Raw genomic sequence first — 115,343 nt, forward strand, 5'->3', positions numbered from 1 at the left:
CAGTTTTGGCGACAGCTGCAAATAAGACATTCGTTTTCAATCCACTTTTAAGTGTTTTATAAATTGCAGGCCAGGTCATCTTTGTATAATCAGGCGGAGGAATATTTTTTCCAATGGGATAAGTCGGATCATCGAAGCAGGCAATCGCACGGCTGACAAACTCATCTAGCTTCGAATTGTATTCCTGGTCATACCCAGTGCGGGCAATAACCATCTTTTGAGTCGGAAGGATTGTCAGAATCTGTCCGTAGTGCCCCATTGCCAAAAGCATATTCTCTGGTGAAGCAGGATAAGGTTTACCGAAACCTTTTTTGACAGCTCTGTTAAGCCAGATAGATCCACCATACACCCCATCGTCAGTAATATTTCTTATAACTGTTCCGTTAGATAAATACCCAGGAGAAACTTGAGTTGTTTTTTCAATCCAAGATTGTGGAAGAATTTCTTCTCCATTCCACATACCATTATTTAAATAGAGATAACCAAGTTTTGCCATCTCACGAGGAGTGGCATAACCAGATGAGCCGCCATTAAAAACACCTTTATGATCACGTTCGAAACGAACATTAGTCATTCCTAGAGGTTTAAAAAGTGAAGTCCAAGGCATTTGATCATAATCATCACCATAGACTTTCTTTAAAACGCCCATGGTAATTGCAGGTGTTCCTGTAGAGTAATTAAATTTGTAACCCGGGCCTTGAGGGATAATTTGTTGGTCAGTCGCATAGTTCGCAATATCTTTATGCCCTAGATAGTAGAGCATGTTAAGCACCGGGCTTTTACTTGCATCGCCACTGTAATACTCATTCCAGATAAAACCTGTATCAAGATAAAATAGATTTTCTATTTTAATGTTCTGGTAATTATTTCCTGCTGACGGACGAGGATAAAATTCATTAAGCCCCTGATCCATTGAGATTTTTCCATCGCGGACGGCAATTCCTAAAAGAGCACCAGTGATGGTTTTTGTAACTGACCAAAGGATGTGTGGAGTATTGGCATTATGTTTTGAATCGTAATACTCAAACTGAATTTCTCCATCTTTAATAACGACCAGACCTTCAGTTAAAAAATTATGAGAGTTTGTAGAAAACTTTACGAAGTCCTGGCATTGTTTTGAAGACATGCGCTCTTGTTTGTTTTGAGCAATATTCCATGAAGGTACAGGCCATCTTGTTCCAGCATTATCGATAACATCAGAGTAAGTTTTTTGAGAGAAGATAAAGAATGTAATGATAATAAATGATGAAATTTTTCTCATCATTTTTTTTACAATTATTTATCTCTGAACACAATAGTAGGTTGATTAAGATTATCTTCAGTTTTTCCAATCAAGAAGATCGGCAAATTACTTTGCCTGATGTCTCTTTCTAATGTCACCTAATGTGCTGCGAGGGATTCCTAAAAATTTAGCTGCAGCATTTTCAGTTCCACACTTCTTCATTGCACAATCAATCATCTTTGCTTCAAATTCTCTAAGCAGATGGTGATAGTTACCAGCAAGTAGGTTTTCGTCTATCTCTTGTGAGGCCGGTAAGGCCTTTGCTAAAACAGGGGCACCTGTTTGTTGTAAGTGAGGAGCAATGTCCGAATGTTCAATTTCAGAACCATCAGATAAAACAGCGGCCACTTCCATCGCGGATTTTAACTCTCGCACATTTCCAGGCCATGTATAACTAAGAAGCAAAGACTCAGCAGATTTAGAAAGACGTTTATTTGAATATTGAGACAGAAAGTGATTGGCCAAATCAAGGATATCTTCTTTGCGTTCACGTAATGGTGGAATCGTTAAAGAAAATTGTTTCACACGGAAGAATAAATCTTCTCTGAATGTTTTAGCTTTAATCATTTCTTCTAAGTTTTCATTAGTCGCAGTGATAATTCGGCAAACGATCTTTTTAGATTTTTCCTGACCAACAGGAGTGATTTCGCCTGTCGATAAAACGCGTAGGAGTTTTACCTGAATTTCTGGTGTAAGAGTGGCAAGTTCATCCAGGAAAAGGTCACCACCATTAGCAGCTTCAAATTTTCCAGTGCGAGCTTCAGTTGCTCCTGTGAAAGATCCTTTTTTGTGACCGAAGAGTTCTGATTCAGCAAGACTTGCTGGAATCGCTCCGCAGTTTACAGCGATCATAGGACGAGAGTCGTCTCCTTCCAGGCTCCAAAGGTAGCGTGCAAGAACTTCCTTACCTGTACCGTTTTCACCACGGATAAGAACTGATTGAGATGTTCCTCTCAGTTTTTTAGCAACGTCTAAAACAGCTTGGAAAGCTTTTGACTTAGATTTCAATTCAACTAAGTGAAGAGCATCTTTTCCAATTTGCGATTTTAAGTTTTGATTTTTTCTAAGTAGTCTGTGAAGGATAGGGGCCTTAAGCATTGTCTGTCTTAATTTTTCTGGTCCAATGGGCTTTAAAATATAATCAGCAGCTCCCGCTTTTAGACATTGTTCAACTAATGCATCTTCATTATGGCCTGTCATCGCAACTGCAACAGTTGCAGGGTAGTGATCATTTAAATGTTTAAGTAAGTTTAATCCCAGTCGTTCAGGGCCGTCGTCTAGACTTAGGTCAGTGAAGACAAGATCAATTGTTTCTTCTTCTAAAACTTTCCCGGCTTCTTCTAAGCTTCCAGCTGTAAAAACCTGGTGGCTGCCATCAGATTCAATCGTGGCCTGCATAGTACGGCGCACTAGAGTTTCATCATCAACGATTAAAATTTTCATCATTACTCCTGATCTTTTACAGAGACACCGGCCAGTTGAGGCTTCGGTATTAGTTTTGCTTTTAGTGCTTTTACTTTTTCCTGGATAATTGGATCATCAAACTCAGTTGTCGAAAGATAAGCTGGGATTTGATATTTCTCAATAAAGGCAATACCAGTTAGACCTTCACGGCCGTCTCCTGCGTATTGATCCAGAATAAATACATAGTCAGAGAGCTCGCCTAAGTCAGGTAGAGCAAGTTCTAGCTGGCTAAAGCTAGAAAAGGTTAGGGCTGTTGGATATTTCTTTTTCCATGTAGTAATAATTAATGGGTCATCATCAGTGACGATTAGTTTTTGATTAGGCGCTACTAGCACTTCAAGAGTTGTAAAGGCAGGAACTTTTTCAATGGGAAGATTCATGTGAATCTTAGTTCCAACACCTACAGTTGATTCAATTGAAAGAGTTCCGCCACTCCATTCAACTGCGCGTTTAGCTTGATAAAGACCAAGACCACTTCCACCAGCTTTTTCTAAACTTATTCCACGGTCGAAAATTTTATTTAAATTTTCAGGAGCGATTCCTTTACCGTTATCAGAAATAGTCACGACATATTCTTTGTCATTTTTCTTATGAGCGGAAAGTTCAATGACTCCGCCATTATTCATAGCTTCACTCGCATTGTTTAGAATATTAGAAAGTGCCGTTTGAACTTCTGTGACTTGAACAACACTCCAGATTTCTGGAACAGCATTAAATCCTGTGATGTTAAATTTTTGGCTTCGAGGCATCTTAAGAGCATGTTCTTGGGCCACATCAAAAAATAGTTTATCAACTAGAGTCAGTTTAGGAGCTTCAACTACGAGAGTGTTGCTTTCCATTGCGCCTTGAGAGCCTAAACGTTTCACAATTCCGCTGATTCGCGATACGGCATGGCTGAGTAGGGAGAACATTTCAGCGCCAGCGCCAGGAATGATCTGTTGAAGTTGGTTTAGTGCAAGTGCCATACTCGTAAGAGGACTTTTAATATCGTGGGCCACTTGAGCGCCAACAGCTGCTCGTGCTTCTGATTTTTCGGCTTCGATCAATTTCGTTTGTGCTTCTTGAAGGCCGTCGAACATTCTATTAAAACGTCTTGCCAGTAAATCAAGTTCATCTTGTGAATGTTTGGAGTCATCCGTAACGTCGATACGCTTAGAAAAGTCTCCAGACTCAGCAATTGAGTCAACTGCATTTTGAATGGCCTTAATTTTTCTTAATAAAATTTTTGTAAGCCATAATGAAAGAATAAAAGAAAGGAAAAGCAGGATTGAAACAATCCAAATGAATTTTGTTCGAAGTGTAGCGATTGATTTTTTTAAAGAAAGATTTGTTAGTCCTGCTACAAACTTATAACTATAAGGAGCGTCTCCTGATACGAAACCACGGACTCGACATTCACAGCAATCTGGAACAGTTGCAGTAATAGTAAATGTTAGAGTTGAGGTAACCTCATTCATTAGAGCAGGGTTTTTAACATCTCCAAGAATTTTTCCTGTTGGAGATTTCAGAGTGACATGAACAATATCGGAATTGTCCTCAGTAAGCTGCTCTAGTGTTTGTGAAAAGTTTTCAAAGTTGTTGCGAATATCAATTATATGATGACTGTTTTTTGAAGGAAGAAGGGTAAACCAGGCAACAACTCCTGACTCAAGTACATCTGGAACTAAAGGAACGTGTTGGTATTCTTTTTTGCCATCAACAAGATCGCGGTAACCAGAGCAAAGGCTATAAAGATTTTGATGAGTTCTTCCATCACTTGCCTGTAGTGTTTTTCCGTTAGCATCGATAATATTAATACCATCGACAGAAAGCTCAGTTGCTAGTCTTTTTAATTCACTAGAATCTAATTGCGTTTTATCTTCCAGCTCTCGAATTAGTTTCGCTGCATTTAAAGACGTCTGTAAGGACTCTTCTTCTACACTGATAAAATTTCTAGCTACCAGCTCTAAGCGCTCTTGATAAAGCTTAGTGTACTCTTTCTGATAAAGATGTTTGGCCACTTCGTAAATACTGACGGAAGTTAACAAAACTCCCAGCATAGTCATACCAACGATAGTTATAAAAATTTTTGTCGAAAAACGCATGAAACAAGGCTACATCAATAATCGCTTTCTTGAAATGGCGAAAAACTGATAATTTCGTTGCTACTTACATGTCGGAAAAACATTTGCTCCATTCCAACTACCATTTACACAAGTTCGTGCTGCTTCTGTACAAGGCGCCGTTGAACTAGTGTAACCGTGGATAACTGAACCATGTGGATAACCATCACAGTTATTGAGACCGCTTTTGCCTTTTTCAGAGCTTCCTTGAAGGGAGAAGGTTGTTGAAGAACAACTAGTAAGGACGATAAACGTAGTGAGGTAAAATAGGATTTTCATAATGTTCTGATTCTACTGTTCGTTAGCGAAATAGCAAAGTGTGAATGCCGAAGATCCGACAACACGATTGTCGGAAGCTCGGCAACTGCCGAAATCCCACCACTCAGAGCATTGCCTAACTGTTAGATATTAAAGGGTTCTTGTCTTGGCATTCCCCCTGCAATATTGAAGACAGACACTCATTAACGAGTCGCTAAAAAACAAATAGGAGATCATTATGAAAAAGACTTTATCGCTACTAGCTCTTGCAACAGTAATTACATCATTTAGCTCAATGGCCCATGCGGATACGTTAGGAGTTGAAAATCGTTCGTACAATGTACTGAACATTACAATTTTAGATAATGAAACAGTAAAGGATACAATTTGCTTAAGAGAAGGATCAACGGCTAATTTTAGAGATTATTTACCTAACCATGAATACACAATTAATGTGAAATTCAAAGCAAACGGTTGTGGTGGAGAAAGTCTTAACGAAATCACACAAGATTTTCAAACACGCCCGGGTATGACGAATCTAAGTGTGGAAGGCAACGGTCAGATTTTCAATAACTAATTTTTTAAACGAAATACTATTAAGGAGATTTATATGAAAAAGATTTTATTACTGCTTTCGCTTTCTTTGCTACTGACTTCATCACTTACTTTTGCACAAGATGAAAATGATTCAGACGAATTAAATGTTGTCCCACCAACTGTGATTCAAGTCACAAATGATTCAACTTCACAACATGCTATATGGGTAACAATCTATAATGCAATCGGAAGAATTAGCGATACTGCATGTGTGCAACCAGATAAACGAGCTCAGTTTTATGGTTACATGCCTCCTTTTACTTATGGTGTTCGTGCTGAGGCAAAAGAGAATAATGATTGTGGTGGAGCAACTCTTGCTGATGATCGCGTGGATCTACCAATGGCAGTTGTAGGTATTGATGTTAAATTTATTCAAGATCACTTTGTTGACAACGACTAGAGTATTTTTAAGAATCGCAGGCAAGGACGCTTGCGATTCTTATTTGTTTTTATAGTACTGTTGAATGTTGTTAGGATTAGCTTGTAGATCTACAAGACCAATATATCCATCAGGTCTAATCAAGTAGAGACAATCTTTTACAAAACCATATTTGCTGAGTTCCTTTCTCCAAGGCAATCTTTTTAAAGGCAAAGAATTATTTCGACAGTATTCGATTAGTTGATTACTTGCTTCTCCATACAATCTCGCATTCCACTTAAGTGGAAGCGTTTCTTTTAATTTTTCATCCCAAGGCATTCGATCACCCGCATGGATCTTGCCGGCCTTTCCTTCACTTAGAAAACTCATACGATAATTAATAGAAATTTGAGAGAGAGTTTTAAATATCAATAATCGAACAAATTTAAACTTTGTAAGGAAGGATAATAGTGGAGGCGTAATATTTAATCGTATAAAATTAGCAAGAGGGCCAGTACTACTAATAAGTGTAAATGCACGATCCGTTGTGGCGACCAAGCGTTTCGCAAAGGCCATGCGTTCAAGTTCATAAGAATCCAATATCGTTTCATGTGCTTCTTTTTTTATAACGGCTGCAATTTTCCATGCAAGGTTTACGGCATCGCCAATTCCAGTATTCATTCCCTGGCCACCGACAGGGCTATGAATATGGGCTGCATCTCCCAAAAGAAAAACATTTTTATCCCGAAAGCCTTCGGCAAGTCGATGATGAACGCGATAACTCGAAAACCATTTGATACTTTTAATTTTTAAATCTAAACGCCCTAATGCCTGATGTTTTACATCGTCCCAAGTGAAGTGATGATCTTTTTCTTTAGTCTCTTCTTTGATAACTCCAATAAGTCTAGCGTGATTCTTTTGCTTCAATGGAAAGATGGCCAGAAAATCCGCTTCATCTAAAGACAAATGGAGTTGTTGGTTTGTATTAATTCCTTCTGCTTGAACATCGGCGACATAAAAATATTGGGAGTAGGTGCTTCCTTGAAAATCCATCTTGGAAGTTTGACGAACTTGCGAACGAGCTCCATCACAGCCTGCTAAGTAAAGTGTTTCACAAATTTCTTCGCTGCCGTCTGGATGTTTGAGTTTTACACTTAACTTATGATTCTGTTCAAAGCTTAGGCATTCAATACCTCTTTGAACTTGAACTCCCATATTTTTTAACTCTTCAATGAGCAAAGCTTCATGTTCATCTTGAGGGAAGATAATCATATAGGGAAAAGGACTTAATCCAACTCCAATATCTCCAAGTTTGATATGAGCTTTTTTATGCCCATGCACCCATAAGTTAGCAGCACTAAATTTTAGGCCTTGCTCAATAATTTTGGATGCTATTCCTAGTTGTTCGTAAAATTCAAGAGTGCGGGCGTGTAGGACAAGTGCTCTGGAAGTTGTTCCAGGTAACATTTCTTTATCAACGATACGAACAGGAATTCCTAAGCGAGTTAGGCAGATTGCTAAGACTAATCCTGTTGGGCCTGCTCCGATAATTAGAATGCGGATTTGATTCATAAGGTCCCTCTATTCTTAATAGAGTTTCATTAAAAAATGCTTTTGAATATTAACTTAACCTTTTCTTTTTTGTTGGCAGATCCAATCAAAAAACTCGGGTAATGGAGGGAGAAATCTTTGAAGTCGCATCGTGCAGCTTCAAAGATTAAAATGGAACGTATTAGAACTATGGGGAGAAGAGACTATGGATATTGATTGCTATTAGGATAATCAGTAGATTCATCACAAGTAAAAGTCACTTGATCGCCTTGCTTTAAACCTAATTTTTTTGATGCTTCAGGAGTAATTAAGTGGATTTCATGTGTGGATTCAGTTTTCCATTCTTCATGGTCAAAGAAGCCATCGTTAGTTACTTCAGATCTATCATATTCTCTTACTGAAATCGTAGAGAAGATTACATCTGCATCTTCAAGTGTATATGGATCGTCTTCAGAGAAATCCCATAACGGGCGTGCAGTTATTTTTTGATCTTGATCCTTTTGTGAAATCCAGTATTTTCCTCCAACTAATTTATCTCCAAGGTAAACTAAATCATGAGTTGATGATGTACATGATTCATCTCTGTAAGCATGTGAGGCAAAAGCGTTGCTAGAAACTAAAGATGCTAATAAGAAAACTGGCAATAAAATACTTTTCATAAATACTCCTAAAATTAATATTGATTAAAAGTTAACAGCTCATTCCTGGATCGTATGAAAGTGTGCAATCAAGAATTTGTGTTTCCACTTCAACATGATCTTTACCAGTGTATAAAGACCCTTCAATGTATCCTTGAAATTTTGCACTTCCACCTACGTCGAAGCATCCTTCTTTCTGATCTTCAATCGACCACTTTGTTGCAGGCTCGTTTTGAAAGTCAAAGGCCTTTACTGTTTCAGGGATCGCCACAATCGTGAATGATCCTGTATTTCCTTCACCTGCATAAGGTACTTCTGCAGTCACTGTAATAACTTTTAATGGAGAGTTGTGAAAAGTTGTTCCATAGTTGATAGTGTCATCAGGTGTTGTTAATACGAATCGCTTATTATCTAGATGCACTTTAATTGTTGGAGCATACATTCCAGGAGTGTTTCCACGTTTAAGAAAGAATTCAAGCTTTTGCTTTGATCCAGAATTTTTAGCTGACTTACAAAATAGTCTTTGGCTTCCTGAATGTGCGTGAGCGTTTGTTGATAATGCTGTAAAAACGATTAATGGGATAAGTAGTTTCATTTTCGTGTCCTCAAGTATTGGTTAGTCTTTCGAGGGCCAATTTCGTTTACTTTGTGCATGTTGTAAATTAGAATGATTGTAAGACATCCGTCTAAAATGTAGAATGATATAAGTGAATGAAATTATGGAATTAAGTTACCTGAGAGTCTTCTATGAAGTGGCAAAAGCTGGCAAGTTCTCTGAAACGGCCAAGAAGCTTAACGTCAGTCAATCGGCCTTAAGTCGCTCTGTAAGTCTATTGGAAGAAGGCGAAGGCGTAGTGCTTTTTGATAGGTCTAAGAGTGGTGTTTCGCTCACACCTAAAGGCCTTGATGTTTTTAGACTTTGTGAACAGTTGTTTCAAACTGAAAAAGAAATTGAAAATCTTTGTCGAGGTATTCAGGATAAGTGCGAAGGCTTTCTTCGTTTTGCCGCTTCCGATCACGTCATTAATGATTTACTTCCAGGGCCCATACACGAATTTCGTCGTCAGCATCCAAAGGTTGTTCCTTCTATAAGATCGGGAACGCCTGATGAAATTGTAAATCATCTTCTTACGACTGATTGTGAGTTTGCTTTAATGTTTGCAAAAATTAATACTCCTCAAATTGAGTTCAGACGTTTGCATCCAGAGAGTATGTCGCTGGTGTGCCATCCTGATTTGTGGAAAGAGTGTAAATCGTCGAGTAATGAAAAAACACTTAAAAAACTTATTGGTAAGTATGGTTACATGAGTGCGATTGGTGCTTCGATGGATCGTAGGTCATCGCAAGTTCTTATCGAGTTGTTTGGAGAGATGCCGTCTATTGGCTTTGAGATTAATAGTCAGGAGTCACAGAAGCGTTTTTGCCTTGCTGGTGAAGGTGTTGCTTACCTGACAAACTTTATGGTGAAGAAAGAAATTGAGCGAGGGGAGTTGTTTGAAATTCCTGTTGATCATATTCATGAATTTCATATGTGGCTTGCTAGACCTAAGGGAAAACAGCTGAGTCTGACTTCGCGAATGTTTCTACAGCACTTAGTGCCAAGCTTGGAATTTTAACTTCTTATATATAATTAGTAGCTCTTATTAGATGGTCTCCAAATATCTATTTAGGTTCTCTTCTTCTAATATTAAAGAACTCCTGTATTTATTTATTAAACATGCTGCTCTATAAACTTATAATGAATAAGAGCAGCAAGACATTTAATCTCATGCTTCCTTTCAATATTATTTGGTTGAGAATGTTAGCTATTTTCTTAGTTTACTTAGGACATAGCGAATTACACTTAGGGGGAGGTTATGGAGCAACTTTTTTCCTTACCCTCTCAGGATATATTTTCACAAGATTATTTCTTCAAGATCAAGTTCATGGACAAGAAGTATATTTTTTGGATTTTCTATCTCAACGAATTTTGAAAGTTTTTCCAACTATAACGACATTGGTTTTTGTAAGCATTTTTACCAAATCAGCTCTTCATCTTAAAGTTGATTTTTTGCAAGTCCTTTCAGTATTAACTTTCACCAGTAATTATTATAATTCTTATTATGGACATCCAAATAACGGATTAGCTCATTTATGGACGCTCTCAGTATATATGCAATTCATTGTTATTTATTTTGTAATTTTTAAATACCTAAAGAGCAGAAAAAAGCTGACGATTTTTTTTATATTACTCAGTCTCTTTTGCCTTGGGTATCGAAGCCTATTAGTCACTATGAACTTAGGAACTAGTTCTTACATTTACAATTCTCTAGAGACAAGGATCGACGCCTTGTCAATCGGCGCTCTTCTGGCTTTGAATATCGAATACTTTTATGAACATCATTTTTATTCTTGGTTGAAACATCCAATGGCCTTTGGAGTAAATTTAGTACTCATTTATTTTATTGGGCAGCTTGTTCCTCATTGGAGAAATAGTTTTGGATTTTCTATTCATGCTATTTTTTACGGAGTGCTTATTTATCAAGTTTTGAATTATAATTCTTTTCTTATTCGAGATCGTTATTACAAAACACTAAGTCTGCTTTGTTTTTGGTTCTATTTCTTTCATCCTTGGGCCTTCATCATTGGACATAAGTTACCATTTGATCGAGCGTGGCAAGTATTAATGGGGGCACTAATTTTTGTTGTGAGTATGATTGGGTTTATATTGATTAGAGAAAAATCAAAAATATATTTTGTAAGTAATTGGAAGAGGTTTCAAAAGATTAATTAAAATTAGATTTTAGCTTGGTTTCGTTATGTCTAAGATGGGTAATTGCCTATGATTGGGATGGATAATTTATTCTATAGAGAAAAAGCCCATTGGGAGATGCCACTTTCCATAATTGCTTTTCACTCTTAGGGCCGTTTAATAAAATTATGAAGTTATCAGCAGATAATTTTCCACTTCCAACCATCCAGAGTGCGCTCACAATGTGTCTGATCATCTGTTTTAAAAATCCATTGGCTTCTATTTTAAATTGATAACAACTGTGAAGACCTTTCGGTACTTGAAAGAGCTCTAAGTTAGAAAAAAAATCTTGAGGATTAATTTCTGATAGCTCACAAAAAGAAATTTCTCTAATTGTACTCTTTACATTGCTACCACTCGAATAGAAATTACAAAAATCATGAGTTCCAATTAAGGCCTGAATACAGATCTTCATTGAAGCAATATCTAATTTGTTCGCAATGTTTGCAATGAACTGAGTGTCTTCTTTTGATACTTGAGTCTTATTAGTAAAAAAATATCGATATTCCTTAGACAGAGATGCAATTGATGGTCTGAAAAGACCATCACAAGGTTCAGCACTAATACACTTAATTTGAGAAGGAAGAATTCTATTAAATGATTCAAGAAATGAAGAAAGTTTAATTGGATTATCGGTAGTGATCTTCACCACCTGATCCATGGCATGAACACCTGTATCAGTTCTAGATGCGGCCATTGTAGTGAATTTTCCATCTAGGATCTTGGATAGTGCTGTATTAAATTCGCTCTGAACTGTCTGAATATCATTTTGCCACTGGAATCCAGCGTAATTTGTACCTTCATATTGAATTGTCGTTTTGTAATAATACATAAGCGATAATTGTACTATGAAAGATTTTCGAATGGAATCTTGAACAACAGGGAAGGATCATGCAGAATTATTTTAGAGGTTAATATGAATGAAGATGATTTCGAAGGTACTCTAGTTTTGGAAAAACTCGCAGAAATTGATCTGGTAGATGATTTTTTTGATGCAATTGATTCTGACGATATTGAACGCGTTATTTCCCTTTTAAAAGAGGCAAGAGTTGATTCCTCAACGATTACAATCGTAGTTAAACAAATTGAAGACAGCTATGGGGATGATTAAATTGCGGACTTTTATCCTATCCTCGCTTGCACTGCGAGGGAGGCCATCATCATTTTCTAATATGACCATTCCCCGTAACGATAAATCTGGTCGCAGTCATTTCAGCAGCTCCCATTGGCCCATAAGCATGAAGTTTTGAAGTTGAAATTCCAAGTTCTGCTCCAAGACCTAGTTCACCGCCATCATTAAATCGAGTTGAAGCATTGATAACAATACAAGAAGCATCAAGTGAATTCATAAATTCTTCGATCACTTCGGGATCTGTGGCCAGGATTGCTTCTGTGTGATGAGAAGAATATTTCTTAATATGCTCAATGGCCTCGAGGTGAGTTTTCACCATTTTAATAGAGATCTTTTTATCTAGCCATTCAGTCGCATAATCTTCTTCAGTAGCAGGATACTTGAGTTCAACAGCAGCAGCTTTTAAAGCATCGAAAATTTCTTCATTCTTTGGATAATTTTCATTCAGAATAAGTGTCTCTAAAGCATTACACACACCAGGTCTTTGAGTTTTTGCATTTAAAATAATTGCGATAGCATCCACATTACAATCGGAGTGCACATAAAGATGACAAAGGCCTTTGTCATGGGCCACCACTGGCATCGTAGCATTAGCTTTTACGTAATTAATAAGAGCACTGCCTCCACGTGGCACCATGAGATCAATGTATTTATTTAATTTTAAAATTTCAGCTACATCTTCTCGCGTTTCAATCAAGCTGATGGATCCCATTGGAAGAACTGAAGCGGTTGCATTGTGAATGATCTCAAAAAGCTTGCGATTAGAATGCTGGGCCTCTTTTCCACCTTTGAGTATGATGGCATTTCCTGACTTTATTGCAAGAGCAGCACCATCAACAACCACATTTGGACGTGATTCAAAAATCATCCCGATCACACCTATGGGAATTCTTTGCTTTTGAACCAGTAGTCCATCAGGGCGAGTGTGAGACTCTACAATCATCCCCACAACTTGCTTCTGGTTGGCGACTTCTATACACATCGCTGAAAGGTCATGAATATTTTTTTCAGTCAAGGTCAAGCGATCAAACATCGCACTCGATAAATTATTAATCTTTGCATCTGCTAGATCTTTTTTATTCTCATTCAAGATTTCATCAGCATGAGATAGAAGTGCTTTTGAAATAGCAGCAAGGGCGGTTAAGCGCATTTCTTCTGACAGGCCTTGAAGTTTTAAACTAGCATCACGCGCGTTCATCGCGAGGTCAAGAACACTCATAACTCATCCTTTTTTAGCAGAAGATTGTCTTTATGAATTGCCACCTTAGAATGGATATATTCTAGAAGATCATTTATCTCAGCAGATTTTTTTCCTTTAATTAAATTCAGTTCGGAAGAATCGTATTCGGTAAGTCCTATTGCAAGGACTTTTCTTTTATGGCGAATTTGAATGACGTCACCACGCTTAAATTTCCCCTGTACTTTTTTTATGCCAACTGGAAGAAGGGAAGTATGACCATCTGTAAGTGCAGTAGAGGCCCCATCGTCAACGATCACATAACAATCATTCTTCACTAAAGTTGAAAGCCAGGATTTACGACGTGATTTTTCGCGAACAGGATTACCTTTAAAATTTGTTCCACCTTGATGAAGGAGTAAACGAGAGACGGCCTTATTATGGAGGTAGCTTCCCAAAATAACATCAATACCCAAGGGAGTAAGCTTTCGGACTGCTTTGAGTTTGGTATCCATTCCGCCACGACCCACACTTGTTTTGGCCGCAATTTTTACATTTAAAAAATCGTCTCTGAAATCAATTTCTTTAAATTGAATGGCATCAGGCTCTTTTGGATTTTTATCAAAAAGACCATCGGCTTCAGATAAGAGAATCAGTTTGTCGGCATCCGAAGCTTCAGTCATCATCACTGCCAGCTGATCATTATCACCGACAGTGATCTCTTCAAATGAAACAGTGTCGTTTTCATTTACAATGGGAAGGATGCCATTTTCCAGCAGACGATTAATAGTGTTTCGAATATTTAAAAATCTTTTTCTTTCTTTAAAATCTTCGTGAGTGACAAGGATTTGAGCGCATGGCCAGTTAAACTCCGAAAGAGTATCAATATAGGTCTTCATGAGGATTGGTTGACCAACAGCTGCCAGGGCCTGTTGATAAGAGATCATCATTTTCTTTTCATCTGGTTTTTTAATAAGGCCACGGGCAGAGTTAATGGCACCTGATGAGATCAGAATTGGCATGTAACCATGGTTTCTTAATTCAAAAAGATCAGCAATGAGATTTTTTATTTTTGATGGATTTACACCGCCATTTTCGTCAGTGACAGCAAGAGAGCCAACTTTTACTACAATCCGATGCTTCATTTATTATCCTTCATAAGTTGTGGGCGCTCTTTAAATTATTCTAGACTCAAATCCATAAATTTCACATATTTTTTCGAATCCAAGCTTCAAACAAATCGGAGCCGATGTACTCTCAAGGCAATGGATAATCGCTGGCAGATTCTCTCTCTTTATTATTTCCAATCGATAAGCTAGAAGTGAGCGATAAATACCTTTTCCTCTTAAATCTGGATTTACAGCTGCTCCAGCTAAAAGAGCATAATTATCAAATATACGTATACCTGCTGAGGCCACTGGCCTGTTATCCAGATAAGCAATGAAGCTTAAACCCTTTTTTGTGTTGGCTTCAAGTGCTTCTTTGATTTGTTTCCTTAAGTATTCTATCCCTTGAGAAGGAGTTCCCCAAGCAGAGGCCTGGACACTTAACCAATCTTCTAAGGTTGATAGATCAAGTAACTTTATCTCAACATTTGGATTATGAGGAATTTGTATGACGTTAGGATCAGCATAGAGACCATAGAGAGTCTCACTCGGTTGCATTTTATGTTTAACAAGAATAGAGGATAGATTTTTTGGTTTTGAAGAAGGTGAAATTTTAACTTGGAAAGGCAGTCCGAGTTTTTCATAGTGCTCAATTGCTTTTACAATTCTTTCTTCTGCTTCCTGGGATTCAAGTGAACATTTAAGAATACCATTCAAGTGAATTACAGGAGCATTGGGCGTAGTGACCTGGATCCAATTTTCTTCAATGATAACTTCATTCTGATTATTTTTTTGAACTTGGACTGATATTGCATCTTCAACTAGAAATAACTTTTCTTTAAAGGTGTGCATATCTTATTTCCTATATGTCTTAAGATTTAAAAGTTGAGAGTGGTTTTCCAAAGGTAACCAAAACATGCCATAAAAGTTTTAGTTCTTGCAGTACCTCCGAATAGGTTCCACGATCACTCCAGGCCGCAGGATCTTGCTTAAGAGATGCAGCAGCGACACCAATCATCTGTGTATCAAGATAAGAAGTAGTGGCCACTCTTTTAGCAAGTGAAGGCATTGTCGGCCCACGAAAATCCAGAGGCACTTCATTTAAATCTAGAGCATAACCTTGGTGCCATAAAATCTTAATTTTATAATCTTTGCAAATGGCCTCTAAAAAATTTCCCGTCTCAGTACCTTTAAAGGCCGGATCAGCGACTAATTCTTCAACATCATCAGCAAGTGAAATATTACCGTGTATCTGAGCTTCGATGTAATGGTTTAAGTTGCGAGCGATTCGCTTAGACGAAAAATCGTGAGTTTTATCCATTGATGAAAGGTGCTTTATCAGTTTGGGAATTGTTAAATCCTTTTCACCTAAAGCATAATCTCGAGTGAAAGCTTCCGTAAGAAATGCAGCTAGAATATCGTCGAATTCAGCAAGCGTTCCTTTTTCTTTTGGATCTTGATGTGAGTCGAGATAGGTAAAAGTACAGCGAGAAGAAACTTCTGATTTCAAAACAAAATAGCATGAGCCAAATCTAGGAGCTGGTCCATCTTGATGGCACATTACATTTAATGCTCCATACTTTGGTCGGTGATGATTTTCAGATCCTTCTAGATTGTAAGCTCCATTGTATAATCGATTCTCCCAATTATCACGTGCTCCTCCGGGATGAGCAGACACACTTCCACTCGAGAGAAGAGTTTCAAACTGGCCTTTGTAAATCCCTTGAGTATGAAGGGCCTCTGCGACACTTTTCATCTGAGAGTCAAGACGGTCTGGATGAAAGTGAACCGCTACTTTTGCATTTCTTTTTAATTTCAAAACAGCTTGTTCGTAAACTTCACTCGTAATGTTAGACATACGAAGAAGGTGAGTAATCGTTTCTTGTGCTTCTGATCTTCGAGATTGTGCGTATTTTTGGACGTAATCAATAGCAGCTAATTGTGAAGGGGCCAAGCTCATTGGGTTATCTCTTGAATCGTTTAATTTTTTATAAGTTGTACGTCATAAATTTTACGCTAAAAAAAAGACAGGAGCAAGATTGATTAGTGTAAGAAAATTAGTTAGTTATTAAAGTAAAAAATTTTGCCTGTCTTAATTTGCTTTCAATTATGTGAGGCGAGATGATGGTTGGAGGCACTTTAGAAAAGGAGATAAAATGAAAACGACAACAGAACCCTCAAAAAAAGATTCCAATGCAATACGAGAAAATTTTTTGAACGAAAAAAAGTTTGATAAGTCAGAAGTAACAAATAAGACAACTGAAGTAAAAAGTTTTAAAAAAGCTGATGAAGTTCGCGATTTTCCAAAAGGAAAATTAGAATTAGTTCATGTTGGTGGTAGAGAGATAGGCAGGGCCACTTTACAACCTGGTTGGAGATGGTCAACTTCTCTTAAGCCAATTGCTCATACCGAAAGTTGTGAAGCTCCTCATTTTCAATATCATGTTTCAGGAGTCTTAAAAGTAAAAATGGACAGTGGTGAGGAATATGAATTACATGCAGGAGATATTTCAATGCTAAAACCTGGACATGATGCATGGGTTGTTGGAAACGAACCAGTAGTGCTTGTTGATTTTCAAGGTATGAGAGATTTTGCAAAGAAAAATATTCATTGAAGAAATTTAGAAATTAAGAGGACTAATAATTTAATTAATTGAAATATAAGGGGAAGAGTTTCTTCTTCCCCTCAAATTACGAGTATATTTGCTGAAGCCATTAGAATAAACATATATGAAGTATAGGAAAGAACCAATAGATCTTCTTCCTCTCTGGACTTAAAAGTAAGGCGGGGGATAAAAATATGAAAAAAACTTTAACTGTCTTGGGATTTCTTCTTTTTACAACAAATGTATGGGCCTACACTTTTACTTGCATAACATCACAAGAGAATTTGAACGGATTGGCCTTTGAAGTTTTTCAGGGAGGACGTGGAGAAAGTAGTTTAGATATTCATGAAGTGAATTTTTCAAATGGGCAATTAATTTCAGATCTTGGAAATATTAAACAAAGCAATCGAGTGACAGAAACAGCCGTTAATCATCAATTTATTTTTGAAGCTGATGATGTTTCGTTTGCTTTAAATTATTTGGCAGTAACAGGGCAACCTACAATCGGAAGAATTACAAAACTGCCTTCAACAATCTCTACTTCGACAACTAGATTGAATTGTTTTATTGGCACGCTTCGTGATCTGATTCCGTAACGTAAACAACCTGATTTGTGATTGCATTTAGCTATTCAATGTATCGTTAAAAACTGCCAACTGCGAAGCAAAAGCGCGTTGGTAGGCCGGTCGTGCTTCGGCACGAGCGATATAGTCACAAAGATTTGGGTAATGATTAAGTAGACCAGAACTTCCTAACCTACGTAAAACCGTAACCATTAGCAGGTCACCTGCGCTGAATGCACCGTCGAGCCAGCTCGCATTACCTAGATGAGAGGAAAGTTGTTTTAATCGAACGTGAACACGTTCATCCAGTAAAGGTAATCTTTCATTGTACCAGCTCTTATCATGCTCAAAGAGAACGAAGGATGAACGTTCAACGATTGGTGCCTCTATTGTATTAAGCGCACAAAACATCCATGCAATCGCATGCGCACGAGCTTTGGCTTCAGACGGAAGTAAACCAGTATGTTTCTCAGCAATGTGAAAGACAATGGCCCCTGATTCGAACAATACTAAATCGCCTTCTTCGTAGGAAGGAATTTGTCCGAAAGGCTGAAGTGCAAGATGTGATGGCTGCTTCAATTCTTCGAATGTTACAAGTTGAACATTATAAGGTTGCTCCACTTCTTCGAGGGCCCAACGAACGCGCATGTCACGCGCAAGTCCTTTGCCTCGGTCGGGAGAATTTTTGAAAGCTGTGATTGTTGGGACTGAAATTGTTTTTTTCATCTATTTTACCCCACGCTGTGTCGGTAATTGCTTTTTTAAAGATTCAAATCCACCGATATTTTCGGATTCAATGCTGTTTGCTTTGAGAATATTCTTAACTTTTTCAGAGCGGTTGCCACTACGACAATAAAGAAAAATCTGTTTACCTTGAGTGAGTTTTTGGAATTGCTCTTTCCAGTTTTTATCATTGTTTACTTTGGATAGGGGAAACCATAGAGCTTTTTCGATCATTCCTAATTTGATTTCGTCTTCTTCGCGTACATCAACAATTACGGCCTTGCCTTCAGTCAACATCTTATATGCAGCTGCCGGTTCAGTAGCTGATAAAGTTGTAATGGAAACAATAGACAAAATTAACAATAGCGTTTTTTTCATAAATTCCTTACTGGCAGAAAATTGTATTTAGTAGTTTGATACATCAGGATTTAGTATGTCTTGATAGTTTGTATATTGTAAAGATTGGTGCCTTGTAATTGGCGAATATCGAACTGAGATCTTAATTTCAATTATTTAATGATGTTTTTTAATTCAGAAATAGCTTCTTCTATTTCGCAAAACTTAAAGTTAAGAATTTTTTCAATCTGAGTACAGTCAAGCATATTGTTATTTGGACGACTTTCTGAAAAAGTCATATCTTTCATGCGAGTCGGACTAATTAAGTGAGAATCATAATTAAGATTCTTTGCCAAAAAAAGACCTAGCTCATATCGATTAAAAAGTGTCCTGGTTCCAAGATGAAAGATTCCTGTTATTTTTTCATCAATTGATTTTTGAATGACTCGAGCTATATCTTCAACAAACACGGGATTTAAAAATTGATCTTCAAAACAATTAGAAATTTTACCTTCTTTTAAGTTTTTAATAATCGGATAAAGAATATTCTTTGAATGATTTGTCTTAGACATTAACTTGCTAGTTCTAAAAATTAGAAAATTATCAAAATGTTGTTGCATAAATACTTCAATGGCCAACTTTTGATTCCCATAGATAGTTTTGGGAGAAGGAGCATCTGTCTCATTGTATGGAGTTAACTTCTCACTAAATACATAGTCAGATGAAAAGAAAATAGGTTTAACATGGTAATACTTCAGAAGCATCAATAGTTCTTGCGTTCCATCTACGTTTACTTGGTTAGACAATGCCTGATCTTGAAAGCATTTCTCAACGTCAGAAATAGCAGCGCAAATAATCGCATAATCGTACTGATTCAATTTAACATGTTCTTCAAATGAACTAGATAGCTTTTTACTCAAATCCAAAATCGATTTATCTAAGGTAACGACTTCAAAAGTATTTAATAAATGAGTAAGGTGAGATCCCAGAAACCCGGTATGTCCGATTAATAAGATCTTTTTCTTTGAAGATTGCATTTGCTGATTGTAGCGCAGGTTACACTCTATGCATACATTAGTGCCTCGTAATAGATGATCTTCGAGCTGAGGTTTTGAAGTCAAACATAAATTCTTGCTCTGGTTTTATCCTTTGCGTAATTATTTTATGCTTAGCTTGAGTTGATTAAGGATGATTTAAATTTTTTACTAATATAGGAGGCCTGCTATCTTTAAATTTACATGACTGCTTCAAGTTTGTGCGCTTTTTAAAACAAGATCTCATACAACTTGAGATACTAAAGAAAGGATTTGCTATGAATAAATTATTGTTACTAGTAGGAGTTTCTTTTTTATCAACGGAAGCTTTGGCAGGTGCATGGAGATATGGCTGCATTGGTAGCCTCCCTGACGGATCAGTCGTTAATTTTAATCGGGCCACTTTAGCAATCGTGTCTACGACTCAGCCAGCGAGATATGCAGCTACTGCTGATATTTCGAAAGATATACAAGTGGGCGATGCCTTGGATCTTAATTCTGGTTTGCAACCAGAAATGGATTTCAAAAAAGCTAATGGCGATATAATCAAATTGATCGAGACAAGGTCAATAAACATTTCTCATCATGAAAGAAATGAAAGTTGCACAGGCGGTAGTATTCGCACTCTTACTGATGAGCGCACAAAGAAAACTTACAAATTTGTGATACCTGGTGAAACAACAGTAAGTGGAATTTTAAAATGTTACGATATTAATATTTCAACTTGCGGTTAATTAAAATATTAGGATAGATTGGCGCCTCTACGTCGCCAATCTTCGAACTGAGCTTATCTGTAATTTAATTAATTACAATGAAGAAGCTCAATTTTCGTTTGTCCCATAACAGTTACACCTTTATTGGAATTATTATCTCCTAATACCGTGGCACCCGTTTTTGCTGAAGCTAAGTGGGCTTTACAGTCAGCTTTAATAATTAAGCCACCCATAACGTTGACGTTAGATTTAAAGCAATACCATCCATTAGGATTTAAAAGTTCATAAATCGTTTTGCCCATGACATTTACAGCTGGATTTAAAAGAATGAGAACAGGTTTGTCTGTTTTATCAGAGTCAACTGGGTTTTTACCTAGACCAAAAATTTTAACTGATGTGTCCATGGTTTTATAATCAGGCTTATCTCCAAATGGATGTTTTCCCCACGAATTTAGGCAAGCCGAAACAGCTTGTTCATCATTCATATCATCAGCTTTGGTTGTTGGGACGATAGTGATCAATAGTAGAGATAAAAAGATAATTGAATAATTTTTCATAATAGCTTCCATGTTAAATACATTTAAAATGAGACTTAACAAAATTAAGTTAATGAGTGCTGTTTGACAATCATCCAATTAGTAAGATTTATAGATTGGTGCACCATAGTTGACGAATATCGAACTGAACTTATCCACGATTCCAAATTTTCTGATGAATATAATTTTCTTTACCTAGAAAAATCGATCCAAGAGCAATTGTATCAAGAAATCCATGAGCAAAAATTGCTACCCACACATTAAATCCACATATTACAAATATGCATCCGAATAATATTCCGATGCTCGCAGTGCTTAATATCCCACAACGATTTTGATAGGCATGAGAAAGACCAAATACAATAGATGTGAATATTATGTTGAAGATTGTGCCATATAGGTCAGCACCTACTATGTTTGAGACTTCTGTCATCAAGAAGCCGCGATATAATCCTTCTTCAATTGTAGCAACAAATATCCAGACCATTACTAAAGTCTGAATGTAAGCTTTCCAGTTTCCTCTGATACTACTAAATGAACTGTAGTCATGAGAGGTTTTTGTTAATTTTTCACTAAATGGATCAATGAATACAGTGGACAATAAATAAAGTACGCAACCATAAATTAGCCCTAATAGAATTGTTGCTCCCCAATTTTCCGGTAGGCTAAAACCAATCGCATTTAAATTTTGACCTCGAAGCCAAAGTGTTATTGAAATGATGATAATTGAACCCAAGATACCAATTCCTGGGCGCTTCTTAAGTCCCGTGATGATGAGTAAAGCCGAGGTTGCAAGGATAAGAAGTATCGAAATAATATTGGATGATGAAATAATCATTTCGACCTACTTTAAAGAAAAATTATTAAAAGGGTTAAAACATTATTTAGGTAATATGTACAGATTGGTGCCTTGTAGTAGACGATCTTCGAACCGAGCTTTTGAAGTCACAAATTGTGACTTCAAAAGGTACTTGATTTTAAGAGCTTAGCGACTTGAGGTCACAGATTGTGACCTCAAGTGGGTTTATCACTGGTAATGCCAATTCGTTTTCTTTGATTTGGAAGTTTTGGAATCAGATCTTCTTCTATGGAATCTAATCTTTCAAAAACAACCTTGAATAATTTATTTGAATTTTCTTTTAGCTCTTTTACTTCTCCAGATAAACTCGTTTCCAGTGCGTGAAAGCTTCGCAGTTTAGTGAAAATCCTCATTATACTAATATTCACATTAATAGCCCTGTCTGAATTAAGAATGCCGGATAACATTGCCACTCCATTTTCAGTAAAGACTAAAGGGAGTTTTTGTTTTCCACCGCTACCAGACTTTGAAGTCGCAATTTGCGACTTCAAAGAATGAAATTCTTCACTTGAGAGCTGAAACATAAAATCAGAAGGAAATCTTTTAAGATTTCTTTTTACCTGTTGATTGAGTACCTTTGTTTCGACACCATAGAGTAAGGCCAGATCACTATCAAGCATGACTTTTTGATCTCTAATAAAGTAGATCATGTTTTTAATTTTAAAAATTTCGTTATCAAGTTTAGTCATAAAATCTCCTAAGAAATCTTTATAAAATAAAATGATGAGAATTTTGATGAGTTTAAATAATAATAAGTAATCTTTTTCTGAATTGAAATTTAGATGGTGCACCGTTGTTGACGAATATCTAACTGAAATAATGAAGTCGCAATTTGCGACTTCATTACGTTACGTTGTGGCCAAAAACTTAATAACAAAAAAGTTTTAAGCGTTGGTCAAAGTTATTCCCATAGCTTAAAGTCGCATCAGTCCAGATAGAGTCATTATTCTGATCAGAGAAGAGCAGATCGTATTGAGGCATATCAGAGCTATACCCCATATATGTAATGTCATCATAATATTCAACTGTAATTTCTTCTACAGGTCTAAGTTTGTAAAAAATTGAAAGAACGTAATTATTGTTATTCTGCTCAATGGTAACCTGTGAAATATTAGCATTACTGTTTTCAGGGAAACAGGTGTGCTTAGCAGAGGCGTATGCAGGTAGATTTAGGGCCAATAGAGTGAAGAATAGTAAGAATGATTTCATGTGTGGATCCAATAAAAGTGTTTGTATTGGAATTAATAAATACCATTTTGAGCTCTACTACTACAATGCTAAAAATTGTTTGAGGATGATCTAATAAATAGCTGAAATAAAAATTAAGATTTTAATGGTGCCTCGGGCGAGACTCGAACTCGCACACCCTTTCGAGCGGCGGATTTTGAATCCGCTGCGTCTACCATTCCACCACCAAGGCACTGATTAGGAGTTGTTATTTTAAGTAACAGCGAGCTTTACGTCAACGATATTTCAGTCGTTTCAGGCCTCTGGTGTAGTCATTTACCTCCATGCTGATAGATTAATATCAACATTCACCTTATTCGAGATGCGCTAAAACCTTGGGCAAGGAGAATAACATGAAAACACTAAACATTTTTATCGTCTTCGTAACACTTACTCTAAGTCTGCAGTCTTTTGCTGCTATTGGTTGTCGCCCTCTTGTGAACTGTCCAGGTGACCTTCAGGAACCAAGTTTGCCAGGTTCTGGAGTTGTTATTCCTGTTGAAACTGAACTTACGGTTATTGGATATGCTGAAGTTGCTTCGCCTACTTGTAAGCAGACGGACTTAAATCTTGCCATTCATATTGCAAAAAATAAGGGCATTAAAGACGCGCAAATAACTCTAGGGGATGATGCTATTCAATCTAAGGAGTTTTGGTTTTCAACAGATTGTGGCCAAGGGATCTATTCCAATTCAGCAGAAGGGAATTCTTGGATCGTTCAAGCTTTTGCTAAATTCAAATCGAATAAATAATGATATGAGGCCCGCGAATGTGGGCCTTAATTTAATTTTAAAAGTTCTAATGCTTCTTTTGCAGTAAAGCGGAACTGATCAGGCCCTAAGACTTTTTTCAATTCACTATTATCAAGTGTCGAAGGAAATTTAATATAGTCGATCAGATAAAGTGGGAACTTCCATACGGGAGTTAAAAACTTCGCCAATTGCTCAACGGCAATAATTGGAACGAGAATCTTTTTAGCTCCAATAATTTCTGCCGCCTCATGAAGACTAATAACATCATCACCAGTCACGTTGTAGATCCCAGTTGTAAGCTTATCAAGCGCGTTTACAATCATCGATGCCATATCAAATTCATGAATGAACTGAAACATTGGATTGTAGTCAATCGGCAGAGGAGCGTATGGAGTTTTCAGATACTGAGTGATCGAGTTCTTAATTTGCGGCCCGATAATATTTGAGGGGCGTAAAACAATAGTCTCAATTGTATTTTGATTTTTCCACATCCAGTTCGTACACATCTGATCCATTTCAACTACGTCTCTTAGTTCAGCGTATTTGAAACTCGCGCGAAGTGGGGCGTCTTCTCTTAGGAACATTGGATTATCAGGAAGAGCGCCGTAAACGTGGTGAGTAGATAAAATAACAACTTTTTTTGCTTGAAATTTTTGAGCAAGTTCTAGAATCGTATTCGTACCAATTAAATTGATGTCGATTCGTTTATGGATGTTCCCCATAGCAGGAGAGTGACCTAGACGACCTAAGTGCAGAACACTTTCGAATTGGTGCTCACGAAATAGTTTTTCAAAGTTCGTTCTATTGTACTTAATCTGCATTGCTTTTAATTGCGGGCGAGTTGGAACTGAATCAACAGGACGCGAGTCGACACCAATGATTTCTACGTCAGGTCTATTTTTAACTAAAAGCTCAGCTGTGATCCTGGCAAGAGCACCTTGAATTCCAATGATCAGAATTTTTTTGCTCATAACTTTAACCTTTGTGACATTGTTCTCCTTTTTAGGAGTCCTTCTTTAACCATATTATCAATGCGCTTTTCTAGAGCGATGATATGCGGTTCAAGTTCTTCATCCAGCGCTTCTGCACTGAGATCCGGTGGAAGCGAGTAGGGTTCGCCAATATAAATATCAACAGGTGAAGGTAATGGAAATAAATTTAACGATAAAGGCAGTGCGGGAAGGCTTAAAAGTTTTGCGATTTTTTTTAAATGAAACACATAAGGAAAAAACTCTTCTGCACCAACAACGGCAATCGGAAGAATTTCAACTCTAGAACTCAAGGCCATCCTAATAAAACCTTTTGTAAATCTTTGTAGCTTATAGTGGTCTTTAGTTTCTTTTGCGATTCCACGAACACCTTCAGGAAAAACTAAAATAGATTCACCACGTTTTAGCAGATTGAGACAATTGATTCGATCGCCAAGCACAGCTCCACTTTCACTAGTCCATCTTCCTAAGAAGGGAAGTGAAGTTAAATATCTTTCTACTAGTGGTCTTAAAATTCTTGGGTTTTCCATGTCTGTAGCAAATGCTGTACAAATCATCATCCCATCAATGGGAATCTGACCAGTGTGGTTTGAGACAACCATGTATGGTTTGTCCTGAACATTTTCACGCCCGTGAACTTTCACATTGAAATAATATTTATATAAAGGCCAGATTGCTTTTAAGTCGTTGATGGCACGTTTGGGTTCGAGTCCCCAGGGATCGCGTTCTTTGGCGTAGCGATCGTGAAGTACTTTTTCAAGCGTAGCGAATTTTTGTTTGAATATAACCAACTAATCCTCTCGGGATGACATTCTAATACCCTTTTATGCTATCAAAATATTCTTCCTTCACAAGCATTCTTATAGTGGTAGACTCATGTTCAGGAGTTCGGCATGAAGAAAAGATCGAAGTTTAAAGGAAAATTTAATTTCTGGCTCTTGAATTTTCATAAAGAAATAAAGAAAACTACAGACATTGGTAAAAAGATGCTTATGGCATCAAGAATCAACACTCACCTGAAAGATACCTATGAAGAACTTGGTCGTCACCTGGAAAGGGGTGTGGACAATGGTGAAGTTGATTGGGATTCGCCTAAGATGAGGGCCCTTTTGCATTCGATTAAGGCCTGTAAAAAAGATCTTGAAGAAATTGAGCGCAAAATGAACTCTATTAAATTTTCAGGCCCGTTTAATAGTATTGAACATAAAGTTGAAGATCAGGATAAAGATAAAAAAAACAATCAGCAGTAGCGAGAAGGCCACTGCCGATCAGTTTATTAGTAAGTCGTTTTTAAAATTCTTGCAATCGTTCCATCAGCAGTCAAGGCCTTAATCGCAGCATTTATTCTTGCTATCTTCTCTTTTGCATTTGGAGTTTTCATACCAGTGGCCATGTAGTTTGGATCCTTGGCAATGAGTTCAGGAAGAATGACGAAGTCTTCAGGTTTGAATCCTGCAAGTTTCGCAGAATAGGCGAATCCTGCCTCGCCAAGTGAAAATATACCGGCATCAATTCTATCTGCGTCGATTTTTTTTACACGAGCGACATCGGCATGGTCAAAATCAGTTTTGAAGATTTTTTTAAGTTCTTCAAACCTAGTACCAAAAGTTGATCCATTTTGAGAACCAATTCTTTTGCCTTTTAAGTCTTCATTCTTATGGAATGGAAATTCTTTACCTTTTTTAGTAACGATGACAACTTCATCATACATTGTAGGATCAGAGAAAACGAATTTTTTGAGGCGTTCTTCGTTTGTTGAAAATCCAGTGATGAATGCTCCTTCATTTTCAGCAATGACCTGACACCTTACCCATGGACAAGTTTCAACTACAACAGTGTAGCCGGCCTTTTCAAGGATAGCTTTTCCAATTTCTATAGCAATACCACGGGGAGCACCACTGTCTTTATCCTTCCACATAAGTGGAGCAAACGATTCTCCTGCAACTAGTTTGATAGTTTCAGCAGAAAAACTTTGTTGAGTAAATATGATCATCAGGGCCATTATAATTTTTTTCATTGTCACTCCTAAACTATACATCTTCAAATCTGTTATCATTTGCTGACGGAACTTCACCGGAAACTTTTTTATGAGCTACCGGTTTAGATTCAGCTAGTTTCTTTGGAGCAGGTTTCTTTATTGCAATAACATTTGAAGATTTTTTATTTTCTACTGCCGGTTTAACTTCAGAATGACCATGAGTTTTAATAAACCCAATGCTTCCGAAGATCTCTCTTTCAAGTTCTTGTACGTTGCTATGAAGCTCATCGGCCTGTAGTGAAAGTTCTTTTGAGCTTTGCGAAGAGTGACTTGCAGACTCAGCATTACTAAGCGTCGTTTGATCCAGCTGATTCATTGCTAGAGCAATGTTTTTTACACCTTCGGCCTGCTCTTTTGAAGCAAGTGAGACTTCCATCATCATTTTTTTAACAATCGTTGCATTGACTACAACTTCGTTTAAAACTTCTCCACAACGATCCGCTACAGTTGCACCGTCTTTTACTTTTTGATTTCCAATATCAACCAGGCGTTGGATGTTCGTGCTTGTTTCTTTAATGATGCTATTTACCTTAATGATACTTTCTCCAAGCATTGCTGAAATTTCATTTGAAGCGGTTCCAGACATCTTTGCCAGGTTTCCAACTTCTTCAGCAACAACCGAGAAACCTTTACCGTTTTCTCCTGCACGTGCTGCTTCGACTGAAGCATTAAAAGAAAGAAGCTTCGTTTGAAAAACGATATCATTGATAACTGTCGTTTTTTGTGAAATTTCGTTAATCACTTTTACAATTTCACCAATGCGATTATTACTTCTGTGGATTTCTTCCATGATGTCTGAGTTTGATTTATTAATTTCTTCCATCGAGAAAATCATTTTTTTAACAACTTCCTGACCTTCACTTGCAATCGAAAGAGACTCATCTGCTTTGGTAGAAGAGTTTTGTGCACTCTCAACTGAAGTATTAACCATTGAAGTGATTTCGTCTAATGTTGAAACCGTTTCTTGAATAGATGAAGCCTGCTCCTGAGTAGAAGATGATACATTCTCTGAAATTCGCTGAACGGCTTCAGAAGAAACCTGATTCTTCTGAGAAACAGTACGAAGTTTTTCTGTAATTAATCCAAGCTTCGTTGTTGTTTTCTTTAAAACAAAATACAGAACCAGGAACATGATGACCTGAGCAATGATGATTCCCATAAAAGTAAGTTTTAGGAAATCATTCTTAACCTTTTCAACTTTATTCAAGTTGTAAGTCAATTCAAGGAAAGCGATGGTTTTATTCTCGTATGTAACAGGAAGTTTAATATTTCTAATTGAAGCTGCTTGGTCTTTGGCTTCTTTGCTGGCCTCAGTAATGACAACATTTTTTATATCGATATATTTAACAGATTCGATACTTGGGTCATTAAGGAGTTGTTTTGCAATAGTCGTTAAAACTTCAGTATTAAAGTTCCAAGCGTAGTCAGCAGAAGTAAGTGTCACCGAGTTAGCAAGGGTGCTCATTTCTTGAGTAACCATCTGGTCAGTGCTTTTCATCGTGTTAAACATGATCGAGCCAGACAAGGCCAAAATGACTACGATTGAAACGATATTAATACATATCATTAATTTAAATATTAGCGATCTTTGATTATCCACATGCAGCTCCTGAAAATAAAGTTGCTATCTTCTCGGTACAAAGCATAGTTAAGTAAAGTGTTACTTGATCTACTTTTATGCAGATTTTTTCAACATAAGTTGGACAAATTAAGGTGGAGGTATAAACATTGTTTATGAACCTTAAAGCATGCTTAAGGCGGACAAATTATCCAGAAAATTTGCCCACTTTAATGCCCACTTTATTATGGTATCCTGATCATATGAGATTTTATTAGCAGGAGTTTCTGTGGATATTTTGAAGTCAGGGAAATTGGATTCAGTTTGTTACGACATACGTGGAGCTGTTCATAAAGAAGCACGTCTTTTGGAAGAACAAGGTCTTCGGATATTAAAACTCAATATTGGAAATCCGGCCGCATTCGGTTTCAGTGCGCCTGATGAAATTGTTCAAAGTATTATTTCAAATTTTCCTTCCTCTCATGGTTATTGTGAATCAAAAGGATTGTTATCAGCAAGGATGGCGATTGCTAACTATCATAGACAGCAAGGTGTTGCAGATGTCTCAGCAGAGAATGTCTATGTTGGTAATGGAGTTTCTGAATTGATTGTTATGGCCATGCAAGGTCTGCTTAATTCAGGTGATGAAGTGCTTATTCCTTCTCCTGATTATCCTTTGTGGACTGCTGCAGTTAATTTAACCGGAGGTAAGTCAGTTCATTACCGCTGTGATGAACAGGCAGGATGGTTCCCGGATCTGGAAGATATCAAAAAGAAAATAACGGCGCGTACTCGTGCAATCGTTATAATAAATCCTAATAATCCGACAGGTGCAGTTTATTCAAAAGAGTTAATTGAAAAAATTGTAGAGTTATGCCGCCAACATAATCTGATTTTATTTTCAGATGAGATTTACGATAAAATTTTATATGATGAGGCCAAACATGTGGCCGCTGCTTCTTTGTCAGACGATATCCTGACGGTGACTTTTAACGGTCTCTCAAAAGTTTATCTTGCTGCTGGATTCAGAGTAGGCTGGATGGTTCTGTCGGGTAATATCAAAAAGGCCAAAGGGTATATAGAAGGTCTGGATATTTTGGCATCGATGAGATTGTGTGCCAATGTTCCATGTCAGCATGCGATCGTAACAGCTCTGAGCAATCCTCACGATATTGCCAAACATCTTCTTGGTGATGGTAGATTAAATATTCAACGCAAGGCCTGTGTCGAGCTTCTTAATAACATTCCAGGTGTCAGCGTCGTCACTCCTAAAGGAGCTCTCTATGCTTTCGCTAAGCTGGATGCAAAGAAGTTTAATTTAAAAGATGATGAAAAGTTAGTCTTGGATTTATTGAAGGAAAAAAAGATTCTTCTGGTTCATGGGCGCGCCTTTAACTGGACAGAGCCTGATCACTTGCGAATTGTATTTCTTCCTCAAAAAGAAGATCTTACGTTGGCACTGTCACAGTTTGGCGAATTCCTGGAAAATTACAGACAGTAAGCTTATGATGGCAGATTTGGATCTACTTCATGAGCTTTTCTCATTTCCAATTCTTCAAGGAAATGGGTAATGATTGCTTCTTCAATTTGAGGAATACCAATCTTACTGTGAGCTGATCCAAAATACATTTGTCTGATCCACTTATAATCTTTTGAGAGAATTGGTTTTAGTTTTTCTAAAACGTTTCTTTCTTTTTGAGTTTTAAGTTTATCAATCTTGTTAAATACCAGAACTGTTTTACGAGTGTATCTCTTAATGAAGTCGTAGAACTGTCTGTCAGCATCTTGATCAGGGTGACGAGCATCCTGAAGATTAAGCAGTAACATCGATTCAGAAACTTCTGCGAAAAAAGCTCCCATCAATTCGTTCCAGTTTTTTGACATTTCTTTTGAAACGTCAGCAAAACCGTATCCTGGTAAATCGATCAGGAAGAATTTTGGCATATCACATTTCTTTCCGTTGAAATTTAATTCAAATTCGAAAATGTTAATTTCTCTTGTTCGTCCTGGAGTTTTTGAAACGCGTGCAGTTTTTCCACCAAAAAGTGCATTGATCATGCTTGATTTACCGACGTTTGAACGTCCGACAAAACTTACACCGATAGCATCCTGGTTTTTTGATAGCCACTCTTCGAATTGGGCAACATCGGAAATACCCATTAAGAATTGCGCGCTTTGAGGTCTGATTGTATAGCTCATATTTGTACCTTAGATTAATTTCAAACCCGATTATAGCTGATCTCCTATGAAAATGCACTCTCTAAGAGGTGGCATAAGCCTTGTAAAGCTCATGATTCAGACGATTAAGAGGGGAGAAAAAATGGAAGCATTAAGACAAGACAGATTGATTGGCCCGGATTTAGATTCAACAATTGGTCATAATGGAGTGAGAGAGAGCGACGAATTCATTCTGGATATTTTTCAGGAAAGAAAAAAATCTTTTAAACTTAATCGCACTAAATACAAAATAATGTGCGGCCCGAAATTCGAATTTGATTTCACCAAGGCCATTATTACTCTGCCATTTTTTGGCAAACATGATGGAAGCTTTGAGCTTGAATTGATCGCTGACAGCACTTTGCGAAACCATAGTGAAAAATCCCGTTATCTTTTTAGAAGTCTAGGAGAACGCGCCTTTAGATTGAATGGCATTCATTGTTTTGAAGCTTTTTTGGAGCGAGGAGATGTGCTCGATATTGGTTTTAATCGTATCCATTTCCCTCGAGTTGAAATGGTGACGAACTCTGAAGTGCAATTATCAGAAAGACTTATTAAAAGCCCGATTGCCGTTTTAATTGAAGGAGAAACAGGAACGGGAAAAACGACTCTGGCCAAAAAGATTCATGAAGACAGTGGGAGACGCGGGAAATTTGTTCATTTAAACTTATCGGCATTTTCTCCCTCACTTATTGAGTCTGAATTATTTGGACATGTGAAAGGGGCCTTTACCGGGGCCATCAATGGGAGAAGAGGGGCGATTCTTGAAGCACACAAAGGGACACTGTTCTTGGATGAGATTGATTCACTGACAACTGATTTGCAAACGAAACTCCTGCTGTTTCTAGATAACTATGAAGTCAGAGCAGTGGGAGGAGAGTCAACTACGACTGCAGATGTCCGAATGATTTTTGCTTCAGGATCAAAGCTTGCGAAAAAAGTAGAAAGAAAAGAAATGCGCAAAGATTTTTATTATCGCTTGCAAGCGGGTTGCTCGCTAACTCTTGATAGTTTGAGAGTTCATCCAGAGCGTATCAAGGAATTATGCCAGCATTTTGAGAATCAGCATGCTGTGGTCTTTGATAAAGAGCTTATTAATTTTTATATGACATGCAAATGGCCGGGAAATATTCGTCAGCTTCAATCACACTTAGTAAAAAAGAAAATCCTCTCTGATGGGAAAAAACTTATCTTTGATGAAGTGGATAAGGAGCTTTTACTGGAGAAGATCAGCGTCGCTAAACTGGATTCAAATGACATAAAGTCATTGGAGAAAGTGAAAATAGAATACTGCCATCAGGTCTATCTGAAGATGGATAGAAACATCACTAGGACGGCAAAAACCTTGGAGTTATGCCAAAACACACTTAAAGCTTATCTGCAAAAAAATGAAGGATTAAGAAGCGATAAGGTAATCCACGTAAATTTCTAGGATTTTCCCTTCGATATGAGCTTCTTTTAAGAAGTTATTCAATTCGAACCTGACCTTGTCTTTAATGATCTGACGTCCTTCTTCTTCGATGGGAAGTTGAGGGATGACAGGTTCTACATGCATGTTGAGGTAGTCACGTACTTCAACATCGTGGTCTTTTAAAAATAAAATAACATTGCGGTTGTCAGCAAGGGCCGTAAAGTCGATCCAGATCTGACGGTTTCTTTTTGTGTCTTCAAGGAACAACTGAAGGTTTAACTCTTTTACTGCAAAAAGTTTTTCAGTTTGAAGGAAATACTTTGGACGTCCTTCTAAAACTTGTTTGGCCTCAACTGATTTAATACGAGGTCCAGCAATTTTAGAGAGCATTTCTGTTTCAATTAAATGTATTTCTTCTTTTGAAATTGGAAGTTGAGTAACGGCCAGGTGAACACCTGAAAGGTGCTCTTCAATTTCGTGCTCCATTGGAATTAGTTTGTCTCTGTCTTCCAGTGAATTTGCTGTTATTGTCACATCCAGGTAAATTTCTTTATCCAGCACTTCGTATTTAATTTTTTTGAATTCTAAAATAGAGTCTTCTGCCACTTCAACAGAGGCCGGTGCTCTTAGAGCTTTTGTTCCACTAATAATTTTTGAAGTATTAAGGAAGATGAAATAAGTGGTAGAGCCTAAAAAGCATGTAAGGATTAAAACACTAAATGCTTTAATTGGGTCTGTTTTAAATTTTCGAAGTGGAGCAACAACCATTTCTACTTTATTTCTGTTTTTAAATTCGTCAGATTTTAAGTAGATCATCACACCGACGAACTGACCTTTAACGATCGTGACATAGTGTTGGCTATAACCAATAATTTTCAGGAAAAAAACGCGTACTTTAGGCTGATAAACTTTGATTTTTTTCTTAACTAAATCAGGCGAGTGTTTGAACCATTCGACTGTATCAAAAACAAAATGCGGAGTCGCATGCTTCATTTTTTCAATGAAGTTCAAGATTAACTTATTAATGGTCTCTTCAATTTTAACTAAAAATTTCAAAACTGGACTCCTCTATAAAGACCTATCGGAACCTTTTTCTTTTAATTTAGGGTTTAGTGGGATTCCCGACAGACTGAGTCAGGAATGCAGGTTTTGCCTGCTTTGGTAAAAGTGCAGGCTAATTCTTCTGAAAAAGCCGTCCCATGTCGATAAATGACTCAAGAAGAGGCAACTCTTCAGAGTACAAAAATAGACAGGAGATAGGGTTATGAAGAATTTCACATTCAAAGCATTTTTATTGGTGACTACGATGAGTCTTACATCGAGTTGTGCATTAATGCTGCCCGATAGGAGCTTCATAGACGAAATGGATAGAGAAAGTATGTATTCTCCTGGAAGAGATTTTCCAGTTGTGGCCGGCGATACGGGTGACATGCGCATCAGTAAAGAGGAGCTTAAAAGCAGAACTCCTTCAAGTGAGCGAGCTAGACACTTGAATAAAGAAGCGGCCTCTATCGAACAAGAGCTGATTCAGAAAGAAGATCAGATGGATGAAGTTGAAAGAGAAAGATATGCAATGGATAAAAAATTTCTGCAGACTGATTCAGACAAACTTTATTATTTAAGTCTGGGCCAGTTCGATAGAAGTTCTTACATTGATACAAAGAAAAGTGACTTGAAAGATGACCTCGAAAGAGGACGAAATATGGTTCAGAAACGTTCAATTCATGGCAACGAATTGTTCCTTGGAATGGATAAAAGTGAAGTCGTCGAGATATGGGGAAAGCCTGCTCGCGTTGAGATCGCTGGCAACCCGGCAAATCAAAATGAAAGATGGTCTTTTAGAGAGGACGGAAACGTTCGCCAGGTTTATTTCGAAGGTGGAAAAGTACAGGGCTGGGCCCTTGATCTCTAAAGCAAAAAGTAATATTCTCGGGCTAAGTTTTACAACCCAAATTTAGCCCGAGGTCCCAATGACAGCTCAATCTATGACCGGTTTCGGTCAGTCAGTATCTCAATCAGAAAATTTCGTTGTTTCAGTTGAGATGAAGAGTGTGAACAATCGTTTTAAAGACATCAGATTTAAAATGCCCTCTACACTAAATTCACATGAAATCGAATTGAAAAAAGAAATGACGGACACTTTCTCACGCGGAAGTTTTGATGTTTATGTAAACGTTAAGCGCGCTGAGAATAAAAATCGTTTCGACGATCTTGATGAAAAGAAAGTTTCTCAGTTCATTCAAAAAGTGGCAGGGATGATTAAAGCTGAAGGAGTGACTCCAACTCTTTCGATGACGGATCTTCTTCGTTCAGAATTTTTAATCGAGCAGGATGAAGTCAATCAAGATGATCTAAGTGGATTATTATTTAGTTCATTTAAAGCAGCAGTGGTTGAACTTAAGAAGTCACGTGAAAGCGAAGGCGAGAAGCTGATTAAGGTTTTAGAGAAACATTTAGATAATTATAAAACTCAATTTAAAGTAGTTGAGGGAAATGCCGAACACTTCAAAAGCAACGTTGAAGAGAAATTAAAGAAAAGAGTGGATGAGTACAAGGCACTGGTGAATGTAGATCAGAGCAGACTCCTTCAGGAAGTCGTTTTCTATTTAGAGAAAATCGATATTCACGAAGAGATTAACCGCATTCATTCCCACTTGGAAAAATTTGAAAATCTTTTAAAATCAAATAACGACGTTGGAAGACAGATTGATTTTTTAGTTCAGGAGTTAGGACGTGAGACTAATACCATAGGATCAAAGTCAACTATGAAAGAAATTTCAGACGCTGTTGTGCAGATGAAGCTTCAGTTAGAAAAAATGCGTGAGCAAGGGTTGAATATTGAATAAGGAATCTTTCACAGGAAAATTAATCGTCATCGTGGCCCCGTCAGGTACGGGTAAGTCGACTATGATCAAAAGATTGAAGCTGGATTTCCCAACAATCGTTGAGTCCGTTTCATACACAACTCGCCCGCAAAGACCGGGTGAAGTTCATGGCTTAAGTTATTTTTTTATTTCACGAGAAGAGTTCATAGCTAAAAGAGATAATAACGATTTTCTTGAGTGGGCCGAAGTTCACGGTAATTTTTACGGGACTTCGAAAGAGTTCGTTGAGACTTGTCTGAAAGAAGGAAAGCACGTGCTTTTCGATCTTGATGTTCAAGGAACAGATTCAATGAAACTTCACTTTCAGGATGTAGCGAATGTTATTTTCATTTCTCCTCCTTCGGTTGAGGAATTAGAAAAGAGACTTCGCCATCGCGGAACAGAAAACACACAGGTGATTAACCTACGTTTGATGAACGCCAGAAAAGAACTTTTAAGAAAAGAAGATTTTGATTATTTAATTTATAACGACGATATCGAAAATGCCTATAGCAGGCTTAAAGAAATCACTCAAAAGATCCTTCACGGATAGAGCCAGCGAATGCAAGAAAGTTTAGATTTTTCACATGAAAGAGACCTCACGATTGATGATTTAGTCAGGAGAGTAGAAGCGTACTACCCTGATGCAGATTTCACAATGTTGAGAAAGGCATTCCTATTTGCTGAGAAAGCTCACACCGGACAAAAGCGCTCTTCAGGTGAAGATTATATCATTCACCCAATGAACGTAGCTGCGACTCTGATTAAACTTCACATGGACCTAGATACGATCATGGCAGGACTTCTTCACGACGTTGTTGAAGACTGTAACGTGAGCCCACAAGAGATTGAAAAAGAATTCAACCAAGGTGTAGCGGATCTGGTTGTTGGTTTAACAAAAATCGGAAAAATTAAATTTAAGACAAAAGAAGAATCGCAAATCGAAAACTTCCGTAAGATGGTTGTGGCGATGGCGAAAGATCTTCGAGTTATTATCGTTAAGCTTGCAGATCGCATGCACAACATGAGAACTCTTCAATACGTTTCAGATGAGAAACAAAAGAAAGTCGCTCAAGAGACTTTGGATATTTACGTTCCATTAGCAAGTCGTCTCGGGATCAACTCAGTTAAGTCGGATCTTGAAGATTTATGCTTACGTTTCTTGAAACCAGAAATATACTACCGTTTAGCTGAAAAAGTTTCGATGAAAAAATCGGAGCGCGATACTTATATCAGAGATGTAATTAGTAACATCAAAGAAAAACTTCTTGAGTACTCACTGCACGCTGAAGTTAAAGGTCGTCCAAAACATTTCTATTCTATCTATAAGAAAATGACTTCTCGAGGAGTTGATTTCGAACAGGTTCAGGATTTACTGGCCTTCAGAATCATCGTCGGAAATATCACTGAATGTTATAAGGCACTGGGGATTATCCACTCGTCTTTTACACCCATTCCAGGGCGCTTTAAAGATTACATCGCTATTCCTAAGGTCAACAACTACCAGTCACTCCATACAACGATTATGGGGCCAAAAGCTGAGCGTATTGAAATCCAGATCAGAACTAATGAGATGGATGAAGTTGCTGAAGCAGGGGTTGCTGCTCACTGGAAATATAAAGAAGGTCTGGCAGGGAAAACTGCACCTAAACTTGATTGGGTTCAAGAGCTTCTTGAGTATAACAAAAACACAGACAACACTCGTGAGTTCTTAGACGTTATTAAAAACGACCTGGATCTTGATGGGGTTTTCGTTTTCACACCGAATGGTGACGTTAGAGAATTAAAATACGGATCGACTCCATTAGACTTTGCTTATGAAATTCATACGGAAGTTGGGAATCACTGTGTTGGTGCTAAGATCAACGGAAAGATTGTTCCATTAAGACACATTTTAAAATCTGGTGACTCGGTTGAAATTTTAACGAGTAAAACTCAGACGCCGTCGAAAGACTGGTTGAATATTGCGAAGTCTTCTAAGGCGCGCAGTAAGATCAAGCAATGGTTACTTAAAGTTGAGCGTGATGAAAACAGAGAGCTGGGAAGAGAGATTCTCGACAAAGCTTTCAAAGTTTTTGGAACGAGCATTAAGAACTTAAAGAAGAATAATGAGTTCAAAGTTATGTTCGATGATCTTCATATTATTGATGAAGAAGAGTTGTGCGTGCTTGTTGGGTCTGGGAAGTATACACCTAAGAGTATTATTGAGCATATTCCTTCGTTGAAGGAAGCTGCAGGTAAGCTTGAAGTGAAAGATCTTGGTGAGAAGATTCAAGATATTGAGTCTTACTCTGATAAGATGACGAAAAACGTAAGAAAGAAATCTCATTCTGATAATGCAATTATTGTGGATGGGATGAGTGATGTTATGGTTCGTATGGCCCGTTGTTGTAATCCGATTCCGGGTGACAGTATTGTGGGGTTCATTACGCGTGGGCGTGGGATTACGGTGCATACTTCTCACTGTAACCGCGTTGATGCTGAGACATTGATTCGTACGATTAAAGTATCTTGGAATAAAGGGTTTAGCTTCACTCACCCTGTTAGTGTGCGTGTGACGACTCAGGATAAGCCAGGGATTTTATCTCTTATCTCTAAGACTATTAACAATGTTGGGATCAACATTCGTTCTGCTCTTGCTAAGTCGATGCCAGATAGAAAAGGTAGTTTTATCTTTGAAGTTGAGGTTAAGGACTATAGCGAGCTGCTAAAAACAATTAGTGCCATTGAGTCGCTTGAAGAAGTTATCTCTGTTACCAGAGTATAAAAGACTGAAAAGTTCCCAAGAATACCATCTACGTCGTTGCCGTCGGCGCTCAATCGTCGACGTACAAACGTACGTCTCCTCAATCGCTTCTAGTCGCCTAGTATCTGGCATCCTTGGAAACTTTTGAGGATTATTTTTAATACATTATTAACTAGTAGAAGTTTCCAATGGGAGATTTTTCATCCCAGTAGATTAGGAATAGTTTTGTGCGTACTAGTTTAAAAACTTCTGTGTAGAGGATTTTAATGCTTCTGAAGCTTAGGTAGTTCGATGGCACTGGGGAGAAGAAGATTTCAAACTTTTCATCTTCCTTAATCAACGTTTCGAAGATCATTTTGATGCGCATAATGTGGTAGTCGCTAGAGACAACTAGGATCTTGTTGAGACCGCGGTTGTTTCTTAGGTACTTTAGAGTTGAGACTACGTTTTCAACAGTGTTTCTTGCTGTATAGTCTAGCTCGATATGGTCAGTTGATTCTGTGGGGTCTGTTGCAGCTGTGTTGTTCATGATGGTTTTCACGGAGTTCTTTTCGTGGACTCCTGTGATGAAAACGTTTGGTTGTCTGAACTCTTGGGCGCTTTTAACGGCGTATTCTATTCTTCCTTGAGCTCCGGTGAAAACTACGATCAAGTCCGGTGGAGTTTGAACGAAAGTGGCCTTAGAGTTTTTACCTTCATTTCTGGCGTCTAGTAATAGGATCGCGCAGACGAAAGTGTAACAAAGGAAGAGAGACACAAGAATGATGACGGCACTTAAAAAGTGTCGGTACATTCTTGTGCCTTTAGATTCGAATACGTATTTGCTTTTTAAAATCATTTTTTATTTTGCCGCTATTACTTCGATCTCAACTACTGCGCCTTTTGGAAGTTTTGGAACTTCAACTGTGCTTCTAGCTGGGTATGGTGCTTTGAAGAATTCAACATAAGCATCATTAACAGCAGAGAAGTTTCCAAGGTCAGTTAGGAAGATAGAAGTCTTAACAATGTTCTCGCGAGTTAAACCTTGAGACGTTAATAATCCATCGATGTTCTTCATAACCTGGTTTAGTTGAGGTCCGAATCCTTCTACAAGAGCATTGGTCTTTGGATCGATTCCAATTTGTCCTGAGAAATAATAAGTTCCGTTAACGGCCACACCTTGAGAGTATGTTCCTACAGCTGCTGGTGCTAGATCCGTGTTTACAATAATTTTACTCATAATTATTCCTTTGTACTCATTTTTTTATCAGATAATAGTGCTGAAAGCACAGACATATTCACAATTTCAGTCACACTTGCCGTTCTCGGGATAATGTTAGCTGGTGCGTTCATCGGAAGAAGAATTGGCCCGATAGCGTTAGCATTTCCAAGTTGAGAAAGAAGTTTGTAACTGATGTTAGCAGAGTTTAGCTCTGGGAACACTAGAATGTCTGTAGGACCATCTAAAGTAGAGAAACTAAATAGCTTGTCCATTAGACCTTTGTTAACAGCAACGTCAGCTTGCATTTCACCATCAATAAGAAGGTTAGGGTAGCGAGTTTTTGTCAACTGAACCGCTTTTCTTACGACTTTTGCTTTTTCTGAATCGTTTGATCCAAAATTAGAAAAACTTAGGAAAGCAATACGTGGCTCACGTTTCATTAATTTTCTAAATAGCTCAGCTGTACTTGCTGCTGTTTCACATAACTGATCAGCAGTTGGCTCGATTTGAACAGCACAGTCAGCAAAGAAGAGAACGCGGTTTTTAAAACTCATGATGAAGATACCGGCAGCAGATTTTTTATCTTGTGTGCCTAGTACGTGCATTAGAGGAGGGAAGCAGTCAGCGTAGTTCAATGTTGGACCAGCGATAACAGCGTCTGCTAAACCGTGCTTAACCATCATAGAACCGAAATAGTTCTGGTGGCTCATAAGCTCTTCAGCATGGTAAACCGATACACCACTTCTTTGTCTCTCTTTCGAGTACATGCGAACGTAGTTTTCGAATTCTTCATGTTTTCTTGGATTGATTGTACGAACATCGTCTTTGTATTTTTCAAGACCAAGCATATCCATTTTTTTGTGAATTGCTTTTTTTCTTCCAAGAAGAATTGGCTCGATTTTATCTTCTTCAACAAGTTGTTTAACAGCTTGAAGAATACGAGTGTTTGTTCCTTCTGCGAATACAACTCTAACTTTTTTACCAGACTTGTTAACATATGTGCTTAGACGGTCACGAAGAGACTTCATGAATCCAGCAGTGTTACCCATACGTCCTTCAAGGGCGCGAGCGTAAACGTGAAGATCAGGGATATTGATTCTTGCTACACCAGATTCCATTGCAGCTTTTGCTACAGCTGGAGTGACACGTACAAGAACTCTTGGATCGAATGGTTTTGGAATTAGGTAGTTCTTACCGAATTTAAAATCTTCTCCACCGTATGCCATTTTTACTTCTTCAGGAACTTCTTCCTTTGCTAGAGCAGCAAGAGCATGAACAGCAGCAAGTTTCATTTCGATGTTGATTTTGCGAGCGCGTACATCCAATGCACCTCTAAAGATGAATGGGAAACCTAGAACGTTGTTAACCTGGTTAGGGAAGTCTGATCTTCCTGTGGCCATAATAGCATCGTCACGAACAGCGTGAACTTCTGATGGATAAATTTCTGGATCTGGATTGGCCATTGCAAAAATGATTGGATTTTTTGCCATGTCTTTAACCATCTGCTGAGTTACTAAACCTCTAGCAGAACATCCGATGAAAACGTCAGCACCAACCATCGCGTCGCCTAATGTACGAGCTTTAGTATCAACTGCGAAATCGTCTTTGTACTTGTTCATTCCTTCTTTACGACCTTTGTAGATCGCTCCGTTAGAATCACACATAATTAAATTTTCTTTTGGAAGTCCAAGTTCGAAAAATAATTTTGCACAAGATATCGCTGCAGCTCCAGCACCTGAAACAGCAACTTTTGTTTTCTTAATATCACGACCAGTAATTTCCAGAGCGTTTAACAAAGCAGCAGAAGCGATAATCGCTGTACCGTGCTGGTCATCGTGGAAAACCGGAATTTGCATTTTTTCAATTAATTGAGTTTCGATTTCAAAACACTCAGGAGCTTTAATGTCTTCAAGGTTGATTCCCCCGAATGTTGGCTCTAGTGCTGAAACGATTTTAACCATTCCTTCAACAGTCAGTTCGTTAACTTCGATGTCGAAAACATCGATGTCAGCAAAACGTTTGAAGAGTAGTCCTTTTCCTTCCATTACAGGTTTCCCTGCAACAGCTCCGATGTTACCTAAACCAAGAACAGCTGTACCGTTAGAGATAACTCCAACTAAGTTTCCTTTCGCTGTGTACTTGTAGGCAAGTTCAGGGTCACGAGCAATCTCAAGACATGGCCAAGCAACTCCTGGAGAGTAAGCTTTAGTTAAGTCATAAGAAGTCATTGTTGGTTTGGTAGAGATTACTTCAATCTTACCGGGGCGCCCGTCTGAATGGTAGTCCAGGGCATCTTGTCTTTTTGTGTCCGCATCATTACGTTCTGTGCGATCATTTCGTTGATTACTCACGGTCAATCCTTTTGTTATTATGGAATATTTACGACCCGAGTAGGGTATGTCTTTTTGGTCCGGTATGCAAAGAAAATTGAATTCAAATTTCATTGCTATATGTCTATAAAATTTGGTAAAATGGGTCTCAATAATAAACCTAGGGGTGGTCATCGTTTTGGCCTGAGAAATACCCTTAAACCTGACCAGGGTAATGCCTGCGTAGGAAAGGAAAACATGACTATTATCACGCGCACTGTAGCTTCTTTTAAATCTATTACCATTTTTGAAATCGTTTTGACGTTAGTGCTCGCTGTGGCATTGGGTGTCGCATTCTGGGGATGGACTTTTGTTTATGACCTTGCGAAACCTTTTTTAAAAGTCGCGGGCCTTAGTTATTTAGTCGCAGGATTCTGGATACTATCTGCTGTCTTAGTGCCCTACATTGTAAGAAAACCAGGAATCGCCATCATTGCTTCTGTCATGGCCGCCTTCATTGAAAGCTTGTTAACTCATTGGGGATTGATGTCACTGTTATGGGGACTAGTACAAGGCCTTGGTTGTGAAATTATCTTTTTCATTTTTCTTTACCGCAAATGGAATTTACCAGTACTGATGGTGGCCTCTGCGCTTTCAGCATTATTTAGTTATGCACTTGATTATTATCTGTACGACTATGGAGCTTTAAATTTAGGTTTCAATGTTCTGCAATTGTCGTCGTTTATTATTTCTTCGATTATTTTCGCTGGAGTTTTCAGTTATTTACTGGGGAAACGATTAGTACGTTTAGGAATTCTAGATCAGTTCTTAATCGGTAAAGATCAAGATGTATAAATTAAATCCTTTTTCTTATTCATACGGAAAAAGTGGAAAAGCTAAAAATATATTCTTAGAAAAACCGCTGACGTTTGATAAAAACGAAATGATCGCCATTGTTGGCCCTTCAGGTGGAGGAAAGTCGACTCTACTAAAAGTATTAAAAGGAATTATTCCTGAATACTCGAGTGGAGAGTTGGTGGGAACTGTGGAATTTCACGGAAAACCATTAAGTGGTGTTCATTTTCAGGAGAATCTACAGAAAATTCTTTATCTCTTCCAAAATCCTTTTAGTCAGCTTATTTATCCGACTCCAGAAGAAGAGTTTTTATTTTCGATGGAGAATTTCAATTTCACCCGCGAAGAGATGAATGCTTCGAAAGAGAAATTTGAAAAGTTATTTAATCTCAACAATATTTGGGGCAAACAAAATGCTCAACTCTCTAATGGTGAATGCCAGAAGTTAGTACTAGCTTCGCTATTGGCGATTAACCCGGAAGTTTTACTTTTAGATGAGCCAACTGCATTTTTAGATCCCAAAGCTCGCGCTGAGTTTTATCATTTTTTAAATTCGATCAAAGGTGACCGTCTGGTTATTATTGTTGACCACCATGTTGAAGAAATTAAAGATCTGGTTACCAGAGTTCTGGAAGTATCGATTGATGGAAAGATTGCTGAAAGATCTGACTTGAATTTTTCAGAAGTTAAACCAATTGAGAATGTTAACTTAGCAGAAGTGGCGATTCCTCATTTTAAAGACCTTTTATTAAAAGTCTCGCATGTTTCTTTTTCTTACGCTAAAAATACGAGTCTATTAAATAATCTTAACGTTCAATTTAAGGCCGGAGAAATCATCGCCATAAAGGGAAGAAATGGAATGGGGAAGAGTACCCTATTTAAACTTCTGGCCGGCATTATTGATCCAAGCTCTGGTGAAGTGACTTTAGAAGTAGGAAAAAAGAAATTTAGAAATAAAAAGATCTTTTCCAACGTAGGATTTATTTTTCAAAATCCAGAGTCACATTTTTTCTACGATACGATTGCAGAAGAATTAAAACAAAGTTTTAAACATATCAGCTCACCTGAGTTGAAAGAAGAACTCTTAAAGCGCTTCTTTCATGAAATCAACCTGGATAAATCTCCTTTTCTTCTTTCAGAAGGAGAAAAAAGAAGACTTTCTATTTTGATGACTGTTTTTCTAGGAAAGAGCTTGCTCCTTTTCGATGAACCTACATTTGGTCAGGATCAAAGATCTATTTTAGAAATCTCTCAGCTCATGAAAGAATTGAAAAAACTGGGACTGATTCAGCTTTTCATTTCCCACGATGATCAATTTATTAAAAAAACTGCCGATCGCGTTTTTGTTTTAGAGTCAGGGAGTTTGAATGAAATTTCTTGAGACTAAAAAAGAATTTATTCACTCATGGTACTTGCTGATTATGAGTATGTTCGGGCTCGTTTTTTTATTGGCTTCGAAGACATTGCCGCTCAACTTCCTTATGGTCGGCTTCCTATTATATCTTTATATAAAAAATGGACTTCCGACCAGAGTCCTGATTAAGCTCGCACTCTTTGCACTTATTTTTTCTTCAGTCTTTTTATTCTTAAATCTTTTATACCCAGGTGAGAAACTAAGAGTAGGAGAGCAACTCTACGTTGGTCATTTCACTTTTTATAAAGCGGCCTTAATGAATGGTCTGATTAATTTTTCGCGTTTATTTATGTTGTCTCTCGTTTCGATGTGCTCAACATACGCCATTATTTACACTAAAGTGATCCTCTACTTAATTATCCATAAAGGTCTTAAAGTGATTATGGGGTATCCACTTCTAATTGCCCTTAATTCAATTTTACTTTTTAAAGAAGAATTTGATCGCATCAGACTGTCGGCCCGCTTTAGAGGTTTGGGATGGTGGGATAGATTGTTTGTTTTATTTCCTCTTTTGGTATTTGCGATCAGGCATTCTCAACGTGGATCTTTATCGCTGGTAACCAGAGGTCTTAACCCGAACAAGAGTTTTTACTTCGGTTACGATATTGTGCCTAGCGACCGCAAATGGCTTCGTTCATTTTTTCTCATGTTTATCTGCATGGTGGCCATCGCGATTTATTTTCGATAGAATAAATCTATGACAATCACACAATTAGAATATGTTCTCGCCGTAGATAAATACCGTCACTTTGGAAAAGCTGCCAAAGCTTGCAATGTGACTCAACCAACTCTTAGTATGCAGCTCCAAAAAGCTGAAGAAGAAATGGGCGTCATTATTTTTGACCGCTCAAAAAATCCTATTCTTCCGACAGATGAAGGCACGCAAATTATCAATCAGGCACGCTTGGTGCTTCGTGAGTATAAAAAGATCTTCTCGATCATTGATGCCAATAAAGGTGAAGTGAGAGGAGAATTCAGACTTGCCGTTATTCCCACTCTTGCTCCTTACGTGATTCCGCTTTTTGCCGGAGACTTTGTTCAAAAGCATCCTAATGTGAATCTTACGATTGAAGAGTACAAGACTGAAGATATTATCGAACTGTTAGCTAAAGATGAAATCGATGCTGGGTTATTAGTCACACCTATTCAAGGTGAGAGTTTTATTGAACGTGTTTTATTTCATGAACCATTCTCAGTTTTTGCTTCTGAAGGGCATCACCTTTTAAAGAAAGCGAAAGTTAAGGATAAAGACTTGGATACATCTGATGTATGGCTTTTAAATGAAGGTCATTGCTTTAGACAGCAAGTTTTAAATCTTTGTAAGCTATCTCGCGACAACGGTCTTCACGACAATTTAAAGTTTGAAAGTGGAAATCTTGAAACATTGAAGAATATGGTTTTAAACAGCAGTGGATATACACTTCTGCCTCAATTGGCCGTGCTTAATTTATCTAAAGAAGAGATGAGTCACGTACGCGAATTCCAATCACCAATACCTACGAGAGAAGTCTCACTCGTACACAATCGCATATTTCTGAAAGAGAAGATTATCAGCGCACTGGAAGAATCAATTATTGAAAATCTTCCTGAGAGCTTAACTTCGATGAAGAAGAAAAATTACGAAATTATTTCTATTGATGCTTAGACAATTTACAGAATAAAAAAAGGGAGCCTAGGCTCCCTTTTTCATATTTACTGATTACAAAATGAATCAATTTCATTCTTAGCTTCGAACTTCTTAGCGGCATGATTGTAAATGAATGAACTCTTCCATGGGATACATGCAATGGGCTCACTAAAGTTTACATCACCAGGAGTCGCTACCAGAGGGATTTTCCCTGTCTTATAAATACATGTGTTGAATTGCAAACTGATGTTTTTAGCTTCGTTGTTATCAGCAAAAGCTGTTCCAGGTAAATCTGAAACATACAGAGTTGGTGATGTCGGTCTCTCTTTTGCGTACACTTTCTCAGTATCCTTCGCATAAGAGTTTTTTACTGTATTCCATCTATATGAACCATGACGTAACTCAGGAACACTGTTGTTGTACATTGGATCTTCGTCGATTGAGTCAATCGTCCATTCAGTATGTTTGTAGTCTACAGATTGACCGAATAAATCGCGTACGTAGTTGCTCGATTTGATAACTTCGCCATCATAGTTTTGTCCAGAATCAAAAATACATCCTTTGATCTGTTGAACGATTGCATAGTTTTCCAGGTCATCAATATTCTTAGTCGTGTAACTCATGAAGGCACTTGTTCCATGAGAAGGGGACTGATCAGCAAAGATAACGTGATAGTCATATGACTGAACTCTAAACTCTACCAGGTCACATGAATCAGTGGCCGCACAGTTAGTATTTTTAAAAACAATTTCCTTGGTCTTATCTTTTACAACTCCAGCGAAAGAGCTTGCACTAAGAGCACTGAAGGCAATCAGAGTTAAAATTCTTTTATTCATCATACGTGTCTCCTAATGGCCGCGGATTATTGTGAGGGGTATAAATACACTGTTTTGGGATTGATAGGGGATTTCGTGAAAAATGTACAAAATCTACAGGGGCATAAAGTTCTAAATACTTAAAATTGGACAAGTTCGACTATCCTTTTTAAGCTTTAACTATGAAATATTTATCAAGCATTTTAATTGGATTCTACTTAACAAGTGCGGGGGCCGCCTCTTTCTGCACAAACTACGAGTTGCCGAATAACTATCTAAAGATGAAGAGCGAAACAGAAAAAAGCATCGATGCTTTTGCTAACAATAAAGTCATCGCTGCTCAGGCCGATGGAATCTTATCAAAACTCATTACTGCTAAAAGCCCATTTGTAACCAGCTGGTACGCGAAGGGAAACTTTAAAGGTAAATCTGAAGAAGATGTGGCCAAGTCATGGCGCCAGTACTTTGCCAGAAGCTTTTTACTTATGAAGTATCCGCAAGGAGACGCAAAGATTGATGCTGAGATCGAAAAGCTGGTTGATGGTCTTCTTCAATCCAATTTTAATAAAAGCTTCAAAGATCAGATGAATAAAAATTTTAGTACGGCCAAAATACTTGCAGTACAAACGATTAATGAAATGAATCTTCCGCAAAATAAAGTGATCATCGCAAAGATTAACTCGATTAAACTTTACTGGCCGGAGCATTTAAAAACTGCCCGCAATAAAGCTATTCCACTTGATCTCATTGATTGGGGGATTGCTTATGACCCTCTCTCAAATGAAATCAATATCGGACTAAATTCTCTTTCATATTCTAATGATGAAACGATTATGGCCGTCTTTGCTCACGAGATTGGACATGCTTTTGATCCTTGCAGATGGGGAGCGTTTTTCGAAGGCCCATGGCCTTTTGAAAAGGTAGGACAATGTCTAAGGTCAAGTAGTAGTGTCGGCGCTAAAAAAAGAGACGACAGCAAACTTGAGGCCTTTGGTAAGGCAGGGAAGTTAACACCGGAATTAGTAGCAGCACTTAAAGCAAATCCAACATGTAATAAACAGGCCTATCCTCCTAAGGGAATTCAGGCAGATCAATTGCCAGAAACGTTTGCAGATTGGTTTTCAGCAGAAGTGATTTCACATTATAAAGAGCTGGATATTTCTAAGTTAAGGCCGGATTTGTGTGATGAGAGTACTTTAGTAGAAGGAAGTTCATATCCTACGAATCGTTTGAGACAAGAAAAGATTTATTACTCTCAGCCGAAATTGAAAAGTCTTTTAAAAGACTCCACCGAGAATAGCTACTGCGCTTTAAAATAAAAAAGGGAGTCTTTTAAAGACTCCCTTTCTGATTATGCTTTATTTTGAAAGAACCTGATAAACACTTTCTGCAAAGTAGGCGTCCGGGTAAAACTGATAAGTCCAAAAAGTACGATAATTTTTAATGACGGACTCATTGAGCTGATGATGATCGTTTTTATATTTTGTATATAGTGGATTAAGGATCATATCACGCAATTTATTTCGCCCTTCCACTAAGCTGTCAAAAAACGTCACTTGGTTCTGCATTTTACTAGCTTCAATTTTTTTAACTAAAGCATCCAGTTTGGCATGAACCAGGTAGCTTGCTCCCGCAAAATACATAAGCTCTGATCCACCAACCGTCAGGCGTTGCTCAGCATTTTTTGAAGGAGAAGGGATTTTAGCGACATTCATCACAGGATCATAATGAGTCATAACCTGAATCAGACGATTATAAACACTAAGCTTAGTCTTATCTGATGCTCTGATAATTTTATCAATGAGTAGATCTTTATTAATGGCCTTAATTAAATCAGCATTATTCATTTTTAAGTAAGGATCGATTAAATTATTAGCAGAGACAGAAATGCTGGCCAGCTCGCGCTTGTCGATTTTCGCCATCGCCGTCGCAGTCGTGTAAACCATATGCATTTCCTGGTTTTTCGTATCAAGCTTAAGCGACTGGTCGATAAAATTATCATTACCTGCTAGCTTCACTTCAAATGCGGCACCGGCAAGACGTGGGTTTAAAAGTAAAATAATCTCTTTATTCGTCGTCAGGACTTTCACCATCTCTTCTATGTCGCTACCAGCGAGCATTCGATCATCTTTATACTGAGAGTTGAAATAGACACTGACTATTTTTAAAATAAGACTATTGAACTTATTAACCAGTGGTAGATCCAGATTCAGGTTGGTCAGCTTACTTAAAGTTGAATTAATGAGTGAAGGTTTTCCAAATTCAACTTTCACCTTATGAAGAGTTACGCCAATGGCCTCGTCATTATAATAGATCGGAAGTTTATCTTCTTTTAACTGATCTTTGATTTGAGATAGTTTTCTCGGGTTAAGGGATAACTCCGCACTTAAAGAATATGAATCCTTAACAACTTTCCATTTTTGATCCCTAATCCAACTGAAGAGCACTTTCTTTTTTTCAATAGTACTGACTTTTAAATTCAATGTGATTCTTTTATCAGGAGTGACTTTTAGAGTTAAGTTATCCAATAAGGTATGACTTTGCTCTTGATCTATTAATAACTCTTTTTCATATTGAGCATTCTGCAACTTCAGCATGTTTTGGAAAAGGTGATTGGTGTATGTTTCCAGATAAAGAAAATTGATTGAAGCAATAAAATCAGCAGAGCTTTGATTGTAGTCCTGATAAATTCCGGAGAAAGCGGTATTATCCAGATCAGCAGCGCGATTTTCCAGAGAGTCGACGTAATTGCGCCCGCGAGCTCCTTCTCCGACACTAACTTCCAGGAATGTATTGTTGAGGTCTTTTGAAACATAAGGGGCAAGCCCCCATACTTGAAGAGTATTATCAGCTCCTTCAATCGAATCAAAAACAAGTTTTGGATCAAGCTTAATTTTGAAGAGCTTATCTACAGAATCGTATTTAAAAAGATCTGAAAAAAGAATTTGTCCTTTTTTCTTCATGTAAGCAGCACCCATGGCACTGGCCGGATTCATCTTAATATCAAAGTCCATTGATTTTACAATCGTGTCAGATGAAGGTTTACTGGCCACACTTCCATAGAGGTCTTTGACGCCTTTTAAGTAATCCGATAAATCTTTAATTCTTCTTTCTCTGATTTTTTCAGGAGTATCATTAAGTTCCTGAGTATCATAATTCATTGCCGCTAGGGTCTGGCTTAAATAAACTTTTATGAAGTCTAAAAAGAACTGCTGGTTTTTAGAGCTACGACTAAATTGTAATTTCTTTTCTCCATCGAATAACTTGATAGACTTCGGATCAATTCCAAGCCATCCATCCTTACCCAGATTTGTCTCCACGACGATTTCAAAAGGAATTCCATCGCTATCCCAGCTTTTGTTTTTATCAACTTTTTTCCCGACAAAACTAGAATCGATTTGACCTAAGAGGTAATTCAGGTCCAGATTCAATTTACCTCTAAGAATAATTCCTGGAAGATTCGGAGCTAGAACGAAATTTGCTTCTTTAACATAGTATTGGCCATCATCTTCAGTATCGCGAAGGAAATTCATCGATGAGTTAAGAAGGTCCTGACTAATTCTTTTGGTAATGATTGGCAGGTTTTTATTTTTTAGATCGGCATCACTGCGAATGGCATTATCAATGCTCAATCGACGATCAAGATCTGTCATGAAAAAGCGGGCGCGGCCTTTTTCATTTTCAATGAAGTTAAGGTACTCGTTTTCCGGGTCTGCCTGAAAGAGTTGATTTTCAGCGACTAAAACATTACGACCTCCAATACGAAGGTCATTTTTAAAGTTTTCAATTTCTTTTTGATAACGAGGCGCAAGTTTTGTGACAGTGATTTTTTCACTAATTAAAATTTGCTCAAAATAAGCAACCAGCTCTGCTCCTGTCTTAGCGTAATTAGAATAAATTTTATAAAGTTCATTTCTAATTTCCAGAATAGTTTTGTCATCATTGTTAACGTCTGCAATCTGTTGAGTGACCCAACGATCAGAGGGTTTTCCAATTCCAGCAATAAGTCTAAAAACCGCATAATCTTTAGTACCACTTAGAAGATCAGGTCCAAAATACCAAAGTCTTAGGTTTTCAATTTCATCATACATTTTGAGCTGTGAAAAATAGCCAGTATTGAGTTTGACCGCAATTGTTCGCATCGTCGGATTAATGACAAAGCCATCGGTTTCAACAACCTGTTTCATCATCATCATTGAATCAGTATTTTGTGGTAGCGCAGAGCTTGCCTGATTGTACACGTAACGAATCAAATCAGAATTGGCCATGATGGTCTGAATGAAACTTCCTACTACAGAGAAAGCGTTTAGATAGTCATCGCCATTAATTTTAAAACGATGAAATTTAATTCTAAAATAACGAGTTTGTGAAAGTTCTTTGGCCTCAGGGAAACTGATGGCAAGTTCAAAAACATGATTTTCTGCTCCCGCTGTACCTGCTGGAAGAGGAATACCAAAATTAAAAAGTTTTTCGAGCGGGTAGTTAACTACGCCTTTGATTGATAAAATTCTGGTTAGAGGGTCAATGCGGACGTATTCTATTTTTCTTAGAACTTCCTTAGGGCCGGCCAGCTTTTGAACTTCTCTCTCGATCGTTTTAAAGGGTATTCCAACGTTCACCAGCACTTCATCTGTCTGAGCATATTGAGCAGGCAAGCGCTTCTCTGTATGGCCACAACTGGCAGCAATACTAAGAATAAATGACAAAATAATTAAGTTCGCGATGACTCTTTTCATGTGATTACCTCACATTCTTTATCGGGATCAATTAAGTCTTTATTAGTAATGAAAAGGTTTAGTCAGGCATTTGAAGATAATTTTTTCTTTATCTATCAAAAGAAAACGCTTTAAAGCGACATCATCCTTAGTGGAATGCCTGTGAAGCGCGATTTTCCAAAACCTAAAACAGGTATGAAAATGAAAGGGAGAAAGAAGATCCCTACAGTGTAGAAGAGTCCTTTATCAAAACACTGGGCCAGCTTAAAGCAGGTATAGGCGTGGGCCATAATATTGATGACTGGGACAAAATAGAAAAGAATAAATAGAACAGGTAAGTCTACGATTCTGACTAAGATATAGACGTTATAGAGCGGTATAAAAGCAGACCAACCAGGGTAACCAGCTTTTTCAAATACTTTCCAAAGACCAAGCAGGTTAGTAATAAAAATTAAGAAATATAGAAAATAGGTCACAGGTATATCCAATTATTAAAAAGGGAGCCGAAGCTCCCTTTTACTACATTTTTTCTGGAGGAGTAATACCTAAAAGATATAATCCTGTTTTTAACGTGTCACCAAATGCCTGAAGCAGGCTTAAGCGAGCTGCACGTAAATCTTCAGTCTCTGCCTTCATAACAGAAACTTCAGTGTAGAAGCGGTTATAGGCCTTACAAGTAAAGAACAGGTGATTAGCAATCGTAGAAGGACGGTAGTTGTCACATGCATTGATTGTCACTTTATTGAAGTCGTATAAGTGTCTCATTAAGTCACGTTCTGATTCATGAGTTAAAAGATCCAGGTGTTCCAGACTTCCTTTTAATCCTTGCTCAGTCGCTTTTCTTAAAATCGATTGCGTACGAGCGTAACTGTACATTAAGTACGGCCCTGAGTTTCCTTCGAACGAAACCCATTCTTTCGGGTCAAAAACGATTTCTTTATTTGGGTCTGCTTGAAGCATTCCGTATTTAATCGCTCCAACAGCAAGCTTATGAGCAGTGTCTTCTCTTTGTTCTTTCGACCATTCAGTACTGTATTTTTCAAGATACGTATTGATCTCTGCGACAACCAAATCGATCAGTTGGAAGAAAGTAAAAGAGTTACCAGAACGTGATGACATTTTTCCGTCAGGACGAACAACCATCCCGTAAGATAAGTGGTAACACTGAGAAGCTTGTGGGAATCCCATTTTTTCCAGAGCGTAGAATAATTGTTTGAAGTGGAAGTTTTGTTCACTCCCAACAACGTAGATAGATCTATCGATGTCGAAGTCGTTGAACTTAACTTTTGCCAGGGCAAGATCTTTTGTAATGTACGGAGTTGTTCCATTTGATTTTCTTGCCATGAAGAAGCCAAGCTTCTTGTCTGTCATATCAAAACCAACGGCGCCGTTATCGACAACGAATAACCCTTTTTTCATATATTCATCAACGATGGCCTGAGAAGCTTCGCTTACTTCAGACTCGTAGAAGAAGTGATCAAATTTCACGTCTAACCATTTATAGATTCTGTTGAAATCATCTAAGCAGTACTGACGAGTCACTTTCCATGTCTCGTAATACTTTCCAGATTTGCTTTCGATTGCTTTTAAGATCGTGCCAACTTCTGCTTTATAAGTTTCAAAAATTGTCGTGCCGTTTTCTTTATCTGCAGCTTCAGCATCTTTAAGTTTATTGTTAGCTTCAACATAACGTTGTCCAAGCCATTCAGCTTTGTTTGTCTGCTCTTCAATTTTATCAGTTCCAGTGTAGTGCTCTACACCCCAAAGACATTTTGCAATGTGAGTTCCTTCATCACCGATGTAGTTAGCACCGATAACTTTATAACCGTTGTAAGTGAAGATACGGCAAATGCTGTCTCCAAGACAAACGTTACGTCCGTGACCAACGTGAAACTCTTTGTGAGTGTTAGGTTGAGAAAACTCGATCATAACTTTTGTTTTGTTGTGATCAGGGTTTGATTTTAGAATATTAAATCCTGAACCGTTCACCAAAGTTGGAACAAGAGCTTTCGCTACTTCTTTTTGGTTCGTGAAGATGTTTAGGAAGGCACCTTTTAAAACGATAGATTCAACCCATGGGTTTTTCTCTTCATCTAAAAGTCTTTTTAATTCAGTTGCTACTTCATTAGGATTTTTCTTAATAGCTTTAGCAAATCGAAAACATGGAAGAGCGTAGTCTCCTAATGCTTTTTCTGGTGGCTGCTCAAGTGTTTTAAAAAAGTCGACAACAGTTAGCTCAGCAGGAATTGCTGGTTCAATTGTTTGTAGTGCTTTAAATAGCGAAGTTGCTAGTGAGCATTTTGCGGGGTCGTAAGAAAAATTTGCTAGTTGATTCACAACTATGTCTCCTAAAGAAAATTTAAAAACTATAGTACATTAACTTTTGATTGAAGTGATTGAGCGATAAAGCAGTTCTTGTGAGCTTTCTCATGAAGACTTTTTAATTGCTCTTCAGAAGGTCTCTTGTCACCGCTGTAGCTGATTTCTGGAGTCAGGTTGATCTCTGTCACGCTGATTCTTCCTTCAGCATTTTTTCCAAGGATAGCTTCTGCTTTACAAGTATAGCTCTCAACAACGTAACCACTCTTTGAAGCGATAGCAAGAAACGTCAGCATGTGACAGCTTGCCAGTGCACTTGCCAGAAGTTCTTCTGGGTTACTCATATCAGAGTTTCCCAAATACTCAGGCGAAGCAGAGTTCTTTAGAGTCTGGTTACCACTGAACGAAATAGTGTGATTGCGATTGTATTTTTCGTACGAAAAATCTTCGCTCTCTTTTTTCCATTCAAGATTGATAACATATGAACTCATTATTCTTTTACCTTGTACTCAGCTTCAATTGTTGATCCGCTGAAACCTTGATCGTAACGTTGAGGTGAACTCATACGTTTTGTAATAATAAATTTTTCAGATGATTCACCACCAAGAGCGATTAACCACGAGAAGACTACTAAAACAGGATTCGTATTCCAGTATGACACGGTTGCAAGACACGCGACTAAAATTCTTGGAGCGATAAAAAATCCTGCCCACCAAAGAAGGCCTCCGAATTCGATTGTACTTGCTAACAGTCCTGATACCAACAGAGTTAAACGTGGGAAGAGTGCAATTGAAAATAAAAATATCCAACCATGTTTATCGAAGTAATCGTATCGACCAAATTCAACATTTGTATAGTTATACATAAGTGTTGATGCGATTGATATTGCTAGGAAAATGAAGGCTATTTTAAAAAGTGTTTTCATAAAAATACCATACCAAAACGCATGACAATAATAAATTAAAAAGAAGCACCCTTGACGAATTTCAGGGTGACCTCACCTTATATTTATGAAAACAACACATACAATTACGAGCGAACAATTTTTACCAACCCTAGTGCTTAAAAACACCGTGCTTTTCCCAGATGTTGCACTTCCAGTGTTAGTCTCAAAGCCGGTCGGATTGAACGCACTTCATCGCGCCATTGACAATGACAAGGAGAGACGTTTTGTCGCTCTGTCACTGAAAGAGGGCGCAGAAATCGACAATATCAAGTCTTCTGACTTTTATACAGTCGGGACTCTTTGTATTGTGGAACGCATTGAGAAGAACGAGAAAGGTGAGTCTATCGCCTACGTTAGATCAGTCGAGCGTTTTCAAGCTAAATCTATTCAGTTTGAATCGGCCTTCAATTCATGGGCGGCGCAAGGAGAGATCGTCCCCGACATTATCGACCTCGACGGACCGACAGAGAAGGCACTTCTTACATCGTTAAAAGAAGTTTCAAGAGAAATCTTAGCTTCGATCAACGCGACAGAGACTTTCAAGAGAACATTAGAAGAATTTAAAGACGCTGGTCTTTTTACCAATGTTGTCGCCCAACATTTACCGTTAATCATTTCTAAAAAACAGGAAATTTTAGAACTTGCTTCCATTAAAAATCGTTCATTAAAAGTATTAGAACTTTTAGTCGAACAAAGAGAGATGATTAAAGTTAACAATGAAATGGGATTAAAAATTTCAGAAAAAACCAGTAAAGCTTACCGTGAATCCATTTTACGTGAGCAGCTGAGAACAATTAAAGAAGAGTTGGGAGAAATTAACTCTGATACTAATGAAGCTGGTGAGAAAAAATCGCTTAAAGATAGAATCATGGATGCCCACCTTCCAAAAGAGATAGAGAAGGTTGCTCTTGAGCAGGCCAATCGTTATGAAACAATGGGGCAACAAAATGCTGAGTCTCATGTAATCAAAAATTACGTTGAACTTATTTTATCTCTTCCTTGGAATGAAGAATCGAAAACAGAGCTGGATTTAGATTTAGCTCAGAAAGTTTTAGATGAAGAGCACTTTGGTTTGGAAAAAATCAAAAAGCACATCGTTCAACACTTAGCCGTTATGAAGCTTTCTCCGAATAAAAAAGGATCGATTCTCTTATTCGTTGGCCCTCCCGGAGTTGGTAAAACTTCTCTAGGACAAAGTATTGCAAAAGCTTTAGGCAGAAAATTCGTCCGCGCTTCACTTGGTGGAGTAAGAGATGATTCAGACGTCAGAGGTCACCGCAGAACATATGTGGGAGCAATGCCAGGGCGAATTATCGAAGGGATTAAACGTGCTAAAGAAAACAATCCAGTTTTCATGCTGGATGAGATTGATAAATTAGGTAGAGGTTACGGAGGCGATCCGGCCGCAGCACTTTTAGAAGTACTGGATCCGGAACAAAATTCAACTTTTACCGATCAGTATCTAGATTTACCTTTTGATTTATCGAAAGTGTTTTTCGTAGCTACTGCAAACTCACTTGATACGATTCCACATCCTTTACTGGATAGAATGGAGATCATTCAATTGAGTGGGTACACAAGTGACGAAAAACTTCACATCGCTAAAAACCATCTTCTTCCAAAACAATTGAAAGAGCATGGGTTAACAACTGATAGAGTTGAAGTGAACGATGCAGTCCTAAAAAGTGTTATTGCTGACTATACAAGAGAAGCAGGGGTGCGTGATTTACAAAGAAAGATCGCCAAACTTCTTCGCAGTGTGAGTGAGAAGGTTGTGAAAAATGCCGATCAGGCAAAAATCGTGATCGATAACATAATTGTAGAAGATGTTTTAGGAATTGAAAAAAATACTTATGAACTTGCTCAGGCAACTGCCACTCCAGGAGTTGTGACAGGTCTTGCTTGGACGCCAGTTGGTGGTGACATCCTTTTCATTGAAAGTGCGATGATGCCAGGAACGGGAAAAATTCAGCTGACAGGTAAGTTGGGTGAGGTCATGAGTGAATCGGCACATATTGGTTTAAGTTTAGTGAGATCAAAATTATCTAAACTTGTCCCAGGTTTCGATTTTTCTAAAACAGACTTCCATGTGCACGTACCAAGTGGATCAATTCCAAAAGATGGGCCGAGTGCGGGGATCACAATCTTCACAGCACTATGTTCATTAGTCTTAGGGAAAGTGGTTGATCCAAAACTTGCGATGACAGGTGAGATTACTCTGAGAGGAGCGGTCATGCCGGTTGGTGGTGTAAAAGAAAAATTAATTGCAGCTCACAGAGCGGGAATTAAGAAGATCATCATGTCGAAGCGAAATGAGAAAGACTTGAAAGAAGTTCCAGCTGTTGTCAAAAACGAGATGGAGTTCTTCTTCGTAGAAAATATTAACGAGCTAATGATGGCCGTATTCGGAAAGATGTCTCCCCCACATTTTTACGAATCACTACTGGGACCTCCCTATGTGGAAGATTTCGGTATGAAAAACGAAAACGGTTTCTGATAGAAGCGAGTAAGCACTGATCGATAGATCAGTGCTTTTCTGCGAGAAGAAATTTTCTTTGCTTTAAAAGCTACTGTAAGCGCTAATAAAAAACTTACCGAAAGATTTAAAAATCCAATCACTAAAATTCCAATAGCAGCACGGATAAATTCAGGTGAACTAAGTGCTTCGAACCCTAAAGTAGGGATGGCAGCGGCCAGAGCACCAGTTGAAAGTGTAACGTGACGAGCTTCAAGCGGGATACCGACAAACTTTAAAATGACGGGAACAAATCCTAAGAAAAATCCTAGTGAGATGTTACCTGCAATTCCTGTAATCCCATGATCCAGAAAGTGCGCAAGTTTTTTTGCACCATCTTCAGAAATAACAGTCTTGATTTTTTTGTTATTAGTGATCAGGTAGCTTATTTGATTAAATGAATACCAATTGTCTGCCCAACCAGCAATAACACTCGAAAGCCATAATAAAAATCCAGTGAAGACCGCATAAATAACACTAGGTCCTAAAATATCTGTTGAATGAATAGTGTAGTGTGCAGCTTCTTCTGTAAAAGTCCAATGACCATTAAGATAGAAGTAAATAACGTTCACTACAAGAACGGCAGGAATGACGGCAACAAGGTTACCGAATACTGCTGCAATTTGTGTTCTTGTTAAAAGTACAATCTCATCTGTCAGCGCTTCAATCCCTTCACGATTTTCTGAGATTTCAAGTTTTCTAGCGAGTGCCGAAGCTGTTGCGGCCGGCTGTTTAGTCGCCAGCGTATAACCACCAAACTGAATCAGAAGGAAACTTCCCGCGTAGTTTAACGTCGAGAAAGCACCGTAGAAAAATTGATTTAGTGATAATGTCCCTAAAAAGTTTTTTATGAATACAGTGAAGGCAGTTAAGATACCACCACCCATTGCTGAGCTTACCATGTGCCAGTATTCTGTTTTATCCTTGGCAATGTAGTGTTCACCTGTCTGGGAATTGTTTTCAACAATCTTTTGAGCAAGTAAAGTCGCGTTGTTTGAGAAAATCCCCATCGCATGTCTTTGAGTAAGATTTTGCTCAACAAGTTCCGCAACAAAATAAGAAATTTTTGTTTTTGTCAGATGACCAGAATTAACGATTTCTAAAAGAGCAAAAGTTCTCTTTAAGAACAGCTTCATTCTCTCTAGTTGAAATACTAAATGTGTGCTAACTCCAAAACGATCAAGGTGAACATAAACTTCAGCGATGGCCGCCTCTGTTTCATGTAACAGCTCAATTAGCTCTTCCATTAACTTATTGGCAAGTTCAGTTTGAGCAGGATCATTTTTTGTTTTTAAATAAAGGTTTAGTTTTCCTGATAAGTAGAAAAAAGGAAGTGACTTCATTTTCTTATGAGGAATGCGCTTTCTAATTCCGGGTCCAAGTCCAATCGCTACGATCTGAGAAATCAAATAAATCAGCGAGTCTTCCATATCACTCTTTAAGTGGGGATAATCATCCTGATCACCAAAGAGCTCTGTGAACTTATTTAAAGTCGCTTCATCCAGAGATTTTAACCAATGGACGTCAGATTCATCAGGAAATAATGTAATCATCAATTCACTTAACTGATGGCCGATGGGTTTTTTGGGAAGAATCTTGCTGGTTATTTTATCAACTAACTCACCAATCAGACCGATCTGAGAAGGAAGTCCAACCTCACAAAAGAATTCAGTCGAAGTGAGCTCTTGAAGGGTGTTGGTTAAAAGCGCTTGAACTTTATTTCTAGTCTCTGGACTGCGATCCATAACCATAAAAAGATATTTAATTTTTGTTGCTGGAATTTTTTCTGATTCGGTTTCGAAGAGATCTGTGGCCCTGATCCATCGGATTAATTTCTGAATCCATTCGATGCGAGCTTCTAGAGGAGCTTCTGGAGTGACTGCGGCCAGTATGATGTCGAGCGAAGTTTTTTTATTTTCGTCGACTTCATACTGTTTATAATTTTTGAAAATGGCGATAATTCTATTAAATAACATGGGGCTAAGTTTACCCCAAAAATTATTTCATAACTAGAGTTTTAATTCCTACAGCGCCAATTACCATTACGCGGTTAGTTTTAATTTGAATTTCTTTAATAGTTTTACCGGCCTTGAATAGACCCCATCCTGATTTGTCCTGCGCCAATTGGATTTCGTAAGTTTTTCTCTCACCACTTACACCACTGTACAGTGTATCAACAACAACCATTCCACCTTGTTCAAGATCGAAGTTATCACTCTTTAATTTCATAACAACGTATTTATCTCTTTGTTCTAAAATCATTCCCGTATCCATAAGAACTTTTGGATCTAGTTCAGTACGACGAGTTTTCTTTCCATTCTCATAAACGTCTTTGTAGAAGTGTTCAATTCCACGACCATCTTTCGAATCAATAACCAGCTGGTATGAAGTCTTTGTATTGTCATCACTAGAAACAGTGGCAACGACTTTCTCAGAAGCTTTCGCCACGTTGAAAATTGAAACCATCATAATGACCGTGAAGACCGCAGAAGAAGATATTAATGATTTTACGTTCATGTTCGTAACTCCCTTTCAAAAAACATTTTGATGCTGCTACTTGTGCAGGTGCAGTGCCAAAATTATTAGTAGATTTAGAGTTATTATGACACCAATTTGGTCAATTATTAGGGTCTCATGGCCACCATGTAAAAAATGCCATAGTGTTATGTTGACTTATTTGACAGTGAACGAGGTGTAGGTATGACAAGCATTCGTAATTCAATTCAAATCAATAGAAGGATCATGATCTTCATTGGGATAATGCTCGCAATAATTCTTGTACTACTAACTAAGTTTTACTTTAGTCAGCGCTCAGAAAATCGTGCTCTAAGACTTAAAATCATCTCAATGAGTGAGAATAAAAGAACCCCGAAATCATGGTCTCAGCTAACAACCAGAACTCAAACAACAACTTCAACGACTCCTGCTGTTGCGGCCACACCAGCTCCAGTAGCTACTCCTGCAGCCCAAACACCACAGGCACCACCAGCTGCTGCTAATAATGAACCTCTCGCTAATGTTGATACTGTCGATCTGGCCATTAAACTCGACGCTCAAATGAAGCGACCAAGAAATCTCGATCTCAATACAATTGAAAACAATATAGCGATTGCAGATGAAATTATCTCACGTGAACCTGATAGCTACAGTGCTTACAAAGCAAAACTTATTTCACTATTGGTTAAAGAAGGAAAATTTAAGCAACCCATTGATGAAGTTGAAGTGGAAGGTCTATTGGAAAATATGGCCCAGTTTAATATCAGTAGCGATAAACTCGCTCGCCGTGAATCCGCTTTAATTGGAAACACTAATAGCGAAGTGCAAACAGTTGAACTGCAACTTGAAGAACTCGCTCGCAGCCGTGAAACAATTGAATCCCAATTAAGTTCTTATGATGCTGACTCACCAGAGCTTGCTCAATTGAATGCTCAAATCCAGGAGCTTGATAGTCGTGAAGCACAATTGTTAGGAAATATTGACAATCTTCAAGACTCTCTTGCAAATAACACTGCTCAATTAACGAATGAAGACGTAGTTGAAATTCCTTTCATGCGCATGATGGCCAAAAATGATTATGATGGTGTGATTGATAATGCTCAAAGTTTTATTGAGCAATTCCCAAATTCTCCAAACGGTTATTTCTACATGGTGAGAGCTCTAGAGCTACAAGGTCAAAAGGATCAAGCACGTTCAGTGATTCAAAATGCTCAACTGCCTCAGGATGTTCAGGCGAGCTTACTTCAAAGACTCGACAATGAAGGGTCACAAAACCCTCAAAGTTACTGGCAAAAATTAAGTTTTTAGTTTTCCCTTGAGTTTTTAATTATTAGTAGCAGAATTGATTATTATTTCCCAATCAACGGATGAAAAATGATCAAATCGACATTTCTTCTATTAACTATTATGGCGGTCAATCTTATGGCAGCAGAACCTCAAGCTCCAATCGCAGAAAAAATTCCTACAAAACTTAAAAAGCACGGCGACACTCGCATCGATAACTATTTCTGGATGAGACAGAAAAATGAAAAAGTGATCAATTATCTGAAAGCTGAGAATACTTATACCGAAGAGGTGATGAAGGATACAAAAGATCTTCAAACCAAACTCTATGAAGAAATGAAAGGAAGAATCAAAGAAGAAGATGAGACTGTTCCTTATAAAGACGGTGGATATCTTTATTACTCAAGAACTCAAAAAGGTGATGAGTATAGTATCTATTGCAGAAAGAAAGATGTGGCAGGATCATTTGAGCAAATTCTATTAAACGTAAATCAAATGGCAACCGGCCTTGATTTCATTCGCGTGACTTTTCCTAAGTTCCACCCGAATGAGCAGTTGTTTGCTTACGCTGTCGACACAAAAGGTGACAGAGTTTTTACAATTTATTTTAAAGATATGAATACGGGACTAGTTCTTGATCAAAAGATTGAAAACGTAACCAGCAACTTTACATGGGCGATGAGTGGAAAGGTTCTGTTCTATGCTAAACATGATCCAAAGACTCTAAGAGCAGATAGAATTTATAAATACGATCTTGATACGGGCAAACATAAATTAGTCTATAACGAAAAAGACGAAAAATTTGAGGCCATGGTTTATAAAACTCAGGCCGAAAAGTATATCTTCATTTCAAGTGACAGTACTTTATCTTCAGAAGTTCACTATATTCCTGCTGATCAACCGAATGCTAAATTTAAACTGATTGCTAAAAGAGAAAAGAATCATGAGTACAGTGTTATTGATGGTGTAGATCGCTTTTATATTCGCACGAATTGGAATGCTAAAAATTTTCGTATTATGGAAACAACTCTAAAGAATCCTGCTAAGAAAAACTGGACTGAAGCTATTCCACACCGTGCAGACACTTATGTTGAAGGACTAGATGTTTTTAAAGACTACATCGTTTTAAGTGAACGCAATAATGGTTTAACAAAAATCAATGTCCTTAAAAAAGGAGAGAAGTCCGGAACTTATATTAGTTTTCCTGATCCTGCTTATACAGTCAGTGTGGATGACAACGCTGAATACGATACAACAAAGGTTCGTTACACATTCTTATCAATGAATAGACCTTATTCAGTATTTGATTTTGATATCCTAAAAAATGAATCGAAGCTTTTAAAGGAAAAAGAAGTTCCAGGTTACAAATCTTCAGACTACACATCTGAGCGCGTGTTTGCGACAGCAACTGATGGAACAAAGATTCCGGTTTCACTGGTTTATAAAAATGGAACAAAGAAAGATGGATCAGCTCCATTATTCGTCTACGGTTACGGTTCATATGGAATAAGCACAGACCCATACTTTTCTCCTGTTCGAGTCAGTCTTCTTGACCGCGGTTTTGTTTTTGCCATTATCCATGTTCGTGGAGGACAGGAAATGGGAAGAGCTTGGTACGATGACGGAAAATTCTTTAAGAAGAAAAATTCTTTCACAGATTTCATTGCTGGAACTGAGTATTTATTAAAAGAGAAATACGGTAACCCTAAAAAGGTGTTCGCCAATGGTGGAAGTGCAGGTGGTTTATTAATGGGGGCAGTGATGAACATGCGCCCTGATCTTTATACTGGAATTATTGCAGATGTCCCTTTCGTTGATGTGGTTACAACCATGCTTGATAGTTCACTGCCATTAACAACTGGTGAATATGAAGAATGGGGAAATCCCAATAACAAAAAGTACTATGAGTACATGAAGAGTTATTCTCCATACGACAATGTCACTGCACAAGCTTATCCAAACCTTTTAGTGACGACTGGCCTTAATGACAGTCAGGTTCCTTTCTGGGAGCCGACAAAGTGGGTACAAAAGATTCGTGATCTAAGAACTGATAAAACGAAACTTCTTATGATGAAAGTTGAATTAGAAGTTGGTCACGGCGGAAAGAGTGGACGATTTGAATACCTTCATGAAGAAGCTCTTGCCTTTTCTTTTGTCTTAAAGCTAGCAGGAATTAATAAATGAATGTTTTTGAATTATCCCCAGCTATCCCACAATTGGCCTCAGGTGATATCAATGAGACTGAATCCTTTTTTAATGATTTCTTAGGATTTGATACTATTTCTAAAATGGTTGAACACAGTTTTCTCATGGTAAAGCGCGGGCCAGCTGAAATTCATTTTTGGCAGTCTGCTGATAGGGAATCAGCAATGAATATAGCGACTCAAAGTAGCTGCTATATCAGAGTGAAGAATATTACAGCGCTGTTTGAAGAATTAAAAGAAAGAGGGACAACGTTTAGGTATGAATTACAAAAGATGCCATGGGGCATGTATGAAATGCAGATTGATGATCCTTTTGGGAACGCCATTAGATTTGGTGAAATTATAAATTAAAAAAAGGCTTCCGGTAGGAAGCCTTTTTTTATGAAATAGATTTAATCGCTTTATCTAAAACAGGACCCATATACTTGCACATTCTCTCGACTTCAATCTCTAGATTCTTTTCAAACTTTAAATCAGTCGCATCTAAGAATTTTGTAAATGGCTGTTGTCCATATTTGCCAACCCTAAAATCATATCCATCCCAAGAACTAACTTCATCGTAAATTTCATCAATAAACGGTTTGGAAAAAGCAATTCTCTTTAACTTAGTTCCCGGAATTAAATCAGAGTGGAGTAAATGAATCGTAAGGTAAGTCTTCTTTTGCTTTTTAAGATTTAGATCGAGATACGATTCAATATGGACGCCTTTTTTATCTTCGTTCCACCAATGCTTTTTAAAGATATGAAAGGTAACACCTTCAGCATTTTTTTCATTTGGAAAAGCATGGACAGAGATTATCCATTTATCTTTTTTAAACCAGGTCTTTTTTGAAAGGTTTGTTTCAACTGCTTTAAAACGATCTTTAAGAGTTTGAGTCATATTCATTCCTTAAATTTACCATAATTCATAAAAAGGGAAAGCTTTTGATAATTTGTGTGATTTTTTCAATGACCCATAGCTAATTGCTTTTAGTAAGTTAAAAAGTTCGGCATAATAAAAATATACCTAATCGGAGAGTCCCGTGAATAACGAAGAAATTAAAAACGCTTTCAATCAATGCACTAGATTTTTTAACTCACATCGTTCGGTAAATTTAAAAGAAGAGTTTCTCTTTTTATCTGCCAACGTTTCCGATGATGAAATGACTGAGATGTATGGAAGCGGCAAATGCATTGAAGACTTTGAAAATGCAGTTGCTGATATTTTAGGTAAACCTAAAGGTGTCTTCATGATCAGTGGAACAATGGCCCAGCCAATTGCTCTTCGTATCTGGAGTGATAGGAAGAAAAATCCAAACTTTGGTATGCATCCATCAAGTCATCTAGAGCTCCATGAGCAGAAGGGCTATCTTTATCTACATAATTTAAATGGCCATTTGTTGGGCGAATTTCAGCGCATGTTAAGTTTAGACGATATTAAAAATTGTCCAACTAAACTGGCCGCAGTAATTATTGAACTCCCTCAAAGAGAATCAGGTGGAATCCTGCCCTCGTTTGAAGAGCTAATGGGAATTTCAAAATGGTGTAGAGCTCATGATGTTATTTTGCATCTGGATGGAGCGCGACTTTGGGAGTGTGGACCTTATTATAAAAAGAGTTATAAAGAAATTTGCTCTCTCTTTGATTCAGTTTATGTCTCTTTCTATAAAGGACTTGGCGCCATGGCAGGGGCCGTCCTTGCAGGCCCTGAAGATTTTATTCACGAAGCAAAAATATGGCAGAGAAGACAAGGTGGAAATCTTTATACTCTTGCTCCTTATATTATTTCAGCACGTGCCTCAATGGAAATGAGACTTGGGAGAATGGAAGCTTATTATGAGAAAGCAAAAGAAGTTGCTTCAATACTTTCTTCGTTTGATAAAATTAAAATTATTCCTGCCGTTCCACAAACAAATATGATGCATATATTTTTTCATGGCGATCTCGAAAAGTTTGAACAGGCATCAGCAAAAATTGCTCAAGAAGAAAAGATATGTATTTTTAGAAAACTCAGACCGACAGATGATACAAACATTGGGAAGTGGGAGTTGGCAGTCGGAGATGACTTAATGAATTTCTCAACTGAAGAAATTCATAGAATCTTTAACAAGATTATCAATTCATAAGTGATAGACAGTATTATTCTATTGGCATAAAATTTTCAGATTACTCGATCCCTCTCGTTTACTATGGAGATGATTCAATGGCATTAAAACTCTGTTCAACTGGTCTGGTTGTTGAAGAAAATTCTTCTTATAGCTTTGCAAGTTTACTAGACGCAATTTTAAGAGGTATCGGTCAGGTCTTCTTGCAAAATAACAGTTATGCAGGTTTACTTTTTTTAATCGGAATTTTTTACAATTCAATATTATTTGGATTTGCCGTCCTGGTAGGAACAATCGTCAGCACGATGACTGCTATTTCTTTTGGCGTTAATAAAGATCAAATTAGAGCAGGACTATTTGGATTTAACGGGGCCCTTGTTGGAATCGCACTTTTGTATTTTCTTCAACCTGAAAGCTTAACCTGGGCCTATGTTATTTTTGCTTCAGCATGTTCAACTGTTGCCATGGCCTCTGCTATTCGTTTGTTCGATGTCTGGAAAATGCCAACACTGACATCACCATTTGTTCTTACAACTTTATGTTTCCTACTGGCCTGCGCACGTTTTGGCAGACTTCATTCAACGCAAATACTACCGACGGCCGGATTGCCAATGGTCATCACAGTAGTAGATGGAGTGGTTAATTTTTCAACAGTAGTAGAAGGACTTTTTAAAGGTATAGCTCAAGTTTTTTTCCAAGAGAATGCAGTGACTGGTGGACTTTTTACTCTTGGACTCTTTATTAGTTCAAGACGTGCTGGTGTGATGGCCATATTAGGATCACTTATCGGATTAATGGTTGCATGGGGTCTTGGTGCTTCAGAGCCTGCGATTCGCTCAGGAGCTTTCGGTTTTAATTCAGCTCTTACCGCCATCGCTTTAGGAAGTACTTTGTTAGCGTTTAATACGGCCTCTGTTATTTATACTATGATCGCAGCAGTCGCGACAGTTATCGCATCTGCCGCACTATCAGCAGCACTACAACCTTTAGGAATGCCAGCACTGACATTACCTTTCGTCGTAACTGTCTGGTTATTTTTTCTGGGCAGCTCTTTATTCAATAAACTACGAAATTAATCGGTGCCAGCAGACTTGCGGTATAGCAGATGCACTACCACAAGTCTGCTGGCACCAATTATACCAATTATAATCGCCGCGGAGTTTGGTAATAATAAAAAAAAGGCCCAGAATAATCTGGGCCTTTTTTAGATATTAATTTCTAGTTAGAGTACATTGAACTAAGTCACCACCTTTCTCTTCAAGAGAAAGAGTAACAGTTCCATTATTTTCTTCTGCAAGAGTATAAGTTCCACGTTTTTTTGCCAGACCAACTCCTTCATATTCAGTGATAGTTGATTTGCGGTTAACTTCATCTGTATTCCATACAGTTCTGCGAGTGACAGGAAGAGGTAGAATATCTCCTTCTACTTTAGTGCTTTTAACGTCACCGCTACCATTTCTAAACCCCACTGGAATTTCAGTTGTTAACGATGCAATAACGACTTTAAGATTTACAACTGCACCAGAGGCGTTTGGAGTAATCGTAGCAGTTCCCGCCATTGTAGTAGTTGCTTCAAATTTACATTTTTTTCCACCAACAGAATAAGAACCTTGAAGGTTATCCATAAAGCCAGCATTTGATACGGCAGGAAGAGAAGCTAGGGCTAAAAAAGCAATTGTAAGTAATGAGTTTTTCATATTTTCTCCAAAGTTAAATTATTTGTTAAGCATAAATTAGCATGAGGTTAAAAACCTTCAAGGGAGCCTTGTAAACTTTACAAGAGAGTGTTGAGCTTTAATTCACAAGATACAAAAAGGCCCAGCAAGATGCCGGGCCCAGATTGTTTTACTTACATTTTACGATAATACCTTCGTTAACATCATCACCACCATCACTTTGGTGACTTAAAACAAGAATGTCATCATTTGTACTCTTCCAGTTTTTCCAAGCCGCAGATGATTCACTTAAAAATTCTTCTGTCTCTTCTGGTTCTTGACCTTCTAAGTAAGTCGTTTGTTTTTTGTATTTATAACCAAAAATTCCTAATTGATCAGAGTAAACTGAATCGCCCATGTTGCCAGCAATTTCTACGGCTTCATCTGGAGATCCTGTATAACATGTTTGTAGATTGTTCGTTTTGAATCCACCTGGGCGATCAGCAGCAAGATAGAAATTTTTTTGAACTTTCTCAGCAAGAGCGTTTACTTTTGCACTAATTGCAGTGTGAGCTTCGCGAGCTGCAGCCATAGATTGGGGTGTATTTGTAATCACTAAAACTTCCTGAAGTTTATCGCTTCCTTGAAGCTTATATTGTTCATTGATTTTAGAAACAGGAATAATCTTGTTTTCATCTTCTACGAAAAGAGGAACTTTTAATGTTGTTGCAAAAACAGAGGAGCTCAGCAAAGTCGTAAGTAGAAGTAACGTTTTCATAATGCCTCCAAAAGAATTTCCCCTGAAGTACCATCACAATACTCTGGGGAGCAAAAACAATATTTATCTACTATAAATATTACAAACAGATGGATAACATCAAACTGCTATTTTTTAGGGCCGAAGTTAGAGCAATGTCTTTTTTGATTGTCAGTATTTCAATGCCCCGGTCACTTGAATCAGCATAAGAGAATTGAGGCATTAAGGTCGTTGTTATTAGAATAAAAAGATATTTCATACTTCTCCACACAGTTGCTCTTTCTGGGGAAGTGTATTTAGCAACGATTTAGATGTCCGCGCAGCATCGAAGACCGAGGAGCTTTGAAGCTTTTAATGTTGAGATTTTTGTAAATTTGAAACAGGCACTTAATTTCTTGGAGCTAAATTGAATTTTTGTGAAGAGATTATAGGAATGATGGCCCAAATTTCTTTGGGCCATTAAATTTCTTATGCTTCGATGTTCGCACCAACTACAGATGCTAATTGAAGCATGCTGATAGTTTGCCCAAGTTGAAGACCTGTGAAGTCTGTCAATTTTCCAGAAGATTTACTTGTTACTTTAGTCGCTTTGAAAATCGGAAGAAGTTTAGCGTCAGCTACAATGTATTTCCCTGCGCCTTCAGCTTTACCGTTTTCAGTTTTAGCTTGAAGGTTATTTGCTTTAATGTAATCCCAAAATTTTTGTGTAATAGCTGTTCTTGGAAGCTCAGTAGCTCCGCAGAATGCTGCTAGGTCTGCTTTTAATTTAACTGGCTTGTTTAATCCTACTTCTGACATTGTGTATCCTTGTGTTGTGTGTTTCGAGAGATATTATCGAACAATAAATTTAGATTTCCTACTGTTAATCAGCATTAAATATCTTTTAGAATCTAACTTTTCCCAATTTTGGGAGTTTTTGACTGGGGAAATTGATCATTTCACCGTTATTTTATTTGGGCGCATGGCAAATATGTCTTCGCTACCCGAAAAAGCGAATCGTCTCATTTTTAGACACTTTCATATTTTATCTATAAAGGTTTCAATTAATCTGTGAATACCTTTAAGTTCATATAAAATTTGACCCATAGATGATTTGCGCTACAGCTTTAAAAAGTATGGGAAAAATATGAAATTTGCATTATTTATAATTTTTGCAGCATTGTTGGCCCAAACATCTTTGAGTTTTGCGTTTGAAAATATTGAATTAAAGTCCGAGTTTAAAGAATTAAGTTTTATCAAAAATGGTAAGAATCCAAGCGACTTATCTGGTGTTACCTGGAGTCCAGAAACACGATCATATTTTCTCATTCTAAATAAGCTAGGGCTTGTTTATGAAACCGATGAAAATTTCTCACTAAAGCGAACTATAACAATTACCGGCATTGGCGATAGCGAAGAGATTGTCTTTCTTGGTATGCAAGAAAGCGAAGGTCATAACTACCCAGAGGTTGCCATTTCTGAAGAGTCTGGATTGATCTCTATTCTTACGATCACTGAGAAAAACTTCTATGACACTGCAAAAGATGCTCATCAGTTTACTATCAATGTAGATAATGAAAATTGGGGAAATAAAGGAATTGAAGGCCTGGCCTACGATAAAGTAAATAAAGTGTTTTATGCGGCAAAAGAAATAAAACCGATGGCCATTTTTAAGTTTCAACGACCTGTAGACTCTTCAATTAAAAAAGTAAAACCCACGTTATTATTTTCAGACATTCAATTAAAGAAACACATTTCTGATATCAGTGGACTTTTCTTCAATCAAGAAACAAAGCGCTTAATGATTTTGTCTCATGAAAGCTATTGTTTGCTGGATATGCAAGAGGATGGAAAACTAGTTAGCAAGTATAATTTATCAACGTACATTTCCAAGAAATTATTCAGCTCTTTAAAGTCTCAATTCGAGGGGGTTTCTATTGGGAAAGATGGAGATCTTGTACTAACTTCTGAGCCTTATCATTATCAACAGTTTGACTTATCTGGAAGCAGCTTAAATTACTAACATTTGTCTCTATAAGGACTGTCTAATCTTTTGACACTTCTTCATTCGATGTGAATAAATTTCAATTATCCGCTTAGTCACATAAAAAACATTTAATATTCATTTATATCAAAAACAACGTCCAGAACTTAACATCGGAGAAAATATGAAGAAGCTAGTTTTCGTTTTAGCACTATTGTCTGTATCAACATCTTTTGCAGGCGTTTCGGGTGCAGGTAACGTTCTAGGCGCAACTGAAGCTGTAAACAGACAACTTGAAAGTATTAATCAATCAAATCAACAAATGAATAACATTAACGATGAAGGCCAGTTATATAATTTCAAAAATTTTACACTAAATTTGATCAATCAAATGAGATACAACCTAAATCAATTAGAGGCCCAGGTTCAAGCTCTAAGAATGCCTCCTCCATTCCTTATTAGTCAGTGTACTCAGAACGATCTGGATCACGGTGGTCTAACTGACCGTGGTGGAAGTATGATTTACAAAAGAGATAATGATTTCAGAATTTGTGCACGAGTTACATCTGCAAATCGCAATGTAGTAATTAACAGTGTGAAATATACAATCAGTGGAAAGCAGATCACATCTTTGAGTGGTTTTGGCGGAAATACTGCCACTGTATTTGAAGGAAAAGGAAAAGATTTCTCTCAATTTTTACCATCACTTTCTACTTCAGCATACTCGAAATGTATCCCACAATATGGAAATGAACTTCAAGTTTCATATACTAGTGAGCAAGGTGAAAGAAAATTGATCGCTCTAGAAATCAATCCAGAGTTAATTAACTTTGATGGTCAGAGAAAATATCAAGTTCCGGTTTGTAACTAATAATTAAACAAGACCTGGCAGTCTATCCCAATCGGATTGCCTGTCGGGTCTTTAAATAAAGTGCCAGCAGACTTGTGGTTGTGCTAACGCGGCAAAGCTAATTAAAACTACAAGTATCACCATTAATTGGTCTTACAACTTCATCAACAATCAAGTCATCAGTTGTCGTCGTCGTTAAAATTTCACGTTCATTAAATCTCGTAACAAATGTTCCTTTAAAATCAGGAAACTCATTTCTTCCTACGCAATAGCCATAATTCAAACATTGACCCTTAACAACTCTTCCAGCTCCATCATCGTAACTATAGTGACCGATAAACCAACCCATTCCAAAAACAAGCAACGTCGTTGATTGATCAGTAAATGTTTTTGTCTCGTTGAAATAAAATTCACCAGGCCCTGATTTAAAGCGCTCTAGTCGCAAATCAAAACTAAGATCTTTGAGATGATTACCGTTGAAATCGTAAACTTCACCACGACCAGTGTAGATACAGTCAGGAGTAGCTGCGAAAGCAGTGTTTAGCAGAATAAATAAGCTTATTAAGATTTTCATGTGGGGATTCTGTCTTAACTGGATTAATTATGGAAGATTGAAAAAAGGCAAAAAAAAAGCCTCGAATAAATCGAGGCTTTTTTAAAACTTGGTACGCCCATGGGGATTCGAACCCCAGTCGCCGCCGTGAAAAGGCAGTGTCCTAGGCCGGGCTAGACGATGGGCGCATAAAACTTAATATGCACTTAATTTTCGGTAAAAATGGTGATCTCTCTGCGACTCGAACGCAGGACCCTCTCCTTAAAAGGGAGATGCTCTAACCAACTGAGCTAAGAGACCATTTTATGTTTCCGAAAGTGAGATTAAAAATAGTGTTCACGAGCTTTTTTGTCAAATTATTTTTTGATAAATGTTCAATTATTTTTTCAGGGCTCTTGATAACTAGCGTAACGCGGACTATGTTCCTCTCACTATGGAAAATACGGAGCTAAATTTAAATAATAAACGTGTGGCCCTTCATACTTTGGGATGCCGTCTTAATACATCTGAGACTGGATCAATCGCTCAAGGCTTTAAAGACCGCGGATACGACATTGTAGAGTTCGGGCAACCGGCAGATGTTGTGTTCATTAATACTTGTACTGTGACAGATGCAGCTGATTCTACCTGCAGAAATCTTATCAGAAAGGCGCATGGATCTTCTCCGGAAGGAAAGATTGTTGTAGCTGGTTGTTACGCTCAAATGGAGCCAGAAAAAATCGCTGGTATGCAGGGAGTGGACCTGGTTCTTGGTAACTCTGAAAAATATAAAGTTTTCGAATACCTTGATGAAGAAAGTGAAAACGCGATTCACGTTGATAAATCTTGGCAATTCTACGGAGCTGCTACGACGACAGCTGATTCTCATACAAGAGCATTCCTGAAAATTCAGGATGGCTGTAATTATGTTTGTTCATTTTGCATTATTCCTTTTGCACGCGGAAGATCGAGAGCGATCACGGTTGCAGATGCTGTTATAGAGGCCAAAAAACTCGTTTCTCAGGGTTTTAAAGAGATTGTCCTTACCGGAGTTAACATTGGTGAGTACGAGCAAGCATCGGGCGAAAAACTGCACGATCTTGTGGCGCAGGTGCTAGCAGTTGATGGATTAGAGAGATTTCGTTTATCAAGTGTTGAGCCAAACACGATTACAGATGAATTAATTGAAGTCTTAAAATCTTCACCAAAGGTTTTAGACCATTTCCATATCCCACTTCAAAGTGGTGACGATGAAATCTTAAAAGCGATGAGAAGAAAATATACTGTCGCTGATTATAAAAGAATCATTGGTAAAATCATGGCCGCTTTCCCGAACGCGGGGATCGGTGCTGACGTTATTGTTGGGTTTCCTGGAGAAACGAAAGAGCAATTCGACAATACTTTTAATTTATTAAAAGAACTTCCGATGACTCACTTCCATGTTTTCCCATACTCTAAGAGAAAAAATACGACGGCTTCGAAAATGGATAGCCATATTCATTCAACTGAGAAGAAAGCACGTGTGAAAGCTCTGAATATGTTCGGGGACGCGAAACTTAATCTATTTTCTGAAGACCAAATCGGGAAGAGAACGAAAGTTCTTTTCGAAAGAAGAAATAAAGCAGGTCATTTTGAAGGATACTCTTCAAATTATGTACGTGTTCAAGTTGTGACTGATCAGAATTTATCTAATGTTGAAAGAGAAGTGTTAATCACTGGCATGGATAATGGAAAATTAGTTGGTGAGCTTCTTCAGTAAAATCAAAAAAACATTCTAAAAATAAAAAAGGCCATCGTAATGATGGCCTTTTTTTATTTAATTATTTGCTAGTAGAGTAGCTTAGAGAAAGTCCGTAAACTCCCTGTGAATCTGTTTTGTCCGAAACTTTTAGGTCTGCACTCATTGTTTCAGAAAAAGCGATATCGAAAATATCTCTAATCGTTGTTTTACAATTTGCAACTTTACCCACAGCTGTCAGTTGAGCAGTTTCTCCACCTAGAACTGTTAAAGCAAGAACGTTGTTTTCACATGAAATGATATAAGATTTATCTGAATCAACTTCGTCTTTTAAAACGATATGAAGAACTGAATCGTACATGCTTACTGAATCAACGTTGTTTTTTCCAATGCTGATAAGTTTGTTTGAGTCTTGAGCAAAAACGCTTGATACTGATAAAAGGATTGTTAAGCCTAGTAGGATTGATGATTTCATAGGGCCTCCATAATTTTTCCGGATATTATCACCGAATTTAATTTAGAGGCGCGAATTGAAAATATTACATAGATTTAGTCATCACGGCCGCAGTTTGAGTTGGCAAAGACTGCAAGTTCGTTTGTTTTTGTATCGTAAAAGCCCAGAACTGTTCCGTATGTGTTGTTCCCGCTTGTGCTACCAGAGTAAACTTCAATGCTAGATTCAGAGTTTACTGTCGTAACAACCGTAAAAAGTTTGTCGTAATCAGAGTCACCTGAAGATATTTGCATTGATTCTGTGAAGTCAGTGATGGCCGCAAGAGTTCCTTGTTCGTCCTTTGTATTCACTCCAACCGCTACACCGTCATCAAAGTAAGGGCAAAGTGTATGCATTGCTTGAGCGACTGTTGCTTCTCTTTGTTTTTGTGCAGTGGCACCTTTTGCTTTTAACACGGCCACTTTTTTAAAGTCAGAATGAGTCACTATTTCCAGTGCCACCATTTGTGTGCGAGCTACTTCAAGTTTTGTATTGCTTAGAGATTTAAGGCTGTCGAACTTTGAAGCAAATACGTTTGATGAAGTTAGTAGCATTCCTAGAATTAATAAATTTTTCATTTTGTTCCCCGTTAAATCTAAATATGAGCGGAATATAGGTTGGGATGGGGCATGTGGGAAATATATTGTTTGCGTGGTGTTGATCTAATTAATAGATAGATAAAATGGTCTTTATTAGCTCTGGTAATGAAGAGTTTTAGCTGGGGTAATAGTACGACCGGCGAATCAAATATAAGTGGCCGTATTATTTGATTTTTGAGGGTAATAACCATAAATTGGTAAGATGAAAACTACAGACAAAATTACCACTAGAATCAATGATCAACTTATTGTCATTGAAGGCGACAAGGCCTTCATGCCTCTTGGAAACTTTCTTCGCAACGAAGAATTGCTAACCGGGACTAAAATCGTATGTGCGGAAGGAGACTGTGGCGCTTGTACAGTTTTGATCGCTAAGGATGTTGGGGCCGATGGGAAGCTTTCTTTTAAAGCAGTGAACTCGTGCATCCTTCCTTTGTACCTGATTGATGGGGCACAGGTTGTGACTGTTGAAGGGATTGGAAAGCAAGTTGGGATGAACATTGAGTTGCATGAAGTGCAAGAGAAGATGATTGATTGCAATGGTGCTCAATGTGGTTACTGCACGCCTGGATTTATTTGTGCGATGGCAGGAATGGCAGAGAAGTTTAAATCGGAAAACAAAACGATTACCGAGAAGAATGCAAAGAACTACCTGACGGGAAATCTTTGTCGTTGTACTGGGTACGGGCCGATTGTCGATGCGATGACGTCGGTGAATTTAGATAAAACTCAATTACTGAAAGATCGCTACCACTCTGCGGATTGGATTAGTGAAATGAAAAATATCAAATCAACTTCGGTTGAGATGAAATTTTCTGATAAGAGTATTTTTCTTCCGGCGAAACTTTCTGAAGCACTTTCAGCTAAAGCTGCTGATGGTGATATCAGACTGGTTGCTGGATCGACTGATATTGGAGTCGTGGTGAATAAAGGGAAACTTTCTACACCGAAGACGATGGCCCTTTATCACATTGATGAGCTTCGTAAGATTTCTCACGATGATAAGTTTATTACGGTTGGGGCGACTGTCACTCTGACTGAGTTTGAAGATTATATAGAAGCGTACTTTCCAGAGATGGCGAAGATGCTGCATATTTTTGCTTCTCCACAGATTAAAAATCAAGCGACATTAATCGGGAACGTTGTGAACGCTTCTCCAATTGCAGATACGATTCCATTTTTAATGGTGAGTGATGCAGTTGTTGAATTACAAAACTCAAAAGGATCGCGCGATATTGTTTTAAAAGATTTTTATGTTGGTTATAAAAAACTCAATATGGATACCAGTGAGATTGTTACAAGAATTAAGATTCCTGTAATAGCACCAAACGAAGTCACGAGACTTTATAAAGTCTCGATGAGAAAGGATCTGGATATTTCTGCTGTAACATTTGCTGCGCGAGTTGTGATTGACGGGAAGAAGATGACTTCAGTTCGTCTTGCTCTTGGTGGAGTGGCCGCAACGGTTGCTCGCTTGAATGATATTGAGACTAAATTAACAGGCCAGGATTTTTCGGTTAAAGCTTTTGAAGAGGCTGCTGAAACTTTGGATCAATATATTAAACCTCTTTCTGATCTTCGCGCTTCAAGCGCATACAGAATGCTGGTTTCTAAAAACTATTTCAAGAAGTTTGCTAAAGAGATCTCGCTTGAGATCGGAGGTGGCAAATGAGTGTTGGAAAAAGTGTAAGTCATGATTCAGCAGTAGGGCATGTGACGGGATCGAGTATTTTCATCGATGATAGAGCGAAACATAAAAATGAAGTTTATGTCGGAGTTCTTGGGGCCCCGGTTTGTGCGGGAGCTATTTTAAAGATTGATGGAAGTGAAGCTTTAAAAATGAAAGGAGTCTTTGGAGTTTTTACTGCGAAAGATATTCCTCATAATAAGTGGGGGACGATTGTTCCTGAACAGCCGATTTTAGCTTTTGAGAAGATTGGTTATATTGATGAGCCAGTTTGTCTGATTGCTTGTGCTGATGAAGACACATTCAATGCTGTTAAAAAATTAGTGAAGATAGAAGTCAGAGAAGAGAAACCAATTTTAACGATTGATGATGCTCTTATAAAGAATTCCATTTTATGTCAGGCCAATCCATTTGTTCGTGGAGATATTGAAGGGGCCTTAAAGAATGCGCCGAATGTTTTAATAGGTGCATTTGAATGTGGCGGGCAAGAGCATTTTTATATGGAGTCACAGGCCACTGTGGTTTATCCATTAGAAAATGGCCAGCTTGAAGTGCATTCGTCTTCTCAGCATCCGACTGAAACTCAACACGTGGTCGCGCATTCACTTGGATTAGATTATTCACAAGTGGTTTGCGTGGTGAAGAGAATGGGTGGTGGATTTGGTGGGAAAGAGTCTCAGGCCGCGCACTTTGCTGCCATGGCAGGACTGGTTGCTTACAAACTCAATCGTCCAGCTCGTCTTGCGCTTACAAAAGATGACGACATGATGATGACGGGAAAGCGTCACCCGTTTAAGAATTTTTATGATGTAGGGTTTGATGACACTGGAAAGATTACCGCATTAAAAGTTGTGATCGTTGCTAACGGTGGAGCTTATGTTGATTTAACTCCTTCGATTTTAGATAGGGCCATGTTTCATGCGGACGGGTGCTATTACCTGGAGAATTGTTACATTGAAGGGAAAGCTGTGAGAACCAATCAGCATTCGAATACTGCCTTCAGAGGATTCGGAGGGCCGCAAGGAAATATGACGATTGAGAGTATCGTTGAAGATATTGCTCATTACTTAAAGAAAGATGCTTTTGAAGTCAGAAGAATTAATCTTTATGGGATCAATGATAGAAATGTTACTCCTTATAATCAGACAGTAGAGCACAATCTTCTGCCGGAGCTTTTTGATAAGCTTCATAAGTCGTCTGAGTATCAAAAGAGAAAAGATAATATCTCTGCTTTTAATAAAACGAAATCAGGTAAAGTTCGTGGTCTTTCAATGACCGGAGCAAAGTTTGGGATTGCGTTTACGACGAAGTTTTTAAATCAAGGTAATGCTCTGGTGAACGTTCATTTAGATGGAACAGTTCAGGTTTCTACAGGGGCCACTGAGATGGGGCAGGGAGTGAATACGAAGATGCAGCAGATCGCTGCGACTTGTTTTGGTATTCCTCATAAAAGTGTTGTGCTGATGCCGACATCAACTGAAAAAAATCATAATACTTCACCGACGGCCGCTTCAAGTGGGACCGATATTAATGGTGGGGCCGTGTTTAATGCATGTGAGGGGATTCTTCAGACTCTGCGTTGGGTTTTCCTGCAGCAGCACTCTGGTGTGGTCTATGACGGAATTAAGTCGATGCCAGCGGTTGATGTTAAGGCCGATTTAAGTCACGTTGAGTTTATTGATGGGAATGTTATTGATCAGAAAACGAAAAAGAGTATGACGTTTAAGGATCTTTTAAAGATTGCTTATTTGAATCAATTCTCGCTTGCAGGATATGCTTTTTATAAAACGCCTGATTTAGGTTTTGATAAATCAACTCACGAAGGTCGCGCATTTAATTATTTCACAAATGGTGCCGCTGTTAGTGAAGTTGAAGTAGATGAGTACACAGGAGAGTTAAAAGTTCTTCGTACTGATATCCTGATGGACCTTGGGCGTCCGATCAATCCCGGTATTGATATCGGACAAGTTTCGGGAGCATTCATTCAAGGGATGGGATGGGTAACGACAGAAAATCTTTTCTATCATGAATCGGGAAAACTTCTTTCACATAGTCCTACGACTTATAAAATTCCCAATATTCAGGATACTCCGAGAATCTTTAATATTGAGTTAATGGAAAACCATACGAATACGAGAAACGTCATGAGATCAAAAGCAGTTGGTGAGCCACCACTACTTTTAGGATCAAGTGTTTGGACAGCGGTGAAAAATGCGCTGTCGTATAGAAGTGAAGATGTGCTTCCTCATATTACGAGCCCTGCTACCAATGAAGTTATTTTAATGGAACTTAATCGCTATGAATAAGTCGATTCTAGAAAAGATTCAGGAACTACAAGAGCAAGGGCAAAGTTTTGTTGTCGCGACTCTGGTGAAGACTAAAGGAAGTGCTCCGCAAGAAGTGGGAGCGAAGATTTTAGTTGGAGAGAATGGATATATCCATGGAACAGTCGGCGGCGGGAAAGTTGAAGAGCGAGTGATCCTGCATTCAAAAGAAATGCTAAAGCGAAATGAATCTTTTGATTACGCTGATTGGAACTTGCAGACAGATATTAAAATGACTTGTGGTGGAGTGGTAAGTTTTTTCTTCGAGAGAGTTCAGGCAAAACCAACTTGGGAGATTGCCATTTTTGGTGCCGGCCATGTGGCCCAAGAAGTTGTGCGTACACTTTTAAAGTTAGAGTGTTCGGTGATTTGTTCTGATCCTAGATCAGACTGGCTTAATAAACTTCCTGATCATCATAAGCTCACTAAGATTCATACGAGTGAAATGAAAAATGTAGTTGCCGATTTGAAGCCCGGAACTTTCATTGCTTCGATGACCATGGGTCATGCGTATGATCTTCCGATTCTTCTGGCAGCTATGGAGAGAAATGTCTTTCCTTATATGGGTGTGATTGGAAGTGATTCAAAAGCGGCCGTGCTTCGTGCCGATCTGAAAAAGAATGGGGCCAACCCTGATCTGATTGCAAAACTTCATTGTCCGATTGGAGAGTCCTTTGGAAATAACACTCCAGTTGAAATTGCTATCAGCATTGCGGCCCAGTTAATCAAGGCCCGAGATAATCAGTTATCTTAATAGTTTAAATCTAAACTTAAGTTTTTTAGTCAACTATCCGATGAGCTCTTAGATTCTAAAAAGACTCTTGGAGATATTTATGAAAAGCATTTCATTAATCACTTTGTTTGTTACCTGTATGAGTACATCTGCATGGGGTGCTCTCGATTGCGAAGGGATGAAACATCCAAAATATAAAGAAGAGTACAAAGCATGTAAAAAACTTGAGGCCCAAAATGTTGGCCCATGTGCAGGACTCGATCATCCTAAATATCAAAGTGAGTATCAAACGTGTTTGAAAGTTGAAAAAGAAGTAAAGGTTTCAGACGACTGTTCAGGACTTAATCATCCTCAATTTCAAGATGAATATAAAGCATGTTTGAAAGCAGAAATGTCCATTAAAGATAACTGCTCGGCGATGAATCATCCTCAATATCAAGATGAATATAAAGCGTGTTTAAAAGCAGAACAATATGTCGCTTTAAGTGATTGCTCTGTTTTAAATAAACCGAAATCTCAGGCAGAGTATAAATTGTGCCTAAAAACAGAGATTAGAAGCACTCAAGATCCATGTGAGGGTTATAAGAAAACTGGTACTCATGAAGGTTCTCAGTACGAAAAATGTTTTATTCAATGGCAGGAATCTAAATTTACAACTGTTCCTAAAAAGGCCCCAAGAAATCCAGCAGATCCATGTGATGGGTATAGAAAATATGGTGAAGGTGAAGGGTCTGATTACGAGAAATGCTTCATTCAAAAAAGTGCAGCAGGAAGTAAGAGTATTTCTGATTTAAAAAGAGATGCTAAACCTGTAGATCAACAGAATTTTGCACCAGAAAAAGCAAGTTCAAATACAAGTTCGAAATAAAGATGCAAATAGTTTTTTAGTGATAAATAGTTATGGGTATAGGAGCAAATTCTATATCCATATTGTCCCAGATTTCTTTCATTTCATAATTTTCTACCGCGATACATCCTGCAGTCCAGTCTCCACGATTTTCAAATAAAAGATCCATTGAATCGTCATCCAAAATCATCGACAGCGATGTGTAGTAGTTTGGCATACCGTGAATAAAAATATCAAAGCCTGGATTCACACCCATTTTTTTTGCGCGTTCGATATCTTCTAAGTTCGGATAAGTCACATGAATTGAGCGGTAGAATTTTGAATAAGGATTTTTGTAATCCAATTCGTATTCACCTTCCGGGACTCGCTTGTCTCCCTCTTGCCTTTTAGGCGCCATTCCTCCGCGTCCTAACATCACCGTGTAGACTTTGGTCACTTCACCCTGAAACATCATTTCCATTCGATGCTGGGTCTTATAGACACGCACAGAATCGACCTGGTATTCGGCAGAGAAGAGTTGTGTTGAAAATGAGAGAACAATAAATGTGATAAGTGTGTTCATAAAAATCAACCTACCAAATTTTATTTAGGAAAGCACTTAGGAAATTAACTTGAATATTTGCGTTTGCTACATAAAGATATGTCACAAAAAATCTTCAAGGATGAAAGTAAGTGGAAGAGCATAGTTTTGAAATTAAATGTGGGATCGTCATTGCAATTTTTGCGGCCGTTATGGCATTGAGCGATATGTTCGCAGGTAAATATGGCGAAGATGAAATTAAATTTATCAATGAGAAATCCAGTTCGTACATGTGGTATCAGGCCAAGAGTATTAGAGAGACTGTGGTTGAAGGTCAGAGAGATTTAATTAACACTCTTGTTCAAGGAAAAGCGATTAATGAAAACTCGCAAAATCTATTAAAAGAGCACACTGATAAATTGACGAAGAAAATAGAGAGATACGAAAAAGAAAAAGCTGAAATCTTAAAAGGATCTTCTAAAGTTGGTGAAGTTAACTGGGTGCAAGACGTAGATGGGAAACTTGGTCAGGTAATTGGTGCTAAGGAATACGAAGAAAAAATTGAAACATTAGGAAAGGCCGGAGATCAGTTCGATCTTTCCAATCTCTTTTTTCAGATTTGTTTAGTTATGGGGGCGATTAGTTTAGTTGTGAAGAAGCCCTCTCTTAGAACGACATTTTTCTATGTGATGATTTTTCTAGGGGTCTTAGGAAGCGGTTTTTCATTTATGGCCTTAACGATAGCCATGAAAGCGTAAAGTTTAAGAGGTATCTGCCGATGAGACCTTGGAGTATTCTTAAGGTTGGAGTTTTTATGAAGTCATTAATGAGTCTGGTTATTCTTGGTCTGACATTTAATTCTTTTGCTCTTGTGGCAGCAGAAACGGAATGTGGAAGTTTCAAGAAATCAGGTGACCTTGTTGTGGCCTATGAAAAAATCAAAGCAAGTGGAAAGAAACAAACATACCCGAACATTGATCTCGATGCTTTTTTTAAATCTACTAATAAAGAAAGAATGGATTTTATCCATACGACTTGTGATGTAGGAATGGACCCTCATGAGATGGCGGCAGAGGCGCGTTCGATGTGCTACAACTCATGTTACAAAGAATCTTTTAAGATCTCTCATGAGAGAGCAAAGTCATGGGGTTTTATTAAGGCCTGTGGTGAAGTGTGTGATGGTGCTAATACGGCCTTAAAAGCATCGATTAAAAACAGCGATGTCGTTCAAAATAAAAAGCCAAATGTCGTTGATACAAAAAGACAGGCAAAAGAAATGCAAGAGATCGAAGACATGATCTATCAGGCACCAGCTAAAAAAGTTCAGGGTAAATAATTATTTTAATTTAAGGGCCATGAGTACGTCATCGATTCGATGATGACCTACACGCAGGCGATCTTCTAAAACAGCAAGTTCAACAAAGCCTGCATTGGTATATAACTTTCTAGCGGGAGTGTTGTGAGCGAATACAGATAAATCTATCCATAGTAATGAATCTTCCGACTTTGCCCAATTGATGGCGTAGTCCAGAAGTTGTTTTCCCAGGCCTTGGCCTCGAAGAGGAGCTTCAAGTCCCATACCTAATTGAGCACGGTGAAGTGTTCCGTGAAAAAGATTTTTTAAGTTAAGAGTCCCAAGGATTTCTCCGTCAGCTTCAATGACAAAAACTCTTTGCCATCCTTCTTCAGTAATATCTTTGGAAAAACTAACCAGCTTATTGTTTCGCATTTCTTCTGCATCCCATGGATGCCCTGGAAGAAACGGGTGAGCGAGAGTCCCATTAAAACCGGGCTCGTCTTTATGACGGACATCGTGATCCACGATGTCCGGTATATCCCCAAGCTCTGCGATTCTAATTTCGATTTTCATTCTAGAAGTAATCCTTTCTGAAAAGGATTTCTTTTCTCTCAGGTCCAAATGCTAAAATCCCAACAGGAATCCCAAGGAAAGTTTCAATTTCCAAGATGTATGCATTTAGTTCTGGAGATAAGTCTTTAGCAGTCTTATTTGTGAAATCATCTTTGAAAGGCTTAAGTGTTTTATAAACAGGCTCAGCTTTGTAAAGATCGATACCAGGATAAGCTACATCAATTGTTTTACCTTCGTATTTGTACGCTACACACACTTTCAATTCATCAACAGCACATAGGATGTCTAGTTTTGTAAGCGCGATAGAAGTCAGGTTAGAAGCTTTTACAGAGTACTTAAGAAGTGGAAGGTCAATCCATCCACAACGACGTTTTCTTCCAGTTGTTGCTCCGAACTCTTTTCCGATCGTCTGAATTTGTTCTCCGACAGCATCGAATAATTCAGTAGGGAAAGGTCCTTCTCCAACTCTTGTTGTGTAGGCCTTAGTGATCCCTAAAACTTCTTGAACTGATGATTCTGGGATTCCTGCACCAGTATAAACTCCTCCAAGAGCAGTTGATGAGCTGGTAACGAATGGATAAGTTCCGTAATCGATATCAAGAAGAATCCCTTGAGCACCTTCGAAAAGAATTTTTTTGCCAGCGATAACTGCTTGATCCAGATAAGAGAATGTATCGCACACAAATGGTCTTACATTTTTTCCAAGTTCAAATAGTCTTTGTGCTTCTTCATCAACAGATGGGAAAGCGATGTCGTAACGATGACGGAAAAGGATTTCTTTTTCTTCAAGGTTGCGAGCTAGTTTAATTTTCAGAGAAGGAAGATCGAATAAGTCTTTCATCTTGATCGCGCGACGAGCGATTTTATCTTCGTACGCAGGGCCAATACCTTTTCCAGTTGTTCCGATTTTTACAGCACCTTGAGACTCGCGAGCGGCGTCTAAAAGTTTGTTGTAGCTCGTGATGACTGTGACGTTCTCAGAGATTTTTAAATTCTCTGATGTCACCTTAATTCCAGCGTCAGCAACTGTGACTAATTCTTTTTGGAAAGCTTCTGGTTCAAACACTACACCGTGTCCGATAACAGAAACGCTGTGTTTGTGAAGAATCCCAGAAGGGATTAAGTGAAGAACGATTTTACGTCCATCTACAATAATGGTGTGACCGGCGTTGTTTCCACCTTGGTATCTTACTACCACGTCACATTTTTCGCTTAGAAGATCGGTAATTTTTCCTTTACCTTCATCACCCCATTGGGCACCAATAATTGCTAATGTTTTCATTATTTTCCCTTAACTTCGTTTAGAAGGTTTTTGTTCATGAAAAATTCGTTGATCTGATGAACTGCCATTTCTCCAACTCTGAATTGTGCTTCTTCAGTTGAAGCTCCAACGTGTGGAGACATGATTAGGTTCGATAATTCTTTTAGTTTTGAATCAGCTGGAAGTGGCTCAACAGCAAATACGTCGAATCCTGCAGCTCTGATTTTTTTGTCTTTTAAAGTTGTGTATAGAGCTTCTTCATCAACGATTCCACCGCGAGCAGCATTGATTAGGATAGCGTCTTTTTTCATCAGACCTAATAGTTCAGCATTAATCATACCTTTTGTTTGTGGCATAAGTGGAGTGTGGATAGAGATGATATCGCACTCGCTGAAAATTTCTTTTAGATCAAGACATCTTTTTGAATTAGCGATGTCGCATTTTTCTGTAACAGGATCGAAGAAGAAAATTTCCGGTTCGAATCCTGAAATTCTTTTTGCAACGATTTGTCCGATTCTACCAAAACCCACGATCCCAACTTTTTTCTTCCAAAGCTCTAATCCCGTAAGAGCGTTCTTTTCCCATTTCCCTTCGTGCATAGTTTTATCAGCGAATGGAATATTACGAAGACAAGACATCATAAGAGCTACGGCTTGTTCAGCAGCAGAGTTATTGTTTGCTCCTGGAGTGTTGGCAACTTTTACGCCCTTTTCAGCACATAAAGTTTTATCAATATTGTCCGTTCCTTCACCTGCGCGAATAACGATTTTTAAATTTGGAGCTAATGCCAGAAGTTCAGCATTGATTGTTGTTGCTGATCTGATGATCAATCCATCAACTTTCGGAAGAAGTGCTTTTAATTCATCTTGAGAAACTTTTGACGTTGGATGGACTTCTAGATTTGAGTTCTTTCTTAGTTCTTCAAACAGAGATTTATCAAAGCCGTCTGGAACGACAATAAAAGGTTTCATGAGATTTTCTCCTCGAATGGGGTTGGTGAATGTTTTGGGATTCGCCACATTATAGGATAGAGAGAGAAAGACCTACAAGCTAAAGTTTATCTAAATATCACCCAGAAGGTTTTGCAGATGCTCTGTAAGTTTATGAAGAGCATTAGGAGGAAAATCCAGTTTCCTGTAAGTAACCCCTGACAATTCAAAGATTCTTTTAGCGATTCTATTTGATTCAGTCGAATGATGCTTATCAGAAAGATAAATAACTTCTTTTACTTTTGAAGAGGCGATTAGTTTCGCACATTCATTACATGGAAAAAGTGTGACGTAAGCGCGAGAGCCTTCAAGAGATCTGCTTGCGTGCAAAATTGCATTTGCCTCACTGTGCACAACGTAACCATATTTTTGGAATTCTAATGGAGCAGAAGGGTCTTTTCCCCAGGGAACTTTTGATTCATCGATACCAGCGACGAACCCATTGTAGCCCATAGTGATTTGGTGATTATTTTTATCAACAAAGACTGAGCCCACTTTCGTGGCCGGATCTTTAGATTTGAAAGCAGCAATCATAGCTTGCAGCATGAAGTATTCATCCCATGAAAGCGCAGATTTCGTAGGTACAAAGTTAATTTTTGGGTCGGTATAATCAATCATATGCTGACTAAAATCCAATTTTAGAGGCCTTTTAGTCAAGAAAAATTAAAAAGATTCTTGTATCATCTGATTTAAGTCGTTACACTTTAAGAGATAATTACTTATTGAGGTTTCAATGAAAACAGATTTTGATACATTGCGTGCACTCGCTAGCTATACAATCAACAATCTCAAAGAGAAAAAGTTGATTGAATTTCACCCTTCAAAGCGTGAAGAACTAATTGAAGCTATGGCGACTGAATACGGCGTTAGTTTTGCAACTGATGAAGACGTAAGAGACCAAGCTATTGAAGAAGTAGAAGAGAAAATGGGGGTTGATAACCTACCAGAAGACGTGACTGAATCAGAAATGTTCAACCACGCTAGAAAAGAAATCATTAAATCGTTTAACGGCGAGAATATTGGTGGATTATATCTAGTTGAGTCTCTTCACCAAATCGCAGTTAGAATGAAAGACTTTGTTCTTAATTGTGATTTAATTGATGATGTTTTTGGATCTGATGAAGATCTAATCGCATTCCTAGTGGCTAAGATCAGACTTTTCTCTCCTAAAAAGAACTAATTTTGTTAAGAAGGCCTGGTGAAAACCAGGCCTTTTTAGTTTTAGGGCCTATAAAAATTCCCAATTAATTTAGTCTGAGATTTAAATCTGCTGGAACTCGAGTCCTAAGGCATAGTACTCATCTTTCCCATAACCTCTTTTAGTATGAACTCTGGCGTTTTTAATAACCGCTTTCATTTCATTACCAAGAGATTCAAAAAAACTTAGTCCCTCAAGAGCGATCGCCTCATTCAGCTTCACTGAACTCAACGTCTCTTTACTGACGATAATGCAAATTCCACTTTTAGAAATATTATAAATAGGGCAGGCAACGTTCACCTGCGCTTCATCATTATCTTTACTGTTAAATTTTGCGGCCACAAATCTTTTTTCTTCCTGATCAATATACACACGTGGGTGAATACGTAATTCTTTCAAACGTACGTCATGAGGAATTTGAAAAGTGAGTGATCCATTTTTTCCAGCATGAACAATTGATGTTCTGGTTTTAAAAACGAAGTCCTGAACTTGTAGTAAAAAGTATGTTTCAAGGTGAGTGTTGAAGTGAGCTTTATCAATATCATTAATCGCGATAGAGAAGACACCTTCAAAGATGTCGATTGAAGCAAACTTTACTTCACATTTAAAAGAACGTTCTTGTGTCTTGGGATCTTTCTGCCAGATCGTCATAGTTGTTTCTGCTTCAAATTTCTTTTGAACCAGCTTTACAATTTCTTCACGGCTTTTCGAAATACGGTATTCGGAAACACTCATAGAAATATTATCGGTGGAATCTGGAATTTACTCAAGATTAGCAAAATATTCACTACTTCCGGGAGACCCCCCTGGCAATGAAAGTAGTCACTTAAATAAATTCTACTACCCAACTACTTCCAGTCTTAGCATGACCTCTTCAAAATACGGGCCTTCTACTAGTCCGTTTAGAATAGAGCTTTTGCTTTCGGCATACATATAATGACCGTGCTCAATATCGCGGATTAAGAAAGCATCGTAGTAAAGTCTCTCAGCGCGGTCAGCAGTTGCTGTTCCTTCCAAGCGAAGCATTTCATACTTACCAGATTTGATGAGATCTTTTTCTGCAAAGTCTGATGGATTATGAATCACGCTATTTTCTTCGTCGAAGAGAATTCTTCTATCCGAAATTTTTTCTTTGAAGAGTTCGATAATATCTTTATCGCTATTTTCTGTGATCCAGATAAAACGTGCTTCCCAATCGTAACGAGTGTCGAGACGTTTGAAGCAGATTTCATTTTCATTTCCTGTATCAACCAAACTCCACCAGCGCGGAGTGAGTAGTTTAAAATTTTTAAAAATTATTTCCTGTGCATTTTCCAGATAATTTCTTTTTTCATTTTTAATAACTCGCATAGTGTACACACCAAGGGCCATCAAAAGAAAGAAGGCGAGCCACTCGAAAGCGAGCCCTAAATTGGCCATAACCATGAAAAACCCTCGGGTATTGAAGCTGATCATTCTCAACTTATTTAGTTATACAAATTATTCTCATCGCGATTACCAAGGCTTAGAGCTAAACCCTAGTAGGCAGAAAGATCTCACTAAACTTTTCTCAGGTAATTGCCGAAAATAAGTATTGAGTAGTTCTAAGATCTCGATAATTCCTTTTTGGAGACGCGTTTATGAAGCGATATTACAACAAACACCAACAGGCTTTCAAAGGGAAAGTTCTAATAAGTTTAATGTCTATGACATTACTTTTGAACTTTGAAACACCTGCGTTTGCAGCTTCATCCATGGACTGTGCGGGTATGAATCACCCAGCGTACCAAGATGAGTATCGTGCATGTTTACGAACAGAGATTGCCGTTTCAGCAAGTGATGCTGGTGTGGATTGTATCGACTGTTTATTTGCAGCAAAAGAAAAAGAATCGAACCCATGGGTTGAAGCACTAGGTATCGTGGCACAGCCACTTGCCTTCGTTGGAGCAACTTACCTGGGAGCAAAATACGCTAACAAATCTCAAGAGGCGTGGGCAGATGCTTACACGCAAGGACACGTTCAGTGTACGAATAGATTCAACTCATATTTAGATTATTCAGTTTCATCAGGAGCAAACCCGGTTCTTCCAGAAGATGCAGCAGGACTAGCGTCTTCATGTAATGGAATGGGAATGGGATCATATGCTGGATACGGTGGATTAGCTGGTAACGGTTACGGCGGTTACGGAAATCCATTTCAGTCAGCTGGTTACTCATCAGGATACCTTGGTGGGATGATGGGCCCTTATTACGGCGGCGGATACGGTGCTGGCGTTGGTGGTGGTTATGGATCAGGACTTGGGCTAGGCCTTGGTAGTGGTTTAGGCGGACTACTTGGATACGGAAACGGAGGCGGAATTAACATCGGTGGTTCAATTGGAATCGGCGGTGGTCTTGGTGGATACCCCGGTATGGGTGGCATCGGTGGTGGAATCGGAGGATACCCAGGAATGGGTGGAATCGGTGGTGGCATCGGCGGATACCCTGGAATGGGCGGAATCGGAATTGGCGGTGGTATCGGTATCGGTGGTGGCCTTGGTGGTTACCCAGGTATGGGCGGTGGTATCGGCGGATACCCAGGAATGGGTGGAGGCATTGGTATCGGTGGATATCCTGGAATGGGTGGAATTGGTGGCATCGGTGGTTACCCAGGAATGGGAGGAATCGGTGGTGGAATTAATATCGGTGGCGGTCTAGGAGGATACCCAGGAATGGGCGGAATCGGAGGCGGTCTTGGTGGATATCCTGGTGGAGGAATCGGAATCGGTGGCGGGATCAATATCGGTGGTGGCCTTGGTGGTTACCCAGGTGGCGGACTTGGCGGTGGAATCGGTGGATACCCAGGAATGGGCGGTGGAATCGGAGTTGGATACCCTGGAATGGGTGGAGGCATTGGTGGTTACCCAAGTACAGGTGGAATGTATCCTGGAATTGGCATAGGTGTTGGTGGTGGAATGAATGGTCCATACGCTCCTTACCCAGGTGGAATTGGAATGGGTCAAGGTAATATGGGGGGATGTGGAATCCTTTGTATTAGCGGTGGTGTAAATATTGGTGGTGGTGTTAACGGTGGTCTTGGCTTCCCTAACGGTGGCGGAATCGGTGGTTACCCTATTGGTGGCGGTGGATATTATCCAGGCCTAGGTGGGATTAACGGCGGAATCAATGGCGGAATCGGTGGATACCCTAATGGTGGAATCAATGGCGGAATTGGTGGATACCCTAACGGTGGAATCAATGGCGGAATCGGTGGATACCCTAATGGTGGAATCAACGGCGGAATTGGTGGATACCCTAATGGTGGAATCAACGGCGGAATTGGTGGATACCCTAATGGTGGAATCAACGGCGGAATAGGCGGATATCCAAACGGTGGTATTGCTGGAAACGGCGGAATCAACGGTGGATATTATCCTCCATACGGAAACGGTGGATATAATAACGGTTACCCTTACGGAAATAACGGAGCGTACTACCCTAATGGTGGTGTTTACGGGCCGGGAACTATTGGTGGTGGAGCTGGTATCGGAAACGGTAACGGTGGAACATACAATGGTGGATACTGGGGTGGAACTGGTGGATACAATGGTGGTAGTGGATACGGAACTGGTGGCGTGAACACTGGTTACTACGATCAGTACCAACAGCAACAACAAATGCAAATGGGGATCATGGGACAAAACCAGGCCGTTGCAGCTAGAGCTCAAGGGAATGCGATGGCAAACCAAATGGGAGCATCAGCACTTCAGTCTACTTATCAGAATGCATACAATGATCTGTATTCGATGGGTGGAGCTGGATACTACGGTGGAACACCTTACTCTGCAGGAAACTCAGGCGGGATCTTTGGTGTATCAGGTGGGATTTCAGGAAGTATTGGTTTTTAATTAATACAAAAAATTTGATTTAACAAAAGGGCCATCTTTTATAGATGGCCTTTTTTTATTTATAGTTGGGTCACATTTGTAATCTTCCAATAAGATGAGGCATTTCTTTCTCCTCTGATTTTTACTCCAATTTCTAACTTATTAGTATTATACGACGATAAATTCATAGGCTCTATGTCGTTAGTATATCTATTATTAGTGGTCGTATTTTAGGGATGAGATGAAATTTTCTGTTCTTTTATTATTAACAGTTCTTTTTTTATCTGGTTGTATTGCCGGGAAGGAAGACCTGAAAATAACGATCAAAGAAAAACCTAAAGCGACAACGTCTAATGTTTTAAACGCATCTATTTCTTCTGTTCAAATTATTAATCATCAACTTGTCATTACTGGCGCAGGTCTTGCTGATGTAACCAATGTTAAAGTTGGTGGCAATTCTCTTAATGAAACTTTTTCTATCGAATCTAAATCAGCGACTCAGATTATTGCCAATTCAATAAGTATCTTTTCATTTGATGTGGCGAAAGTTTTTAACTTGATTTTATCAGATGCAAATGCCAGCGCGACTTTCCCAATTGATTTTTCACTTTGTAATGCAACTTTAAATGGGAAGGGATTTAATTGCGCGATCACAGCAGTTGATAAAGATGTTTTATCTTACGATGCTGTTTCTGGAAAGTGGAAGCCACGTGCGGCCACTGGGATCAATTATCTTGGAGCATTTAATGCTTCAACAAATCCTCCAGCGCCAACTCCAAATCCTTTTCCTGCTGCAGGTTCTTACTATATTGTCAGCGCAGATGGGATGATTGGAACAACTTCATTTGTGATTGGTGACTGGCTAATTTCAAATGGAACTGCTTGGCAAAAAATTGGTAACTCTACATTAGTCACTTCTGTCTTCTCACGCACAGGTCATGTGGTTGCTCAGGAAGGTGATTACGATCTTGATAAACTTACCGATGTTGATTTATCAGTGGCACCGACGAATGGAAAAGTTTTAAAGTTCAATGGAACAAAGTGGGTGGCATCAGACGATTTATCTGGTGGTGGAGCAGGTTCTGTAACGGCGGCTGAAATTGCAGCGGGTGCAGTGACGGATGCAAAAATTAATACAGTTTCAGCAACTAAAATTACTGGAACATTAACTAGTGCTCAAATATTAGATGGCACAATTGTTAATGCCGACATCAATGCAGCGGCAGCGATTGATTATTCAAAATTAAACATTCCGAATACGACAATTCCATACGCAAAACTTAACATCGCTGATGGTGATATTCCTGCTTCAAAAATTTCAGGAATTCCCGCGGCCACTTCAGTGCTTGCGACGACGATTGTGGATAACGATTTAACCCACGCACCAGATGGAAACGCAGTCTTCGATGCCTTAGGATTAAAATTAAATAAGACAGGTGGCACACTTACGATTGGAACAATTAGTGGTGTACCAACTCCAACGAATAGTGATGATGTGGCCAATAAAGGTTACACCGACACTCGTGATGCTTTAAAAGTTTCAAAGGCCGGCGATACAATGTCGGGTGTTTTAACTTTAGATAGTGACCTGAAGATTAAAGGTGGAGCAAATTACGTAACAGTAAAAGGTCACGCAACAAGTACTGCTTATGATTTAGTGTTACCGATTAATAAAGGTACAAGTGGGTATGTTTTATCAACTGATGGAAATGGAAACACTTCATGGATCGATGCCTCAACAGCAGTGACGGCGCTAGATACTGATGATGTGGCAGAAGGTTCAAGACTTTATTTTACAAAAGCAAAAGTTTTAGCAACTGACCTTGCCGGATTAAATACTGGAGTCGCTGGTCCAATTGTCGCAGCTGATACAGTTCTTGGAGCGATGGGGAAGTTACAATACCAGGTAACAGATTTAAAATCGAAAGGTCAGTGGGAAAAATCAGCGAGTGATCTTTATTACTCAGCTGGTGATGTTCAAATTGATAAAAATTTAAAATTTAAAGATAGTGGAACAAACTTTGTTCAAATTAAAGCTCCTGCGACAGTAGGGACGACTTATACATTAACAATGCCTACGACGGCCGGTTTAGTAAATCAGGTTTTAAAAACTGATGGAGCAGGCGCTCTTGCTTGGGTAGATGTAGCAGATGGCTCTGTTAAGGCCTTCGCGAAAGCAAATCTTCCCACGTGTAATGCCGGTGAAGTTTTAAAATCAAACGGAACAAGTTTTTCTTGTGTCACAGATAACTCTGGTGCCGGGGCCTTTACTGGTACGGTCAATAAAGCAGTGGTAACTGACGCTGGTGGAGCGTTAGCTGTAAGTGCGACGTCTTCAACTGAGTTAGGTTATGTTGCTGGTGTGACGAGCGCTATTCAAACACAATTAAATGCGAAACAAGCATCAGATGCAACCCTGACTTCATTAGCTGCTTTTAATACGAACGGTATTTTAGTTCAAACAGCAGCGGATACATTTACTGGAAGAACTCTTACTGGAACAACTAACAGAGTAACTGTTACTAATGGTGATGGAGTTGCAGGTAATCCAACATTAAATATTCCAACGGCATTGTTACCTTCACCAGTTATCGGTGATGTCGGAAAATTTTTAAAAGCAACTGCGGCCGATACATCTGTGTGAACTGCCCTTGGATTATCAGATGTCACAACAGCATTAGGATTTACTCCTGTTAATAAAGCAGGGGATTCAATAACGACAGGAACATTTGATTTTAGCGGAGCTGCGATCTTAAGGGCGCGTGATCCAGTTGCTGGAACAGATGTTGCCAATAAACAATACGTCGATAGTTACGGGCAATGGACAAAAGGTGGAAGTGATCTTTACCGCTTGACTGGAAATGTAGGAATCGGGACGGCGACACCAAGTCAAAAGTTAGATGTTAATGGGAATATTCAAATCGGAGTAAACTCTGCAACTTCATCAAGCATTTTACTTTCGCCAAGTGTAACAGCACAGGGATACATTAGACTGACTTCAGATGCAAATGCAAATTACCTACAATCAGGTCTTGATAGCACGGCGGGAAGTACAAAGGATTTACGATTTAGTCCAAATTTGACAGCGACACCTTGGATGGCAATTCAAGGGACCAGCGGTAATGTTGGGATCGGAATATCTAATCCATCAGCTTCATTACAAGTTAATAAAACTTCACCGACGGGAACTATTAGCTCAACTGCGACGGCGGTCACTGGAGTTGGTACCAACTTTACTTCATCATTTTCTGTGGGTGATCAAATCCTAGCAGGTGGGCAAGCGAAGTCGATAACGGCCATCGCTGATGCTACAAATATGACTCTGAGTGCTTCGTTTACATCAGACCTGGTTGCAGGAACGACTTATGCGAGAGTTGGGGCCATTTTAAATTCCGGGAATGTTGGTATCGGAACAACAGCTCCTCAGGAAAAATTAGTAGTCAATGGAAACATACAAGTAGTGAACGGAAATTTAATGATAGCGAGAAGTTCGGCAGCAAACCGTTATCTTGATTTTGGACAGTTTTCGTACATGTATTCAAGAAATTTAGGTGCCGATAACATCAATGCTGATAGTTATGGGCTCGTCATGTCTAACGGCGCTACGATGACTGATCAAACAACGAATACTTTCACTAATTCAAATCCTTGGTTTCAACCAACCAAATTAGAAATGAGAAAAGGAAATTTTTCATTTGATTGGAGGGCCAGTGCAGGTGGTGTCACTGAAACCTGGACTGAGGCCGGATGGACGAACCGTCTTTATATCAATGGCTCTAGCGGTAAGATCGGAATTGGATCAATAACTCCTCAAACTAAACTCGATGTTAACGGAGCGATTCGTGTCGGAGTAGATGCTACAGCATGTTCAGCGGCGATCGCTGGAGCGATGAGATTTAATACTCCGAACGTTGAATTTTGTAATGGAACTTCATGGGCACCATTTGGTACAAGTGGAGCAACTGTTGCTTCAGCACAAATTACAGATGGAACAATTGTCGATGCAGATATAAATGCAGCGGCCAATATTACAGCAACTAAACTTGGAACTGGTGTTGTTGATAATACAGAACTTAGTTATATCGATGGTGTGACATCTTCAATTCAAACACAATTGAATGCAAAACAAGCATTAGATGCAACATTGACTTCACTAGCTGCTTTTAATACGAATGGTATTTTAGTTCAAACAGCAGCGGATACATTTACGGGAAGAACGATTGCAGGAACAGCTAACAGATTGACTGTTACCAATGGTGATGGAATTGCAGGCAATCCAACGATAGATATTCCAACGGCATTGTTGCCTTCACCGGTTGTTGGTGATGTCGGAAAATTTTTAAAAGCGACAGCGGCCAACACATCGGTGTGGACTGCGTTTGGTTCATCAGATGTCACAACAGCATTAGGTTTTACTCCAGTTAATAAAGCAGGTGATTCACTAACAACCGGTACATTTACTTTGAGTGGAGCTGCTGTTTTAAGAACACTCGATCCAATTGCCGCAACAGATGTGGCCAACAAGCAATATGTCGATAGCTATGGGCAGTGGACAAAAAATGGAAGTGATATTTATCGAGCGAGTGGAAATGTAGGAATTGGGACAACGACTCCTAGCTCAGGTTTGGAAGTTGTGAATACGACCATTGGTTCTGGTCGAGGTGTATATAGCACACAGATAAATACTGGTCAGCACGGAGCTTTATTTGTTGGAAAGAAAGCAGAGGGGACACCAGGGGCTCCGTTGGCCATAAGTTCTACGGACTTTCTCGTTGCCTTGATATCACAAGGGTATAATGGCTCTGCCTTCAGCGGGAATTATATCAATGTGGCGGGAGTTGCGACTGAGGGGTGGACACCAACGGCCAATGGTATGGCAACCGTTCTCTACTCTAATGCGAATGGAACGGCGGCGGGTCTGGAGCGCATGCGTATCGATCAAAGCGGTAACGTCGGGATTGGTACGACAACACCTACTTATCTTATGGATCTCTATGCAACTAGTCCGACGATGCGAATTCGAAGTGTTTCAAACGATGCTGTCGGGCCAACACTTAAACTGACAGAAGATCTAAGTGAAAATGGCGGTTATATCCGTTATCAAGCGAGTACGAATACGCTGGATCTTGGTGTGATTAACACTGCTGTGGAAATCAATGCTCTTTCAATTGTTCGAGCAAGTGGTAACGTCGGTGTTGGGACGACTGCAGCTTCTGAAAAATTAGAAATTGCCGGTAACGTAAAGGCGACATCTTATCTTTATACTTCTGACCGTCGTTTAAAAACGAATATTGTAACAATTGAAGACTCACTGGAAAAAATTCTTTCTCTTCGCGGAGTTGAATTCGACTGGAAAAAATCGGGTGATCATGAAATCGGTTTAATCGCTCAGGAAGTAGAAGAAGTTGAACCTAATCTGGTGACGACTTCTGCTGTTGATGGAATGAAGGCCGTTAAGTACGGAAACATTGTTGCTCTTTTAATTGAGGCCATCAAAGCTGAACATCAAATCCTTGAAGACAACAAAAAGACCTTTGCTTTAATGCAATCTGGATTAAAGAAACTCGACCAAAGAACTTCGAAACTTGAAAGAGAGGTTGCATCTTTAAAAGAAGAAAATGCAGAACTCAAAATTGAGTTGGACAAAATTAAAAAATACCTGAAAATTAAATAATGAAAAAAATATTGTTTCTATTGTTGTATCCGGCAACCTCTTTTGCCATAGGTACCCTCAATGAAGGGTATATGATCGTTCATGGCACGAGTGAAAGAATCAATGCCCATGCAACTTGTAAAAAAGTCGCTAATGCTCACGCTTCAAGAGATTATTTTATTCCGACTAAAACTTCACCTGAATGGACGAGTTTTGTAACGAATCCACCAACGAGTGTGACTTTTTCAAATTGTGATGCCACTTATCGCTCTTGTCAGGATATTTTGCGGGCCAACCCTGCTTCTACCTCGGGGAAATATACTATTGACCCGGATGGCGTAGGAAACGGTTATGCGGCCTTCGATACTTACTGTGATATGACAACTGATGGAGGAGGCTGGACTCTTGTCTGGTCTAACACTCGCGGTGGAACCAATAAACCAAATACCAATCAAACATGGTATTCAGCAACGACGACCACTCCATTATGTTCACAGGCCAATGGTTCTGGGACAACTTGTGCGACTTATTTAAACAACGACAAAGAACAGTTTAATTATTTTTTGGGACTTGATTATTGGAATAGAATTGCGGGACAAAATTCTAATATGGAAGTTCGTTATGAGTGGCGACCAGATTACGGACAGGCGATTGCTCAGGACTCAAAATGGAACATCAAAAGACTTTCTCCCTCAACGCTCTATTTTCCAAAAGCATCGAATTCTATTAAAACGACAGGTGCCCTGACAGCGGGACTTTTTTCGACACATATGAGCGCTCAATATTTTACAACAACTGATTTAGATAACGACCTCAATGGCGTCATAAATTGCGGGACCAGTTATTCTGGAGCACCTCTTTGGTACAATAGTTGTTGGTCTGGAAGTATTAATGGTGGTGGTGAAAATAGTGGTGGTGGACAATATAATGGGGCCCTTTATTCGGGATCATCTGTAGCATGGGGAGCGGCCGACGGTACTGGAGCAGGGAATGGCTGGCTCTATGTTCGCGAGTATGAATACCCTGCCAACTGTACTGAAATCAAATCGAAAAATCCTACAGCGCCTGATGGACTTTACACTATTGATTCAGATGGAGCAGGAGGTAGTGCTCCTCAATTAGTAAAATGCGATATGACCACTGATGGTGGTGGGTGGACTTTAGTTTTTAATCACAATAAGACCGATGGATATTTTACCAATGCTACGCAAGCTTCTTCATACAATGTCGGCAAACCACTCAGTTATCGTTATTCAATTTTATCATCACTCGAATCAATGCGTTCGAGAAAAGGAAATTTTACATTTAAAATAGACTGGCCAGGTTATGCTCCTAGAAATATCTGGCAACAAAGAACCAATCCAGCTGTCGATCAGGCAATTGATGGTTACATCCCTCTTTCAATTCAGGCATCAACAAATGGATGGGGAGGGCTTGAGCGCAATTGTACTGTCGACTGTGCTAACGCTTTTATGGATGGAGCAGTAGGTGTAGGAACTTGGTATTATGGAATTGGAGTTTATGCGTCCTGGGGAGCACCAGGAGGTCTTCCTTCTAGTAATGCGGTCGGTGGGAGTGGAGTTAGTGTTAACCAAACAGAACTTTGGGTTCGCGATGATAGTTTTATTCTCAATACACCTCGCGACTGCCAGGAGATTTTAGAATACGGGCAATCAATTGGTGATGGATTGTACTGGATCGATTCAGATGGAGTTGGTGGCAATGCTTCTTACCAAGCGTACTGTGATATGACTTCCGATGGTGGTGGATGGACTCTTGTTTTCAATCACAATATTGCCGGTGGATATTTTGCGAATGCGGCCGATGCTCTTTCAAAAAATCCTGCAACTCCATCTGCAAATCATTATTCAATTCTTAATAAGCTGGATGAGTTTAAATCAAACGGTCTTTATATTTTTAAAATCAATTGGCCTGGATATAATCCAAGAAATATTTGGGCGCAAACAACCAACCCAACTGTTGATCAGGCCGTTGGTGGTTACATTCCTCTTTCGATTAATGCTACCACTAATCAATGGGGAGGACTGGAGCGCTACTGTGCCGTACGTTGCACTACTTCTTTAATGGAAGGTTCTATTAATCACAGTGATTGGTTTTATTCGATCGGAGCCTTTGGAGCTTATGGGACGCCTGCTGGAATACCTGCTAGTGATGGCGTTGTTGCTTCACCTGCTGGAGCTCCACAGGTACAACTGTGGACTAGAAGAAGTGAAGGACAATTCACTAAGAGAAGTTGCAAAGAAATTTTAGATGCAGGCCTTTCAACTGGAAGTGGTTTTTATCTGATTGATCCAGATGGTGTTGGTGGAACTTATCAACCGGTTCGCGTTTACTGTGACATGGTAACATCCGGAGGAGGATGGACTCGCGTGGCCTACTCCAATGGAACTGTGACTGCGGTAACGGTGCCAGATGATTTTTTTGCCAATACATATAGAAGAGACTTTATAGGTCTAAGTACAGTTACTAATAATGCGTCTTCGTTAAATCCTGAACAATTTTCTAAGTTGACTAATACAACAGATGCAATGTTGGTAGCAGCAGCATACTCGGCCACACCAATTGTTGAAACGGCCATTGGTCTCTGGGATTATGACGTCGCAAAGTGTGCTGGAACCCTAAGACACACTTCGAGGACAGCTGGCTGTGCAGGACAGACCTCTAACGATAATTTTGCGACTTCTGACATGTTTAATATCGCTCTTAATGCTGGTGCCGAGGGGATAGTGCCTTACTATCGCAATCATGGTGCAAGCGAGCTTTGTTATAACGGTAAAGGTAATTGTAGTTTTGAATTTTATCTAAGATAGAAACAAAAAGGCCATCTAGATAGATGGCCTTTTTGTTTATTTAAATTTAATTTGCGCAAGGCGCAGGATTCTTATTTTTTGTGCATTAAAGTTCTGTAGTCATCCTGGAACAGAACTTCGATCTTATTGTCGTCGATTAACTTCTCAACAACACCTTGGCCAAACGATGGGTGATCAATAACGTCACCAGTCTGGAATGATCCTTTGATTGAATATTCTTTGTTTTCCGCTGTTGATTTACCAATAGCGCGTGTCCACATTTCACCAACTGTCTCTGTTGATTTTCTAGATGATCCAGAGCGAGCAGTTTTGATCACTTTCGCTACTGATGTTTTTTTCTTTTTTGCACTTGGATCTTTGTATGATTGTGTTGACTTGCAAGTCTTACACATAACTTTATCTGGTTCAGTTGCTGATTTCATAGTCACGATGATGTGTGCTAGGATTAATTTGCATTTTGAACAGTTTGAGAGGATTTCTTTTCCGACGCCGATTGCTGCAGACATAATGAACCTTTTGAAGAAGGGAATTCAACAAGAGTATAGAAAGTGGACGATTCTGTAAAGGACAATAAGCCAAAAGCGACCCTGGTCACAGTGAAAATGGAGGATAAAGCTAAGCTTCTTCCGACTAAACCAGGTTGTTATTTGATGAAAAATAAGGACCAACAAATAATTTACGTTGGGAAGGCGAAAAACCTGCGTTCGCGCGTAACGTCTTATTTTAATTCTTCTTCTAAAAACGCTAAAACAGAAATCCTAGTGAGTCATATTGTCGATTTTGACTTCATCATGACGACGTCAGATGCGGAGAGTTTCGTTCTCGAAAACACGCTGATTAAGAAACACACACCCAAATATAACATCCGTTTAAAAGACGATAAATCGTATCCCTATGTGGTTATCAATCACAATGAACCTTTTCCGCGTTTAGAATTTATTAGAAGAGTGAAAAGAGGAAAAGGCATCGAAGTCTTCGGGCCATTTGTGACTGGAAGTAACGTCTGGGACATTATTCGAATTTTAACTCAGAGTTTTTGTCTTCGCGATTGCACTTTGACTGAATTTAGAAAAAGAAAAGAGCCTTGTCTGCTTTATCAAATGCATCAGTGTAGTGCTCCTTGTGTGGGGAAAATCGATGCTTCCGAATATGAAAAAGATATGGCGTTTGCTCGCGATATGTTTTCGGGAAGTGGAAGTAAAACGCTGAAGGAATTAGAACATCGTATGGCCCGCGCTGCTGAGAATGAAGAGTTTGAAAAAGCTGCTCTTATTCGCGATAACATGAGTAAGCTTGGTGAGTTTGCCAATAACTTCAAACAAGAAAACGCTGAACATAACGATGAAAAAAATCTTGATATCGTGGCCTATTATCAAGGTGAAAATGAAGTTGATATTTCTATCTACATGATGAGAAATGGTGTTTTACTAGGGCACAAAAATTTTAACTTTTCGAATCTTGATATTGTTGAAGAGGTTGAAGACTCAGTTTTAAATTATCTATTTCAATATTATGCCAACACATATGATTCACTTCCGCAGTTGATTATCACTCAGATGACTGAAGAGTCGAATGGGTTATTACAAGCGGGAATTGAGACTCTGGATAAAAATATTCGTGTACGTGCTCCTCAGAAAAAATATGAATCTTTCCTGAATTTAACTCGTGATCACGCTTTCGAGCAGCAGCGAGTTCGTTTGCTTCATGAAGACTCAGTGTATGTTGGGTTAAATAAATTAAAAGATTTGTTAGGATTGAAAGAGCGTCCGGTTGTGCTTGAGTGTTATGACGTTGCTGTTTTTCAAGGATCAAGTCCGACAGCTTCGCAAATTGTTTTTCACGATGGAAAACCTGATAAGAAAAACTATCGTTACTATCATATGGAAGAGCGCCCTGAAGGAAATAACGACTTTGCTATGATGAGAGAGTTGATCATCAGGCGTTCGGATAACGGAAGTTTGCCGGATGTCTTTATTGTCGATGGTGGTCTCGGGCAAGTGAATATTTTTAAAGAAGCATTGAAGGAATTAAATATTCCCATTCCTGTGGTGGGGATTGCGAAGTCGAAAAATATTCGCACGAAAGAAGGCTTTAGAAGTGAGGATATTAAGAAGTCTGAAGAACGACTGATTATTCCCGGAAGATCGAATCCATTTTTCTTAAATCAGAATAGATCATTGTTTAAGATTATTGTTCAGATGAGAGATGAGGCCCATAGATTTTCGAGAAAACTTCACCATAAAGAAGAAACGAAAAGGGTGTTTAATAAGAAAGTTCCTAGGAAGAAAAAAGATTTAACGACTGGGAAGGAAAGGAAGAAGGTTGAGATTGAATTAGATCCGGGACCTGAGGAATAAAAAAAGCTCCTTTTTTAAGGGAGCTTTTTGAATCAATCGAGTGGCATCCATATTATTTATTACGGGCCTTACGATCGAAATTTAAAAAATTTCTAGTTAATCACATGAATAATCTTACGTTGTCCCTGACCGCAGTCTGGACATCTCGCTGACTCTTGCATTAGAAGATTCTTATAGTCAGACAAATGCGTAAGAACCAATTTAGCTCCACAGATTTGGCAGTCATTGATGATCTTTTTTACGTTCTTGATATCACCGTAATACTCTTGGAAGTTCTCAAATTTGTAGTCTGTTTCCATTGACATGCAGGGGCTCCTGTTTGCTGTTACATAATACATTTCGGAATTTTTTCTCGCGTCTTTACACTTAGACCTAAAAATGGGAACTTAGGGATAATTTTGCTTATGGACCAACAATTTAAAAAAATCATTCAAAAAACTAAAGCTTGGAATCAAGGGACTGAACCTTTGGCCCATACTTTTGAAGGGGCCCTTTTTAAGGACTCTGCGTGGCCGTTTGCCTTTGATGAATCAGTGACCACTGAATCAGCAATGAAACAAACGATTGCTCCCACTACTGCACCTGTAGCGTCTCCAGCAAAAACTGCTATGAAAGTAGAACCTAAAGTTGCATTAAAAGCAGATGCACTGTCATTGGTGTTATTTGTGGGTGATTCGTACGTTGAAGCTAGCGGTGAAGATCTTCTAGGGAAAATGATTGTCGCAATGAAATTGCGCCCAGGAGAGTTCAATAGAGTGCCTTTCAATGAGAAGCTGGAAGATGTGAACGATCTTGCAAAAAATCTTACTGAACCCTCTGCTGAAACAATCGAATTGTTAGAACAAATCAAAAAGTTTAAACCGAACATTGTCGTCAGTCTTGGAGCGACAGTAACTAATATTTTGTTAGGAAAGAGAGAGAAATTGTCAGGTATTCACGGACAGTTTTTCGATAAAACTCTGACTCTTAATAATGAATCATATACTTATCAGGTCATGCCGATTTTTCACCCTGATTTCCTTATCATTAATCCCAATATGAAACGCACTGCCTGGATTGATCTACAAAAAGTAATGGAGCGTGTAGGGAAGATTTGATCAACCTTGTAGGGTAGGTCTTTTTCTCGGTACACTATATAGATGCAGATCCTAGGATGGGTTCTAGTTATCAATAATTTTTTTTGGATAAAGCGAGTAGGATGCTCAAACTTTTTTTCATCACACTACTAATCGTCATTAGTTCGGTTCAGGAAGCATTCAGCGGCCCGGTCGTCAGTGTACGCATTGGTAAATCCTTAAAAAATATTCACGTCACCGGATTAGATTTAAAAAGACACTTAATCTTTAATAACGATTTTAAAAGTTACACTGGTAAAAAAACAGTGAAGTTTAATTGTGAAACTTATACGACATTAAACAACCAAAGAAATAAACCTATCCTACTGGCGACTCTTGAGTCTCCAACAGGTTTGTTGTCCTATGAAAATGTAAAGTACCAGGGTCTCTTTAAAGTTGTGACAAATCCTAAAGGGGATAGTTGTGACATCATTAATGATATTCCAATGGAAGCTTATATCAGTTCACTTCTAACGAAAGAGATGAACTCTAAGTGGCCGATTGAAGCGCTAAAAGCACAAGCTGTCGCAGCTAGAAGTTATGCTCTTCATAAAATGAAAAGTCAGCAGGTAAGTAAAGAGCTTGGTAGTGAAGCGTTTTATGATTTAGAGAGTTCAGAAAAGCATCAGGTGAGTGGGGCCTTCTTTGATTCAACTCCATCAACTGTTCTTGCAGCAAGTGAAACCAGAGGTGAAGTTTTATTAACCGCAGATGGCCAGCTTCGTCCGATTTTTTTCAATTCAAAATGTGGCGGTAAAACACTGAGACCTGATCAGGTCTGGCACAATCGCGAACCAAGTTATCAATCAGTGAACTGTCCATTCTGTCACAATATCGGACCTAAGAGCTGGAGCAAGTGGATCAGTCAGGATCGTATGAAAGACTTCTTTAGATGGGCAAGCGAAAAGAAAATTCTGCAAGAAAAGTTAGAGTCTAATTTTTCTTCGGTTGTTCTTGTTCCGGATAATATCGATAAATTCACAGTTAATTTTTATATTAACGACAGGCCTTATATAGTTGAGAAGGCCGCACTTCGAAGATTTTTTGGAAATGTATTGTTTCCATCAAACTCTTTTGCACTAGAAGTTAAACATGGAAACTTCACAGCGTACGGCGAAGGCCTGGGACATGGAGTTGGTTTATGCCAAATGGGTGCTTTTGCCATGGCCCGCATGGGTTGGTCTTATAAAAAAATCCTCGCACACTACTTTCCTGAACACGTTCTGAAAAAGATGTATTAGACTATTCCTAATGACATTACTGAAATCACTTTTTATTTTGAGCGCCAGTCTCTTTATGCTTACCCGAGCAGAAGCATTGACCATTCTTATTGACCCCGGACATGGCGGTGAAGAAGATGGTGCTGTGGCAACCACTCAAGGTGAAGCTGTTCCTCGAGTTATTAAAGAAAAAGATATCGCGCTTTCAATCGCCAAGAGAATTCACGAACTTCTTCAGCAGAAAAATTACAGCGTCTATTTAACGAGAAGTATTGATCGTACAGTGACTCTTCCTGAGCGCGCCTCAATTGCTGAGAAGACCAGAGCAGATCTTTTCATCTCAGTTCATATCAACTCAAGTCCTGAAGGTGGAGCGGTTGGTTTTGAAACGTATTATTTAGATAACCATAATGATGTCGCGATTAAAAAAGTTGAGAAGACAGAGAACATTCAAAGTGACGGCGAGAATATTGTTGTCCAACAAATTTTGGTTGATCTGGTTGTCGATCAAACAGTGAGCACTTCAAAACCCCTCGCTGAAAGTATCCATTCTGAATTAAAAAGTGATGTGGGAAGAAAATATAAAATTCCAAGCCGTGGTGTGAAGCCAGGATTGTTTTATGTTTTAGCTCTTTCTAAAAGACCCGGTGTTCTTCTTGAAGTGGGATTCATTTCTACTCAGAAAGAAAGAGTGCGCATGATGGACCCGAAATTTCAAGACACTTATGCCAGAGCGGTAGTGAAGGGAATTGAGAATTACATCAAAAAGAGAAATGCGAAAGCGACGCCCAGACAATATATCAAAAAGAAGAAATAAAAAAGGCCCGCTTTAAGCGGGCCTTTTATTTTTTATAAGATCTTTTTTTTAGTTACATCTAGGTGGAGCAAAAGATGTTGGAACCTGTATCGCTGTTGGCGAGTAAGGGTTGTTTAAATCTCTTTGCGAAGTAATGTATGTCTGCTGACTTAAGCTTACAACGTTGTATCCACAAGTCGCTGTTGAACTTACCACGATTCCGTTAGGAGTGATGAAGTTTGTAAGAGCGCGCTCGTTAGAGATAACTGATGGAAGGTTTGCCGAAGCATTTTTCATTTCACAGAATGACAGAGTTACGTTGAACCCCATTACAGTCGATCCATTCATAACCTGAGTTACGAACATTAAATCGCGGTAAGCACTTACCCCAATCCACATTTTGTTAACAGTACCACCACTTGGTGAAAATCCTGAAGTCCAGTTTCCATTGATTTTGTTAGCACCGATAATTCCACCTTGAACATAAAAACTTACGTCATTAGTTAGGCGGTATCCATTCAAACAAGCAACGCTTGATTTGATACTTTGGACTTGGTTAACAATAGTAGAACCAGCTGCCGTATTTAATGAGCTGTTACCCGTATAAAAAGGTGAAGAGCCGGAAACTCCGCTACTACTCACTTTGTTTTCTTTTTTACCACAAGAGGTAAGCAGTAATGCGCTTACTACAAGGCATAGGTTCAAAGAATGTTTTAAATGCAATTTCATCTCATATCTCCATGAGTGGGATTTGTGTCTATACTCTAATCGGGTAATTTATCAAAACACTTTAGTGCTTTCGGAATAGTGAAGAAAAAAAGTCAGATATATTGAAGAATTTTGCAGATTTAGACGATAAGTAATTAAATAATATCTATTATCAATAACTGTCCTATATTAAGGGATGATGATGAAATCGTTTACACATTATAAAGAAAGAGTTCTGAAGCACTTAGATGATGAAGAACAGATGTTTAAAATAGGGATGGGGCTTAAGTTCCTGGGTGTCTCTGTTATATGCACGGTTTCGGTTTTACTCTTCACTTATCTTCTTATCAGGATCGACTTGATATTTTTTGTGGCCCATGGTTTTCCTGGTGCCCTTGATTTTAAAGAAGCTTTTATCGAATTCATTTATTCGTCTTTATATGATGAAGTCATCTGGATTGCGCTGTCTGGATTTTTTGTTTTCGCTCTTGGTTACTATTTATCAGGAATCATGATTCGTCCCTTTAAAGTTATTGGGCAGTATTGTGATGATAAGATCAGTGATAAAAAAAATTACTACACACCTGATTTTTTCTCTGACCTAAAGCTACTAACGTCATTTTCAGTTTTCTTTTTCACAAAGGTTGATGAGGGAGCGATTAAAGGAAAACTAGGGCAGGTTGAAATACCTACTCATTTTACGCGTATTCATAAACCAAACTTTGAAAGAAACTTTTTCTTCAATTATCTGTTCATCATTGCAATTTTTGCCCTTATGTCTTCACTTGGAATCATTGCCTTGAACCTGGAATTCCGCGATCAGGTGAGTGATCTGGCAAGGAGATTCCTGGCAGATAACAAGCAGGCCACTTACTTTTTAGACGAACAATTTGTTATCGCAGATATCGCCGTCTATTTCTTCGTATCCTTACATTTGTTTCTTTACTTCCTCTTAGGTGTGCATATGTACTCTAAAGTTGCGACTCCGGCCTTTGCGGTCTTTGCAACAATGCGATCATTCCTCAAAGGGAACCATCACAACAGAGTGCATTTAATCGGCTATTATTATCTGCGAGGAGACTGTCGTAAGATTAATAAGTATCTCGATCATGTGCAGAAAAACCTGACTTAAACAGTTTTAAAATTCTTTTTGTATTAATACTTTGAAAAATCTCCAAAATTTGAGAAAATGGTGGAACTAAAAATGTTAGTTACGGTTACCAACAAAGGATGGATATGAAATTTTCAAAATTGCTCGTGCTATTTCTAAGTACAGTGCTTCTAGCAAGCTGTACGTCAGATGAAAAAATGAAACAACAAATGTCAAAAATCTTAAAAGAAGATCCAAAAATTTTGACTGACGCAATTGAAAAACATCCTGCTGAATTCATTACTGCTCTTCAAAACGCTGCTAAAAATGCTCAAGATGCAATGGGGAAGCAACGTGAAGAAGACGAAAAGAAAAAACTTGAAGAGTCATTTGATAAGCCACTTGTAGCTGTTATCAGATCTGACGAATCAATTCGTGGACCAAAAGACGCTCCACTTACACTTGTTGAATACTCTGACTTTGAATGCCCATTCTGTTCTCGTGGTTACCAGACAGTTATGGACCTTATGAAGAAATACCCAGGGAAAATTCGTTTCGTGTATAAGCACCTTCCATTAAGCTTCCACGAGCAAGCTATGATTTCTGCTCAGTACTACGAAGCAATCCGTCTTCAAGACGAAAAGAAAGCTTTCGCTTTCCACGATGAAATTTTCCAAAACCAAGCGAAACTTAAAAATGGAGTAGCATTCTTAGATGCATCTGCAAAAAAAGTTGGTGCTGATCTTGCGAAAGTGAAAAAAGATCTTAACTCTGATGCAGTTAAAGGAAGAATCGCAGCTGATATGAAAGAAGCTGGTGAATTCGGAATGCAAGGAACTCCAGGGTTCCTACTTAACGGTGTTCCAGTTCGTGGTGCTTACCCAGCTGATTACTTCGTTAGTTTAGTAGATGAATTAACAAAACGTGGAAAAGTTAAACTTTAGTTTAACGAAGCGTTTCTCTACGAAATTTGTCTTTTTAGAAAGTCTGATTATAATATCTTTAAAGGGTCGCAACTTTGCGGCCCTTTTTTTTAACTACTACATCAACACATGAGTATTTTATGGAAGGATCTTACGGTTCTCTAGGGCTAAGAATGAAGCGCACGTATCGTACAAACGAGGCGAACGAACTTCTTACGTTAAAAGACTTTGTTGAACATAAATTCATGATCAAGGACCAGGACGAATTAAAGAGAATCTTCGTGAAGGATTTGAAGAGAGTTTTATTAAAAGAAAACCTTTTTGATCTTATCCAAGGATTTTTTGATTTAGAGACGGATTTGGGGAATGCTTTCGAGCAACTTGATTTTGAAGTGAGTTTGGTTAACTTCGATGAGTTTTATAAAAACTTATCTCCAGTTCTCATGAGATCTCTTTTAGAGAATGCTAATCAGCCAGACAATGCTGAGATGATTTTGAAGTCTATTAAAGAGGCGTTGAGAATTGCTCTTGAAGAAGAGTTGGTTCAATTGGAAGATCTTGGAGCTGAATCGTGAATCGTAAGGAATTGATTGAAGTTCTTTTAAAAGACCGCGATTTATCGACGATGACAAAAAAACAAGCTAATCAATTTATTGATGTCATGTTGGATACTATAAAGAGAACTGTGAAAAAAGGTGAAGACGTAACTCTTGTGGGTTTCGGGACTTTTACTAAATCAAGAAAAGCTTCTCGTCTTGGAGTGAATCCATCGACGGGTGAGAGAATCAGAATCAGAGCGCGTGTTGTTCCTAAGTTCAAACCAGGAAAGCCTTGGAAAGACTCGCTATAATTAACGAGTTCAGTCAGGTAATTTTTTCCCATGTCAAACCTTCAACTGTCAAAACCCCCTAGATAAGTAGGTGATTTACCCGAAAGCGGAATAATTTTCCATTTTTACGTAACATCACTTGAACCAAATTGCCTTCCTATGTATAATTTTTGACAGGTACCCACTAAACCATGGAAGGTGAAGAGTTGTCCGAAGAAAAGAAGACTGATGATCATGAAGGATCAGCTGCAACGTCTGGAAAAAATCCTCTATTAGTAGTTCTTGTATTGGTAAATACTCTTGCTGTATGTGCAATTGGCTTTTTTCAATTTCAAAATCACAAAAAATTAAACTCAGTTACGACTGCTGCAGATGTAATGCAACAGGAACTTGCTGGCGGTGAACACGGTGGCGGTGAACCTGCTGCTGCTGGTGGTGAGCACGGAGCTCCTGCGGCCGGTGGTGAACATGGTGGTGCTGCTGGTGCAGCTCCAGCTGTGAAAACAGATGGTCTAATGTATCCAATCGATCCATTTACGGCCAACCTTGCTCAAGGCGAAGGACCTAAGAGATACATTCGTATTTCATTGGTTCTAAAATTTACAAAAGATACAAAAAAAGAAGAAGTTGATTCACGTAAACCTCAGATTAGTGATGCAATCATCAGTATGTTGAATGCAAAAAAGCCGGAAGAGTTATTAAAACGTGAAGGGAAAGATTACCTAAAAGAAGAAATCAAGACAGCAATCAATAATTTTATGATTGATGGCCATCTTGAAGATATCTATTATGTAGGATTTCAAATTAACTAGTTTTTCGTTTTCGCGCTTACTGACATGAGGTCAGTGTGGCACACGAGCTTTAAGAATCCCAGGAGGGGAGAATTATGGCACAAGTTTTAAGTCAAGATGAAGTAGATGCACTATTAAACGCAGTTAACGACGGTGGAACTGATTCGTTTGCAGGCGGTGGTGATAGTAGTAGTGGCGGTGGTGCAGAAGACTCTGATGAAAATATTCAGACTTATGACCTTACTAACCAAGATAGAGTAATCCGTGGAAGAATGCCAATCCTGGAAATCATCTATGAAAGATTCATCAGAAGCTTTCGTGTTTCTCTTTCTAACTCCCTTAGAAAAATTTCGACTATTTCGATTATTTCTACCGATCTTTTAAAGTTCGGTGAATTCGTAAACACACTTCCGATCCCATCGTGTATGTGCATTATGAGATATAACGAACTAAGAGGGCCTGCTCTTTTAGTTTTCGAATCAAAACTTGCTTACGCTATTATCGATTCTTACTTCGGTGGAACTGATAGACCATTCACAAAGATTGAAGGAAAAGAATTTACGATGATCGAATTATCATTCATGAGAAAGATCATGGATATGGCGATCAACGATCTTGAGGAAGCATGGGCACCAGTTCATAGAATCGACGCTCAATATCTACGTACAGAAATTAACCCTCAGTTCGTAGGGGTTGTTCCTCCTTCTGACGTAATTATCGCAACAACTCTTGAAGTAGAATTTGAATCGGCTTCAGGAACAATCATGATCGTAGTTCCTTACTCTACGATTGAACCAATTAAACAAAAACTTTCTTCTAGCTTCCAGACAGATAACGAGATGGCAGACTCGATCTGGACTCAGGCAATGAACGAACACATCAAGAATACAAAAGCGACTGTGGTTGTTCGTCTGGGCGAAACTGAGATGACTCTTGGTGATCTACTTACACTGGAGCCGGGAGACGTAATCCCACTTAACCAGGACGCATCTGGTGAAGTGACTGTGGCAATTGAAGGCGTGGATAAAATGAAATGCTTAATGGGTACTTACAAGGGAAGTCGTGCTGTGCAGATTACCCACGTAGATGCTCCGGTTGCTTACGAAGGTTCAGAAGAAGATTAGAGAGAAAGGTAAATTTTTTTAAAACGAGTTAGAGAGAGGAGACGATATGAATAAGGTTACAGTTGATAGAATGGCAGATTCAGTAAAGGCGGGGGATGATTCTCTCAACAAACTTAAAGTCCAGAACCTGGATTTTATTTTAGATATCCCGCTTAAAGTTTCAGTTGAATTGGGTAGAACTCAGATCATCGTGAAAGATTTACTACAGTTGGGTCAAGGTTCGGTTTTAGAACTTGATAAACTGGCCGGTGAGCCACTTGAGATCCTGGTAAACGGCAAGCTAGTTGCAAAAGGTGAGGTAGTGGTTGTTAACGAAAAATTTGGTATTCGTTTAACAGACATCATTAGCCCGATCGAACGTATTGAAACTTTAAAATAATTATTCTCAAGGATTGAGGAGCACGCATTGAAAACATTAGTACTTTTTTTAGCAGCAATCACATCACTAAACCTATCGGCGGCAGACGTAACCATTAAGGGTGCGGATCTTCAGAACGCGAAGGGTGCTCAGGCAAGACTTTCGATTAGACATGCTGGAATCATTAACGATAATCCAAGGATTTCAGTTAATGATAAAACTCTTAGCATCACTATTCCAAACTCTGGATTAGCTGGAAAAATCAACAAAAAGATTAATGGAACATCTCTTTCAGCGACTATGTCGGGTGAAGAGACAGTATCAATCAACGTGGCCCTTCCATACTCACTTACAGGAAGAGAATCAGACGTAGCTATCACGCTTAAAGACGGTGCTATCGACGTAAGCTACCCAAGACTGCTTTCTGACAAGAAAGCCGCTGAGGCCTACCCTTCAAGAGCTCCTGGGATCACAGAGAAAGCGATCGTTTTAGATCCAACTGTTATCAATGCTGAAGCTGAGAAATTAGATGAAAGTTATTTATCATCTCTGGTTACAAAACAAGATAAGTTAGCTGAAAAGAAACACGCTGATGAGAAAGCTGAGGCCAAAATAGCAGACCAAGGTGATACCGACAGAGTCAATCTGACTCAATCAAGTATCGCTAAAACAGCAAGCACAACTCAAAGTACTGGAGAACAGGTTACAGAAGCTCCTAAGTCTAATTTCTCGATAGTTGGATATATTGGCAAGTTCGTTGCTTTCTTAGCTGTTATGATCGCGGGATTTTATGGAGTGTTAACTCTGTTTAAAAAAGGGATCATCAAAAAAGGGAAACTAGGATTTTTAAACAGTACAAAGTTAGTTGAAGTTTTAAGCACAACACACATTGCACCAAAGAAATCACTAATTATGATTAAAGCGCACAAACAAGTTTTCCTAATCTCTAACACTGAAGCAGGTATGACTCTTGTTTCGGAAATCAGAGACGTAGCGGGATTGATCAAAAACGGGGAAGAAGAAATCACTGGATCAAACTTTGATACAAATCTTTATTCTGCAAACAAAACTGAAAAACAATTTAAGTTAAAAGAAGTGGATACTCGTAACTCATACGGTGACGATGATTACGAAATGGATTCACTAGACGATATGTTAAATGATTCTGTTCCAGCAAAAAGTACAAAGAATGCTGGAAACAAGACGAATGCACTAGCTTCGATTGAGAAAACACCAGTCCAGGATCAGGTAAGATTTTCTGACACAATTAAGAACAAAGTAAAAAATTTAAAGCAACTATAATAGGATTGGTGAGAGCATGGATGCTCGATTTAAAAAATTATTAAAATTATTGGCACTAGTACTAGTGCCTTTAGTGCTTCCGGCCCTGGCACTTGCCCAGCAGGCAGCTCCGGGAGCAAATAACCTGGCACTTCCAGGTATGTCGATCAACTTCGGTCAAGGTGTAAACTTAGTAGACTCAATTGAAGTTCTACTTTTATTTACTGTTATTACTCTTGCTCCATCGATTCTGATTCTTTGTACAAGTTTTACAAGAATTCTGATTGTTCTATCATTCATGAGACAAGCAATCGGTACTCAGAACATGCCACCTAACCAGTTACTAGTTGGGTTTTCACTTTTCTTATCTCTGTTTGTTATGCAACCAACAGGGGAGAGAATTTACAACAAAGCAATTCAGCCATATATGGCAAAACAAATTACAACGACAGTTGCAATTGATGAAATCGTTTTAGGTCTAAGATCTTTCATGCAGAAGCAAGTTAGAAAAGCGGACATTGGATTATTCTACGACGTAACAGGAAAAGCTGCTCCAGCGACAATTGATGATGTGCCTATTCATTACTTGATTCCTGCTTTCATTATTTCTGAACTAAAGACTTCTTTCATGATTGGGTTCCTGCTCTACATCCCATTTCTAATTCTAGATATGGTTGTAGCTTCTGTGCTTATGGCGATGGGGATGATGATGCTACCTCCGGTAGTTGTATCACTTCCATTTAAACTTTTACTTTTTGTTTTAGTAGACGGATGGCAGCTTGTAACAGGAGCGATCTTAAGATCGTTCAACCAATAAGGTAGAATATGCAATTTGATTCATTTACAGATATTTCTCACCAAGCGATTAAAGTCGCCCTGATGGTTTCAGCTCCGATGTTAATCGGTGCTCTAGTTGTGGGTATTTTAGTTTCTCTTTTTCAAGCAGTCACTCAGATCAACGAGCAGACGTTATCTTTTATTCCAAAGATTATCGTTATCGTTGCTGCTTTAATTTTCTTTGGCCCATGGATGTCGGATTCACTTACGACGTTCACAAAAGATTTGATTTTACAGATACCAAATATTGTAGCTGAAAAATAAGAAGAGAATAAAAGAAGATGTTAACAATACAAATGACAGACATGACAATGATTACGGCCTTCTGGCTGGCGTTTAGTCGTTGGTTAGCTGTTATTTTTCAACTTCCTTTATTTGAAAACGTATCGATCCCGGTGATGTTAAAAGTTTTAACAGCTCTTATGATCACTTTTGCTTTTTTCCCTTTAGTTCAAGATCAATTGATCATGGACATTAAGTATGTTGGACAGGATAGCTTCTGGTACTTAACAATCTTTAATACAATGGTTGGTCTGGTTATTGGATACTTTGTTAAATGTTTAATGAGCATCTTCCTTTCTACTGGAGCTTTAATGACTCAGCAGATTGGTTTGAACGCTTTAAGTTACTTCGATCCTCAGGCCGGTGGACAAGTTGGTCCCTTTGAAAAACTTATTGAGTGGACAGTGTTAATGATGATCATTACATCGGGAGCTCTACTTCCAATGTTTAAAGGTGTGATCAATTCATTTTCATCGATCCATGTTTACAACCTTGGGAAGATGGCACACTCGATTGATTTTTTCATGATTATGTTTAAATCAATTTTTATCTCATCAATCATGCTGGCGACGCCGATGATTTTCGTTAACTTAGTTATCAATGCAGTAATGGGAATCGTTTCCCGTGCTGTTCCTCAAATGAACGTTATCTCTGTGAGCTTCGCAGTTAACATTGGTTTGGGACTTCTCGTATTTGCAGTTGGATCTGATGAGTTTTTTGCAACTTGTTTCAGGATTTACACAGAAAAGTTAGGGGATTGGTTTCAGTTTATTTCATAAATGATTTAATACTATTGCAAGGATTGCGGTAGTTAAAGGGCAACAGAATGGCCGACGAACAAGAAGACGGGGAAAAGACCGAAGACCCCTCCCAGCATAGGATAGATGAATTCCGCAAGAAAGGGGATGTCGCCTCTTCTCGCGAATTAACATCAGTACTAGTGCTTGCTGCTTGTCTTTTGACATTGTCGCTTTCTATTGTTTTCGTTTTTGAACAAATGACTTCTTATATCGAATGGCTTTACACACTTGATCTTCAAGCGGCATTCGAACCTAAAGCACTTCATACAATTACAACCAGAACTTTTATGGTTGCAGCTAAATGCTCGGCGCCGGTTTTATTCGTCGCTATGTGTGTTGGTGTTCTTGCTCAGATCGCTCAGGTGGGAATTATTTATTCACCGGAAATTCTTGAATTAAAATTTGACCGCGTAAATCCATTAAACGGAATTAAAAAACTTTTCTCAAAACAAGCATTGTTTGAAGCAATTAAAGGTGTTTTTAAGTTCGCTGTCATTATCGCTGTTGTTTACGCTTACATGAAAGATGATATCGCTCACTACAACGGCTTCATGCATTTAGAAATTTCACAGGCCTTCCTTCATGCAAAAGATTTATTAATGAAAATCTCTTTTGCTATTTTAATGGCATGGGGAGTGATCGCGGTTCTAGATTTCGGTTGGCAAAAATATACTTATAAGCAAAAGCTTATGCAAACGAAGCAACAGACTAAGCAAGAAAGCAAAGAGCAAGATGGTAACCCTGAAGTTAAACAAAGAATTCGCCAAATTCAGCGTGAGATGTCTAGAAAGCGCATGATCCAGGATGTGAAGAGTGCAGACGTAATTATTACGAACCCAACTCATATCTCGATTGTTTTAAAATACGATTCTGAAACGATGGTGTCTCCGTTAATTATTGGTAAGGGACAAGATCACCTTGCAATGAGAATCAGAGAAATCGCGAAAGAACATAATATCCCGATCGTAGAAAACGTTCTGCTTGCGAGAACACTTTATAAAACAGTTAAAGTGGGGCACCCGGTTCCACGTAACATGTATAAAGCGATCGCAGAAGTACTGGCCTTTGTTTATAAATTGAAGAAAAAGCGCAAAGCGCTTGCTTAATAAAAGAGAGAGTAGGTAACTATGAATGATTTTTTAAAGAAAATGAAAATCTTCACTCAAGGCCCGGACGTTTTAGCGGCCGTTGGTATCTTGATGATTCTTGTGGTGATGATCGTTCCGGTCCATCCATTTATCCTCGATTTACTTTTGGCATTATCATTAGCTACATCAATCATGATTATGCTAGTTGCTTTATACTCTAAGAAGCCTTTGGATTTTTCTACATTTCCATCTGTTCTTCTTATCTCAACACTATTTCGTCTGGCCTTGAACGTTGCTTCTACTCGAAATATTTTAATTCACGGATCAAGTGACGGAACCGCTGCTGCAGGGGAACTAATCAAGTCGTTCGGGGAATTCGTAGTCGAAGGGAATTTCGTTGTAGGTATTATTGTCTTTATCATTTTAGTAATCATCAACTTCATGGTTGTTACAAAGGGTGCTGGACGAGTAGCTGAAGTTGCAGCACGATTTACTTTAGATGCAATGCCAGGGAAGCAAATGGCAATCGATGCGGACTTAAACGCAGGATTGATTAATGATGTTGAAGCAAAAAGAAGACGTAAAGAAGTTGCTGAAGAAGCAGACTTTTACGGGTCTATGGACGGTGCTTCGAAGTTCGTTCGAGGAGATGCGGTCGCCGGTATTTTAATTACAGCGGTTAACATCGTCGGTGGTATTATCATCGGTGTTGCTCAAAACGGAATGGATTTTTCAACTGCAGCTCAGACATTTACTCTTCTTACTGTAGGGGATGGTCTAATCACTCAGATCCCTGCACTAATTATTTCTACTGCTGCCGGTATTATCGTTACTCGTTCAACGAACGATGAAAACATTGGTACTCAAGTTTCTAAACAATTTAAAGTTCACCCGAAGGCCATCTATATCGCTGCAGGTGTTTTAGTTTTCTTTGGATTAATTCCAGGTCTTCCAAAACTTCCGTTTTTTATGATGGGATCATTCTTAGCTTTCGTTGCTTACAAAATCGACCAATCAAATGCCAACGAAGTTATTGCTGAAAAAGCTAAAGCTGTTGAGGTTACTAAGAAAGCTAATCCTCAGGCCCTTGAAGAACTTCTTAATATGGAACTGGTTGAACTTGAAGTTGGATACGGCCTTGTTCACTTAGTTGATACTGAACAAAACGGTGATCTTCTTGAGCGTATCACTCACATGAGAAAAATCTTTGCGCTGGATTGGGGGGTTATTATTCCTTCAGTTAAAATCAAAGACAACCTGGAGTTAAAACCAGGTGGATACTCTGTAAAAATTAAAGGGGTTCAGGTTGCCAAAGGTGAACTGATGTCCGACTACTTCCTGGCGATGGATCCAGGGACAGTTATCGAGAAAATGGATGGGGTAGAAACGACAGAGCCAGTTTTTGGCCTTCGTGCTGTATGGATTTCTGAAGACCAAAAAGAAGATGCTCAGTATAACGGATACACTGTAGTGGATTGCTCAACTATTGTGGCAACTCACTTAACAGAAATCCTGAAATCAAACCTTCACGAGCTGTTTGGACGTCAGGAATTAGTACGCGTTTTAGACAATTTCAAAGAGACAAACCCAAAATTAGTCAACGATTTAATCCCGGAAATCGTGAACCTTGGAATCGTTTTAAGGGTCATGAAAAATTTACTGAGAGAGGGTGTTTCGGTACGTGATCTACGCACAATTTTAGAGACATTATCAGAGTATGGCTCTACAATTAAAGACACTGAAGCGCTTACGGAACATTCCCGTCAGTCGCTGTTTAGAACTATTACTGAGAAGATTAAAAGTGATTCGGGAGATATTCCATTGTTCACTCTAGATCGTAATATTGAAGAGTCTATCGCTCAAAATATTATTCAGACGGATCAAGGTCACCAGTTGTCTCTAGATCCTAAGGTTACTCAGATCATCCTGGCTTCACTCAATGAAAAAATTGAAGAAGCAACAAACATGGGTGAGAAGATGGTGGTTCTATGCTCTCCAGTTATTCGCTCACACTTCAAGCGCTTAACTGAGAAATTTATCCCTAACCTTGTGGTAGTAAGCCACAATGAATTAAGCCCAGATGCTAATATCAGATCACTAGGAACGGTGAGGTTATAAAAAATGTACGTTAGAAAGTTTGAAGCAGATTCAATCGAAGAAGCACTAAGAGATATTAAGCGTGAGCTTGGTCCTGATGCCGTTATTTTAAAAACAATAACGAACAAGGGATTAAAGGGCGCATTCAAAAAGAAAAAAATCGAAATCACTGCGGCGATCTCCGAAAAAAATTACGGAAGAAAGGCCCAGGTCGATACCATCTTGAACGACAACCAAAAAGAAGAATTTTACAACGGCAGCGCAAGCTATATTGCCAATATGATCGACCAGCACGATCAGTCGCAGGAGAAACGTGCAGTGAACAACAACAATCAATCTCAAAATAGAAGTGGATATGGTAGCGCTGGACTTAACCGTTCAGTAAGCACGACAAAAGGACTTGCTTCACAGATTAAGGAAGGTCTTGATGATTTTCTTAGTTTAGGTGAGAGAGATGAGCGTCCTTCAAGGTCTCGCGAATTTAATTTCGATGATGAGATTGAAGCGACACGCCCGATTGTTCAACAGGCACAACCCCGCCCCTCAATGCCACAAAACAGAGGGACTCAGCAACAAGCAGCTCCTCAACCTCAACAACAATATCAACAACCACAACAGGCCGCAGCTCCTGCTCCAAGACAAATGGTTGGCGAAGAAATGTATGAGAAACAAAAAAATAAAATCGATGATCTTGAAAAGAAACTTTATGAGTTAACAAGAAACTTCGAACGCATTCATAAAAAAGAGCCAATTGGGATTTACCAATTGAGAACAACTCTTAGAAGTCTTGATATCAATGAAACATATATTCAAACACTAATTAAAAAAGGTCTTTTTGAATTAACTGATTCAGATGTAGAAAATGCAGACGTAGTATTCGAATTCGCACT

Annotated in this window: 112 protein-coding genes, 3 tRNA genes and 1 riboswitch (2 of these 116 running past the window's edge); of the genes, 59 read left to right on the plus strand and 56 right to left on the minus strand. The window is 38.6% G+C overall.

The window, feature by feature from the left end:
- The 4 genes from SHI21_RS03930 to SHI21_RS03945 all read right to left on the minus strand — a co-directional run.
- Positions 1-1,264 carry the 5' portion of a serine hydrolase domain-containing protein gene (locus SHI21_RS03930; protein ID WP_323574830.1) on the minus strand. It extends 230 nt beyond the left edge of the window, so only the first 1,264 of its 1,494 coding nucleotides appear in the window; the start codon lies at positions 1,262-1,264; the stop codon falls past the left edge of the window.
- A gap of 84 nt (positions 1,265-1,348) precedes the next feature.
- Positions 1,349-2,725: a sigma-54-dependent transcriptional regulator gene (locus SHI21_RS03935; RefSeq protein ID WP_323574832.1), complete on the minus strand. Its 1,377-nt coding sequence runs from the start codon at positions 2,723-2,725 to the stop codon at positions 1,349-1,351.
- A gap of 2 nt (positions 2,726-2,727) precedes the next feature.
- On the minus strand, positions 2,728-4,830 hold the full coding sequence (locus tag SHI21_RS03940) for a HAMP domain-containing sensor histidine kinase (RefSeq protein WP_323574834.1): 2,103 nt from the start codon (positions 4,828-4,830) through the stop codon (positions 2,728-2,730).
- Between the two features lie 60 nt (positions 4,831-4,890).
- On the minus strand, positions 4,891-5,127 hold the full coding sequence (locus SHI21_RS03945) for a hypothetical protein (protein WP_323574835.1): 237 nt from the start codon (positions 5,125-5,127) through the stop codon (positions 4,891-4,893).
- A gap of 217 nt (positions 5,128-5,344) precedes the next feature.
- On the opposite strand from SHI21_RS03945, the gene SHI21_RS03950 reads away from it, so the two are divergent.
- Both SHI21_RS03950 and SHI21_RS03955 read left to right on the plus strand, forming a co-directional pair.
- On the plus strand, positions 5,345-5,683 hold the full coding sequence (locus SHI21_RS03950) for a hypothetical protein (RefSeq protein WP_323574837.1): 339 nt from the start codon (positions 5,345-5,347) through the stop codon (positions 5,681-5,683).
- A 33-nt stretch (positions 5,684-5,716) separates the two neighbouring features.
- Entirely contained in the window at positions 5,717-6,103 is a 387-nt protein-coding gene (locus SHI21_RS03955) for a hypothetical protein (RefSeq protein ID WP_323574839.1), read from the plus strand.
- Positions 6,104-6,142: 39 nt separating this feature from the next.
- Here the strand turns inward: SHI21_RS03955 and SHI21_RS03960 are convergent, their stop codons facing one another.
- The 3 genes from SHI21_RS03960 to SHI21_RS03970 form a co-directional block, all read right to left on the minus strand.
- The gene (locus SHI21_RS03960; protein ID WP_323574840.1) at positions 6,143-7,633 is read right to left on the minus strand and encodes an FAD-dependent oxidoreductase; all 1,491 of its coding nucleotides are present in this window, start codon (positions 7,631-7,633) and stop codon (positions 6,143-6,145) included.
- A gap of 182 nt (positions 7,634-7,815) precedes the next feature.
- Complete coding sequence (locus tag SHI21_RS03965) at positions 7,816-8,271, minus strand: hypothetical protein (RefSeq protein ID WP_323574841.1); 456 nt, start codon at positions 8,269-8,271, stop codon at positions 7,816-7,818.
- 31 nt (positions 8,272-8,302) lie between these two features.
- Positions 8,303-8,845, minus strand: coding sequence for a hypothetical protein (locus SHI21_RS03970; protein WP_323574842.1), 543 nt, complete (start codon positions 8,843-8,845; stop codon positions 8,303-8,305).
- A gap of 112 nt (positions 8,846-8,957) precedes the next feature.
- Between SHI21_RS03970 and SHI21_RS03975 the strand changes: the two genes are divergently transcribed.
- Together SHI21_RS03975 and SHI21_RS03980 are read left to right on the plus strand one after the other, a co-directional pair.
- Complete coding sequence (locus SHI21_RS03975; protein WP_323574843.1) at positions 8,958-9,866, plus strand: LysR family transcriptional regulator; 909 nt, start codon at positions 8,958-8,960, stop codon at positions 9,864-9,866.
- A 122-nt stretch (positions 9,867-9,988) separates the two neighbouring features.
- Complete coding sequence (locus SHI21_RS03980; protein ID WP_323574844.1) at positions 9,989-11,023, plus strand: acyltransferase family protein; 1,035 nt, start codon at positions 9,989-9,991, stop codon at positions 11,021-11,023.
- A gap of 46 nt (positions 11,024-11,069) precedes the next feature.
- On the opposite strand, the gene truA is transcribed toward SHI21_RS03980, so the two are convergent.
- Positions 11,070-11,873 carry a tRNA pseudouridine(38-40) synthase TruA gene (gene truA / locus SHI21_RS03985; protein ID WP_323574845.1) on the minus strand — a complete coding sequence of 268 codons (804 nt, stop codon included), beginning with the start codon at positions 11,871-11,873 and terminating at the stop codon, positions 11,070-11,072.
- A gap of 84 nt (positions 11,874-11,957) precedes the next feature.
- Here truA and SHI21_RS03990 point away from each other — a divergent pair, with 84 nt between their 5' ends.
- Entirely contained in the window at positions 11,958-12,152 is a 195-nt protein-coding gene (locus SHI21_RS03990; protein WP_323574846.1) for a hypothetical protein, read from the plus strand.
- A gap of 49 nt (positions 12,153-12,201) precedes the next feature.
- Here the strand turns inward: SHI21_RS03990 and SHI21_RS03995 are convergent, their stop codons facing one another.
- From SHI21_RS03995 to SHI21_RS04010, 4 genes are read right to left on the minus strand one after another with little or no spacing between them, the layout of a single operon-like run.
- Positions 12,202-13,392, minus strand: a complete 1,191-nt coding sequence (locus tag SHI21_RS03995) for a glutamate-5-semialdehyde dehydrogenase (protein WP_323574847.1) — start codon at positions 13,390-13,392, stop codon at positions 12,202-12,204.
- Positions 13,389-14,495, minus strand: coding sequence for a glutamate 5-kinase (gene proB, locus SHI21_RS04000; protein ID WP_323574848.1), 1,107 nt, complete (start codon positions 14,493-14,495; stop codon positions 13,389-13,391). Before proB ends, SHI21_RS03995 begins: the two co-directional genes overlap by 4 nt.
- A 30-nt stretch (positions 14,496-14,525) precedes the next feature.
- Positions 14,526-15,308 (minus strand): GNAT family N-acetyltransferase, encoded by a 783-nt coding sequence (locus SHI21_RS04005; RefSeq protein WP_323574849.1) that lies wholly within the window; start codon positions 15,306-15,308, stop codon positions 14,526-14,528.
- A 19-nt stretch (positions 15,309-15,327) separates the two neighbouring features.
- On the minus strand, positions 15,328-16,416 hold the full coding sequence (locus SHI21_RS04010) for a DUF3626 domain-containing protein (RefSeq protein WP_323574850.1): 1,089 nt from the start codon (positions 16,414-16,416) through the stop codon (positions 15,328-15,330).
- Positions 16,417-16,612: 196 nt separating this feature from the next.
- Here SHI21_RS04010 and SHI21_RS04015 point away from each other — a divergent pair, with 196 nt between their 5' ends.
- Both SHI21_RS04015 and SHI21_RS04020 read left to right on the plus strand, forming a co-directional pair.
- Positions 16,613-17,071 (plus strand): cupin domain-containing protein, encoded by a 459-nt coding sequence (locus tag SHI21_RS04015; protein ID WP_323574851.1) that lies wholly within the window; start codon positions 16,613-16,615, stop codon positions 17,069-17,071.
- 185 nt (positions 17,072-17,256) lie between these two features.
- On the plus strand, positions 17,257-17,658 hold the full coding sequence (locus SHI21_RS04020; protein ID WP_323574852.1) for a hypothetical protein: 402 nt from the start codon (positions 17,257-17,259) through the stop codon (positions 17,656-17,658).
- Between the two features lie 27 nt (positions 17,659-17,685).
- On the opposite strand, the gene SHI21_RS04025 is transcribed toward SHI21_RS04020, so the two are convergent.
- The 3 genes from SHI21_RS04025 to SHI21_RS04035 all read right to left on the minus strand — a co-directional run bounded on the left by SHI21_RS04025 (position 17,686) and on the right by SHI21_RS04035 (position 19,721).
- Positions 17,686-18,351 carry a glutathione S-transferase family protein gene (locus SHI21_RS04025; RefSeq protein ID WP_323574853.1) on the minus strand — a complete coding sequence of 222 codons (666 nt, stop codon included), beginning with the start codon at positions 18,349-18,351 and terminating at the stop codon, positions 17,686-17,688.
- Positions 18,352-18,726: a rhodanese-like domain-containing protein gene (locus SHI21_RS04030; RefSeq protein ID WP_323574854.1), complete on the minus strand. Its 375-nt coding sequence runs from the start codon at positions 18,724-18,726 to the stop codon at positions 18,352-18,354. It lies immediately after the preceding gene.
- A 131-nt stretch (positions 18,727-18,857) separates the two neighbouring features.
- A complete protein-coding gene (locus SHI21_RS04035) occupies positions 18,858-19,721 on the minus strand; it encodes an SDR family oxidoreductase (protein WP_323574855.1) in 864 nt (287 codons plus the stop codon).
- Positions 19,722-19,996: 275 nt separating this feature from the next.
- Between SHI21_RS04035 and SHI21_RS04040 the strand changes: the two genes are divergently transcribed.
- Positions 19,997-20,452, plus strand: coding sequence for a hypothetical protein (locus tag SHI21_RS04040; RefSeq protein ID WP_323574857.1), 456 nt, complete (start codon positions 19,997-19,999; stop codon positions 20,450-20,452).
- A gap of 68 nt (positions 20,453-20,520) precedes the next feature.
- Here the strand turns inward: SHI21_RS04040 and SHI21_RS04045 are convergent, their stop codons facing one another.
- From SHI21_RS04045 to SHI21_RS04065, 5 genes are all read right to left on the minus strand, one after another.
- Positions 20,521-20,988 (minus strand): hypothetical protein, encoded by a 468-nt coding sequence (locus SHI21_RS04045; protein ID WP_323574858.1) that lies wholly within the window; start codon positions 20,986-20,988, stop codon positions 20,521-20,523.
- Between the two features lie 130 nt (positions 20,989-21,118).
- The gene (locus tag SHI21_RS04050) at positions 21,119-21,805 is read right to left on the minus strand and encodes a CPBP family intramembrane glutamic endopeptidase (protein ID WP_323574859.1); all 687 of its coding nucleotides are present in this window, start codon (positions 21,803-21,805) and stop codon (positions 21,119-21,121) included.
- Between the two features lie 176 nt (positions 21,806-21,981).
- Entirely contained in the window at positions 21,982-22,515 is a 534-nt protein-coding gene (locus tag SHI21_RS04055; protein WP_323574860.1) for an ORF6N domain-containing protein, read from the minus strand.
- Positions 22,516-22,693: 178 nt separating this feature from the next.
- Positions 22,694-23,035 (minus strand): hypothetical protein, encoded by a 342-nt coding sequence (locus SHI21_RS04060; protein ID WP_323574861.1) that lies wholly within the window; start codon positions 23,033-23,035, stop codon positions 22,694-22,696.
- Between the two features lie 125 nt (positions 23,036-23,160).
- Positions 23,161-23,246 (minus strand) — tRNA-Leu (locus SHI21_RS04065).
- Between the two features lie 160 nt (positions 23,247-23,406).
- Between SHI21_RS04065 and SHI21_RS04070 the strand changes: the two genes are divergently transcribed.
- Positions 23,407-23,805: a hypothetical protein gene (locus SHI21_RS04070; RefSeq protein ID WP_323574862.1), complete on the plus strand. Its 399-nt coding sequence runs from the start codon at positions 23,407-23,409 to the stop codon at positions 23,803-23,805.
- A gap of 26 nt (positions 23,806-23,831) precedes the next feature.
- Here the strand turns inward: SHI21_RS04070 and SHI21_RS04075 are convergent, their stop codons facing one another.
- Positions 23,832-24,776 (minus strand): NAD-dependent epimerase/dehydratase family protein, encoded by a 945-nt coding sequence (locus SHI21_RS04075; RefSeq protein ID WP_323574863.1) that lies wholly within the window; start codon positions 24,774-24,776, stop codon positions 23,832-23,834.
- The gene (locus SHI21_RS04080; RefSeq protein ID WP_323574864.1) at positions 24,773-25,585 is read right to left on the minus strand and encodes a 1-acyl-sn-glycerol-3-phosphate acyltransferase; all 813 of its coding nucleotides are present in this window, start codon (positions 25,583-25,585) and stop codon (positions 24,773-24,775) included. Before SHI21_RS04080 ends, SHI21_RS04075 begins: the two co-directional genes overlap by 4 nt.
- A gap of 102 nt (positions 25,586-25,687) precedes the next feature.
- On the opposite strand from SHI21_RS04080, the gene SHI21_RS04085 reads away from it, so the two are divergent.
- Entirely contained in the window at positions 25,688-26,044 is a 357-nt protein-coding gene (locus SHI21_RS04085; RefSeq protein ID WP_323574865.1) for a hypothetical protein, read from the plus strand.
- A gap of 26 nt (positions 26,045-26,070) precedes the next feature.
- On the opposite strand, the gene SHI21_RS04090 is transcribed toward SHI21_RS04085, so the two are convergent.
- Both SHI21_RS04090 and SHI21_RS04095 read right to left on the minus strand, forming a co-directional pair.
- On the minus strand, positions 26,071-26,811 hold the full coding sequence (locus SHI21_RS04090; RefSeq protein ID WP_323574866.1) for a substrate-binding periplasmic protein: 741 nt from the start codon (positions 26,809-26,811) through the stop codon (positions 26,071-26,073).
- Between the two features lie 13 nt (positions 26,812-26,824).
- Complete coding sequence (locus SHI21_RS04095; protein WP_323574867.1) at positions 26,825-28,432, minus strand: methyl-accepting chemotaxis protein; 1,608 nt, start codon at positions 28,430-28,432, stop codon at positions 26,825-26,827.
- A 247-nt stretch (positions 28,433-28,679) separates the two neighbouring features.
- Here SHI21_RS04095 and SHI21_RS04100 point away from each other — a divergent pair, with 247 nt between their 5' ends.
- The gene (locus SHI21_RS04100) at positions 28,680-29,891 is read left to right on the plus strand and encodes a pyridoxal phosphate-dependent aminotransferase (protein ID WP_323574868.1); all 1,212 of its coding nucleotides are present in this window, start codon (positions 28,680-28,682) and stop codon (positions 29,889-29,891) included.
- 2 nt (positions 29,892-29,893) lie between these two features.
- Here the strand turns inward: SHI21_RS04100 and yihA are convergent, their stop codons facing one another.
- On the minus strand, positions 29,894-30,589 hold the full coding sequence (gene yihA, locus SHI21_RS04105) for a ribosome biogenesis GTP-binding protein YihA/YsxC (protein ID WP_323574869.1): 696 nt from the start codon (positions 30,587-30,589) through the stop codon (positions 29,894-29,896).
- 121 nt (positions 30,590-30,710) lie between these two features.
- Between yihA and SHI21_RS04110 the strand changes: the two genes are divergently transcribed.
- Entirely contained in the window at positions 30,711-32,039 is a 1,329-nt protein-coding gene (locus tag SHI21_RS04110) for a sigma 54-interacting transcriptional regulator (protein WP_323574870.1), read from the plus strand.
- On the opposite strand, the gene SHI21_RS04115 is transcribed toward SHI21_RS04110, so the two are convergent.
- Entirely contained in the window at positions 32,004-33,074 is a 1,071-nt protein-coding gene (locus SHI21_RS04115) for a hypothetical protein (protein WP_323574871.1), read from the minus strand. The genes SHI21_RS04110 and SHI21_RS04115 overlap by 36 nt on opposite strands.
- A gap of 208 nt (positions 33,075-33,282) precedes the next feature.
- Here SHI21_RS04115 and SHI21_RS04120 point away from each other — a divergent pair, with 208 nt between their 5' ends.
- From SHI21_RS04120 to SHI21_RS04135, 4 genes are read left to right on the plus strand one after another with little or no spacing between them, the layout of a single operon-like run.
- Positions 33,283-33,930 carry a hypothetical protein gene (locus tag SHI21_RS04120; protein ID WP_323574872.1) on the plus strand — a complete coding sequence of 216 codons (648 nt, stop codon included), beginning with the start codon at positions 33,283-33,285 and terminating at the stop codon, positions 33,928-33,930.
- A 58-nt stretch (positions 33,931-33,988) separates the two neighbouring features.
- Positions 33,989-34,864, plus strand: a complete 876-nt coding sequence (locus SHI21_RS04125) for a YicC/YloC family endoribonuclease (RefSeq protein WP_323574873.1) — start codon at positions 33,989-33,991, stop codon at positions 34,862-34,864.
- Positions 34,857-35,435, plus strand: coding sequence for a guanylate kinase (gene gmk / locus SHI21_RS04130; protein ID WP_323574875.1), 579 nt, complete (start codon positions 34,857-34,859; stop codon positions 35,433-35,435). Before SHI21_RS04125 ends, gmk begins: the two co-directional genes overlap by 8 nt.
- A 9-nt stretch (positions 35,436-35,444) precedes the next feature.
- Positions 35,445-37,649, plus strand: a complete 2,205-nt coding sequence (locus SHI21_RS04135; RefSeq protein WP_323574876.1) for a RelA/SpoT family protein — start codon at positions 35,445-35,447, stop codon at positions 37,647-37,649.
- A gap of 151 nt (positions 37,650-37,800) precedes the next feature.
- On the opposite strand, the gene SHI21_RS04140 is transcribed toward SHI21_RS04135, so the two are convergent.
- Genes SHI21_RS04140 through SHI21_RS04150 form a run of 3 tightly spaced genes read right to left on the minus strand, consistent with a single transcriptional unit; the run spans position 37,801 to position 41,180 of the window.
- Entirely contained in the window at positions 37,801-38,466 is a 666-nt protein-coding gene (locus SHI21_RS04140) for a YdcF family protein (protein ID WP_323574877.1), read from the minus strand.
- A 3-nt stretch (positions 38,467-38,469) separates the two neighbouring features.
- Complete coding sequence (locus tag SHI21_RS04145; protein WP_323574878.1) at positions 38,470-38,847, minus strand: Rid family detoxifying hydrolase; 378 nt, start codon at positions 38,845-38,847, stop codon at positions 38,470-38,472.
- A 2-nt stretch (positions 38,848-38,849) separates the two neighbouring features.
- Positions 38,850-41,180: an NADP-dependent malic enzyme gene (locus SHI21_RS04150; protein WP_323574879.1), complete on the minus strand. Its 2,331-nt coding sequence runs from the start codon at positions 41,178-41,180 to the stop codon at positions 38,850-38,852.
- A 131-nt stretch (positions 41,181-41,311) separates the two neighbouring features.
- Positions 41,312-41,405, plus strand: a riboswitch (TPP riboswitch).
- Here SHI21_RS04150 and SHI21_RS04155 point away from each other — a divergent pair.
- The 4 genes from SHI21_RS04155 to SHI21_RS04170 all read left to right on the plus strand — a co-directional run bounded on the left by SHI21_RS04155 (position 41,397) and on the right by SHI21_RS04170 (position 45,052).
- Entirely contained in the window at positions 41,397-41,993 is a 597-nt protein-coding gene (locus SHI21_RS04155) for an ECF transporter S component (protein WP_323574880.1), read from the plus strand. (Overlaps the previous riboswitch by 9 nt.)
- A complete protein-coding gene (locus tag SHI21_RS04160; RefSeq protein WP_323574881.1) occupies positions 41,986-43,374 on the plus strand; it encodes an ABC transporter ATP-binding protein in 1,389 nt (462 codons plus the stop codon). The genes SHI21_RS04155 and SHI21_RS04160 overlap by 8 nt, the downstream gene beginning before the upstream one ends.
- Positions 43,361-44,095 carry an energy-coupling factor transporter transmembrane component T family protein gene (locus tag SHI21_RS04165; protein ID WP_323574882.1) on the plus strand — a complete coding sequence of 245 codons (735 nt, stop codon included), beginning with the start codon at positions 43,361-43,363 and terminating at the stop codon, positions 44,093-44,095. Before SHI21_RS04160 ends, SHI21_RS04165 begins: the two co-directional genes overlap by 14 nt.
- A gap of 9 nt (positions 44,096-44,104) precedes the next feature.
- The gene (locus tag SHI21_RS04170) at positions 44,105-45,052 is read left to right on the plus strand and encodes a hydrogen peroxide-inducible genes activator (RefSeq protein WP_323574883.1); all 948 of its coding nucleotides are present in this window, start codon (positions 44,105-44,107) and stop codon (positions 45,050-45,052) included.
- 47 nt (positions 45,053-45,099) lie between these two features.
- Here the strand turns inward: SHI21_RS04170 and SHI21_RS04175 are convergent, their stop codons facing one another.
- Positions 45,100-45,873: a hypothetical protein gene (locus SHI21_RS04175; protein ID WP_323574885.1), complete on the minus strand. Its 774-nt coding sequence runs from the start codon at positions 45,871-45,873 to the stop codon at positions 45,100-45,102.
- 158 nt (positions 45,874-46,031) lie between these two features.
- Here SHI21_RS04175 and SHI21_RS04180 point away from each other — a divergent pair, with 158 nt between their 5' ends.
- The gene (locus tag SHI21_RS04180) at positions 46,032-47,168 is read left to right on the plus strand and encodes a hypothetical protein (protein WP_323574886.1); all 1,137 of its coding nucleotides are present in this window, start codon (positions 46,032-46,034) and stop codon (positions 47,166-47,168) included.
- A 39-nt stretch (positions 47,169-47,207) separates the two neighbouring features.
- On the opposite strand, the gene SHI21_RS04185 is transcribed toward SHI21_RS04180, so the two are convergent.
- The 5 genes from SHI21_RS04185 to SHI21_RS04205 all read right to left on the minus strand — a co-directional run bounded on the left by SHI21_RS04185 (position 47,208) and on the right by SHI21_RS04205 (position 53,808).
- Complete coding sequence (locus tag SHI21_RS04185; RefSeq protein ID WP_323574888.1) at positions 47,208-50,585, minus strand: hypothetical protein; 3,378 nt, start codon at positions 50,583-50,585, stop codon at positions 47,208-47,210.
- 110 nt (positions 50,586-50,695) lie between these two features.
- On the minus strand, positions 50,696-51,040 hold the full coding sequence (locus SHI21_RS04190) for a DUF5684 domain-containing protein (RefSeq protein ID WP_323574889.1): 345 nt from the start codon (positions 51,038-51,040) through the stop codon (positions 50,696-50,698).
- A gap of 43 nt (positions 51,041-51,083) precedes the next feature.
- Positions 51,084-52,901, minus strand: coding sequence for an arginine--tRNA ligase (argS, locus tag SHI21_RS04195; RefSeq protein WP_323574890.1), 1,818 nt, complete (start codon positions 52,899-52,901; stop codon positions 51,084-51,086).
- Positions 52,902-52,930: 29 nt separating this feature from the next.
- Positions 52,931-53,374: an OsmC family protein gene (locus SHI21_RS04200; RefSeq protein ID WP_323574891.1), complete on the minus strand. Its 444-nt coding sequence runs from the start codon at positions 53,372-53,374 to the stop codon at positions 52,931-52,933.
- A complete protein-coding gene (locus SHI21_RS04205) occupies positions 53,374-53,808 on the minus strand; it encodes a hypothetical protein (protein WP_323574892.1) in 435 nt (144 codons plus the stop codon). Before SHI21_RS04205 ends, SHI21_RS04200 begins: the two co-directional genes overlap by 1 nt.
- Before the next feature lie 85 nt (positions 53,809-53,893).
- Between SHI21_RS04205 and lon the strand changes: the two genes are divergently transcribed.
- The gene (gene lon, locus SHI21_RS04210) at positions 53,894-56,326 is read left to right on the plus strand and encodes an endopeptidase La (protein WP_323574894.1); all 2,433 of its coding nucleotides are present in this window, start codon (positions 53,894-53,896) and stop codon (positions 56,324-56,326) included.
- Here the strand turns inward: lon and SHI21_RS04215 are convergent.
- Entirely contained in the window at positions 56,284-58,320 is a 2,037-nt protein-coding gene (locus SHI21_RS04215) for a site-specific recombinase (RefSeq protein WP_323574895.1), read from the minus strand. The genes lon and SHI21_RS04215 overlap by 43 nt on opposite strands.
- A gap of 22 nt (positions 58,321-58,342) precedes the next feature.
- A complete protein-coding gene (locus SHI21_RS04220) occupies positions 58,343-58,861 on the minus strand; it encodes a hypothetical protein (RefSeq protein WP_323574897.1) in 519 nt (172 codons plus the stop codon).
- 183 nt (positions 58,862-59,044) lie between these two features.
- On the opposite strand from SHI21_RS04220, the gene SHI21_RS04225 reads away from it, so the two are divergent.
- From SHI21_RS04225 to SHI21_RS04235, 3 genes are all read left to right on the plus strand, one after another.
- Complete coding sequence (locus tag SHI21_RS04225; RefSeq protein WP_323574898.1) at positions 59,045-60,148, plus strand: tetratricopeptide repeat protein; 1,104 nt, start codon at positions 59,045-59,047, stop codon at positions 60,146-60,148.
- Positions 60,149-60,214: 66 nt separating this feature from the next.
- Positions 60,215-62,308 (plus strand): S9 family peptidase, encoded by a 2,094-nt coding sequence (locus tag SHI21_RS04230; protein ID WP_323574899.1) that lies wholly within the window; start codon positions 60,215-60,217, stop codon positions 62,306-62,308.
- The gene (locus SHI21_RS04235; protein WP_323574900.1) at positions 62,305-62,679 is read left to right on the plus strand and encodes a bleomycin resistance protein; all 375 of its coding nucleotides are present in this window, start codon (positions 62,305-62,307) and stop codon (positions 62,677-62,679) included. Before SHI21_RS04230 ends, SHI21_RS04235 begins: the two co-directional genes overlap by 4 nt.
- A 28-nt stretch (positions 62,680-62,707) precedes the next feature.
- Here SHI21_RS04235 and SHI21_RS04240 read toward each other — a convergent pair whose 3' ends face one another.
- Positions 62,708-63,208, minus strand: a complete 501-nt coding sequence (locus tag SHI21_RS04240; RefSeq protein ID WP_323574901.1) for a hypothetical protein — start codon at positions 63,206-63,208, stop codon at positions 62,708-62,710.
- A 142-nt stretch (positions 63,209-63,350) separates the two neighbouring features.
- On the opposite strand from SHI21_RS04240, the gene SHI21_RS04245 reads away from it, so the two are divergent.
- Both SHI21_RS04245 and SHI21_RS04250 read left to right on the plus strand, forming a co-directional pair.
- A complete protein-coding gene (locus SHI21_RS04245; RefSeq protein WP_323574902.1) occupies positions 63,351-64,433 on the plus strand; it encodes a threonine aldolase family protein in 1,083 nt (360 codons plus the stop codon).
- Positions 64,434-64,510: 77 nt separating this feature from the next.
- On the plus strand, positions 64,511-65,488 hold the full coding sequence (locus tag SHI21_RS04250; protein WP_323574903.1) for an urea transporter: 978 nt from the start codon (positions 64,511-64,513) through the stop codon (positions 65,486-65,488).
- Positions 65,489-65,623: 135 nt separating this feature from the next.
- On the opposite strand, the gene SHI21_RS04255 is transcribed toward SHI21_RS04250, so the two are convergent.
- The 3 genes from SHI21_RS04255 to SHI21_RS04265 form a co-directional block, all read right to left on the minus strand.
- Positions 65,624-66,109: a hypothetical protein gene (locus SHI21_RS04255; protein ID WP_323574904.1), complete on the minus strand. Its 486-nt coding sequence runs from the start codon at positions 66,107-66,109 to the stop codon at positions 65,624-65,626.
- Positions 66,110-66,257: 148 nt separating this feature from the next.
- Complete coding sequence (locus SHI21_RS04260; RefSeq protein WP_323574905.1) at positions 66,258-66,845, minus strand: hypothetical protein; 588 nt, start codon at positions 66,843-66,845, stop codon at positions 66,258-66,260.
- Between the two features lie 447 nt (positions 66,846-67,292).
- Positions 67,293-67,622, minus strand: coding sequence for an SWIB/MDM2 domain-containing protein (locus SHI21_RS04265; RefSeq protein WP_323574907.1), 330 nt, complete (start codon positions 67,620-67,622; stop codon positions 67,293-67,295).
- 328 nt (positions 67,623-67,950) lie between these two features.
- Between SHI21_RS04265 and SHI21_RS04270 the strand changes: the two genes are divergently transcribed.
- Both SHI21_RS04270 and SHI21_RS04275 read left to right on the plus strand, forming a co-directional pair.
- Positions 67,951-68,826: an SdiA-regulated domain-containing protein gene (locus tag SHI21_RS04270; RefSeq protein WP_323574908.1), complete on the plus strand. Its 876-nt coding sequence runs from the start codon at positions 67,951-67,953 to the stop codon at positions 68,824-68,826.
- A gap of 145 nt (positions 68,827-68,971) precedes the next feature.
- Positions 68,972-69,658 (plus strand): hypothetical protein, encoded by a 687-nt coding sequence (locus tag SHI21_RS04275; RefSeq protein WP_323574909.1) that lies wholly within the window; start codon positions 68,972-68,974, stop codon positions 69,656-69,658.
- A 97-nt stretch (positions 69,659-69,755) separates the two neighbouring features.
- Here SHI21_RS04275 and SHI21_RS04280 read toward each other — a convergent pair whose 3' ends face one another.
- From SHI21_RS04280 to SHI21_RS04290, 3 genes are all read right to left on the minus strand, one after another.
- Positions 69,756-70,211 carry a hypothetical protein gene (locus SHI21_RS04280; RefSeq protein WP_323574910.1) on the minus strand — a complete coding sequence of 152 codons (456 nt, stop codon included), beginning with the start codon at positions 70,209-70,211 and terminating at the stop codon, positions 69,756-69,758.
- Positions 70,212-70,300: 89 nt separating this feature from the next.
- A tRNA-Glu gene (locus SHI21_RS04285) sits at positions 70,301-70,378 on the minus strand.
- A gap of 35 nt (positions 70,379-70,413) precedes the next feature.
- A tRNA-Lys gene (locus SHI21_RS04290) sits at positions 70,414-70,490 on the minus strand.
- A gap of 133 nt (positions 70,491-70,623) precedes the next feature.
- Between SHI21_RS04290 and mtaB the strand changes: the two genes are divergently transcribed.
- A complete protein-coding gene (mtaB, locus tag SHI21_RS04295; protein WP_323574911.1) occupies positions 70,624-71,928 on the plus strand; it encodes a tRNA (N(6)-L-threonylcarbamoyladenosine(37)-C(2))-methylthiotransferase MtaB in 1,305 nt (434 codons plus the stop codon).
- Positions 71,929-71,989: 61 nt separating this feature from the next.
- Here the strand turns inward: mtaB and SHI21_RS04300 are convergent, their stop codons facing one another.
- Complete coding sequence (locus tag SHI21_RS04300) at positions 71,990-72,382, minus strand: hypothetical protein (RefSeq protein WP_323574912.1); 393 nt, start codon at positions 72,380-72,382, stop codon at positions 71,990-71,992.
- Positions 72,383-72,456: 74 nt separating this feature from the next.
- On the minus strand, positions 72,457-72,978 hold the full coding sequence (locus SHI21_RS04305; protein ID WP_323574913.1) for a hypothetical protein: 522 nt from the start codon (positions 72,976-72,978) through the stop codon (positions 72,457-72,459).
- A gap of 223 nt (positions 72,979-73,201) precedes the next feature.
- Between SHI21_RS04305 and SHI21_RS04310 the strand changes: the two genes are divergently transcribed.
- The 4 genes from SHI21_RS04310 to SHI21_RS04325 all read left to right on the plus strand — a co-directional run bounded on the left by SHI21_RS04310 (position 73,202) and on the right by SHI21_RS04325 (position 78,611).
- A complete protein-coding gene (locus SHI21_RS04310) occupies positions 73,202-74,671 on the plus strand; it encodes a xanthine dehydrogenase small subunit (RefSeq protein WP_323574915.1) in 1,470 nt (489 codons plus the stop codon).
- The gene (xdhB, locus tag SHI21_RS04315) at positions 74,668-76,992 is read left to right on the plus strand and encodes a xanthine dehydrogenase molybdopterin binding subunit (protein WP_323574916.1); all 2,325 of its coding nucleotides are present in this window, start codon (positions 74,668-74,670) and stop codon (positions 76,990-76,992) included. Before SHI21_RS04310 ends, xdhB begins: the two co-directional genes overlap by 4 nt.
- Positions 76,985-77,764, plus strand: a complete 780-nt coding sequence (gene xdhC / locus SHI21_RS04320) for a xanthine dehydrogenase accessory protein XdhC (RefSeq protein WP_323574917.1) — start codon at positions 76,985-76,987, stop codon at positions 77,762-77,764. Before xdhB ends, xdhC begins: the two co-directional genes overlap by 8 nt.
- A gap of 79 nt (positions 77,765-77,843) precedes the next feature.
- The gene (locus SHI21_RS04325; protein ID WP_323574919.1) at positions 77,844-78,611 is read left to right on the plus strand and encodes a hypothetical protein; all 768 of its coding nucleotides are present in this window, start codon (positions 77,844-77,846) and stop codon (positions 78,609-78,611) included.
- Positions 78,612-78,627: 16 nt separating this feature from the next.
- Here SHI21_RS04325 and SHI21_RS04330 read toward each other — a convergent pair whose 3' ends face one another.
- Positions 78,628-79,152 (minus strand): L,D-transpeptidase family protein, encoded by a 525-nt coding sequence (locus SHI21_RS04330; RefSeq protein ID WP_323574920.1) that lies wholly within the window; start codon positions 79,150-79,152, stop codon positions 78,628-78,630.
- 110 nt (positions 79,153-79,262) lie between these two features.
- Between SHI21_RS04330 and SHI21_RS04335 the strand changes: the two genes are divergently transcribed.
- Together SHI21_RS04335 and SHI21_RS04340 are read left to right on the plus strand one after the other, a co-directional pair.
- Positions 79,263-79,868 carry a DUF4337 domain-containing protein gene (locus SHI21_RS04335; protein WP_323574921.1) on the plus strand — a complete coding sequence of 202 codons (606 nt, stop codon included), beginning with the start codon at positions 79,263-79,265 and terminating at the stop codon, positions 79,866-79,868.
- A 56-nt stretch (positions 79,869-79,924) separates the two neighbouring features.
- Positions 79,925-80,446: a hypothetical protein gene (locus tag SHI21_RS04340; RefSeq protein WP_323574922.1), complete on the plus strand. Its 522-nt coding sequence runs from the start codon at positions 79,925-79,927 to the stop codon at positions 80,444-80,446.
- On the opposite strand, the gene SHI21_RS04345 is transcribed toward SHI21_RS04340, so the two are convergent.
- From SHI21_RS04345 to SHI21_RS04360, 4 genes are all read right to left on the minus strand, one after another.
- On the minus strand, positions 80,447-80,980 hold the full coding sequence (locus SHI21_RS04345) for a GNAT family N-acetyltransferase (RefSeq protein WP_323574923.1): 534 nt from the start codon (positions 80,978-80,980) through the stop codon (positions 80,447-80,449).
- 1 nt (position 80,981) lies between these two features.
- Positions 80,982-82,262, minus strand: a complete 1,281-nt coding sequence (locus tag SHI21_RS04350; RefSeq protein WP_323574924.1) for an adenylosuccinate synthase — start codon at positions 82,260-82,262, stop codon at positions 80,982-80,984.
- Positions 82,262-83,212, minus strand: a complete 951-nt coding sequence (locus SHI21_RS04355) for a hydroxyacid dehydrogenase (protein ID WP_323574925.1) — start codon at positions 83,210-83,212, stop codon at positions 82,262-82,264. Before SHI21_RS04355 ends, SHI21_RS04350 begins: the two co-directional genes overlap by 1 nt.
- A gap of 90 nt (positions 83,213-83,302) precedes the next feature.
- A complete protein-coding gene (locus SHI21_RS04360) occupies positions 83,303-83,848 on the minus strand; it encodes a deoxycytidylate deaminase (RefSeq protein ID WP_323574927.1) in 546 nt (181 codons plus the stop codon).
- 115 nt (positions 83,849-83,963) lie between these two features.
- Between SHI21_RS04360 and SHI21_RS04365 the strand changes: the two genes are divergently transcribed.
- Positions 83,964-84,410 carry a hypothetical protein gene (locus SHI21_RS04365; protein ID WP_323574929.1) on the plus strand — a complete coding sequence of 149 codons (447 nt, stop codon included), beginning with the start codon at positions 83,964-83,966 and terminating at the stop codon, positions 84,408-84,410.
- Positions 84,411-84,491: 81 nt separating this feature from the next.
- On the opposite strand, the gene SHI21_RS04370 is transcribed toward SHI21_RS04365, so the two are convergent.
- The gene (locus SHI21_RS04370; RefSeq protein WP_323574931.1) at positions 84,492-85,163 is read right to left on the minus strand and encodes a hypothetical protein; all 672 of its coding nucleotides are present in this window, start codon (positions 85,161-85,163) and stop codon (positions 84,492-84,494) included.
- Between the two features lie 105 nt (positions 85,164-85,268).
- On the minus strand, positions 85,269-85,853 hold the full coding sequence (locus SHI21_RS04375) for a hypothetical protein (protein WP_323574932.1): 585 nt from the start codon (positions 85,851-85,853) through the stop codon (positions 85,269-85,271).
- 194 nt (positions 85,854-86,047) lie between these two features.
- On the opposite strand from SHI21_RS04375, the gene SHI21_RS04380 reads away from it, so the two are divergent.
- The 4 genes from SHI21_RS04380 to SHI21_RS04395 all read left to right on the plus strand — a co-directional run bounded on the left by SHI21_RS04380 (position 86,048) and on the right by SHI21_RS04395 (position 96,757).
- Positions 86,048-88,294 (plus strand): hypothetical protein, encoded by a 2,247-nt coding sequence (locus tag SHI21_RS04380; RefSeq protein ID WP_323574933.1) that lies wholly within the window; start codon positions 86,048-86,050, stop codon positions 88,292-88,294.
- 220 nt (positions 88,295-88,514) lie between these two features.
- Entirely contained in the window at positions 88,515-90,917 is a 2,403-nt protein-coding gene (locus tag SHI21_RS04385) for a hypothetical protein (RefSeq protein ID WP_323574934.1), read from the plus strand.
- A 207-nt stretch (positions 90,918-91,124) separates the two neighbouring features.
- Positions 91,125-93,947 carry a tail fiber domain-containing protein gene (locus SHI21_RS04390; protein ID WP_323574939.1) on the plus strand — a complete coding sequence of 941 codons (2,823 nt, stop codon included), beginning with the start codon at positions 91,125-91,127 and terminating at the stop codon, positions 93,945-93,947.
- Positions 93,947-96,757: a fibrinogen-like YCDxxxxGGGW domain-containing protein gene (locus tag SHI21_RS04395; protein ID WP_323574943.1), complete on the plus strand. Its 2,811-nt coding sequence runs from the start codon at positions 93,947-93,949 to the stop codon at positions 96,755-96,757. The genes SHI21_RS04390 and SHI21_RS04395 overlap by 1 nt, the downstream gene beginning before the upstream one ends.
- Before the next feature lie 71 nt (positions 96,758-96,828).
- On the opposite strand, the gene SHI21_RS04400 is transcribed toward SHI21_RS04395, so the two are convergent.
- Positions 96,829-97,263, minus strand: coding sequence for a hypothetical protein (locus SHI21_RS04400; protein ID WP_323574946.1), 435 nt, complete (start codon positions 97,261-97,263; stop codon positions 96,829-96,831).
- Between the two features lie 42 nt (positions 97,264-97,305).
- Between SHI21_RS04400 and uvrC the strand changes: the two genes are divergently transcribed.
- Positions 97,306-99,114: an excinuclease ABC subunit UvrC gene (gene uvrC / locus SHI21_RS04405; RefSeq protein ID WP_323574949.1), complete on the plus strand. Its 1,809-nt coding sequence runs from the start codon at positions 97,306-97,308 to the stop codon at positions 99,112-99,114.
- A 92-nt stretch (positions 99,115-99,206) separates the two neighbouring features.
- On the opposite strand, the gene SHI21_RS04410 is transcribed toward uvrC, so the two are convergent.
- Positions 99,207-99,419: a hypothetical protein gene (locus tag SHI21_RS04410; RefSeq protein ID WP_323574954.1), complete on the minus strand. Its 213-nt coding sequence runs from the start codon at positions 99,417-99,419 to the stop codon at positions 99,207-99,209.
- Between the two features lie 99 nt (positions 99,420-99,518).
- On the opposite strand from SHI21_RS04410, the gene SHI21_RS04415 reads away from it, so the two are divergent.
- From SHI21_RS04415 to SHI21_RS04425, 3 genes are all read left to right on the plus strand, one after another.
- Complete coding sequence (locus tag SHI21_RS04415; protein WP_323574962.1) at positions 99,519-100,211, plus strand: uracil-DNA glycosylase family protein; 693 nt, start codon at positions 99,519-99,521, stop codon at positions 100,209-100,211.
- Between the two features lie 101 nt (positions 100,212-100,312).
- Positions 100,313-101,470, plus strand: a complete 1,158-nt coding sequence (locus SHI21_RS04420; protein ID WP_323574966.1) for a SpoIID/LytB domain-containing protein — start codon at positions 100,313-100,315, stop codon at positions 101,468-101,470.
- Positions 101,471-101,480: 10 nt separating this feature from the next.
- A complete protein-coding gene (locus SHI21_RS04425) occupies positions 101,481-102,266 on the plus strand; it encodes an N-acetylmuramoyl-L-alanine amidase family protein (protein WP_323574969.1) in 786 nt (261 codons plus the stop codon).
- Between the two features lie 48 nt (positions 102,267-102,314).
- Here SHI21_RS04425 and SHI21_RS04430 read toward each other — a convergent pair whose 3' ends face one another.
- Positions 102,315-102,974 carry a hypothetical protein gene (locus tag SHI21_RS04430; RefSeq protein WP_323574971.1) on the minus strand — a complete coding sequence of 220 codons (660 nt, stop codon included), beginning with the start codon at positions 102,972-102,974 and terminating at the stop codon, positions 102,315-102,317.
- 181 nt (positions 102,975-103,155) lie between these two features.
- On the opposite strand from SHI21_RS04430, the gene SHI21_RS04435 reads away from it, so the two are divergent.
- The 14 genes from SHI21_RS04435 to SHI21_RS04500 form a co-directional block, all read left to right on the plus strand.
- Entirely contained in the window at positions 103,156-104,085 is a 930-nt protein-coding gene (locus SHI21_RS04435; protein WP_323574974.1) for a hypothetical protein, read from the plus strand.
- A 104-nt stretch (positions 104,086-104,189) separates the two neighbouring features.
- Positions 104,190-104,987 carry a DsbA family protein gene (locus SHI21_RS04440; protein WP_323574976.1) on the plus strand — a complete coding sequence of 266 codons (798 nt, stop codon included), beginning with the start codon at positions 104,190-104,192 and terminating at the stop codon, positions 104,985-104,987.
- 119 nt (positions 104,988-105,106) lie between these two features.
- The gene (locus SHI21_RS04445; protein ID WP_323574977.1) at positions 105,107-105,541 is read left to right on the plus strand and encodes a hypothetical protein; all 435 of its coding nucleotides are present in this window, start codon (positions 105,107-105,109) and stop codon (positions 105,539-105,541) included.
- Positions 105,538-105,816: an HU family DNA-binding protein gene (locus SHI21_RS04450; RefSeq protein WP_323574979.1), complete on the plus strand. Its 279-nt coding sequence runs from the start codon at positions 105,538-105,540 to the stop codon at positions 105,814-105,816. Before SHI21_RS04445 ends, SHI21_RS04450 begins: the two co-directional genes overlap by 4 nt.
- A 185-nt stretch (positions 105,817-106,001) precedes the next feature.
- Positions 106,002-106,607 carry a flagellar basal body-associated FliL family protein gene (locus SHI21_RS04455; protein WP_323574981.1) on the plus strand — a complete coding sequence of 202 codons (606 nt, stop codon included), beginning with the start codon at positions 106,002-106,004 and terminating at the stop codon, positions 106,605-106,607.
- A 74-nt stretch (positions 106,608-106,681) separates the two neighbouring features.
- Positions 106,682-107,710, plus strand: a complete 1,029-nt coding sequence (gene fliM, locus SHI21_RS04460; RefSeq protein WP_323574988.1) for a flagellar motor switch protein FliM — start codon at positions 106,682-106,684, stop codon at positions 107,708-107,710.
- Between the two features lie 70 nt (positions 107,711-107,780).
- Positions 107,781-108,089 carry a flagellar motor switch protein FliN gene (fliN, locus tag SHI21_RS04465; protein ID WP_410198810.1) on the plus strand — a complete coding sequence of 103 codons (309 nt, stop codon included), beginning with the start codon at positions 107,781-107,783 and terminating at the stop codon, positions 108,087-108,089.
- Positions 108,090-108,116: 27 nt separating this feature from the next.
- On the plus strand, positions 108,117-109,370 hold the full coding sequence (locus SHI21_RS04470; protein WP_323574990.1) for a hypothetical protein: 1,254 nt from the start codon (positions 108,117-108,119) through the stop codon (positions 109,368-109,370).
- 16 nt (positions 109,371-109,386) lie between these two features.
- Complete coding sequence (gene fliP / locus SHI21_RS04475) at positions 109,387-110,166, plus strand: flagellar type III secretion system pore protein FliP (protein WP_323574991.1); 780 nt, start codon at positions 109,387-109,389, stop codon at positions 110,164-110,166.
- Positions 110,167-110,174: 8 nt separating this feature from the next.
- Entirely contained in the window at positions 110,175-110,450 is a 276-nt protein-coding gene (gene fliQ, locus SHI21_RS04480) for a flagellar biosynthesis protein FliQ (RefSeq protein ID WP_323574993.1), read from the plus strand.
- Positions 110,451-110,467: 17 nt separating this feature from the next.
- Positions 110,468-111,247 carry a flagellar biosynthetic protein FliR gene (locus SHI21_RS04485; protein WP_323574994.1) on the plus strand — a complete coding sequence of 260 codons (780 nt, stop codon included), beginning with the start codon at positions 110,468-110,470 and terminating at the stop codon, positions 111,245-111,247.
- 47 nt (positions 111,248-111,294) lie between these two features.
- Positions 111,295-112,374 carry a flagellar biosynthesis protein FlhB gene (gene flhB / locus SHI21_RS04490; protein ID WP_323574995.1) on the plus strand — a complete coding sequence of 360 codons (1,080 nt, stop codon included), beginning with the start codon at positions 111,295-111,297 and terminating at the stop codon, positions 112,372-112,374.
- Between the two features lie 21 nt (positions 112,375-112,395).
- Positions 112,396-114,474, plus strand: coding sequence for a flagellar biosynthesis protein FlhA (flhA, locus tag SHI21_RS04495; protein ID WP_323574996.1), 2,079 nt, complete (start codon positions 112,396-112,398; stop codon positions 114,472-114,474).
- Between the two features lie 3 nt (positions 114,475-114,477).
- Positions 114,478-115,343: the 5' portion of a hypothetical protein gene (locus tag SHI21_RS04500; RefSeq protein ID WP_323574997.1), read on the plus strand. 646 nt of this gene lie beyond the right edge of the window; 866 of the gene's 1,512 nt are visible here — the first part of the coding sequence; its start codon is at positions 114,478-114,480; its stop codon lies beyond the right edge, outside the window.

Origin of the sequence: Bacteriovorax sp. PP10, assembly GCF_035013165.1 — a bacterium.
GTDB lineage: Bacteria > Bdellovibrionota > Bacteriovoracia > Bacteriovoracales > Bacteriovoracaceae > Bacteriovorax > Bacteriovorax antarcticus.

Bases quoted from the DNA above. Each gene is read 5' to 3' on its own strand.
- SHI21_RS04225 (WP_323574898.1), top strand. From the start codon at position 59,045: ATGACAAGCATTCGTAATTCAATTCAAATCAATAGAAGGATCATGATC.
- SHI21_RS04270 (WP_323574908.1), top strand. From the start codon at position 67,951: ATGAAATTTGCATTATTTATAATTTTTGCAGCATTGTTGGCCCAAACA.
- mtaB (WP_323574911.1), top strand. From the start codon at position 70,624: ATGGAAAATACGGAGCTAAATTTAAATAATAAACGTGTGGCCCTTCAT.
- SHI21_RS04125 (WP_323574873.1), top strand. From the start codon at position 33,989: ATGACAGCTCAATCTATGACCGGTTTCGGTCAGTCAGTATCTCAATCA.
- SHI21_RS04425 (WP_323574969.1), top strand. From the start codon at position 101,481: ATGACATTACTGAAATCACTTTTTATTTTGAGCGCCAGTCTCTTTATG.
- SHI21_RS04485 (WP_323574994.1), top strand. From the start codon at position 110,468: ATGTTAACAATACAAATGACAGACATGACAATGATTACGGCCTTCTGG.
- SHI21_RS04185 (WP_323574888.1), bottom strand. From the start codon at position 50,585: ATGAAAAGAGTCATCGCGAACTTAATTATTTTGTCATTTATTCTTAGT.
- SHI21_RS04135 (WP_323574876.1), top strand. From the start codon at position 35,445: ATGCAAGAAAGTTTAGATTTTTCACATGAAAGAGACCTCACGATTGAT.
- SHI21_RS04420 (WP_323574966.1), top strand. From the start codon at position 100,313: ATGCTCAAACTTTTTTTCATCACACTACTAATCGTCATTAGTTCGGTT.
- SHI21_RS04070 (WP_323574862.1), top strand. From the start codon at position 23,407: ATGAAAACACTAAACATTTTTATCGTCTTCGTAACACTTACTCTAAGT.
- SHI21_RS04360 (WP_323574927.1), bottom strand. From the start codon at position 83,848: ATGATTGATTATACCGACCCAAAAATTAACTTTGTACCTACGAAATCT.
- SHI21_RS04020 (WP_323574852.1), top strand. From the start codon at position 17,257: ATGAAAAAAACTTTAACTGTCTTGGGATTTCTTCTTTTTACAACAAAT.
- SHI21_RS04380 (WP_323574933.1), top strand. From the start codon at position 86,048: ATGAAGCGATATTACAACAAACACCAACAGGCTTTCAAAGGGAAAGTT.
- SHI21_RS04375 (WP_323574932.1), bottom strand. From the start codon at position 85,853: ATGGTTATGGCCAATTTAGGGCTCGCTTTCGAGTGGCTCGCCTTCTTT.
- SHI21_RS04340 (WP_323574922.1), top strand. From the start codon at position 79,925: ATGAAGTCATTAATGAGTCTGGTTATTCTTGGTCTGACATTTAATTCT.
- SHI21_RS04435 (WP_323574974.1), top strand. From the start codon at position 103,156: ATGAAATCGTTTACACATTATAAAGAAAGAGTTCTGAAGCACTTAGAT.
- SHI21_RS04385 (WP_323574934.1), top strand. From the start codon at position 88,515: ATGAAATTTTCTGTTCTTTTATTATTAACAGTTCTTTTTTTATCTGGT.
- SHI21_RS04265 (WP_323574907.1), bottom strand. From the start codon at position 67,622: ATGTCAGAAGTAGGATTAAACAAGCCAGTTAAATTAAAAGCAGACCTA.
- SHI21_RS04240 (WP_323574901.1), bottom strand. From the start codon at position 63,208: ATGACTCAAACTCTTAAAGATCGTTTTAAAGCAGTTGAAACAAACCTT.
- SHI21_RS04005 (WP_323574849.1), bottom strand. From the start codon at position 15,308: ATGCACACCTTTAAAGAAAAGTTATTTCTAGTTGAAGATGCAATATCA.
- SHI21_RS04090 (WP_323574866.1), bottom strand. From the start codon at position 26,811: ATGAAAAAAATTATAATGGCCCTGATGATCATATTTACTCAACAAAGT.
- SHI21_RS04275 (WP_323574909.1), top strand. From the start codon at position 68,972: ATGAAGAAGCTAGTTTTCGTTTTAGCACTATTGTCTGTATCAACATCT.
- SHI21_RS04350 (WP_323574924.1), bottom strand. From the start codon at position 82,262: ATGAAAACATTAGCAATTATTGGTGCCCAATGGGGTGATGAAGGTAAA.
- SHI21_RS04055 (WP_323574860.1), bottom strand. From the start codon at position 22,515: ATGACTAAACTTGATAACGAAATTTTTAAAATTAAAAACATGATCTAC.
- SHI21_RS04025 (WP_323574853.1), bottom strand. From the start codon at position 18,351: ATGAAAAAAACAATTTCAGTCCCAACAATCACAGCTTTCAAAAATTCT.
- SHI21_RS04140 (WP_323574877.1), bottom strand. From the start codon at position 38,466: ATGATTTTAAAAAGCAAATACGTATTCGAATCTAAAGGCACAAGAATG.
- SHI21_RS04030 (WP_323574854.1), bottom strand. From the start codon at position 18,726: ATGAAAAAAACGCTATTGTTAATTTTGTCTATTGTTTCCATTACAACT.
- SHI21_RS04155 (WP_323574880.1), top strand. From the start codon at position 41,397: ATGACTATTATCACGCGCACTGTAGCTTCTTTTAAATCTATTACCATT.
- SHI21_RS04430 (WP_323574971.1), bottom strand. From the start codon at position 102,974: ATGAAATTGCATTTAAAACATTCTTTGAACCTATGCCTTGTAGTAAGC.
- SHI21_RS04280 (WP_323574910.1), bottom strand. From the start codon at position 70,211: ATGAAAATCTTAATAAGCTTATTTATTCTGCTAAACACTGCTTTCGCA.
- SHI21_RS04325 (WP_323574919.1), top strand. From the start codon at position 77,844: ATGAAAAGCATTTCATTAATCACTTTGTTTGTTACCTGTATGAGTACA.
- SHI21_RS03995 (WP_323574847.1), bottom strand. From the start codon at position 13,392: ATGAGTGTTCTTGACCTCGCGATGAACGCGCGTGATGCTAGTTTAAAA.
- SHI21_RS04235 (WP_323574900.1), top strand. From the start codon at position 62,305: ATGAATGTTTTTGAATTATCCCCAGCTATCCCACAATTGGCCTCAGGT.
- SHI21_RS04445 (WP_323574977.1), top strand. From the start codon at position 105,107: ATGGAAGGATCTTACGGTTCTCTAGGGCTAAGAATGAAGCGCACGTAT.
- SHI21_RS04415 (WP_323574962.1), top strand. From the start codon at position 99,519: ATGGACCAACAATTTAAAAAAATCATTCAAAAAACTAAAGCTTGGAAT.
- SHI21_RS04175 (WP_323574885.1), bottom strand. From the start codon at position 45,873: ATGATGAATAAAAGAATTTTAACTCTGATTGCCTTCAGTGCTCTTAGT.
- SHI21_RS03945 (WP_323574835.1), bottom strand. From the start codon at position 5,127: ATGAAAATCCTATTTTACCTCACTACGTTTATCGTCCTTACTAGTTGT.
- SHI21_RS04180 (WP_323574886.1), top strand. From the start codon at position 46,032: ATGAAATATTTATCAAGCATTTTAATTGGATTCTACTTAACAAGTGCG.
- SHI21_RS04015 (WP_323574851.1), top strand. From the start codon at position 16,613: ATGAAAACGACAACAGAACCCTCAAAAAAAGATTCCAATGCAATACGA.
- flhA (WP_323574996.1), top strand. From the start codon at position 112,396: ATGAATGATTTTTTAAAGAAAATGAAAATCTTCACTCAAGGCCCGGAC.
- SHI21_RS04305 (WP_323574913.1), bottom strand. From the start codon at position 72,978: ATGAAAAATTTATTAATTCTAGGAATGCTACTAACTTCATCAAACGTA.
- lon (WP_323574894.1), top strand. From the start codon at position 53,894: ATGAAAACAACACATACAATTACGAGCGAACAATTTTTACCAACCCTA.
- SHI21_RS04085 (WP_323574865.1), top strand. From the start codon at position 25,688: ATGAAGAAAAGATCGAAGTTTAAAGGAAAATTTAATTTCTGGCTCTTG.
- SHI21_RS04060 (WP_323574861.1), bottom strand. From the start codon at position 23,035: ATGAAATCATTCTTACTATTCTTCACTCTATTGGCCCTAAATCTACCT.
- SHI21_RS04355 (WP_323574925.1), bottom strand. From the start codon at position 83,212: ATGAAACCTTTTATTGTCGTTCCAGACGGCTTTGATAAATCTCTGTTT.
- SHI21_RS04440 (WP_323574976.1), top strand. From the start codon at position 104,190: ATGAAATTTTCAAAATTGCTCGTGCTATTTCTAAGTACAGTGCTTCTA.
- SHI21_RS04395 (WP_323574943.1), top strand. From the start codon at position 93,947: ATGAAAAAAATATTGTTTCTATTGTTGTATCCGGCAACCTCTTTTGCC.
- SHI21_RS04045 (WP_323574858.1), bottom strand. From the start codon at position 20,988: ATGAAAAATTATTCAATTATCTTTTTATCTCTACTATTGATCACTATC.
- SHI21_RS04165 (WP_323574882.1), top strand. From the start codon at position 43,361: ATGAAATTTCTTGAGACTAAAAAAGAATTTATTCACTCATGGTACTTG.
- proB (WP_323574848.1), bottom strand. From the start codon at position 14,495: ATGAAGCATCGGATTGTAGTAAAAGTTGGCTCTCTTGCTGTCACTGAC.
- SHI21_RS03955 (WP_323574839.1), top strand. From the start codon at position 5,717: ATGAAAAAGATTTTATTACTGCTTTCGCTTTCTTTGCTACTGACTTCA.
- SHI21_RS03970 (WP_323574842.1), bottom strand. From the start codon at position 8,845: ATGAAACTACTTATCCCATTAATCGTTTTTACAGCATTATCAACAAAC.
- SHI21_RS04400 (WP_323574946.1), bottom strand. From the start codon at position 97,263: ATGTCTGCAGCAATCGGCGTCGGAAAAGAAATCCTCTCAAACTGTTCA.
- SHI21_RS04300 (WP_323574912.1), bottom strand. From the start codon at position 72,382: ATGAAATCATCAATCCTACTAGGCTTAACAATCCTTTTATCAGTATCA.
- SHI21_RS03965 (WP_323574841.1), bottom strand. From the start codon at position 8,271: ATGAAAAGTATTTTATTGCCAGTTTTCTTATTAGCATCTTTAGTTTCT.
- SHI21_RS04255 (WP_323574904.1), bottom strand. From the start codon at position 66,109: ATGAAAAACTCATTACTTACAATTGCTTTTTTAGCCCTAGCTTCTCTT.
- SHI21_RS04010 (WP_323574850.1), bottom strand. From the start codon at position 16,416: ATGAGCTTGGCCCCTTCACAATTAGCTGCTATTGATTACGTCCAAAAA.
- SHI21_RS03960 (WP_323574840.1), bottom strand. From the start codon at position 7,633: ATGAATCAAATCCGCATTCTAATTATCGGAGCAGGCCCAACAGGATTA.
- SHI21_RS04120 (WP_323574872.1), top strand. From the start codon at position 33,283: ATGAAGAATTTCACATTCAAAGCATTTTTATTGGTGACTACGATGAGT.
- SHI21_RS04170 (WP_323574883.1), top strand. From the start codon at position 44,105: ATGACAATCACACAATTAGAATATGTTCTCGCCGTAGATAAATACCGT.
- yihA (WP_323574869.1), bottom strand. From the start codon at position 30,589: ATGAGCTATACAATCAGACCTCAAAGCGCGCAATTCTTAATGGGTATT.
- SHI21_RS04230 (WP_323574899.1), top strand. From the start codon at position 60,215: ATGATCAAATCGACATTTCTTCTATTAACTATTATGGCGGTCAATCTT.
- SHI21_RS04310 (WP_323574915.1), top strand. From the start codon at position 73,202: ATGAAAACTACAGACAAAATTACCACTAGAATCAATGATCAACTTATT.
- SHI21_RS04075 (WP_323574863.1), bottom strand. From the start codon at position 24,776: ATGAGCAAAAAAATTCTGATCATTGGAATTCAAGGTGCTCTTGCCAGG.
- SHI21_RS04330 (WP_323574920.1), bottom strand. From the start codon at position 79,152: ATGAACACACTTATCACATTTATTGTTCTCTCATTTTCAACACAACTC.
- SHI21_RS04410 (WP_323574954.1), bottom strand. From the start codon at position 99,419: ATGTCAATGGAAACAGACTACAAATTTGAGAACTTCCAAGAGTATTAC.
- fliM (WP_323574988.1), top strand. From the start codon at position 106,682: ATGGCACAAGTTTTAAGTCAAGATGAAGTAGATGCACTATTAAACGCA.
- xdhC (WP_323574917.1), top strand. From the start codon at position 76,985: ATGAATAAGTCGATTCTAGAAAAGATTCAGGAACTACAAGAGCAAGGG.
- SHI21_RS04145 (WP_323574878.1), bottom strand. From the start codon at position 38,847: ATGAGTAAAATTATTGTAAACACGGATCTAGCACCAGCAGCTGTAGGA.
- SHI21_RS04250 (WP_323574903.1), top strand. From the start codon at position 64,511: ATGGCATTAAAACTCTGTTCAACTGGTCTGGTTGTTGAAGAAAATTCT.
- SHI21_RS03980 (WP_323574844.1), top strand. From the start codon at position 9,989: ATGAATAAGAGCAGCAAGACATTTAATCTCATGCTTCCTTTCAATATT.
- SHI21_RS03940 (WP_323574834.1), bottom strand. From the start codon at position 4,830: ATGCGTTTTTCGACAAAAATTTTTATAACTATCGTTGGTATGACTATG.
- SHI21_RS04110 (WP_323574870.1), top strand. From the start codon at position 30,711: ATGGAAGCATTAAGACAAGACAGATTGATTGGCCCGGATTTAGATTCA.
- fliQ (WP_323574993.1), top strand. From the start codon at position 110,175: ATGCAATTTGATTCATTTACAGATATTTCTCACCAAGCGATTAAAGTC.
- SHI21_RS04050 (WP_323574859.1), bottom strand. From the start codon at position 21,805: ATGATTATTTCATCATCCAATATTATTTCGATACTTCTTATCCTTGCA.
- SHI21_RS03935 (WP_323574832.1), bottom strand. From the start codon at position 2,725: ATGAAAATTTTAATCGTTGATGATGAAACTCTAGTGCGCCGTACTATG.
- fliP (WP_323574991.1), top strand. From the start codon at position 109,387: ATGGATGCTCGATTTAAAAAATTATTAAAATTATTGGCACTAGTACTA.
- fliN (WP_410198810.1), top strand. From the start codon at position 107,781: ATGGCAGATTCAGTAAAGGCGGGGGATGATTCTCTCAACAAACTTAAA.
- SHI21_RS04345 (WP_323574923.1), bottom strand. From the start codon at position 80,980: ATGAAAATCGAAATTAGAATCGCAGAGCTTGGGGATATACCGGACATC.
- SHI21_RS04220 (WP_323574897.1), bottom strand. From the start codon at position 58,861: ATGAACGTAAAATCATTAATATCTTCTTCTGCGGTCTTCACGGTCATT.
- SHI21_RS04205 (WP_323574892.1), bottom strand. From the start codon at position 53,808: ATGAAAACACTTTTTAAAATAGCCTTCATTTTCCTAGCAATATCAATC.
- SHI21_RS04040 (WP_323574857.1), top strand. From the start codon at position 19,997: ATGAATAAATTATTGTTACTAGTAGGAGTTTCTTTTTTATCAACGGAA.
- SHI21_RS04035 (WP_323574855.1), bottom strand. From the start codon at position 19,721: ATGCAATCTTCAAAGAAAAAGATCTTATTAATCGGACATACCGGGTTT.
- xdhB (WP_323574916.1), top strand. From the start codon at position 74,668: ATGAGTGTTGGAAAAAGTGTAAGTCATGATTCAGCAGTAGGGCATGTG.
- SHI21_RS04370 (WP_323574931.1), bottom strand. From the start codon at position 85,163: ATGAGTGTTTCCGAATACCGTATTTCGAAAAGCCGTGAAGAAATTGTA.
- truA (WP_323574845.1), bottom strand. From the start codon at position 11,873: ATGTATTATTACAAAACGACAATTCAATATGAAGGTACAAATTACGCT.
- SHI21_RS04260 (WP_323574905.1), bottom strand. From the start codon at position 66,845: ATGAAAACGTTACTTCTACTTACGACTTTGCTGAGCTCCTCTGTTTTT.
- SHI21_RS03950 (WP_323574837.1), top strand. From the start codon at position 5,345: ATGAAAAAGACTTTATCGCTACTAGCTCTTGCAACAGTAATTACATCA.
- SHI21_RS04215 (WP_323574895.1), bottom strand. From the start codon at position 58,320: ATGTTATTTAATAGAATTATCGCCATTTTCAAAAATTATAAACAGTAT.
- flhB (WP_323574995.1), top strand. From the start codon at position 111,295: ATGGCCGACGAACAAGAAGACGGGGAAAAGACCGAAGACCCCTCCCAG.
- SHI21_RS04200 (WP_323574891.1), bottom strand. From the start codon at position 53,374: ATGAGTTCATATGTTATCAATCTTGAATGGAAAAAAGAGAGCGAAGAT.
- SHI21_RS03990 (WP_323574846.1), top strand. From the start codon at position 11,958: ATGAATGAAGATGATTTCGAAGGTACTCTAGTTTTGGAAAAACTCGCA.
- SHI21_RS04365 (WP_323574929.1), top strand. From the start codon at position 83,964: ATGAAAACAGATTTTGATACATTGCGTGCACTCGCTAGCTATACAATC.
- SHI21_RS04160 (WP_323574881.1), top strand. From the start codon at position 41,986: ATGTATAAATTAAATCCTTTTTCTTATTCATACGGAAAAAGTGGAAAA.